This is a genomic window from Woodsholea maritima DSM 17123 (assembly GCF_000382325.1).
GTDB classification, from domain to species: domain Bacteria; phylum Pseudomonadota; class Alphaproteobacteria; order Caulobacterales; family Maricaulaceae; genus Woodsholea; species Woodsholea maritima.
In genome coordinates this window covers 1-92,680 of the sequence record NZ_KB908061.1, presented here as the reverse complement: position 1 = coordinate 92,680, position 92,680 = coordinate 1, and the positions used below count along the sequence as shown (strand labels likewise).

81 protein-coding genes are annotated in these 92,680 nt (G+C 57.0%); 35 read left to right on the top strand and 46 right to left on the bottom strand.

From position 1 onward, the window contains the following. Positions 1-309: 309 nt before the first annotated feature. Both H151_RS0113345 and H151_RS0113340 read right to left on the bottom strand, forming a co-directional pair. Positions 310-609: a GIY-YIG nuclease family protein gene (locus H151_RS0113345; protein WP_019962170.1), complete on the bottom strand. Its 300-nt coding sequence runs from the start codon at positions 607-609 to the stop codon at positions 310-312. A 193-nt stretch (positions 610-802) separates the two neighbouring features. Then, entirely contained in the window at positions 803-1,267 is a 465-nt protein-coding gene (locus H151_RS0113340) for a RidA family protein (protein ID WP_019962169.1), read from the bottom strand. 110 nt (positions 1,268-1,377) lie between these two features. Between H151_RS0113340 and H151_RS0113335 the strand changes: the two genes are divergently transcribed. Both H151_RS0113335 and H151_RS0113330 read left to right on the top strand, forming a co-directional pair. Further along, on the top strand, positions 1,378-2,289 hold the full coding sequence (locus H151_RS0113335; RefSeq protein WP_019962168.1) for an alpha/beta hydrolase family protein: 912 nt from the start codon (positions 1,378-1,380) through the stop codon (positions 2,287-2,289). A 296-nt stretch (positions 2,290-2,585) separates the two neighbouring features. Then, positions 2,586-4,982 carry a TonB-dependent receptor gene (locus H151_RS0113330; RefSeq protein WP_019962167.1) on the top strand — a complete coding sequence of 799 codons (2,397 nt, stop codon included), beginning with the start codon at positions 2,586-2,588 and terminating at the stop codon, positions 4,980-4,982. Positions 4,983-5,021: 39 nt separating this feature from the next. Here H151_RS0113330 and H151_RS0113325 read toward each other — a convergent pair whose 3' ends face one another. Together H151_RS0113325 and H151_RS0113320 are read right to left on the bottom strand one after the other, a co-directional pair. Next, positions 5,022-6,314: a DNA polymerase IV gene (locus H151_RS0113325; RefSeq protein WP_019962166.1), complete on the bottom strand. Its 1,293-nt coding sequence runs from the start codon at positions 6,312-6,314 to the stop codon at positions 5,022-5,024. Next, positions 6,311-7,204, bottom strand: coding sequence for an ROK family protein (locus H151_RS0113320; RefSeq protein WP_019962165.1), 894 nt, complete (start codon positions 7,202-7,204; stop codon positions 6,311-6,313). Before H151_RS0113320 ends, H151_RS0113325 begins: the two co-directional genes overlap by 4 nt. A 204-nt stretch (positions 7,205-7,408) precedes the next feature. On the opposite strand from H151_RS0113320, the gene H151_RS0113315 reads away from it, so the two are divergent. Next, positions 7,409-7,774: a response regulator gene (locus H151_RS0113315; protein WP_026354014.1), complete on the top strand. Its 366-nt coding sequence runs from the start codon at positions 7,409-7,411 to the stop codon at positions 7,772-7,774. Positions 7,775-7,784: 10 nt separating this feature from the next. Beyond that, complete coding sequence (locus tag H151_RS0113310) at positions 7,785-9,149, top strand: PleD family two-component system response regulator (protein WP_019962163.1); 1,365 nt, start codon at positions 7,785-7,787, stop codon at positions 9,147-9,149. A 42-nt stretch (positions 9,150-9,191) separates the two neighbouring features. On the opposite strand, the gene rpmG is transcribed toward H151_RS0113310, so the two are convergent. The 6 genes from rpmG to topA form a co-directional block, all read right to left on the bottom strand. Beyond that, positions 9,192-9,359, bottom strand: a complete 168-nt coding sequence (gene rpmG / locus H151_RS0113305; protein WP_009800672.1) for a 50S ribosomal protein L33 — start codon at positions 9,357-9,359, stop codon at positions 9,192-9,194. A 90-nt stretch (positions 9,360-9,449) separates the two neighbouring features. After that, positions 9,450-10,625 carry an MFS transporter gene (locus H151_RS0113300; RefSeq protein WP_019962162.1) on the bottom strand — a complete coding sequence of 392 codons (1,176 nt, stop codon included), beginning with the start codon at positions 10,623-10,625 and terminating at the stop codon, positions 9,450-9,452. Positions 10,626-10,632: 7 nt separating this feature from the next. Further along, positions 10,633-11,244 carry a hypothetical protein gene (locus H151_RS0113295; protein ID WP_019962161.1) on the bottom strand — a complete coding sequence of 204 codons (612 nt, stop codon included), beginning with the start codon at positions 11,242-11,244 and terminating at the stop codon, positions 10,633-10,635. Further along, on the bottom strand, positions 11,241-11,927 hold the full coding sequence (locus H151_RS0113290) for an NUDIX hydrolase (RefSeq protein WP_019962160.1): 687 nt from the start codon (positions 11,925-11,927) through the stop codon (positions 11,241-11,243). The genes H151_RS0113295 and H151_RS0113290 overlap by 4 nt, the downstream gene beginning before the upstream one ends. Before the next feature lie 28 nt (positions 11,928-11,955). Next, on the bottom strand, positions 11,956-14,211 hold the full coding sequence (gene rnr / locus H151_RS0113285) for a ribonuclease R (protein ID WP_019962159.1): 2,256 nt from the start codon (positions 14,209-14,211) through the stop codon (positions 11,956-11,958). 3 nt (positions 14,212-14,214) lie between these two features. After that, positions 14,215-16,947 carry a type I DNA topoisomerase gene (gene topA / locus H151_RS0113280; RefSeq protein WP_019962158.1) on the bottom strand — a complete coding sequence of 911 codons (2,733 nt, stop codon included), beginning with the start codon at positions 16,945-16,947 and terminating at the stop codon, positions 14,215-14,217. Positions 16,948-17,156: 209 nt separating this feature from the next. Here topA and H151_RS0113275 point away from each other — a divergent pair, with 209 nt between their 5' ends. After that, complete coding sequence (locus H151_RS0113275) at positions 17,157-17,384, top strand: hypothetical protein (RefSeq protein WP_019962157.1); 228 nt, start codon at positions 17,157-17,159, stop codon at positions 17,382-17,384. Between the two features lie 12 nt (positions 17,385-17,396). On the opposite strand, the gene dprA is transcribed toward H151_RS0113275, so the two are convergent. From dprA to ruvX, 6 genes are all read right to left on the bottom strand, one after another. After that, the gene (gene dprA / locus H151_RS0113270; RefSeq protein ID WP_019962156.1) at positions 17,397-18,545 is read right to left on the bottom strand and encodes a DNA-processing protein DprA; all 1,149 of its coding nucleotides are present in this window, start codon (positions 18,543-18,545) and stop codon (positions 17,397-17,399) included. Positions 18,546-18,548: 3 nt separating this feature from the next. Next, the gene (gene plsY / locus H151_RS0113265; protein ID WP_019962155.1) at positions 18,549-19,154 is read right to left on the bottom strand and encodes a glycerol-3-phosphate 1-O-acyltransferase PlsY; all 606 of its coding nucleotides are present in this window, start codon (positions 19,152-19,154) and stop codon (positions 18,549-18,551) included. 2 nt (positions 19,155-19,156) lie between these two features. Continuing rightward, entirely contained in the window at positions 19,157-20,446 is a 1,290-nt protein-coding gene (locus H151_RS0113260) for a dihydroorotase (protein ID WP_019962154.1), read from the bottom strand. After that, complete coding sequence (locus H151_RS0113255) at positions 20,446-21,438, bottom strand: aspartate carbamoyltransferase catalytic subunit (RefSeq protein ID WP_019962153.1); 993 nt, start codon at positions 21,436-21,438, stop codon at positions 20,446-20,448. The genes H151_RS0113260 and H151_RS0113255 overlap by 1 nt, the downstream gene beginning before the upstream one ends. A gap of 890 nt (positions 21,439-22,328) precedes the next feature. Then, positions 22,329-23,255 (bottom strand): AEC family transporter, encoded by a 927-nt coding sequence (locus tag H151_RS0113250; RefSeq protein WP_019962151.1) that lies wholly within the window; start codon positions 23,253-23,255, stop codon positions 22,329-22,331. 25 nt (positions 23,256-23,280) lie between these two features. Next, a complete protein-coding gene (ruvX, locus tag H151_RS0113245) occupies positions 23,281-23,754 on the bottom strand; it encodes a Holliday junction resolvase RuvX (protein ID WP_019962150.1) in 474 nt (157 codons plus the stop codon). 145 nt (positions 23,755-23,899) lie between these two features. Between ruvX and H151_RS17400 the strand changes: the two genes are divergently transcribed. Further along, positions 23,900-25,063 carry a GNAT family N-acetyltransferase gene (locus tag H151_RS17400; protein WP_019962149.1) on the top strand — a complete coding sequence of 388 codons (1,164 nt, stop codon included), beginning with the start codon at positions 23,900-23,902 and terminating at the stop codon, positions 25,061-25,063. Positions 25,064-25,239: 176 nt separating this feature from the next. On the opposite strand, the gene H151_RS0113235 is transcribed toward H151_RS17400, so the two are convergent. Both H151_RS0113235 and H151_RS0113225 read right to left on the bottom strand, forming a co-directional pair. Then, positions 25,240-25,485 (bottom strand): hypothetical protein, encoded by a 246-nt coding sequence (locus tag H151_RS0113235; protein ID WP_019962148.1) that lies wholly within the window; start codon positions 25,483-25,485, stop codon positions 25,240-25,242. A 694-nt stretch (positions 25,486-26,179) separates the two neighbouring features. Next, positions 26,180-28,063, bottom strand: a complete 1,884-nt coding sequence (locus H151_RS0113225; RefSeq protein WP_019962146.1) for an ABC-F family ATP-binding cassette domain-containing protein — start codon at positions 28,061-28,063, stop codon at positions 26,180-26,182. 97 nt (positions 28,064-28,160) lie between these two features. On the opposite strand from H151_RS0113225, the gene ndk reads away from it, so the two are divergent. Beyond that, the gene (gene ndk / locus H151_RS0113220; RefSeq protein ID WP_019962145.1) at positions 28,161-28,583 is read left to right on the top strand and encodes a nucleoside-diphosphate kinase; all 423 of its coding nucleotides are present in this window, start codon (positions 28,161-28,163) and stop codon (positions 28,581-28,583) included. 121 nt (positions 28,584-28,704) lie between these two features. Here the strand turns inward: ndk and H151_RS0113215 are convergent, their stop codons facing one another. From H151_RS0113215 to H151_RS0113185, 7 genes are all read right to left on the bottom strand, one after another. Beyond that, entirely contained in the window at positions 28,705-29,229 is a 525-nt protein-coding gene (locus tag H151_RS0113215; protein WP_019962144.1) for a hypothetical protein, read from the bottom strand. Then, the gene (locus H151_RS0113210) at positions 29,222-29,683 is read right to left on the bottom strand and encodes a hypothetical protein (RefSeq protein ID WP_019962143.1); all 462 of its coding nucleotides are present in this window, start codon (positions 29,681-29,683) and stop codon (positions 29,222-29,224) included. Before H151_RS0113210 ends, H151_RS0113215 begins: the two co-directional genes overlap by 8 nt. Positions 29,684-29,692: 9 nt before the next feature. Further along, positions 29,693-30,229: a hypothetical protein gene (locus H151_RS0113205; protein ID WP_019962142.1), complete on the bottom strand. Its 537-nt coding sequence runs from the start codon at positions 30,227-30,229 to the stop codon at positions 29,693-29,695. A gap of 138 nt (positions 30,230-30,367) precedes the next feature. Further along, positions 30,368-31,135 (bottom strand): hypothetical protein, encoded by a 768-nt coding sequence (locus H151_RS0113200; protein ID WP_019962141.1) that lies wholly within the window; start codon positions 31,133-31,135, stop codon positions 30,368-30,370. Positions 31,136-31,137: 2 nt separating this feature from the next. Beyond that, a complete protein-coding gene (locus H151_RS0113195; protein ID WP_019962140.1) occupies positions 31,138-31,512 on the bottom strand; it encodes a hypothetical protein in 375 nt (124 codons plus the stop codon). A 168-nt stretch (positions 31,513-31,680) separates the two neighbouring features. Beyond that, positions 31,681-33,132, bottom strand: a complete 1,452-nt coding sequence (locus H151_RS0113190; protein WP_019962139.1) for a catalase — start codon at positions 33,130-33,132, stop codon at positions 31,681-31,683. Positions 33,133-33,227: 95 nt separating this feature from the next. Beyond that, on the bottom strand, positions 33,228-34,178 hold the full coding sequence (locus H151_RS0113185; protein WP_019962138.1) for an isopenicillin N synthase family dioxygenase: 951 nt from the start codon (positions 34,176-34,178) through the stop codon (positions 33,228-33,230). A 117-nt stretch (positions 34,179-34,295) separates the two neighbouring features. Here H151_RS0113185 and H151_RS0113180 point away from each other — a divergent pair, with 117 nt between their 5' ends. The 4 genes from H151_RS0113180 to H151_RS0113165 all read left to right on the top strand — a co-directional run bounded on the left by H151_RS0113180 (position 34,296) and on the right by H151_RS0113165 (position 37,844). Continuing rightward, the gene (locus tag H151_RS0113180; RefSeq protein WP_019962137.1) at positions 34,296-34,961 is read left to right on the top strand and encodes a glutathione S-transferase family protein; all 666 of its coding nucleotides are present in this window, start codon (positions 34,296-34,298) and stop codon (positions 34,959-34,961) included. 116 nt (positions 34,962-35,077) lie between these two features. Continuing rightward, a complete protein-coding gene (locus H151_RS0113175) occupies positions 35,078-35,743 on the top strand; it encodes a glutathione S-transferase C-terminal domain-containing protein (RefSeq protein ID WP_019962136.1) in 666 nt (221 codons plus the stop codon). 97 nt (positions 35,744-35,840) lie between these two features. Continuing rightward, on the top strand, positions 35,841-37,406 hold the full coding sequence (locus tag H151_RS0113170; protein ID WP_019962135.1) for a hypothetical protein: 1,566 nt from the start codon (positions 35,841-35,843) through the stop codon (positions 37,404-37,406). Positions 37,407-37,571: 165 nt separating this feature from the next. Further along, positions 37,572-37,844, top strand: coding sequence for an SEL1-like repeat protein (locus tag H151_RS0113165; RefSeq protein WP_026354012.1), 273 nt, complete (start codon positions 37,572-37,574; stop codon positions 37,842-37,844). Between the two features lie 143 nt (positions 37,845-37,987). On the opposite strand, the gene H151_RS0113160 is transcribed toward H151_RS0113165, so the two are convergent. Continuing rightward, on the bottom strand, positions 37,988-38,728 hold the full coding sequence (locus tag H151_RS0113160; RefSeq protein WP_019962133.1) for a polysaccharide biosynthesis/export family protein: 741 nt from the start codon (positions 38,726-38,728) through the stop codon (positions 37,988-37,990). Positions 38,729-38,819: 91 nt separating this feature from the next. Between H151_RS0113160 and H151_RS0113155 the strand changes: the two genes are divergently transcribed. The 3 genes from H151_RS0113155 to H151_RS16495 are packed head-to-tail and all read left to right on the top strand — an operon-like array spanning position 38,820 to position 42,331. After that, complete coding sequence (locus H151_RS0113155; RefSeq protein ID WP_019962132.1) at positions 38,820-40,382, top strand: GumC family protein; 1,563 nt, start codon at positions 38,820-38,822, stop codon at positions 40,380-40,382. Positions 40,383-40,439: 57 nt separating this feature from the next. After that, positions 40,440-41,075 carry a P-loop NTPase family protein gene (locus H151_RS0113150; protein WP_019962131.1) on the top strand — a complete coding sequence of 212 codons (636 nt, stop codon included), beginning with the start codon at positions 40,440-40,442 and terminating at the stop codon, positions 41,073-41,075. A 5-nt stretch (positions 41,076-41,080) separates the two neighbouring features. Further along, a complete protein-coding gene (locus H151_RS16495; RefSeq protein ID WP_019962130.1) occupies positions 41,081-42,331 on the top strand; it encodes an O-antigen ligase family protein in 1,251 nt (416 codons plus the stop codon). Here the strand turns inward: H151_RS16495 and H151_RS0113140 are convergent. Genes H151_RS0113140 through H151_RS0113125 form a run of 4 tightly spaced genes read right to left on the bottom strand, consistent with a single transcriptional unit; the run spans position 42,328 to position 46,395 of the window. Further along, complete coding sequence (locus tag H151_RS0113140) at positions 42,328-43,233, bottom strand: glycosyltransferase family 2 protein (RefSeq protein ID WP_019962129.1); 906 nt, start codon at positions 43,231-43,233, stop codon at positions 42,328-42,330. The genes H151_RS16495 and H151_RS0113140 overlap by 4 nt on opposite strands. Next, positions 43,230-43,997, bottom strand: a complete 768-nt coding sequence (locus H151_RS16490; RefSeq protein ID WP_019962128.1) for a polysaccharide deacetylase family protein — start codon at positions 43,995-43,997, stop codon at positions 43,230-43,232. The genes H151_RS0113140 and H151_RS16490 overlap by 4 nt, the downstream gene beginning before the upstream one ends. Next, entirely contained in the window at positions 43,994-44,947 is a 954-nt protein-coding gene (locus H151_RS0113130) for a glycosyltransferase family 2 protein (RefSeq protein ID WP_019962127.1), read from the bottom strand. Before H151_RS0113130 ends, H151_RS16490 begins: the two co-directional genes overlap by 4 nt. Further along, entirely contained in the window at positions 44,944-46,395 is a 1,452-nt protein-coding gene (locus H151_RS0113125) for a lipopolysaccharide biosynthesis protein (protein WP_019962126.1), read from the bottom strand. The genes H151_RS0113130 and H151_RS0113125 overlap by 4 nt, the downstream gene beginning before the upstream one ends. Before the next feature lie 231 nt (positions 46,396-46,626). On the opposite strand from H151_RS0113125, the gene H151_RS0113120 reads away from it, so the two are divergent. The 7 genes from H151_RS0113120 to H151_RS0113090 all read left to right on the top strand — a co-directional run bounded on the left by H151_RS0113120 (position 46,627) and on the right by H151_RS0113090 (position 53,530). Next, positions 46,627-47,706: a GNAT family N-acetyltransferase gene (locus H151_RS0113120; RefSeq protein ID WP_019962125.1), complete on the top strand. Its 1,080-nt coding sequence runs from the start codon at positions 46,627-46,629 to the stop codon at positions 47,704-47,706. 146 nt (positions 47,707-47,852) lie between these two features. Continuing rightward, positions 47,853-48,617 carry a glycosyltransferase family 2 protein gene (locus H151_RS0113115; RefSeq protein ID WP_019962124.1) on the top strand — a complete coding sequence of 255 codons (765 nt, stop codon included), beginning with the start codon at positions 47,853-47,855 and terminating at the stop codon, positions 48,615-48,617. A gap of 29 nt (positions 48,618-48,646) precedes the next feature. Further along, complete coding sequence (locus H151_RS0113110) at positions 48,647-50,383, top strand: ArnT family glycosyltransferase (RefSeq protein WP_019962123.1); 1,737 nt, start codon at positions 48,647-48,649, stop codon at positions 50,381-50,383. Between the two features lie 117 nt (positions 50,384-50,500). Next, a complete protein-coding gene (locus H151_RS0113105; protein ID WP_019962122.1) occupies positions 50,501-51,160 on the top strand; it encodes a PepSY-associated TM helix domain-containing protein in 660 nt (219 codons plus the stop codon). A 10-nt stretch (positions 51,161-51,170) separates the two neighbouring features. Continuing rightward, entirely contained in the window at positions 51,171-51,704 is a 534-nt protein-coding gene (locus H151_RS0113100; protein ID WP_019962121.1) for a DUF2271 domain-containing protein, read from the top strand. A gap of 26 nt (positions 51,705-51,730) precedes the next feature. Next, positions 51,731-52,540, top strand: a complete 810-nt coding sequence (locus tag H151_RS0113095) for a DUF4198 domain-containing protein (RefSeq protein WP_019962120.1) — start codon at positions 51,731-51,733, stop codon at positions 52,538-52,540. Positions 52,541-52,543: 3 nt separating this feature from the next. Beyond that, a complete protein-coding gene (locus H151_RS0113090) occupies positions 52,544-53,530 on the top strand; it encodes an FAD:protein FMN transferase (protein WP_019962119.1) in 987 nt (328 codons plus the stop codon). A gap of 83 nt (positions 53,531-53,613) precedes the next feature. Here the strand turns inward: H151_RS0113090 and H151_RS0113085 are convergent, their stop codons facing one another. The 3 genes from H151_RS0113085 to H151_RS0113075 form a co-directional block, all read right to left on the bottom strand. After that, on the bottom strand, positions 53,614-54,369 hold the full coding sequence (locus H151_RS0113085) for a DsbA family protein (protein ID WP_019962118.1): 756 nt from the start codon (positions 54,367-54,369) through the stop codon (positions 53,614-53,616). Positions 54,370-54,434: 65 nt separating this feature from the next. Continuing rightward, positions 54,435-55,838, bottom strand: coding sequence for a M48 family metalloprotease (locus H151_RS0113080; protein WP_051088980.1), 1,404 nt, complete (start codon positions 55,836-55,838; stop codon positions 54,435-54,437). Between the two features lie 86 nt (positions 55,839-55,924). Next, positions 55,925-58,960, bottom strand: a complete 3,036-nt coding sequence (locus H151_RS0113075) for an Rne/Rng family ribonuclease (protein WP_019962116.1) — start codon at positions 58,958-58,960, stop codon at positions 55,925-55,927. Positions 58,961-59,536: 576 nt separating this feature from the next. On the opposite strand from H151_RS0113075, the gene H151_RS17210 reads away from it, so the two are divergent. From H151_RS17210 to prfB, 3 genes are all read left to right on the top strand, one after another. Next, positions 59,537-60,802 carry an N-acetylmuramoyl-L-alanine amidase gene (locus H151_RS17210; protein ID WP_156823507.1) on the top strand — a complete coding sequence of 422 codons (1,266 nt, stop codon included), beginning with the start codon at positions 59,537-59,539 and terminating at the stop codon, positions 60,800-60,802. A gap of 144 nt (positions 60,803-60,946) precedes the next feature. Then, positions 60,947-63,451, top strand: coding sequence for a penicillin-binding protein 1A (locus H151_RS0113065; RefSeq protein ID WP_019962114.1), 2,505 nt, complete (start codon positions 60,947-60,949; stop codon positions 63,449-63,451). Between the two features lie 91 nt (positions 63,452-63,542). After that, a protein-coding gene (gene prfB, locus H151_RS0113060) for a peptide chain release factor 2 (protein ID WP_156823506.1) occupies positions 63,543-64,656 on the top strand; the annotation gives its coding sequence in 2 pieces (ribosomal slippage) (positions 63,543-63,611 and positions 63,613-64,656; 1,113 coding nt in all). A 75-nt stretch (positions 64,657-64,731) separates the two neighbouring features. On the opposite strand, the gene H151_RS0113055 is transcribed toward prfB, so the two are convergent. The 4 genes from H151_RS0113055 to H151_RS0113040 form a co-directional block, all read right to left on the bottom strand. Beyond that, on the bottom strand, positions 64,732-65,148 hold the full coding sequence (locus tag H151_RS0113055; RefSeq protein WP_233354587.1) for a bactofilin family protein: 417 nt from the start codon (positions 65,146-65,148) through the stop codon (positions 64,732-64,734). A 73-nt stretch (positions 65,149-65,221) separates the two neighbouring features. After that, the gene (locus tag H151_RS0113050; protein ID WP_019962111.1) at positions 65,222-66,451 is read right to left on the bottom strand and encodes a M23 family metallopeptidase; all 1,230 of its coding nucleotides are present in this window, start codon (positions 66,449-66,451) and stop codon (positions 65,222-65,224) included. A gap of 113 nt (positions 66,452-66,564) precedes the next feature. After that, a complete protein-coding gene (locus H151_RS0113045) occupies positions 66,565-67,395 on the bottom strand; it encodes a ferritin-like domain-containing protein (protein ID WP_019962110.1) in 831 nt (276 codons plus the stop codon). Positions 67,396-67,413: 18 nt separating this feature from the next. Further along, positions 67,414-67,890 carry a peroxiredoxin gene (locus H151_RS0113040; protein WP_019962109.1) on the bottom strand — a complete coding sequence of 159 codons (477 nt, stop codon included), beginning with the start codon at positions 67,888-67,890 and terminating at the stop codon, positions 67,414-67,416. Between the two features lie 98 nt (positions 67,891-67,988). On the opposite strand from H151_RS0113040, the gene H151_RS0113035 reads away from it, so the two are divergent. Beyond that, on the top strand, positions 67,989-71,582 hold the full coding sequence (locus H151_RS0113035; protein ID WP_019962108.1) for a YhdP family protein: 3,594 nt from the start codon (positions 67,989-67,991) through the stop codon (positions 71,580-71,582). Positions 71,583-71,951: 369 nt separating this feature from the next. Here H151_RS0113035 and tyrS read toward each other — a convergent pair whose 3' ends face one another. Beyond that, entirely contained in the window at positions 71,952-73,208 is a 1,257-nt protein-coding gene (gene tyrS, locus H151_RS0113030; protein ID WP_019962107.1) for a tyrosine--tRNA ligase, read from the bottom strand. A gap of 73 nt (positions 73,209-73,281) precedes the next feature. Between tyrS and H151_RS0113025 the strand changes: the two genes are divergently transcribed. Then, positions 73,282-74,388 (top strand): anhydro-N-acetylmuramic acid kinase, encoded by a 1,107-nt coding sequence (locus H151_RS0113025; RefSeq protein WP_019962106.1) that lies wholly within the window; start codon positions 73,282-73,284, stop codon positions 74,386-74,388. A 54-nt stretch (positions 74,389-74,442) separates the two neighbouring features. Here the strand turns inward: H151_RS0113025 and H151_RS0113020 are convergent, their stop codons facing one another. Further along, on the bottom strand, positions 74,443-75,114 hold the full coding sequence (locus H151_RS0113020; protein ID WP_019962105.1) for an alpha/beta hydrolase: 672 nt from the start codon (positions 75,112-75,114) through the stop codon (positions 74,443-74,445). Between the two features lie 252 nt (positions 75,115-75,366). Between H151_RS0113020 and H151_RS0113015 the strand changes: the two genes are divergently transcribed. The 9 genes from H151_RS0113015 (at position 75,367) to H151_RS0112975 (ending at position 83,214) form a co-directional block, all read left to right on the top strand. Then, the gene (locus H151_RS0113015; RefSeq protein ID WP_019962104.1) at positions 75,367-75,849 is read left to right on the top strand and encodes an Rrf2 family transcriptional regulator; all 483 of its coding nucleotides are present in this window, start codon (positions 75,367-75,369) and stop codon (positions 75,847-75,849) included. 13 nt (positions 75,850-75,862) lie between these two features. Then, entirely contained in the window at positions 75,863-77,005 is a 1,143-nt protein-coding gene (locus tag H151_RS0113010) for a cysteine desulfurase family protein (protein ID WP_019962103.1), read from the top strand. Between the two features lie 14 nt (positions 77,006-77,019). Further along, the gene (sufB, locus tag H151_RS0113005; RefSeq protein WP_019962102.1) at positions 77,020-78,537 is read left to right on the top strand and encodes a Fe-S cluster assembly protein SufB; all 1,518 of its coding nucleotides are present in this window, start codon (positions 77,020-77,022) and stop codon (positions 78,535-78,537) included. Positions 78,538-78,540: 3 nt separating this feature from the next. Further along, positions 78,541-79,305, top strand: a complete 765-nt coding sequence (gene sufC / locus H151_RS0113000) for a Fe-S cluster assembly ATPase SufC (RefSeq protein WP_019962101.1) — start codon at positions 78,541-78,543, stop codon at positions 79,303-79,305. A gap of 3 nt (positions 79,306-79,308) precedes the next feature. Beyond that, the gene (gene sufD / locus H151_RS0112995) at positions 79,309-80,412 is read left to right on the top strand and encodes a Fe-S cluster assembly protein SufD (protein ID WP_019962100.1); all 1,104 of its coding nucleotides are present in this window, start codon (positions 79,309-79,311) and stop codon (positions 80,410-80,412) included. Continuing rightward, positions 80,409-81,650 carry an aminotransferase class V-fold PLP-dependent enzyme gene (locus H151_RS0112990; RefSeq protein WP_019962099.1) on the top strand — a complete coding sequence of 414 codons (1,242 nt, stop codon included), beginning with the start codon at positions 80,409-80,411 and terminating at the stop codon, positions 81,648-81,650. Before sufD ends, H151_RS0112990 begins: the two co-directional genes overlap by 4 nt. 78 nt (positions 81,651-81,728) lie before the next feature. Further along, a complete protein-coding gene (locus H151_RS0112985) occupies positions 81,729-82,115 on the top strand; it encodes an SUF system Fe-S cluster assembly protein (RefSeq protein ID WP_040759684.1) in 387 nt (128 codons plus the stop codon). Positions 82,116-82,127: 12 nt separating this feature from the next. Then, positions 82,128-82,490 (top strand): HesB/IscA family protein, encoded by a 363-nt coding sequence (locus tag H151_RS0112980; protein ID WP_019962097.1) that lies wholly within the window; start codon positions 82,128-82,130, stop codon positions 82,488-82,490. Between the two features lie 121 nt (positions 82,491-82,611). Then, positions 82,612-83,214, top strand: coding sequence for a glutathione S-transferase (locus H151_RS0112975; protein ID WP_019962096.1), 603 nt, complete (start codon positions 82,612-82,614; stop codon positions 83,212-83,214). 59 nt (positions 83,215-83,273) lie between these two features. Here H151_RS0112975 and H151_RS0112970 read toward each other — a convergent pair whose 3' ends face one another. The 7 genes from H151_RS0112970 to H151_RS16475 all read right to left on the bottom strand — a co-directional run. Then, positions 83,274-84,329, bottom strand: coding sequence for a GGDEF domain-containing protein (locus H151_RS0112970; RefSeq protein ID WP_019962095.1), 1,056 nt, complete (start codon positions 84,327-84,329; stop codon positions 83,274-83,276). A gap of 127 nt (positions 84,330-84,456) precedes the next feature. Further along, positions 84,457-85,818 (bottom strand): DEAD/DEAH box helicase, encoded by a 1,362-nt coding sequence (locus H151_RS0112965; protein WP_019962094.1) that lies wholly within the window; start codon positions 85,816-85,818, stop codon positions 84,457-84,459. Positions 85,819-86,080: 262 nt separating this feature from the next. Further along, entirely contained in the window at positions 86,081-87,388 is a 1,308-nt protein-coding gene (locus H151_RS16480) for an amidohydrolase family protein (protein ID WP_019962093.1), read from the bottom strand. After that, on the bottom strand, positions 87,388-88,818 hold the full coding sequence (locus H151_RS0112955; protein ID WP_019962092.1) for an amidohydrolase: 1,431 nt from the start codon (positions 88,816-88,818) through the stop codon (positions 87,388-87,390). Before H151_RS0112955 ends, H151_RS16480 begins: the two co-directional genes overlap by 1 nt. A gap of 205 nt (positions 88,819-89,023) precedes the next feature. Then, a complete protein-coding gene (locus H151_RS0112950) occupies positions 89,024-89,824 on the bottom strand; it encodes a hypothetical protein (RefSeq protein ID WP_019962091.1) in 801 nt (266 codons plus the stop codon). Positions 89,825-89,961: 137 nt separating this feature from the next. Then, positions 89,962-92,052: a DNA topoisomerase IV subunit B gene (gene parE / locus H151_RS0112945; protein WP_019962090.1), complete on the bottom strand. Its 2,091-nt coding sequence runs from the start codon at positions 92,050-92,052 to the stop codon at positions 89,962-89,964. A 396-nt stretch (positions 92,053-92,448) separates the two neighbouring features. Next, the coding region (locus H151_RS16475; protein ID WP_019962089.1) for a transposase at positions 92,449-92,680 on the bottom strand (232 nt) is incomplete at its 5' end.

The following is a 92,680-nucleotide window of genomic DNA, read 5'->3' as shown; positions in this document are numbered from 1 at the left end:
AAGCCCATCCTCGCAATCGCTGCCCTCATGCGAAAGATCATCGTCATCCTCAACGCAAGAATCAGGGACGACAGAAAATATCAGAGTTGATGACAAACACGGTGAAGTCCTCCCCTGCGACGCGGGGGAGGTGGCCTGAAAGGCCGGAGGGGGCGATTTTGTTTAGTATCCTCGCTTACGCTGCGGGCGCGCATTCGCGCTCGCAACCCCTTTGGGGTTGATGGACCCCGGATCAAGTCCGGGGCCGCGTTGCTAGCCATACAAAACCTACCGGGTTCCCGGCCCAGCGAAGCGCAGAGCCGGGATCCATTACAAGGGTAGGTATTGGTTTAAATGGGGATAGAGATCGTCCCAATTGGGATTGTCTTTTTCGATCCGATCAATTTTCCAGCTTCGTCGCCAGCGTTTCATGCGCCGTTCTAACGTGATGGCATCATGTGTGGTTTCGCACCCTTCAAGATAAACCAGGGTGTAGACGCTATATTTTTTGACGAACTGAGAGCCATGGCCTTGTCGGTGCTGCTCAATGCGCAATGCAGGATCTGCGCATGATCCGATATAAAGTGTGCCATGCGGTTTTGAGGCTAGAATATACACATAGGCTTGCATGTTCCTACCTCAATTGGACCCCGGATCAAGTCCGGGGTCGCGATTTTATATTCTATCCTCGCTTCGCTGCGGGCGGACGTCCTTGCGGGCTGATCGCCCGGTTAACCGCTACCGGGTTCCCGGCCCAGCGAAGCGCAGAGCCGGGATCCATACCTCGCGTGTCTTCACTCATGAAGTCGATGAACGCTAAAACTTAAGCTTTCAGTTCAATGATGGCGTCGACCTCAACGGCGGCGCCTAAAGGAAGAACCGGGCAGGCGACCGCAGAGCGCGCATGACGGCCCGCATCACCGAAGACCTCGACCATCAAGTCCGATGAGCCATTGATCACTTTGGGAATATCGGTGAAATCACCCACCGCATTGACAAAACCGCCAAGACGCACGACGCGGGCCAGGCGATCCAAATCACCGCCGCAGGCCGCTTTAAACTGGGTGATCAGATTGATCGCGCATTGACGAGCCGCGGCGATGCCGGCCTCTAAGGTCACAGTTTCGCCCAATCGTCCTGCGATAAGACCCTCAGGCCCCATGGAAATTTGTCCGGATACGTGCACTAAATTGCCCGATTGCACGAAGGGAACATAGTTCGCCACGGGGGCTACAGGTTCAGGCAAGGTGATGCCCAGCTCAGATAGACGCGCTTCAATGGCCGACATGGTCGTAATCCTTTTGCTAACTCTATTGAGTTGTCATATCTTGTCTATACAAGGGTGCAAGCTTTGATCGCTGACATGGTACGCGGGATAATCAGGCGAAGGACTATGAAATGAAGGATGTGGCCGGTGGTCACTTGATGTTGAGACGCGATGTCCACGTTCAGACGACGGACGGTCGGGTCTTGGCTGCGCGCCTGTTTGCCCCCCATCGTCCACGCGCTGTGATGTTGATCAATTCAGCCACCGGTTTTCGTAAAGAGTTTTATGAGCCCTTCGCGAGTGCTTCGGCGCGCGCGGGATGGGCCGTTTTGACCTATGATTATCGCGGTATTGGGGCTTCACGTGAAGGGCCTGCCCGCAAAGATAACGCGACCATGCTCGATTGGGGCGTTTATGATATGCCCGCTGCGGCGCGCGCGTTAGTGAGCCTGTTTCCGGGCTTACCCTTTGATGTGGTTGCCCATTCGGTGGGCGGGCATTTTTTGAGCTTTCTTCCCAAAGATCTGGGGCTGCGCTCGATCGCGCTCCTATCTTCAGGGTCCGGTTATTGGGGGCGTCATGCCGCACCGTCAAAATATATGCATTGGGCCTTTTGGCGGGTCATGGGGCCGATTTGGCTGGCCACACGGGGCATGATCCCCAAGGGCGTGATGTGGCGCGGTGATGATTTGCCCCCTGGCGTGTTCAAGCAATGGCGCGATTGGGGTGTGCGGATTGACTATTTCCGTGATGCCATGGCCGAAGCCGGGCATTTGACCAAGTATCAGAGCTTTACCCGGCCCATCCGCGCCTGGGTGCCCGAAGATGATCCCATCGCAACCCGCGATGCGGTGCGTTGGTTGCTCAATCAATATCCTCACGCGCCTTCAGAAATGAAGTTTGTGCGGCCCAAAGACGTAGAGCTGGGCCAGATTGGCCATGCAGGCCTGTTCCATCCCAAGCTGCATGATACGCTATGGCCCCATGTCTGGCGCTGGCTGGATGGGGCATGCGTCAGCAATGCCTTTAGCGCGCAAGGCTAATCGTCTGGTAAAGTGTAGATTTTTCATCACACGATTTGAGTTGTGCGCACGCTATCTTCATGCGCGAATTGTGACAATGGCGCGCAATAATTCTGATATTGTCATAAAATTCGGGCTTTATTGCTAAGTTTGCGATAAAGAGTCGCAATACTCTTCGGTCAATGTCCAGACAATAGTTTTTCTCTCTAAGTCGGAGAGTAAAACTAAGTTGATGTTACCGCAATCTTACCGAAACCCTACGGCAACATGTAAGCTTCGTAATGTGCGAAGTTTTGATCCGTTGGGGAATGACCTTAATGACATCAATCAAAGCATCCTTACTTCAGGCCAGTGGCTTGGCGGTTTTGGCCACGATGATGGCCGCACCGGGCGTTTATGCGCAAAGCGAAGGCGAGGGGGCGAGTGCCTCTGCGCCGCGTTTGGAAGTTATCACGGTAACCTCGCGCAAACGTCCTGAAGTGGTGACCGATGTTCCGATGAATATCTCGGTGACGGATGTGGAACAGCTTGCGCGTCGCAATACGCTGAATAAAGAAGATCTGTTTCGGTCTATCGCGGGGGCAGCCAGCCCGACGGGGACTTTGATCCTGCGTGGCTTGTCGGGCGGTAATTCTGCAGCGCCCAGCACAACCAGCTCTTTCTTTGATGACATTCCGCTAGATTGGTCAGAGCTGTATGATGTGAAAAGTGTTGAGGTTCTGCGCGGTCCGCAAGGTACGCTTTATGGCTCGAACGCCATTGGCGGCACGGTGCGCGTGATTACCAATGCGCCAGATCTTCAAGACTTCTCTGCGTTTGGCTCCGCCCAAACCACGATCACCAAGCATGAAGACGGCCTGGATCAGCGCGTTTATTTCGGCGTTAATCTGCCTTTGATCGAAGATCAGCTGGCGCTGCGTGTGGTTGCGCACACCTCGGATGATGCCGGTGAAGTTTTAAACGCCTATACCGGCCATTTTAACAGTGCTGATCGGCGTTATGTACGCGCAAAGCTGTTGTGGGAGCCGCAAGAAAATTGGCGTGCCTCTGTGGGCTATGTCCATAACCGCACCAATCGCACCGGTACCACGACCCTGGATAGTTCTGAGCCGGGTCGTTATATGATCGCTGATCTGACCCATGATGCCAGCCTGCCGGGCGGGTATAGCGTAGATTTCCGTAGAGTGGCGTGTGAAGGGCAACGCGCGCAATGCCGCGGGGCCAACGCCACCCATGGTCATCCTGCGCAATATACCGTTTGGAATATGCTCGATAACTGGCGCAAGACCGAGCTTAATCTCTATACGTTCAATTTCGAATATGATGACCTTTTCGGTTTTGCCGATGTCTTTTATGCCGGGTCTTACCGCACCACCACGGGCAGCCGCTTAGAAGACTGGTCGCGTCTGGATGGTTCTGACCTCTTCAAGACGTGGATCATCACCGATGATGGCGATAATCACCGCACCACGCATGAGCTGCGCTTCCAGGCCGCCGATTGGTCACGCTTTAACTGGACCTTCGGCTATTTCTATGACCGCGATGTCGCTGACGCCAATCCCAACAATCAATGGCAATATATCGAAACCACGCCAGAGGCGCGTTCCATCATCAATGCCTGGTTGGACCCTGATCTTAATGCCTGGGGCGGGGATGTATTTGCGGCCGGTGAAGCCCTTTATGGTGATCGCTCACGCATATATCAGCTGGAAGAATTAGGCAGCTACACCCAGGAGCAAGCCCTGTTCGCTCAGCTCGGCTATACGTTTGACATCGGTCAATATGGCGAGCTGGAGTTGAACGCAGGCGTTCGCTTCTACGAGCTGGAAGATGAGAGCAAGTCGATCTCATCGGGCGTCTGGTTCGGCGAAGACCTGATCAACTCAACCTCTTCAGGCTCTGAAAGCGGCAATCGCAAGAAATTCACCGTCAGCTGGCGTCCGCGTCAGGAATTTGCCTTCTATGGCGTCTATTCCGAAGGCTATCGTCCGGGCGGCAATAACTTCCCCGTCTTGCCTGATGCGTGTGCGGCCGATGAAAACGCGAAAAGCTTCACCAGCCGCTATAATTCTGATGAGATCACCAATTATGAGCTGGGCTTTAAGGGCTATCTCTTCAAGAACCGCCTTCAGGTCTCGTCTGCGATCTATCGTGTGGAGTGGGATGGGGTTTGGGCCAGCATCTATATGCCGACCTGTGGCTTCAGCTACACCGCCAATGCGGCCTCTGCCCAGTCACAAGGTATTGAGCTGGAAACCGAAACCTTGATCCGTGAAGATCTGCGTTTGATCATTAATGCCGGGTATACCGATTCCAAAATGACCTCAGATGCGCCTAGCATTGGGGCTGAGGACGGCGATGATATGACCATGGTTCCAGACTATAATGTCTATGTGGCCTTAGAAAAAGATCTTCAGGTGTTCGGGCGTGATGCCTATGTGCGCGGTGATGTGACGGCCTATGGCGAATATGTCACCCACTTCAATACCCGTGCGGAAGATTCAACCCCGGCCTATGAAATCGTCAATTTGTCGGCGGGCGTTGAGTTGAATGAAAGCGCGAAATTCAGCGTCTATCTTAACAATGTCCTGGATGAGAATTACGAGACTTATCGTCAGGCGCGTAGCCGCTCTGCGGCCTCTTGGAATTCCGCCAACTATGTCACCTATGGCGAGCGGCGCAGCCTTACCCTGCGTCTGGATGTGACTTTCTAAGACAGGTCGTTATTGACAACAGTGAAGCGGAGCCCTGGATCAGGGCTCCGTTTTCTTTTTTGGGGCTTGGGATTTAAAGCTGAGGCCTTTTTGGATGATGTCCTTGCCAAATTTGGCGCGCGCGACATCGCTGGCGCGCTCAATGGCGGCGCGTTTCAAGGCATTGGGATCAAGTAGATCGCCAACATCACCCTGGGCGGCGACTAAATCGGAATACCCGACCCCGATCAGGCGGTAATAGCGCCCCTTGGGTTCAGCCTCTAACAACGGACAAGCGGTTTTATAAAGCGTATCGGCCAGCTGGGCCGGGGCATTGAGTGTGCGCCGCCGGGTCAGGCTTTTGAAGTCAGCGGTTTTCAGCTTTAAAGTGACGACATGACCGGCGACGCCTTTGGTCTTCATCTCGTCAGCGACCCGCACGCATTGGTCCCATAGCTTGGATTTTAGGGTTTCAAGATCGCAGATATCGCGGTGAAACGTCGTCTCACCCGACACACTTTTGCGCACACGCTCTAGCTTGACCTTGCGGCTATCCTCGCCGCGTGACAGGCGCGCCAGGCGCAGGCCCGCCTCACCATAGCGATGGGCGAGATCTTTATCGGAGAGTTTTCGGACATCTTTTAAGGTGCGTAGGCCCTGATCTTCCAGCTTTTTGGCAAAGGCCGGTCCCACGCCATAAACGGCGCGCACCGACATGGGGGCCAGAATATCCAAGGTGTCGCGCGGGGGAATGATGGAAAAGCCATTGGGCTTATCCAACTCGCTGGCGGTCTTGGCCAGGAATTTATTGTGGCTGAGGCCCACCGATACCGTAACCCCAACTTCGTCATAGATATGTTGTTGCAGCTTTAGAAGGGTTAGCACCGGCGCGCATTTATGAAGCCGCTGCGTTCCCGTTAGATCTAAAAACGCTTCATCAATCGAGAGCGGTTCGACCAAAGGCGTGGTGTCGAACATCATATCGCGGATTTGACGGCCCACCACGCCATAGCGCCCGCCCTTAGGGCTGATCACCACCGCATCGGGGCACAGCTCAAGCGCTTTAAACATGGGCATGGCCGAGCGCACCCCATAAAGGCGCGCGATATAACAGGCCGTAGAAACCACCCCGCGCTGGCCGCCGCCAATAATCACCGGCTTATCGTCCAGCTCGGGATTGTCGCGCTTTTCCACCGAAGCAAAAAACGCATCACAATCGATATGGGCAATCGAGAGCTGATCAATTTGCGGATGAGAGAGCAGGGCATGATCGCCGCACGCCGGGCAATACTCGTGCACCCCGTTAAAGCGGGTGTGACAAGCGCGGCAATAATTGATCAGAGGCTCATTCATTGCGGCGATGGCCCCTCTAAAGTCCAAAGCCAAGCCGCGCCGCGCACACCGGACGAATCGCCATGCTGGGCGCGGCGGATTACCGTCTTGATGGTATCAGAGAAGACATAGCGCGGAAGACGGGCCTCAATCGCTGCTGACAGATTTGGGATATTCGAAAGCCCTCCGCCCAGCACCACACAATCAGGGTCGAGGATGTTCAGCACCACCGCCAGGCCGCGCGCCATTCTGTCAGCATGACGGGTGAGGCTGGCGCGGGCCTGCTCATCACCTGCCAAGGCGTGCGCGACAATGTCTTCACCCTTCAGGCTTTGGCCCGTCATGCGGTGATGATCCGCGCTGAGCCCGGTGCCCGACAGCCAGGTTTCTAAACATCCCTGAAGGCCGCACCAGCAAGGCGGGATGGACAGCTCCTCCACACTGGGCCAGGGCAGCGGAATATGGCCCCATTCCCCGGCAATCGCGCTGGGCCCGGTGTGTAAATGGCCGTCCTTGACGATGCCGCCTCCGGTTCCGGTGCCGATGATGACGCCAAAAACGGTGGAAAACCCCGCGCCCGCGCCGTCTTTTGCCTCCGACACTGCAAAACAATCTGCATCATTTGCAAATTTTATGGTGCGGGCCAGTGCCGCTTCCAGGTCAGATTTTAACGATTTGCCGTTCAGCCAGGTTGAATTGGCATTGCGCATTAAACCTGTCGCGGGACTGAATGATCCAGGATGACACACACCCACAAAAGCGCGTTCGGGAAGTTGGCTTTCCAGGCTTTCAACTAATTGTTTTAGCGTTCGAATTTCGCTTTCATAGTCTTGGGGTGTGGCGACACGCTGGCGCGCCGTGATGGCGCCATCTGGGGCCATCACCACGGCTTCGATTTTGGTGCCGCCCATGTCAATGCCAATACGAAACACTTGTCTTATCCCTGTTTGTGGCCCACATATCTTAACATGTTCGTATCTTGTTCTAAATGTACAGGCTAGAGGTTCGACTCATTCTTGATTAAGGAAGATGGGGTTTAATGGTCCGCGGATGGATAAGGGCTCACGCCGAATACGGCGGAGATGAAGGATAACGTGGACACCATGCTGCAGGTCATGTCCAAAAAAGTTTTGATCGTTGAAGACAACGAGCTGAACATGAAATTGTTTCATGATCTGCTCGAAGCCCACGGGTATGAAACCTTGCAAACGCGCGAAGGGCTCAAAGCCCTTGACTTGGCGCGTGAGCATAAACCCGATTTGATTTTAATGGATATCCAGCTGCCTGAGGTTTCAGGCCTGGAAGTGACCAAATGGATCAAGGATGATGAGGATCTCTCAAAAATTCCTGTGGTCGCGGTCACCGCTTTCGCGATGAAGGGCGATGAGGAACGCATCCGCAAGGGGGGATGCGAGGCTTATCTGTCCAAACCGATCACCGTGACCAGTTTCATCGAAACCGTCCGGAAGTTTCTCGACTAAGGGGGCGCGAATGAGTGCGCGCATTCTGGTTGTCGATGATATGGAAACCAATCGCCGCCTGTTAGAGGCGCGGTTGTCGGCCGAATATTTCGAAGTCTTCCAAGCCGATAATGGTTTGAACTGTATCAAGACGGCTCATCAGGAAAGTCCTGATATCATTTTGCTGGATGTCATGATGCCAGGCATGGACGGGTTTGAAACCTGTCGCCGGTTGAAAGACGATCCCGTTACGCGTCATATCCCAGTGATCATGGTCACCGCGCTCGATCAGCGCGAAGACCGGATTCGCGGGCTGGAAGCGGGCGCAGATGATTTTCTGACCAAGCCCGTGGATGATGTCGCCCTGTTTGCGCGGGTGCGCTCTCTCTTGCGTTTGAAAATGGTGCTTGATGAGCTGCGTCTTCGTGATGGCGGTGAGGGGGTAATCCCTGATTTTGAGCGTGAAGATATCCGTTCAAGTGGCAAAATCCTGGTCGTGGCCGGGGATGATGCTCCGGCGCAGCGTTTGGCCGCGAAAATTTCCAAGAAATTCAGTATCGAGATCAATTGTGATCCACGTGTCTCGGCAGAGCGTGCCGGATTGGGCGATCTTGATTTATTGGTCGTGGATTTGACCACGCCCAAATTTGATGGCCTGCGCCTGTGTGCGCGGGTGCGTTCGGAAACCGCAACGCGTCAATTGCCGATTCTGGCCATTGTCGATGGGGATGATTCGGGCCAGATGGTGCGTGCGCTGGATCTGGGCGTGTCTGATGTTGTGACCCGTCCGGTGGATGGATCGGAGCTGAATGCGCGTGTGCGCACCCAGATGCGGCGCAAAGTCTATGCCGATCAATTGCGCGGGCGTTTGGAAGAAAGCCTGGAAATGGCGGTTACAGACCCGCTGACGGGCCTACATAACCGGCGCTATATCGCGTCGCGCCTGCGCCAATATCTCGAAGGGCGCGACCCGCGTTCAGACAGTGTCAGCGTGGCGATCCTCGATATTGATCACTTTAAGCGTATCAATGACACCTATGGCCACCAGGCCGGCGATGATGTCTTGCGTGAGTTTTCCGAGCGTATGCGCAAGACCTTGCGCGCTTTGGAATTGGCCGGGCGTTTTGGTGGTGAGGAATTCGTGCTGGTCCTGCCTGAAGCCGGTATTCATGGCGCCTATGAAGCTGCAGAGCGCGTGCGTCATGCGATCGAGGCTGAGCCCTTCTTGGTGCGCGCTACTGGCGATGTGATCCAGGTGACGGTCAGTGCCGGTGTCGCTGAAGGGATGGGCGATGACACGATGGAGGCGCTGCTCCATCGCGCCGATGATGCGCTGTATGAGGCCAAGGCCGCCGGGCGCAACCAAGTCATGATCGCAAAGAAAAAGGCCGCGTAAAACGCGGCCTTTTGATCTGGTACAAAGAAAGACTAATCAAGCTTACTTGATTTTGCCTTCTTTAAACTCCACGTGCTTACGCGCCACCGGATCGTACTTTTTCAAGACGAGTTTCTCGGTCATTGTGCGCGCATTTTTCTTGGTCACGTAGAAGTAGCCAGTGCCAGCCGTCGAGTTGAGACGGATTTTGATGGTAGTGGGCTTCGCCATTGTCTTACGCACCTTAGTAGAAAAATGAAACGCGCCAAAACAAATCCGGCGCGGTTTGAGCGCGCGAAAATACGCTTTTACGCCTTCGTGTCAATGGGGCTTTGTACGTTGGCGCTGCAACACGATCAGGAAATACAGTAAGGCCATGGCACTTAACGCCCACATCAGGCCTTGCGGGCCCTGATGGTCCATCATGGCCCCTGCGCTTAATGGCCCGGCGAGCTGTCCCACGCCATAGGCCAGGATAAAGGCTGAGTTCGCGGTGGCGATCGCCCCGCCGCTAAAACGCTCACCAATGCGCGCCAGACCCAGGGTATAAAACCCGCCCGCCAGGCCCAGATAAACAAAGCATAAAGGGTAAAGTAGCCATAAGCGGGTGCCTGAGATCCACATGATGAGGGGCAGGATCACACTGGCCACCGCGATCCATAACAAGCCTTTGGCGCGGCCAAAGCGATCGGCGAGCTTACCTACCGGGATTTGCAGGACAATCGCGCCCAAAGTGCCCACGGCCAGCAATGTGCCGATCACCAGGGTAGGCAGGGCTAAACGCTCGGCATAAATCGGTAGAAGCGCCAGCATCGCGTTTTCAATCGCGCCATAAACAGCCCCGGCGACAATCGCGGCCGGTGAGGCCAGGGCAGCCAACCATAGCGCTTTCAGGCCGGTTTCCTTGGCTGAAGGGGGAATGAGATCGGGGCCTTTAAGAATCATCACCGGGATCACGCCCAGGCCATAGATCAGGGCAGCGCTAACCCAAGGCAGCCATCCCTGCCAGCCGAGGGCCGCGATGAGGAGCGAGCCCAGGCCAATGCCCAGCGACAACACTGTGGCATAGATCGCCAGCAGGCTGGCGCGCTTTTTCGGCTCGGCCAGCTGATTGATCCAACTTTCGCTGGAAATGAAAATCAAGGTGATGGAAATCCCGATAAGCAGGCGTAGGACAAACCAGATCCAGGGATTGGGCATCAGCGGGAACATCAAAATGACCACCGCAATGGAGGCGGAGGAAAAAACCAAAGCGCGGCGCGGATGGACTTTTTGCAAAATCACTGGCACCAGCGGCACCGCGCAGACATTGGAAATCGCCGCGGCCGCAGTGATCAGGCCCGACAGGGTCGCAGATCCGGTCATGGCTTCAAGATTGAGTGAGGCCAGCGGCATTAACAGCCCAAAGCCACACCCGCACAGCGCCGCACACAGCATGGCCGTGGTCAGCGCGCGAACCCGGGCATGATCCGGGGACATCAAGAAGGTGGCAATCATCGCCCGGCTATAGCCGTGACAGGCGCAATCGTCCAGAGCGATAGGAGGCCAGCAAGGGCTTGGGGTGAGCCCCCAGATATTTAAACGCCAGGCCAGGAAAGGGCGCGACGGGACTATGGCTCAACACATCTTGCGCTTCGTCCGGACCCATCCAGACTGGGCGGGCGGTGGGCGCGGTACGGCGCAGCGAATTGGCCACCGCCCCATAGGGCGCGGTAAAAACCCGAATATGCCAGCGTTCTGGTGCATCAGACGGTGACAGCGCGCGGCCCAGATAGGTCAACTGCATACGGTCCGGGATCAGGCCATGGCGGGCAATCCGGCCCCACAGCCCGCGCGCAGGCGGGGGTGGAGGATCGATTTGCGTGGTGATCATCAGGCCTAAATGCTCAACACTGGCGCGCAAGGCTGCATCCATAAAGGCGCAGGCGCGATGTTCAGGCGCGCCCAGACGCTTATTGGAGATTTTGCGGTAGGGGCCCGGGGCTTTGCCATCGCTGCTCTCTACGAAAGCCAGCGGCAGGGTATATTGGCCATCCTTGCGCCCCAATAGAACTTTGTGACCTTGTTGATCCAAAATCAAAAGGGCCGCGGCGTCTTTCGCTCGTGTGATGGTCATAGGGCGACCACCTCTTCTGATTTATGACGTGTACGGACATAGCGAATCGGTTGCGGCGCTTTTAATTGCGCCTTGGTTTCTTCCAGGACGAAATGAGTGATGTGGGGAATGTCCAGATGACGCGCTTCATCGAGATCAACCCATTTCAGATCTTCCAATTCACCATTGCTGACCGGGTTTTGATCCCCATAAAGATGGTCAATCTCCACATGGAAGAACCAGGCATCAAAGCGGCGCTTGCGCCCGGGCGGTGTAATGGCGCGGGTCATCAGGCGCAAAGGCTCTGCCGTGGGCTGAACACCGGCATTGCGAAACGGGGCCCAGGCGGGGTGGGCGCTGCGGATGGCACCGGGCTGTGCGATCAATAGACCGGTTTCTTCGGCCGTTTCGCGCAAGGCCGCGGCAGCGACCGCGCGTGCGCGCGGCGCGCTGAGGGCGCGGCCCATCAGATCAGAGGTTTCACGAGATAATTCACGGGCAAGCGGGGCATAGGTGTCGATCCGATCAACGCGCCCGCCGGGAAATACATATTTTTTTGGCATGAAGACATGATGACCTGAACGTCGGCCCAATAAAACCTCTTTTGTGCCATTTGACTGCGTTCGGGTGAGGATCAGGCTGGCGGCCAGTTTGGGGCGAAGCGCGATAATCTTAGGTTCTTTTATCGTTTCAGGCGCTTGCATGGAATTTGTTCACTTTTAGGTTTAGGTCCTATTTTTTACGTCGGCGCAGGCGTGATCGGCTGGAGCGATCCTCGCGGCGGGCCGAATCACGGCGATGACTGCGATGGGGCGGCTTCTTGCCCGCCTCCGGTGGGGTTAAGATCTCAAAGAGAAGCCCCCCCGTCAGCGGCGTTGCCTCTAACAAGCGCACTTTAACGCTCATGCCTAAACGATAGGTGTTGCCGGAGCCTTCCCCGACTAGGGCATGGGCGCGCTCATCATGGCGGAAATATTCATTGCCCAATTGCGAAACTGGACACAGGCCATCGGCCCCGGTTTCATGCAGGCGCACGAAGGCCCCAAAGCGGGTGACGCCGGTGATGCGGCCCTCAAACTCTCCGCCAACCCGGCCAGAGAGCCAATTGGCGATAAAGCGATCGACCGCATCGCGCTCGGCCGCCATGGCGCGGCGTTCATTGGCGGTGGTGTCTTCGGCGATCCGTTCCAGCTGGACTTGCTCGCTATCGCTTTGGCCATTGGGCCCCAGCTTATAGGCGCGGATCAGACCGCGATGGACGGTGAGGTCGGCATAGCGGCGAATGGGTGAGGTGAAGTGGGCGTATTTCGTCAGATTGAGGCCGAAGTGACCGATATTGCGTACATCATAGACGGCCTGAGATTGGCTACGCAGGACCACTTCATTGACGGTTTCCCAATGGTCACTGCCGCGCGCCATGTCCAGAACCTTGTTAAAGCGCTGGGTGGTGGGGCGTTCGGCTTTGGTCCATTTCAAATTCACGGTGGGCAGGAAATCCGCGAGCGAATCAATCTTTTCCGAGCCCGGCTCATCATGAACGCGGTAGATGAGGGGCGATTTTTTTTCTTCCAGCGCTTCGGCCGCCGCGACATTGGCCTGGATCATCATTTCTTCGATCAGCATATGCGCTTCCAAGCGCTCGCGCCGTTCAATACCGGTGACTTCGCCGGCTTCATTGACGCGGACTTTGCGCTCTGGCGCGTCAATATTCAGCGGGTCACGCCGGTCACGGGCGTCTTTCAACACACGATAGGCCGCCCATAGGGGCTCCAGCACGTCCTTCTTCAAGGTTTCGGCTTTACCTGTGCCTTGGCCATCAATGGCGGCCTGCGCCTCTTCATAGGCCAGTTTCGCCGCAGAGCGCATCCAGCCGCGAATGAAGCGATGGGATTTCTTATTGCCATTGCGATCAAAAACCATGCGCACAGCCAGGCAAGGGCGCTCTTCCATCTCGCGCAGCGAGCATAAATCGTTGGACAAGCGTTCAGGCAGCATCGGCACGACCCGATCAGGTAAATAGACCGAAACGCCGCGCGCGCGCGCGCCTTGGTCCAGTGGGCTATCCCCGATGACATAGGCCGCGACATCGGCAATGGCGACCAGAACCACCCAGCCATCTTTATTGGTGGGATCTTCATCGGGACCCGCCCAGACGGCGTCGTCATGGTCGCGTGCATCGGCCGGGTCGATGGTGATCAGGGGAATGTCGCGCAGATCCTCGCGCCCCTCCATCCCAACCGGAGCGATGTTTTTGACGTATTCCAGCTCGGCTGCGCCAAAGCCCGTGGGCACGCCATGTTCAGCCAGCGCAATGATTGAGCCCGCGCGCGGTGAATTTGCATCGCCGATCACTTCTTCGATGATGGCGGTTTTCAAGCCATAGCGTTTTTCGCTCGACAGCCGGCACATCACCAGATCGCCATCATTGGCCTTGGCGCTTTCGCCCTTGACGGGGATCAGCTCATATTTGGTGCGCCGATCAACCGGGATCAGACGCCCGGAGCCATTCTCATTCTTGCGCATGACACAGAGGATTTTGTGCGCGGAGCCGCCTAGCTTCTTGATAATGCGCGCTTCATATTGGCCGTCATCTTCGGGGCTTAAGCGCACCAGCAGCTTATCGCCAATACCAACCGCGCGCTCATTTTTCCCGCCTGCGCCCTCACCAGGGGCCAGACGAATGGTGGGGTATTCACCCTCACCCTTTAAGGGTTGGCACAGCAATTCCCCATCGACATCGCGGTCGATGACCTGGACGACCGTGACAGAAGGTAGCTCATTAGGAAGAGCATAATCACGCCCCGCCGTGCGCGTCAGGCTGCCTTCGTCTTCCATGTCTTTAAGCAGGCGTTTCAGGGCGATGCGGTCATCGCCGCGAATGCTCAACGCTTTGGCAATTTCGCGCTTACCCAGTCGGCCGCCCTGTGCCTTGATCGCTGAAAGTATAGCGTCGCGGGTTAATCCATCGGGCAGGGGGGAATGGGTCAAATTTTAAGCCTCTTCGCTGGGGTCATCCTTGGCCGCCTTGGTTTTGGCGGGCGTTTTCTTCGCAGGGGTTGTCTTGGTCGTCGTTGATTTAGCGGCGGTTTTCTTGGCTGGAGCCTTTTTCGCCGCCGTTTTTTTCGCCGCCGGTTTTTTTTCTGGGCCCTCATCCTTGGCCGCTTTCGCGGTGGATGTCTTCGCAGGCGCTTTTTTCTTGGCCGGAGCCTTCTTCGCGGGGGCCTTTTTCTTCGGAGCCTTGGCGGCTTTAGCGGTGATCAGCTCTAAAGCCTGCTCAAGCGTGACCTCCATCGGGTCCAGATCCTTGGGCAAGGTCGCATTGATCTTACCATGCTTGATGTAGGGGCCATAGCGCCCTTTAAGCACCTGGATCTCACCGCCCTCTTCGGGGTGTTCGCCCAGTACTTTTATGGGTTCTGCCGCTGCGGCGCGCCCGCGCGGATTGGCCTTTTTATCGGCCAGCACAGACACCGCCCGGTTCAGGCCAATATCGAAAACCTCATCAACATTAGGTAGGTTCGCATAGACTTTACCGTGCTTGATATAGGGGCCAAAGCGCCCAATCGCCGCGGTTATCATCTCCCCATCTTCAGGGTGTGCGCCCACTTCACGCGGCAGATAGATCAGCTTCAACGCTTTTTCCAGATCCAGCGCTTTGGCGTCCCAGCCCTTGGGGATGGATCCGCGCCGGGGCTTATCCTCGCCCTCAACGGCCATTTCGACATAGGGGCCAAAGCGGCCGTCTTTCAAATAAACCGTTGCGCCGGTTTCTGGATCAGCACCCAGCTCGCCATCGCCCTCGATGGCCGCTTCTGCATCGCCATTGAGCGGACGGGTATAACGGCATTCAGGATAGTTGGAACAGCCCACAAAGGCCCCATGACGGCCCAGGCGCAGCGATAACCCGCCTTCATTACATGAGGGGCAGATCTTGGGATCAGAGCCATCTTCGCGGGCCGGATAGATGAGCGGGGCCAGCGCCTCATTCATCGCATCAATCACATGGCTGATGCGCAGATCGGCAATATCCTCAACCGCGCCATGGAAGTCGGTCCAGAACTGGCGTAAAAGCTCTTTCCAATCGAGCGAGCCTTCAGAGACTTTATCAAGCTGATCTTCCAGATCGGCCGTGAAGTCATACTGCACGTACCGCGCGAAGAAGTTTTCCAGGAAGGCAATAACGACGCGGCCTTTGTCCTCAGGCACAAAGCGTTTGTCGTCCATGCGCACATAATCGCGATCGCGTAGCACCGAGAGGACCGAGGCATAGGTCGAAGGCCGACCAATGCCCAGCTCTTCCATTTTTTTCACCAGGCTGGCCTCAGTATAGCGCGGGGGCGGCTGGGTGAAGCTCTGTGTGGTGAAAATGGTCTCTGGGTTGGCACCCGCGCCCTGCTTCACAGCTGGCAAGCGGTTTTCACCCTCATCCTCTTCATCATCGCGGCCTTCTTGATAGATCGCAAAGAAACCATCGAACGTCACGACCGAGCCCGTGGCGCGCAGCGCCAGGGATTTGTCTTCATTCTCGATGTCGATCGTGGTGCGTTCCAGCTGGGCGCTTTCCATTTGGCTCGCCATGGCGCGCTTCCAAATCAGGCTATAAAGCCGGGCCTGATCGCCTTCGAGACGCAAAGAGGACGGTGTGCGCATAAAACTGGTCGGGCGGATCGCTTCGTGAGCTTCCTGAGCGTTTTTCGCCTTGGTCGAATAGAAGCGCGGCTTTTCAGGCACGTAGTTTTCGCCGAACTCAGAGCCGATCTGGCGGCGCGCCTCATTCATGGCACCGGGATCCATCGAGACGCCATCGGTCCGCATATAGGTGATCAGGCCGGTGGTTTCCCCGCCGATATCAATCCCTTCATACAGGCGCTGGGCGGTGCGCATGGTGCGCTGGGCATCAAAGCCCAGCTTGCGTGCGGCTTCTTGCTGTAAGGTCGATGTGGTGAAGGGCGGTGAAGGATTGCGCTTAGTGGGCTTGGCCTCAACCGCGGCAATGGTGAAATTAGCTTCACTGATCGCTTTTTCAGCGCGTTTCGCCATTGCCTCATCCGTGACGGACAGGCGGGTGATTTTCTTGTCTTCAAACTTGGAGAGCTTGGCGCGGAAGGGATTTGACCCCTCACTGGTCATGTCGGCTTCGACGGTCCAGTATTCTTGCGGTTTGAAGATTTCAATCTCGTGCTCGCGCTCGGTAATCAGGCGCAAGGCCACCGATTGCACACGTCCGGCCGAGCGTGCGCCGGGCAATTTACGCCACAGAACGGGCGACAGGGTGAAGCCTACCAGATAATCCAGCGCGCGGCGTGCCAGATAGGCTTCGACCAATTCCATATCAATATCACGCGGCGCGGCCATGGCATCCATGACGGCCTTTTTCGTGATCGCATTGAAGGCGACCCGCTGAATGCGCACATCTTTTAAGACGCGGCGCTTGGTCAAAGCCTCCAGCAAGTGCCAGGAAATCGCCTCGCCTTCGCGATCCGGGTCAGTGGCCAGGATCAGGCGATCTGCGCCTTTGACGGCGTCGGCAATGGCTTTCACCTTGGGGGCAGATTGGGCATCAACCTCCCAAACCATGGCAAAATCTTCATCAGGCTTGACCGAGCCATCTTTGGCGGGCAGATCGCGCACATGGCCAAAGCTGGCTAAAACCGTATAATCGGAGCCCAAATATTTGTTAATTGTCTTGGCTTTAGCTGGGGATTCGACGACGACAACATTCATGCGCAACGACTCGGGGTTTGGCCTTAAAATAAAGGGGCTCGCGGCGGGCGAACGTGGGCGAGGTCGGGTGTCAAGTCAATATGCGCGCGCTGTTGTTTGAAAAAAACCGGTGTTTTCACCGATGGAATAAGTGAGAAGCGGGGTTGAAAGTGGCGCAAGTATAGGTAGAAAATGACGGGTAAGCAATTAAAGGTTGTGCGTGTGTAGCCATGAATGATTTCCTGATGCAATCCGGCCTTCTTGAAACGGCACCTGAAGACGCACAGGCCTATCTGGAAGAAATGATTGAAGGTTTAGCGCAGTATGCGCTGGCGCGCGATTTGCCCGCGACCAGCGCGATGTTAAGCGCGTGTGCGAAACTGGCCGATCAGGAGTTTCGTGCAGATCCCTTGCCCCCTGAGGACAATGATGAAGGTCCGCGGATGATTATCACCTAGGCTGAACCGACCTTAGCTGAAATCATCACTGTAAAGCGCGCGCACCTGCCCGCCGGGGGCAATTTCACATCGTCCGGCCAATTCCAACTCAACCAGAACCGCCATCACGATGGGAAGCGGAATATCACTGACGCGGGCCAGTTCATCACGGCTGATGGGCGAGGGGGAGAGGAGATCGGCAATGGTTTCGCGCGCCCGATCGACGGCCTTGTCCATGGCGTCATAATCGCGGGCACCGTGGGCATAATCATTCTCGCCAGGTTCAAACAGGCTGGCTTGGCCTTCCTGGCCCAGATGGTGATGCGCCAAGACCTCCATCACATCATCGACGCTTTCAATCAAGGTTGCGCCCTGACGGATCAGGCCATTGGTGCCTTTCGAGCGGGGATCGAGGGGAGAGCCCGGTACGGCCATCACCTCGCGATTTTGCTCCAATGCGAAGCGCGCCGTGATCAGAGAGCCGGAGCGCTCACTGGCCTCCACCACCAAAGTTGCTTTGGCAAGGCCGGAAATGATCCGATTGCGCCGCGGGAAATCACGCGCGCTGGGATGATAGCCCAGGGGACGCTCTGCGATCAGGCGGCCTTTTTGCCAAATCGCATTGTAGAGATCTTTGTGCTCGGGCGGATAAATCTGATCGAGCCCGCCCGCCAGTACCGCAATCGTACCGGTGTCCAGGCTGGCGGCATGGGCTGCGCCGTCAATGCCGCGCGCCATACCCGACACGACATGCACATCGCGCTCGCCCAGGGCTCGTGCGATATTTCCGGCAAACCTTAATCCCACGGCGGAGGCATTGCGCGAACCGACGATGGCGCAGGTCAGCGGCGTACTGACATCTAAATGCCCGGCTGAGAAGATCACGGGCGGCGGCGGATCAAGCGCTTTCAAGAGCGCCGGAAAATCTGGATCGCCAGCTAGCCAGATCCGCGCGCCCCAATGATCATGACGCGCGATCAGATCTTCCATCTCGGCTTCGGTTGGGACTTTTAAGGGATTGATCCGGCCCCCGCGCCGGGTGAGGTCGGGAAGGGCCTTGATAACAGCTTCTGGGGTTTTAAACCGGTCGAGCAGTTTGAAAAACGTCACCGGCCCGACATGGGGCGTAAAGCAGAGGCGTAGCCAGTGGACCCTTTGGCGTTCACTTAAGGGGCCGATCATAGCCTAATCCTTTTTCTTGTCCCCGATTTTGGGTTCTTCGCCTTTGAGGAGTCTTTCGATATTGGCCTTATGCCGCCAATAGAGCAAGAGGGCAAGAAATCCCGCTAAAATCGCCACATCCACCCGGTGAAAAGCGAGCGCCAGGAGCGGGGCGGCTGCGGCGGCTATCAAAGCGCTGAGCGAGGAAATCCGCCCTAACAGCGCCATGCCCAACCAGGTGGCGCAGGTTAAAAGCCCCACCGGCCAAGCGGCGGCGAGCAGCGTGCCGAGGAAGGTCGCAACGCCTTTTCCACCCTTAAACTTCAACCAGACCGGGAAGCAATGGCCGAAGAAGGCCGCACCGCCCGCAATCAAACCGGCCTGAATGTCTTGAAATCCATAGGTGAAAATCAGGCAGGCTAGCCCGGCCTTGCCACTATCTAACAACAAAGTCACCAGCGCCAAATCTTTACGCCCTGTGCGCAGCACATTGGTCGCGCCGATATTGCCAGAACCAATGGTGCGAATATCGCCCAGACCCGCCAGACGCACAATGACCAGGCCAAAGGGGATGGAGCCCAACAGATAGCCCCCGAAGAGCGCCAACACGTTCATAAGAGAAAAGGTCATGACTAGGCGTGATCCTCTGTCGGGGCGTGGGCGACCAGTTCGCCCTCAATAAAGGTCGCGATGACTTTACCGGCCAAACGCCGTCCGGCAAAGACGCTGGGTGCGGTGGAGACCGCAGGCTGGCGCAGGCTTAAGGCGGGGGCGTCGGGATTGAACAGCACCAAGTCAGCGGGCGCGCCGACTTTCAACCGGCCCTGATCCAGCCCCAACATGGCCGCAGGACAACAGGTGACCGCGCGCAAGGCTTCGGCCAGGGTTAAATAGCCCTCTGCCACCAGATGACATAGACCGGGCAGTAACGCTTCAAGCGCTTGGGTGCCCGGCTTGGCATCGCCAAAGGGTTGATCCTTGTCGAAATGCGCCATTGGCGTGTGATCGGAGACCACAAAATCTATCAGGCCCGATTTTACCGCATCAATAAGCGCCAAACGATCCTCTTCTTCGCGCAAAGGCGGTTCAAAGCGATAGGCCGATTGGAAGCTGCCGATATCGACCGTGTTGAACAGAAGATGGGTCAGCGGGACTGAACCATAAACGTCGAGGCCTTTTTGTTTGGCGGTTTTTAAAACCTCCAACCCCTCACGCGTGGTGATGCGGTCCATCAACAAGCGCGCACCGGTCAGTTCAGCTAGGGCTGCATCGCGCTGGGCCCCAATGCGCTCCCCCACGCCGGGACGTTGGGATAAACCCATCCGTGCGGCCATATCGCATTCATGGGCGATCGTGCCACTGGCCAGGAAGGGATCATCCGGGCGCAGGGAGACCACGGCATCAAACGTGCTGGCATAGGCCATGATCCGGCGGGCCAAACGCGTATCGGCTATGGCTTTACCTTTATCGCCGATATAGGCCGCGCCCGCGCGCAGCATCAATCCGATTTCAGACAGGCCGTCCTCACCATCCAGGCCATAGCCCGCGCCCAGAACGCGTACAGGGGCACTTAGCGCCTGATAATCCAGCCATTCGAGATCTTCAGGCCGGGTGATGCCCTGACCACTGGCGGGGCTGAGCACCAGGGTGCCAATTCCGCCCGCGGCGGCGGCCTTGAAGGTGATATGCAAAGGTTCAGGCCCATTGATACCGGGCGCGCAGGCATTGACGCGTAAATCAATCAGTGCCGGGGCCAGGGCCTGGCCTTGGGCGTCAATGACGCCTTCACCCTCGCTTTTGGGGATAAGATCGGTGCCGATGTCCGTAATAAAGCCGTCTTCGACGCGCAGATGACCGCGCGTTTGCGTGCCCGCTTCGGGATCAATCAAGAGGGCGTTTTGAAACAACATGGATGCGCTCATCACGCGTCTCCCTCACGATAATTGACCCGGTCTTGCCAGGTCATAGACGGGGCCTTCTGGGCCAACAGCTCTAAAATCGCCATACGCACTGCCACACCCGACTCGACCTGATCCAAGATCAAAGAGATATCCGGGTCATCGGCCAGGGCGCTGGAAATCTCCACATTGCGGTTCATCGGGCCGGGATGCATGATCAGGCAATCGGGCTTGGCATGTTCCAGGCGCTGGTGATTGAGGCCATAAAGCGCCCCATATTCACGTTCTGAGGCCAACAGACCGTTGGACATGCGCTCACGCTGAATACGTAGCGTCATCACCGCATCGCAGCCCTCAAGGGCTTGATCGAGATCATGAAAGACGCTGACCCCCCATTGATCAATATCACCGGGCAGCAAGGTCGCTGGGCCACAGACCCGCACCTCGGCATGCATCAAATTAAGCAGCGCGATATTCGAGCGTGCCACGCGCGAGTGTAAAATATCGCCGACAATCGCAATCCGGCGCCCGGCGACATCGCCCCAGCGCTGGATCAAGGTGAAGCTATCGAGCAGGGCTTGTGTGGGGTGTTCATGGGCACCATCCCCGGCATTGACCGTGGCGATCCCGGTGGTTTGGGCAAAGAAGCGCGCCGCCCCGGCGCTGCCATGGCGCACGACCAGAAGATCAGGCTTCATCGCGGCCAGCGTCAGGGCAGTATCGGCCAGGCTCTCGCCCTTTTTGATCGAGGCATTGCCCGCGGAGAAGTTGACAACGTCCGCGCCCAGGCGCTTCCCGGCTAGCTCAAACGAGGCCAAGGTGCGGGTAGAGGCTTCGAAGAAAAGATTGATCTGGGTTAAACCTTTTAAGGTGCCCAGCTTTTTGTCCTCACCCTGATTACGCGCGAAATGTTCCTCGGCGCGGGTGAAAATCATTTGAAGATCAATGGGATTGAGCCCGCCGACACTCAACAGATCACTGTGAGGGAAGGTGTAGGCATAAGGGTCAGCACTCATGGGGGACCATCCTTATCGCGCTCAGGCAAAACACGGCGCGTATGACTGGCAATTGGCCAAGCGGTATAAGCCCCGTTGCGCGAGCCCACAAGAGGTGAGGTGTGGGTGAGGTGATTTGCGGCGGTGTTTGCGCCATTGAGGTTTTGTCATCGCGGCCTTGAGCCTGGATCCATGCCGTGAGCTTGCAGTATATTCGGATCGAGCAGAATTTGGCTCAAGCTGTCCAGCATGGACCCCAAATCAAGTTTGGGGTGACACAAGTTTGGGGTGACAGATGTGAGATATGTCCTCCCCTGCAAAGCGGGGGAGGTGGTCCGTTAGGACCGGAGGGGGCGTGTTTTTAAAGCTCCTCGCTTCGCTGCGGGCGCGCGTTCACGCTTGCGAACCCTATGGGTTCGATTTTGGACCCCGGATCACGTTCGGGGCCGCGTTATGGTTCGATTTAACATGGGTTCCCGGCCTTGAGCCGGGATCTATCTCCCTATGGGGCAAACTCAATAGATCCCGGGTCGCGCTATCGCTTGCCCGCGATGACACTATGGGGATTCTTTAAGAGTAACCTTCTGTGTCCTCATGCCCCCTCAGTCAGCTTCGCTGACAGCTCCCCCGTAAACAGGGGAGCACACCCTGTTTGTTATGCCAGACGTGATCTGGCATCCATGCCGTGAGTGTGCAGTTTATTCTGATCGAGCAGAACCCAGCTCAACCCTTCCGGCATGGACCCCGGATCAAGTCCGGGGCCGCGTGAGTATAGATATCCGCTGTCATCCCGGCCTTGAGCCGGGATCTATCTCCCTATGGGGCAAACTCAATAGATCCCGGATCTCACTGTCGTTCGTCCAGGATGACGGGTTTCTTTTTCCTTGCGACCCTGAGGTTGCTCTTCCCCCTTATCCCATATAGCCGGTGAGGGAGATCCAAATGGGCAGCATAATAAAGGCCAGGATCGTGGTGACGGTGACATGACCGGCGGTCAATTCCGCATCGCCGCCCATTTCCTTGGCCAAAACGTAAGAGCCTGCCGCGCCCGGCGTGGCCCCAACCGCAGTGATCAGCGCCAGTTCTAACCCCTCCATCCCCATTAATCGCCCCAGGCCATAAAAGACGGCCGGGGAGATGATCAGCTTTAACACCACCGCCAGGCTGAGGAGGAGCGGTTTGGCGCGCACGGCGGAGAAATCCAGTCCCGCCCCGATGCATAGCAAAATCAGGGGCAGGGCGGCGCGCCCGGCCAACTCTGCGGTATCGGCCACAGGCCCCACCTGGAACCAGCCTAGCGCATTGGCGAGTACCCCGGCCGCACAGCCCAAGATCAAGGGATTGGTCAGGATGCGCATAAAGACCCGGCGCGCATTGGGCTTCTTGCCGGACTTACCCCAGACGGTCATCACCGCGACACTCATCATATTTATCAAAGGCACGGTAGGTGCGAAGACGAGGGCGGCGAGCGCTGCGCCCTCTGCGCCAAAGGCCGGGGCGGCGAGCGCAAACAGTACAAAGCCATTCCAGCGTAATCCGCCTTGAAAAACGCTGGTATAGGTCGGGCCATCGGTCTTTAAGACCGGTTTGAGGGCCAGGCATACCGCGCCCATAATGACAAAGCCCAAGGTGACGGTGATCAGAAAGGGGCCCGCTTCCAGGCCGCGAAAATCTGCGCGGCTGATTGTGGAAAACAACAGCGCCGGTAACAGCCCCACATAGGACAGCTTATTGATCCCGCCCCATAAATCGCCATGGACCAGCGCCGACTTGCGCAACCCCCATCCCAAAGTGATCAGGCCAGCGATCGGGATCAGGGCAGCGAAGATGGGGCTCATGGCGGGGCTTTCTCTGCGGGGGGATTCAGGCGGGGTCGGGGGGCTCTAAACCTTGATGTAAAGCATCAAGTGCGCCCTGTAAGATGATGGCGGCGGCTTCACCATCCAGCCTGGCTTTGCGATGGCTGGGCTTGACACCGGCTTCGATCAGACGCTCGGTCGCGGCAAAGGTCGACAGGCGCTCATCTTGGAACACGATCGGCAGATCACGAAGGCGCAGCATATTCGTGGCGAAAGAGCGCGCAGATTGGGCGCTGCGGCTATCCCCGCCATCCATCGAAATGGGCAGGCCAATGACCAGACCCTGACAGGCGCGCTCATCATAAAGCGAAAGCAGTTTTTGCGCATCGGGGGTAAATTTCTCGCGCCAGATCGTCTCCAGCGCGCTCACCAAGGTGCGGTCGCGATTGCACACGGCCAGGCCCAAAGTCTTGGACCCGACATCAACCCCCATCAAGGGGCCGGGCGGTAAATCATGAAGCGAGGTCAGGCGAGGCATAATGCCTCTCTACGCCCGTCTTCGCGCTTTGGCAAAGGCTAGGCTGAGTGTGAGATGAATTTTGTTGTGAAATGCAAAGCTTGGGGCTTTACACATTTATATAAATAAGTAATTATATAATTACTTATTTATGGAGTGAGTTTTGATGCGAGACGCCTTGCGTGACAAAGGATATTTGACCTTAGGCAGCCGGTTTAAGCGTATTGGTGAGGCGCTGCAGGCCGAAGCGCAAAGTCTTCATAGTGCGGGGGGCAGTCCCTTTACCGCCAGCCTGTGTCCGGTCCTCTCGGTGCTGGATGAGGCGGGGGCGATGGCGATCAAGGATCTTGCCCAGACCCTGGGGATCAGCCAGCCGGGCGTGACCCAGATTGTGGGTAAGCTCAAAAAATGCGGCTGGGTGGAAGACCAGATTGACCCTAATGACAAGCGGGTGCGCCGCGCGGTGTTGAGCACAGAGGGCCAGCGCCGGGTGGATGAGGCGCGCGATCACATTTGGCCCGATGTGGAGGCTGCGGTGATGCGCACCTGTTTGCCCCTGGAGGGCAGTTTGCTGGAGCAATTAAACGCCCTGGAGGCGCGCTTGGCTGAGGCGAGTTTTCCCCACCGGTTAGCGCTCACGCGTGATGCGGCCTATGCTGCTCTTGATCGTCCGGTCTGGCATACGCTGAGCCATCGCCATTTTGCCCTGTCACGAGGTACGCCGCGGGCGCGAATTTTCTTGCCCGAGGTCAATGCCTTTGCCAGTGCGGCCAGTGATGATGACGCGGATATGTCCGCTTTGGTAGCGCTGATTGAGCCTCATCGCCCTGTATATCTGATCCAGCGCACGCCCTTGAACCTGCCTGAAAATCTTGAGGTTTTGAAAACTGCCAAGGGGGTGCAGATGGTGTTGGATGGCGCGGTGGCGATGCGTGACAACGCGCCAGAGATAGTCGCGCTGAGCGAAGAGGATATTCCCCAAATGGTGGCGTTGGCCCATCTGACTGAGCCGGGCCCCTTCTTTGATCGCACATTCTATATGGGCCGCTGGTGGGGGATCCGAATGAATGGACGGCTGGCCGCTATGGCGGGGGAGCGCATGGCCTTTCCCGGATTTTGTGAGGTCAGCGGTGTGTGCAGTCATCCTGATTTTCGCGGGCAGGGGCTCGCCTATCATCTTTCGGCCTATGTCACCGCAGAGATCCGCGCGCGCGGCCAGGTCGCCTTCCTGCATTCCTGGGCGGATAATGATACCGCCATCGGGCTTTATACTCGCATCGGTTTCCGCCCCCGCTGTGAGATGAATGTCGCCGTCGTGCAAAAGGGATGAAGGATGTGACGTTATCGCGGTGTTGAGTTGGGGCTCTTTCGACACTTGCTTGGTGATTAGCGATACTGTCTCAAAGCCTGTCATCCTCGACTTGATCGGGGATCTAGTGTGCGGGATGGCAAGCTTAATAGATCCCGGCTCTACGCTGCGCTTGGCCGGGATGACAGGGCGCTTCTTTATGATCTAGACCCCGGATCAAGTCCGGGGCCGTGATTTATTTTAGCATCCTCGCTTCGCTTCGCTGCGGGCGCGCGTTCGCGCTTGCGATCCTTCAGATCGAAGACGCGTTCCCGGCCAAGCGATAGCGCAGAGCCGGGATCCATGGATCCCCAGACGCGTACCGCGTCGGGGATGACGCGAAAGAGGCTTTCAGATCTGCCTTCGTCATTGCCGACGCCGAAGGCGTCTGGCAATCCATACATGTGTCACCCCAAACTTGATTTGGGGGCCATGCCGGACGGGCTGCGCTGGGTTCTGGTCGGTCAAAATTTGACACTCGGTCACGGCATGGATCCCGGCTCTACGCTGCGCTTGGCCGGGATGACAATGTCTTGTGCTCCCTCGTTTACGGGGGAGCTGTCAGCGTCGCTGACTGAGGGCGCGCGCGCGGAGGGTTCTTACTGCGTGGACTTTTGCCCGACAGGCATGGCCCCCTGCGGCCTTTCAGGCCACCTCCCCCGTAAACAGGGGAGGATAAGTCTACCCTGATCTGTCATCCCCGACTTGATCGGGGATCTAGTGTGCGGGATGGCAAACTCAATTGATCCCGGATCTCACTGATGTTCGTCCGGGATGACAGGGCGATTCTTTATGATCTAGACCCCGGATCACGTCCGGGGCCGTGATTTATTTTAGCATCCTCGCTTCGCTTCGCTGCGGGCGCGCGTTCGCGCTTGCGATCCTTCAGATCGAAGACGCGTTCCCGGCCAAGCGTTAGCGTAGAGCCGGGATCCATGGATCCCCAGACGCGTACCGCGTCGGGGATGACGCGAAAGAGGCTTTCAGATCTGCCTTCGTCATTGCCGACGCCGAAGGCGTCTGGCAATCCATACATGTGTCACCCCAAACTTGATTTGGAATCCATGGAGAGCCGGGGGCTATACTGCAGGGTTGGGATTAATCCTCGGCTTCGGCCTCTTCGAGTTGAGTGGCGACGTCGAGCCAGTTTTCCTCGGCCTTTTCCAGTAATTCCTCGGCGCGGGCGCGTTTTTTGTTCAGCTCGGTCGCGGTTGTGGGATCCTTCTCCCACAGGCCCGGCACGGCCAGACCCTTATCCAGGGTGACGAGAATGCCCTTCAGGCGCTCGATTTCCTTTTCCCATTTCGCCGCTTCGGCTTTTAAGGGCTTCAAGGCTTCGCGCTTTTCCGCCGCTGAGCGTCGACGCACCGCCTTTTCATCGGGCTTGGCCTTGGCTTTGGATTTCTCGCCATCCTCTTCCCCTTTGAGGAGGAAGCGGCGATAAGCCTCCATATCCTCATTATACGGCCCAACCGTGCCATTGGCGCACAGCCAGAGCCTATCCACACAGCTTTCAATCAGATAGCGGTCATGCGAGATGACCAGAACGGCCCCCTCATAGGTGTTGATCGCCTCAATCAGGGCCGCGCGGCTATCCATATCCAAATGGTTGGTCGGCTCGTCGAGGATGAGGAGGTGGGCGCCATGAAAGCTGATGAGGTTCATCAACAGGCGCGCTTTTTCACCGCCCGAAAGATTTTCCGCCGGCGTTTCCTGACGATCAGAGGGCAGGCCAAAGCGGGCCAGACGCGCGCGGCGCTGGGCCTCAGTGGCGTCGGGCATCAGCTCGATGACATGTTCATAGGCCGAGGTTTTGGGATGCAGCGCGTCGATCTGGTGCTGGGCAAAATGGGCGATGACCAGCTTTTTATGCTTCTTCATAGTGCCATCAAGCACGTCGATTTGATCGGTCAACAGCTTGGCGAGCGTAGATTTACCCGCACCATTGCGCCCTAACAGGCCGATGCGATCATCGCCATCAATGCGTAAATTCATGCCCTTTAAGATGGGCTTTTCCGGGTCATAGCCCGTGGCCCCATCCTCGATGCGCACAATGGGGGGCGACATGCGCCGCTGGGCCATGGGGAGATCGAAGGGCGCCACCGGATCATCGACCGCCGTGGCGATGGGCTGCATCTTCTCCATCCGCTTGACGCGCGACTGGGCCTGTTTGGCTTTGCTGGCCTTGGCCTTGAAGCGATCTACGAAGGCTTGCAGCTTGCGCCGCTCATCATCTTGGCGCTCTTTCAATTTCATCTGCAGGCGCTGGCGTTCGGCCAATTGACGCTCGAAATTATCAAACGGCCCGTCCCAGATCGTGATCTTGCAATCTTTCAAATGCGCGATCAAATCGGTGCAACTGTTAAGCAGCTCGCGGTCGTGGGAGATCAAGAACACTGCGCCGGGGAATTTCTTGATATAGGCCTCCAGCCAGATCGCGCCTTCCAGATCGAGATAATTGGTCGGCTCATCGAGGAGGAGGAGGTCGGGGCGCGCAAACAAGGTCGCCGCCAAGGCCGCGCGCATGCGCCAGCCGCCGGAAAAATCGCTACAGGGCCGGCGCTGATCCTCGGCGCTAAAGCCCAGACCATGCAGGATGGAGCCTGCGCGCGCTTCGGCGGAATGGGCCTCAATATCGGCCAGGCGGGTCTGGATCTCGGCGATGTCATGGGCATCGGTGGCCGTTTCGGCGCGCGCCAACAGATCGGCGCGCTCATGATCGGCGCTCAAGACGAAATCGAGGATGGAGATCGGCCCGCCGGGGGCCTCCTGCTCGACACTGCCCACGCGGGTGCTGGGGTGAATGCTGATCGAGCCATCATCGGGGCTGATCTCGCCGCGGATCAGGCGGAACAGGGTCGATTTACCCGTACCATTACGCCCGACAAAACCCATCTTGGTTTTGGCCGGCAACATAAAGGTCGTCTGCTCAAAAAGCAGTCGTCCTTCTATACGATAAGTGAGGTCATTGATGTGCAACATGGGAAGGGGGAGCTAGCACGCCTTCACAGATCGCGAAAGCCCGGTTATAAGCCGCGCGACTTCGTTTTCTCACCATGTCTTAGAAGGATAAAAGACTATGGCGCTGCAACGCACCTTTTCTATCATCAAGCCAGACGCAACTGCACGCAATCTGACGGGCAAAATCAACGCCAAAATCGAAGAGGCTGGCCTGCGCATCATCGCGCAAAAGCGCATTCACCTGACCAAGGCTCAGGCTGAAACCTTCTACGGCGTGCACAAAGAGCGCGGCTTCTTCAACGACCTGGTCTCTTTCATGATCTCTGGCCCCGTTGTGGTTCAGGTTCTCGAAGGTGAAAACGCCATCGCGAAATATCGCGAGCTGATGGGCGCCACCAACCCCGCTGACGCTGCAGAAGGCACCATCCGTAAAGAATTCGCAGAAAGCATTGATGCCAATTCTGTACACGGTTCAGACGCCGAAGAGACCGCAGCGGTTGAGATCGCTTACTTCTTCGCCGGTACTGAGATTGTTGGCTAAGCATTTTCAGCAGAAGTGGGAACCAGTTCTGCGCTTGGAAAATGCGTCCAGAATGGGTCTAAGCCCGATCTTTCACACTGAAGCGTTTCAAACCCCGCCGGAGCCATCCGGCGGGGTTTTGTTATGCGTGGAGACGCTCAACGCCATAGCACTTAAGTAGGCGCAGATGAAGGCTTGCAGCAATGATCATGCTGGGAAGGCTCAGCGCAATACTTCCAAGGGTCCATGGGGCAATTACGCCCAAGCTTTGGCCGGTCACCATGGCACTGATCAGGCTGACAAGCCCTATCACGACCAAGATTGAAAGCGCGGCGCTGAGCTGGCAATAGGTCTTCAGCTTCTTCGGTGTGATCAGATTGTTGTGGGCCAATTGGCTCCAAGTGAGATTGCACACCAAGGTGATAGGCCAGGTGCCGAGAAAAACCATCGCAAAAAAGGTCGCAAAAGCTCCCCCGATCAAAGCCAGCGGCAGGCTCGCCAGCAGCGTGCCGGCATCGGCGGCATTGAGGCTGGCGCGATAGAGGAAATAGGGAATAGTCAGGTTAACGGCCAAACAGGCACTGAGGATCAATGTCAGCGCGTGGATGCGATAAAAGAAGCGGGTACGCATGCGCTCATGACGCATGCGGTAGAGGGGCTCATCCACGTCGATAGCCCCAGGCCGAAATCACTGTGCCGACGCCAAGCCCGCCAAGCGCTGCGGGTAGGGCCATGATCAGCGCTGCGGATGGCGTTTGGGTGAGCAGCGTCCACGCCGTGACCAGGGTGAGGCCCGCGATAATCATGGCAACCTGCAAATGATGTCGCTCGCGCCAGCCCTTTGTGTGGGCGATCCACCAGGCGAGCACGATGGGAAAACTGCCCAAGATATAGGTGATCGCAATCGCGGCGATCAGGGCAAAGCCAAGATCCGGCAGAAAGGCGATCAGCTGGTTGATGGCTTCGCAAAAGTCATGCGGTAATTGGCTGCGCACCACCGGATTGACCAGATTGTCATAGCCAAAGGCCAGTAACAGCGAAAGCGGCGTGGCGATCACCGCGGCGATCAAAGGGCTCAAGGCCAGGGATAGGATTAAATAAGGATAGCGAAGTGTTTTCATAGTGATGTTTTAGGACGAGACGTGCTGGCTCTCGCGATACCCCCAGGCACTGATAATCATGCCGACAGCATAGCCTGCGATAAGAGCGGGTAAAATGAAAATCACGCTCATGCTGGGCTCGCCATTGAGACAGGCATATGCGATGGCAAAGATCAGACCGGCGGCCATGCTGGCCCAGCGGATCTGTTTAGGCGCGCGCCAGCCCTTATAATGAAATAGCGCCCAGAGCCCCACAATCGGCAGCACCCCAAAGATATAGGTCATCGGGATGGCGATAATCAGACTGAGAAGACTTAAAGCGATGAACCCACCCAGGGTCGAAAACAGGCTGTCCAGGGTGAGATTTCCAGGACCGAACGTGTCCGGCATGGTGACCCAGTCGATGACGAAAACCGTCAACACCACCAAGGGCCCACCGATAAGACCCGCGAGAGCGGGGCTGAGCGCGAGGGCTGCGATCAAGTTTGGCCAGCGGGGCTGACGCAAGGCGGGCTTGGGCGCGAGATCGCAAGAGGGCGGTGTCGGGGCATTGGGGCGCTCGGTCATCCTGGATCTCCTTTGAGTTCTAAATTCGTAATTTCTGTTATAACAGAAATAGAGAGGCGTGCAATTCCAAGGTGCGGATTCTCGTATAGCGTACCCAACATTCCTATGAAAGCAGGGACTTTTTACACGCGAGGGGTTTTAAGCTGGTTTCTTGGCGATGGCTTCGATGCGCGCGATGAGGGGTTCTTGGGTGATGCCCACCACCAGACCGAATAAGAGGCCGGAGAGGGCCTTGGCATCAAATTCGGAGATGGCAAGCTCGCCCACCTCAATTTGAAATACGCCCGCTTTGAGGAAAATCGCGGTGACGCACAAGAGCACGAGGGCAAAGGCCGCGCGCATCCAGGGCGAAAACCGATCGGCATCAATGGCGTGTAGATCATAGAAGTTGACGGTTTTACAGCGCATAAAGGCGGTGAGGGTCAGGCCCAGACATAATCCGGGCAGGGTGCTCAACACTACCGGGTTAAAGGCCCAAGGTGTTAACACCAAAAGCCCATAAAGCAGGAGCGCCAGCGCCGCGCAGGTCCCAAAAACGATGGCGTAGAGTTTGAGGGTTTTCGTCATATGCTGGGATATGACTTTGCCCTTTTCACTGTTGTGAAAGCGTTGTTGCAGATTGGCCAGCGTCAACTCGGCCTGTTGGGGCTGAGCGGTGGGGCCTTTCAGACCATATTGAGCCAGCGCGAGCAGCTCGCCATAATAATCTTTGAACACCTTATCTTGGGGCTGATACAGCGCGCGCAGGACCGAGAGCGTGCGCTCGATATTGGATTTCAGCTGGCTGTAAGCGGGTGGAATATCACGCGCCTCTAGCGTCAATTCAAAGGCGATATCATCGGGGTGATCGCTGTTTTCTGGATAGGCATAAACCAGATAGAGGCCATTGGGCAGGGGATCGCTCATGATTATTGTCCACAATGGGTACAGCCAGCGGGATTGTGTGTGGTCTTGCCGAGCGGCATGCGCCGCTGACAGACCGGACAGATCCGCGGGCTAAAAGAAATGCCCAACTCGCCCAAGGGATTGAGATCTTCGAAATCAGCCCCCGCGATACCCTCTTGAGGAAGGGTGACGGCTTGCTCGCCGCTTTCGATCAGATCGTCCAAGGGTGCGGTGGTGGACAGGCTTAAAGCGTCGTATAGACGCTTGATGATCGTGACCAGTTGGTTTTGCTCATCATGAGAATAGTTCTGCCAACCCTCAACACTTTGATTTTTATCAGCAAGATCTAACAGGAAGCTTGCCAAATGTTGGCGCAGATCATCGGTGGATTGGGTCATGGTGCTACCAGATACCGCGAAGGCTAATTCTTCAAACTGAGGTTGTTACATCAAGTTTTGCGTGCCATGGCAATAGAAAAAGGGCCTAGCTTTAGCCAGGCCCTTGGAAGTTTGGAGACCTCCGCCCGCGTGGTCGGCGCGCGAAGGCGGGACTTAGAGGTACGCCTTTCAGCGCGCTTGAAGCGCGCGGCGAACCCCCTGGCCATAATCGGGATGGATCTGATCAAACAGCGCGAGCTGGCGTTCAATGATATTCACCGGCACACCGGCCATGGCATCAGCGATATTGGAGAACAGGCGCGCCTTTTCGCCCTCATCAAAGAGGTTGAACAGCGCGCGAGGCTGGCTGAAATCATCATTGCCTTCGCGGTGATCATAGCGCTCAGCGTCGCCCGAAATCCGCAAAGGCGGCTCGGCTACGCTTGGGTCTTCCTTGGCACCGTCAAAGGAGTTCGGCTCATAATACGCATCCAGCGAGCCGGATTGATGGCCCATAAAATTCATCTGACCGTCTTTATGGTAGTGATGAACGGGGCATTTGGGCTGATTGACCGGCAGGGCTTCATAATGCGTGCCCAGACGATAGCGGTGGGCATCGGCATAAGAGAAGATCCGCGCTTGCAGCATTTTATCCGGCGAGACACCAATGCCTGGCACGGTGTTGGACGGGCTGAAGGCGGCTTGTTCAATCTGGGCGAAGTAATTATCCGCATTGCGGTTTAATTCCATCACGCCAACTTCGATCAGGGGGAAGTCCCCATGGGGCCAGACTTTGGTGAGGTCGAAGGGATTGAAGCTTTGGTTCTCGGCCTCGCGTTCGGGCATGACCTGAATGAAGACTTTCCATTGCGGGCGGGCCCCGCCTTCAATCGCGCCAAACAGAGCCTCTTGATAGGTTTCGCGGCTTTCGCCCACGATCTGTTTTGCCTCTTCATTGGTGAAGTGGGCATGGCCTTGTTGGGTTTTGAAGTGGAATTTGACCCAGAAGCGCTCGCCCTGATCATTCCACAGGCTATAGGTATGACTGCCATAGCCATTCATATGCATGGGGGTTTGCGGCAGGCCGCGGTCCGACATCAAGATCGTCACTTGGTGCAGGCTTTCCGGGCTGAGGCTCCAGAAATCCCACATCGCGGTGGCGCTGCGCAGATGGGTTTTGGGGTGACGCTTTTGGGTGTGAATGAAGTCCGGGAATTTATAGGGATCACGTACAAAGAACACCGGCGTGTTATTACCGACCAAATCCCAATTGCCTTCTTCGGTATAGAATTTCAGGGCGAAGCCGCGCACATCGCGCTCGGCATCGGCGGCACCCAACTCACCGGCTACGGTGGAGAAGCGCGCCAGCATATCGGTTGTCTTGCCGACTTCGTTGAAAACGGCGGCGCGGGAATAGGCGGTGATGTCGTTGGTAACGGTAAAAGTACCAAAAGCGCCCCAACCCTTGGCGTGGACAACACGCTCGGGGATGCGCTCGCGGTTCTGATGGGCCAGCTTTTCAATCAGCTGATAGTCTTGCAATAAAACAGGCCCGCGCTCACCGGCGGTCAGGCTGTTTTGATTATCGGCGATCGGGGCACCGGCGGTCGTCGTCAGGCGTGGGGGTGTACGCGTGGTCATCGGGGCGTCTCCTTTGGCGCTTTAGCTGTTAGGATCATGCCCCTGATGAATGCATAAGGGAAATTGATAGTTCCACTTTCAGGTATTGAAAGCCTCTATTTGAGACCGATTTCCTTTAAGCGCTCATCCAGATAGTCATTGGCGGTTATGGCTTGGCCTGCATATTGATCGGGGTGATCGTCATCGACACATTGCGCCAAGGTTTCAATCAGGAAATCCGGATTGAAGTGTAGAAAGAAGGGCGTGGAATAGCGCGAGAAGCCTGCGCGCTCTTTAGGGGGATTGACCACGCGATGGGTGGTGGAGGGCAATTGGTGATTGGTGAGCCGCGCCAACATATCGCCGATATTGACCACCAAGGCCCCTTGGGGCGGGCTGATCTCCAGCCAGTCACCCTGTCGCGTTTTCACCTGTAGGCCCGCTTCTTCCGCGCCCAAGAGGAGCGTGATGACATTGATGTCTTCATGGGCACCCGCGCGCACCCCGGCCGGATCGCCTTGGATCGGAGGGTAATGGAGCAGGCGCAACACGGAGTTGCCCTGATCCACCGCCTTATCGAACCAGTTTTCTTCCAGGCCTAGATGACGCGCAATCGCGCGCAATAAGATCGCGCCCATCTCATCGAGGGCCGTGAACAGCGCACGGGTGGCTTCATCAAAACCGGGGCGCTCGGCCACGCTGATATTGGCGGGCATATAGGCTTCAAACTTATGACCCGCAGGCAGATCGCGTCCGCGGTGCCAGAATTCTTTCAGATCGCGCTGGCTGGCTCCTTTGGCGATTTCAATCCCGAAGGGGGTGTAGCCGCGTGCTCCGCCGCCGCCTTCGACATGATAGTGACGCTTCACCGCGTCAGGCAGGGCGAAGAAGGCCTTGGTTTCGCGCACGGCCGTGTCGATAATGGCTTGATCCACGCTGTGATCACACACAACGCCAAAGCCAAATTCACGGAATGATCCGCATAGGGCATCGCAAAAGCCTTGCGGGTCATGGTCAGCTTGGCGCAAGGATACAGGGGTGAGGCGGGGGGCTGTGATCTCGGTCATATTTGCGATGTAGCCGCAAATCGCGAAGTCGTGAAGTGGGCAGATGCTTGAATCCTAAGTTCGCAGTCTTATCTCAGCCTCTAACAATTTGATGCGCCTTTACCTTTGGAGAAAAGAATGTCGCAGTCTGCCGCTTTGGACCTCTATTTCTGGGCCACACCTAACGGATTAAAAATCACCATTGCCTTGGCTGAGCTGGGCCTCGATTACACTTTAATCCCGGTCAATATCTCAAAAGGTGAGCAGTTTGCGCCGGATTTCCTGAAGATCAGCCCCAATAACCGCATGCCCGCTCTTGTCGATCGCGAGGGGCCTGACGGGCAAACCGTCTCCATCTTTGAATCCGGCGCAATCTTGCAATATCTGGCACGCAAAACCGGGCAGCTCTACGGGACGAATGAAGTTGAGCGTATCCAGGTTGAACAATGGCTGATGTGGCAGATGGGCGGTTTAGGCCCGATGGCCGGTCAAAGCTATCACTTCAATATTTCTGCGCCCGAAGCCGGTTTCAGCGCCGATGAGCTGTCCTATGGTCAAGCACGCTATCGCAATGAAGTCGCGCGCCTTTATGGCGTGATGGAGCGCAATCTCGCCGATGGACGCCTTTTTATGGCCGGCGATTTCTTCTCCATCGCCGATATCGCGATCTGGCCATGGGTCCGCGATACGACAAAGCCAGCAGATATGAGCCCTTATCCCCACTTCAAGGCCTGGTATGCCCGTGTTGGCGAACGTCCAGGTGTGCAAAGGGGCATGGGGGTGAAAGTCCCTGAAGCGGCCTAAGCCTTTGGGGCTGAAAACGCGGGAGGCGTGAAATTCTTGCGATCATGCGCTTGAATTTCATAGTTCGAATTTCCAACTTAGAGGAATTGATCCTCTAGGCTCGGGAGTTCCTTGACATGACACAGCCGCGTTTTCAGCTTTATTTCTGGCAGACCGCCAATTGTCAGAAAATCACCATCATGTTGGAAGAGTTGGGCTATGCCTATGAGATTACACCCATCAATATCACGGTGGGTGAGCAATTAGACCCGGCGTTTATTCAAAACGTTACGGTGAATAATCGGGTGCCGGTTTTGGTTGATCGCGAAGGGCCAGATGGTGCGCCGCTGACCCTTTTCGAATCTGGGGCGATTTTGAAATATCTCGCCCGCCTGTCTGGAAAACTCGCGGGCGAGACACAGCGCGAACGCGCCTTGGTCGATCAATGGCTGATGTGGCAGATGGCAGGCCTAGGCCCGATGAGTGGGCAGAGCTTCCACTTTGTTCATAGCGCGCCGGCAATGGGTCATAGTGCCCAGTCTCTTGCTTATGGCCAGACCCGCTATCGCGATGAAGTCGAGCGGCTTTATCGCGTGATGGAGCGTCATCTTGGCGATGGACGCGCTTATATGGCGGGGGAGGCTTTTTCCATCGCGGACATTGCGATCTGGCCGTGGATGATTGATGTGGTCAAACCTACGGACATGTCGCCTTTCCCTCATGTTGAAGCGTGGCATCGCCGCGTCGGCGCGCGTGATAGCGTGAAGGCGGGCATGGCTGTGCGCGTGCCGGAAGCGGTGTAACGGTCTTTCTGGGCGCGGTGTTGTAAATTTTTCCTAGGCGCTGGGCCCGCTTCATGGTTCAAAGATTATGAAGCGGGGTTAGGTCAGGGGAAGATGGGTGAGAGACCCAAGCGATTATGAGCGCATAGAGGGCGATATCGCACCTGAACCGGCCTATATGGCCGAAACCCGGCGCGTGCGCGCACGCCAAGCCGCGACGTGTAAATCCTTTGAGGCTGGCCCGATCCGTAAATTCATCTGGTGGATCTGGCTGGGTTTTGCGCGGGTGATGCGCCCCTTATCCTTTTTGGTTTGTCTGTGCCTTGCCGCGGTACTGGGCGTTTATGCGCTGATAGAGATCAGTGATGCGACGGGCTGGAACCCGGCGCTGGGCCGGGCGCAGGCCCAGATCGCGCGGATCTTTGATGAAGCCATCGAAGAGGGGGAAGACCCTTATCTATCGTGGCGCGCGGATATTCATGAGGCGCTGAAGCCGGATCGCATGGGCCGTCCCGATTTGATCCGCGCGCGCAGTGCGCTGGCCGCCATGGAAGATCGGGTCGGCATAGATCGTCTAGGCTTAGCCGCGATTGCGCGCGGTGAGGATGTCAGCGTGTTGGAGGCGCAATTGCGCAGCCTGCCCACCTGGCAACGCCATCGCCGTCTGAAATCCGCTTATGAGCAACGCCTGGCCCAGGCGCGCGTCCAGGGATTGGACCCGGCGGCTTTAATTTTCGTCTCTGAGGCCGATCAGCGCGCCTATATGCGGGGGCAAAATCTTTATGGCCGCCTGTTTCGTGAAGCAGACCTCTTTTTGAGTGCAGGCGGGGAAGGCCAGATTGATCTGGCGCAAATTCCTGGTCTTGCCCCGCGCCTGTCACCGGGCATGGTGCTGTATGGCGATGTGCGTGACACCTATCGCCAGGCCTGCGCTCTGCTGCGCGCTGAGGGCGTAGGTGAGCCCCGTTGCCAGGGCTTAGATAGTGTCGGGGCTTTGGCGGGTGATGAAGGCCTGTTGCGGCTGTCTGCTTTGAGCCTGGCTTTGCAAAGCCCGAACTTTATGTCGCCCAGCCGCGATCGTGATGAGGCTTTGGCCGGTATCGCTATGGTTAAGGCCGCCTGGGCGGCGGGTCGGTTAAGCCCCCAGATGCGCGCAGACCTTGAGGCGGCGTTGAGCGTCCTGGTATCGCATTCCGACTTGTTGCGGGCCGCCTTGGCTGACTTTCCTTTAACTACAGTGATGAATGAGCCCGAGCGCGCGGGGGCGCAGCTTCGCGCTCAACTGGGTCTGATCCATGATGCGCCGCGCGCGCTGGCGCTGGGCGAGCATTTAAGCGCCCTGGGGCGTTTGCGTGATGAGACGGGCCCGGTGATGGCCATCCGCCTGATGGAGAGCTTAGAGCGTGTGGAGGAGGGCGAGGCACTCCACCGCCTCAGCCAAAAGGCGGGGCTTCGTACCTTGGCGCTGTATGAGGTGACTGGGCGCGATATGTATACCCTGATCAGCGTGGCGCGTGATGTGCCCGCGCGTGCCTGGCAGATCCTTTTGGGTGCGATCGCGGCTTTCATCTGTGCACTTACGATTGTCTTAATCGCGCTCTGGCCCAGAAACCCCTTGAAAACGAGTTTTGGTGAAAGGGTTAACACGCTGGCTGCTTGGTTAATACTTGGCAAGAAAGTCTAATTAAAATAAACCTTTATTTTGTATTTTTCCTGTTTGGCGTTAACCGAATAAAAAGCTTAACCCCGCAAATATCACCTCATGCAGACAAGATCTGCTGGGTGTGGTTTTGCCTCTGACATGATCAAAAAGATCAGCAGCGGCGACAAAAATGGATGGGGTTATCCTATGGCGTTTACTGACGTAGAAACGGAAGAAGTACGCAGCGCAATCAATACAGATCCCAAAGGTGATGATCTGTGCAAGCTGGGTCTGATGTATTCCACCGGCCAATGCGGCGAAGTTGATTTTATCGAAGCCCACAAATGGTTCAATCTGGCGGCCATGATGGGCTCTGAGCCCGCCAAGCATTATCGCCGCGAAGTCTCCATGGAAATGGCGAGCGCGCAAATCGCTGAAGCACAACGCGCCGCGCGCGATTGGTTGGCGACCCGCCATTAAAGGCCGGTCCTTGATCATCAACGGCTTTGGGCAATCTGGAGCGGATATTTAAGCGCTAGAGGCGCAACACACATCATCGCGCATCCAGATTGCCAGAGCTTTATCGAAAGCTCTGGCTTTTTCATGCCTTGAGGGCAGGATTTTTAGTTGTTGTTGAAAAGCTCATTGGTAATGGCGTAGGCAAAGGCCGAATCCAGCGGCAAGATGCCCCGCACATATTGATCCACAAAGACATTGACCTCGCCAATCGTGCTGCGCGGGACGTAAACAATGTCAAAGCGTTGCAGTGGCACATTATCCAGCGTGCCTTCACGGGCCTGGGTCAGATTGACGGTGCGCATCATCACCCCACCATCGCGCGCGCGGCGCAGCAAGACCACTTCGCGCGCGCGGGCTGAAGGCTTGAAGCCCCCCGCCAGCATTACCGCTTCTAACGTGCCGATACGTGAACCGGGCATGGTGACCGGGCCGGGGGCATTAACCTCGCCGCCGACCAGAATGCGCTGCTCACCAAAGGTCAGCGGGCGCACTTCGATAATGGGATCGCGCAAAAAGCTTTGATAGCGTGCGCCAATGGCTTCGGCGGCTTCGCGCGGTGTGGCATTGCCCACCATGACGCCGCCCGCCAGGGGCAAATTCACCCGGCCATCCGGGCCAACGATGACGCTGGTCGACAGCTCCGGCGCGGTGTGAACGATCACCTCTACCGTATCTCCGGCATAAAGATGATAGAGCGGATCACTATCACTCCAGGTTTGAAACTGGGCGGGGCTGAACTGCGCCGGAGCATAGGCCGCCGGCGTGGTATTGGCACAGCCCATCAGGGCGAGGCTCGCAGCCGTTGAGGCTAAAAGCAGGGGCAGGCGTAAAAAGGGCGCGCGCATAACACTTCCGACATCGGCTAAGTGAATTTTTTCATATCTTTGCGCGTCCAAGCTAAGAAAAAATTAAGCGTAACCCGCAAAGTGTAGGTCTATGAAGGATCAATCGGCTCACGCATCTGCGCAACAGGGCCCGGAGGCGAGTGCGCGTCCGGAATGGGATTTGTTTGACCTGTTGGCCGTTCTGTGGTCGCAAAAAGGCATAATTACCCTCCTTTTCATCGTGTTATCCCTGGTGTTTGCGGGCCTGGCTTATACCCAGCTCAAGCCCAGCTATACCGCAACCTCGCGGCTTTTAGTGCTGCTGGACCAGGAAAACCCCACCCCCGGCGCGGCCGGTTCGGGCGGGGCCTTTGAATTGGAACAGGTGATGCAGTCCGAGACGGAGATTTTAAATTCCGGGACCGTTTTGCGTTTGGCGCTGGAGCGTCAAGGTGCGGGCGCAAATGCCAGTGCCTTTCGCACTATGGCGCAAAGTTTCTCGGTGGAGCGCGCGCCCAATGCTTCGGTGCTGATTGGCCGGTATAAGTCGGGCAACCCCATCGTGGCAGCCAATGCGCTGAATGCCATCGTTGATGCCTATCTGGCTTATCGCATTGAGGTTCTGGTTGATGATGGGGCTGGCGGTGTGAATGAACGCCTGTTGGCAGCCGAGCGCGCATCGCGTATCGCCCAGGCGGATTTGCGGAGCTTTTTGAATGCCCATGGTCTGATTGATTTCGAATCAGAGCTGACCAGCCAAATCGCCCAGGTCGCCGATTTGCGCACGCGTTTGTTGGCCGCTGAAGCCGCGCGCGATCAGGCCCGCGCCGGGGCCTCCGCCCTGTCGCAGCGCTTGCAAAACATCCCAGAACAGATTGAACTTTATGTTGAAAATAATGTTACGGGTCAGCTCTTAGATTTGCGGGTGCGTCGTAGTGAGTTGATTTCGCGCTATCAAGATGATGCCCCGGCGGTTCTGGCCATAGATCGTGAGATTGAAGCGCTTCAAGCCTTCATCCAGGAGGGCGGGGCCAATGGCGCGGGCCAACGTCGGCTGGGCACCAATCCGATCTATCAAGAACTTGATACCCAGCGCCTGCAGCTTGAAACCGAAGGCAGTGCGCAGGCCCGTCTGGCGCAGACCTTGAGCGCGCAGCTCGCCGCCGTGCGTGAAGATGTGGATCGTTTGCGCGGTTTACAGCCGACCTATGAGCAGCTGCGCCGCGAAGCTCAAGCCCAATCTACCGCAGCAGAACGCTTAAGCACGCAATATGCCAGCGCCGAGGCCCGCCAATCGGAAGAGCCAGGACACGCGGATAGTGTGCGTATCATCGAGCGTGCGACGGCCCCAACCCAGGCTAAATCCATGCGCAAGCTGGGGATGATGGCCGGTGTGGTCTTTGCAGGTTTGATTGCGGTCTTTGTCGGCTTCATGAAGGGCTATATCACCGTGATGATGGAGCGCCGCCGCCCGGTCATGGCGCGACCACTCGCGTCTGCGCCTTATGATGATCAAGCTGGGGTGATTCCCATGGCTCAAACCGCGCAAGCAGCCTATGCTCCCACGACGACAGGCTCCATGGATGCGCCATTATCACCGCCGCCTGCAGAGCCCGTACGACGTACGCCAAAAACCCCGGTGAGGGTGTTGGCGCGGATCCCCGAACGGGGCTAATCCACACCTCATTAACGCTCTTGGTCTAGACTAAGTTCTTAAGTGGAGGGCGTGGGTATGAATCTCACTTCGGATGTGGCGCATTTGGCGAGCAAACTGATCACACGCGGGGCCGAAGCCCGTGCGGTGATGGTTGCGCCCGTATGCCCCGGATCCGGCGCGAGCAGCGTTGCCGCCTCGCTCGCGCTCAGCGCGGCACAAACCTCCGGTCGTCCGGTATGGCTGTATGATCTTGATTTTTCAAAGAACACCCAGGCGCAACGCTTTGGTGTGACCGGGCCTGCCTATGCGGGTGATTTTGGCGATCAACGTATTTGGCGCGCTCATCCCGGCGGGGATCAGGCCCGTTTGGTACTGCGCCGTGCGGCCAGCGTGCCGGTATTCGTCAGCCAGTTTGACTATGTCCCACGCTCCATCCAGCAGCTCGATTTTGTACCCAACAAGGCTTACTGGGATCAGGCCCGCAAAAGCTGTGGCCTGGTTTTGGTCGATGTCCCGGCGCGCTTATCAGGCGCGGTGGCGTTTTCACGCAATATGGATGGGGTCATCCTGGTGGCCGATGCGAGCCGGGTCAATCAAGCCATGATTGATGACATGGCTGTCAATTTTGAAGACCAAGGCGCGCGCATTTATGGCGTCATCTTAAATCGCGATGAGCGCGGCGCGGCCATGCAGGGCCCGCGCGCGGCCTGATCGCCATGGCGATCCTGGATCAAGCCGCGCGGTGGCGCCAGCTCACCCCCCATCTAAAAATCTTAGAGCCCTTAGAGACGGTGATCGCGGGGATCACCATGTTTCTCTTCTCCCAGGGCTTAATCGGTCCGCTGTTAATGGCGGACCAGGACAGCGAAAGCCCCATTTTGCGCCTGATGTGGCCGCCGGTATACTTGGTGGTTTTAATCATGATGGCGTGTCGGCCCAGCCAGATGATGCGGGCGCTGGCGGCGGGCTGGCCTTGGTTGGGATTAGCGGGCTTGTGCATCCTCTCCATGACGTGGTCGCTGGATCCGGGGATTAGCCTACGCCGTGGGATTGCGATCCTCTTCACCTCGATGTTTGGCATTTGGCTGGCCGGGCGGTTCAGTTGGGCACACTTGCTGGAAATCATCGCGGTCAGCTTCCTGGTGCAAGCGGTTTTAAGCCTTCTCATCAGTGCATTGGTGCCAAGTCTGGGTGTGATGCATGAAATTCATGTCGGGGCCTGGAAAGGCATCTGGTGGGAGAAAAACACCCTTGGCTCGATGATGGCCTGGGGCACGCTCTCCATGCTGGCGGCAGCGGCAGCGAACCCCAAGCGGCGCTTGATGTGGTGGGGGCTGGCCCCACTGCCGATTTTCCTCGTTGTGATGTCGACGTCTAAAACCGGGCTGTTGGCCTGTATGATGGCCATCTGTGGCCCCATTGCCATTGCCTTGGTGCGCCGGGGCATGGGCTTTGCCGGGGTGGCGATCTTTGGCGCGATGATGGCCGGTTTCGTTGTGCTGTTTGCCCTAATCGCGGGGCCAGTGGCGGTGCTGGAGGCTTTGGGCCGCGATGCGACTTTGACGGGGCGGACCGATATTTGGGCGGTCTTGATGGATATGATCACAGCACGGCCCTGGACCGGGTATGGTTATGGTGCGTTTTGGGTGGTTGAAGATGGCCCTGTGCACTGGGTGCGCGTCATTACCGCCTGGCCGGTGCCCACCGCGCACAATGCCTGGCTGGAAACCGCGCTGGCGATCGGCGTGCCGGGGGTGATTTTAGCTGCCTTTGGGATATTCAGAGCCTTTGGCCAAGCCCTCTTGCGCATGGGGGCAGGGGTAGAAGCCTTTTGGGCCTTACCCTTCTTTGTGGTCTGGCTGATGGTCAGTCTGACCGAAAGCACGATGTTGCAGCAAAATTCACTCAGCTGGTCGCTTTTGATCGCGACAGCCACCAAGCTCAGTCTGGGCCGGAAATTATCTTAGCGCACAGCCGCGCCGTAAAAGCGTGGTTCTAGTCCTTCAAACCAGCACAGCTTACCTGCGCCCTGGATCGCGCGATCCAGACAGGCCGCGCAGGCTTTCGCGCCCATCAGGCGGGCTGGTAGGATCAAAGCCCCGAAGATCAGGGCCTGCGCTGCGCCGATGACCATCCAGGCGGCGACGCCCAGCCAGTTTTTGTTATGTGCGCTAACCTGAGAGGCCCCTTGGCCAAAGGCAAAACTGCGCGCCATCATATAGCGCCAATCGGCGCGATTATGCTCGACATGTTCAATGACATCGGCCTTGGCGCTCCAACCCAGAGTGATGCCTTGGGCAAGCACGTCTTGGAAGAAGAGATCGTCCTCGCCGCCAATTTCATTGGTCGCCGGATCAAAGGGCGTATCTGAGAGGCTCAGCGCACGCCGATCAATCAAGGAATTGCCACAGCCATGGGGCTTGGCAATGATCGTGTCGCTCTCGCTGCCCAGGCGGGCATAAAGCCGCGCCAACAGGGCGGCGCGCACCGGGCCTTTAGCCTCGCTTTGCGGCCTTACGGGGCCAAAAACCACCGGCGTATCCAACGCCATTCGGGTCTGGATCAAGGTTTCTAGCCAAGTGGGGGATGCGGTTTCGTCATCATCCAGCATGGCGATCATATCGCCCTGGGCCTCACGAAAGCCGACATTGCGCACATTGGCGACGCCGGGATTGGGTTCGGCCACATAGCGCACGGGCGCAGTGCGGCGCGATTCCAAGGCGGCAATCACCGCGCGCACGCCTGATCCGGGCGCATTATCGACCACCAAAATCTCGTCCGGGGGACGCGATTGGGCGAACACGCTTTTCAGCGCGCGCGCCAGGCTGTCCGGGCGTTTATAGGTGGGGATCAGGACGGTGATTCTCATCGTGCGCTTAAATCCTGACACGCTGCAGTGACGGTCTGAACCGGTATTTTTGAAGCTTGCACCGCGTTTGCCACCGTTTCCAAAAACTCTGGGCTGCACCCCCAGGGACTGTGGGTGTCGCGCACATCATGACCGTAAAAAATCAACCAGCCTGGCGAATGACGCAGTGCATCAATTTGGGCAAGGGCTTTTTTCAGTCCCTCATCACCGCCATCCAGGGGCGTGGCGCGCAATAATCCACGGTCGGCCGGGGTTTTATTGATACCTGGATAAATCCCGCGCAGATTTGTAAAGCGTTGGGTCAGTGCGGCTTTTGCCTCCAGGCTCGCCTCGCCATAGGGAAAGGCAAAGCTCTCCAACGGTCCGTCATACCCCTGGTCTTTCAGGGCGCGGGCATTGCGCTCAATATCGGTTTCCAACGCAGCTAAGCGCATTTGCGAGGCATCGCCATGGGAATAGGTGTGACAGGCGATTTCATGCCCCTTTGCATAAAGCCGTGTCAGGTCTTCGGTTTCATACATCGCGCCCAGATGAGTGTCCTCACCGGCAAAGCAGGCCGAGACATAATAGGTCGCGCGCATGCCGCGTTGTTCAAGAATGTCTGCCGCAGTAGTTCCGGCGCTGCGCGGGAAATCATCGAAGGAGAAGCTGATCCGGCGTTCACCGGGGTGTAAGGGCAGGGCGATCTTACCCCCCAAGCGGACCTGGGCACGCTGCAGCTTACCCATCAGGGCGCCGCGCGGACGATAAGGGGCAGGGCTCATCGTTTGACCTTTCCAAGGGCTTGGGCCGCACACAAGGCGCGATAGACTTTCAACGCCATCACACGAAGGCGAAGCGGGAGAATCTCCGTCTTAGCCAATTCAGCATAAAGCGTTTTTTGTAAGGGCTTGAAGGGAAGCGGCTTGAGCAGTTTCGCCAACTTCGCCGCCGGGCGTTTATGGGCCTCAGGGTGGCGCGCGAGGAAGCGGGCGAAATTTTTCCCTCCCTGTTCAAACTTGGCCAGTAAAGTCTCGACCGTTTGCAGGCCCTTATGGTGCGCGCTCAGATCCACATGCATCAAACGCGCATATTCACCGGCGCGCAGCGTCCAGTCGATATCTTCCCAGCCCCAGCCGCTAAAGCCCTCATCAAAGGGGGTGTTCATCAAGACCGAGCGGCGCACCAACAGGTTGGAACTGGCCATGGTGTGCGCTCCGCCGTCATCGCGGCTAGCGGCATCATGGACATCGCCCGCCCGCGCCAGCGCAGCATGCAGGCGGTGTTCCGGCGCGATGGTCGTGGGCATGTCAAAGCCGCCATAATAGATGTCGGCCTGTTCGCTGCCCGCCCATTCCAGCCAGCTGGCCAGGAAATGGGTCGGAATGTCCATATCGCTATCGAGATACAAAACCCAAGAGGCGCGCGCATGATGGGCCAAATGGTTGCGCCCGGCCGCGCGGCCCAGATTATGGCGGGCCGTGATCAGGCGCGCCGGGAAAGTCAGCGCCTGAAGGGTGCGATTGACGGCTTTATTAAGGGCCTGATCAGGCATGCCATCATCAAACAGGATCAGCTCGATGCCTTTGGGCGCATCGGCGCTCAACGCACTGATCAGGGCGCGCGGATCGTCCTTATAATAGGGCACAAGGATGCTCAAAGTTGAGGTCTTATGGCTCATTTCTCGATTGAGCCAGGCGCTATTATCCTGGGTCGTGATGAGGGTTCCGGTCATAGGGCCTCCTTGAGCGAAAGGCGGCGCATGAGGGGAGCCATCCAGTCGCGACACTGTGCGATGTTCAAAATCAGGGCCAAAGCGCCATAGACCAGCCCGCCCAGCGCGACGGGGAGGATCAGGGCGATCAGCCCCTCTAAAGGCGGTAGGGCATAAAGACTGGCCGCCATAGCCAGGCTCGCCATCCCGGCCTTGGCGATATCAGCCCAAGGTAGCGGCAGCGGGAATATGCGATGGCCCACCAGGGCGCAGATCACCAGCCCCAAGCCATAGGCGAGCACGGTGGCCAGCGCGGCCCCGACCAGGCCCATGACCGGGACTAACACCATATTGGCGATCAGGTTGAAGATGGCCGCGCCAATCATCAGATAGGCCATGATTTTAGGCTTTTTACCCAGAATGAACGCCTCGTGAAAGAAATAGGTCATTAAGCCATTCAATAGCCCGCCCAAGGCAATCCAGGGCATGATTTCAGCGGCGCGTAGCGCCAATTCCGGCGCAATCAAGAGACTAGCCAAGGGTTTGGCGACGAGCCCCAAGCCCAAGGCGGCTGGAAAGCCCAACAGGACCATCAAGCTGGCGCTATCTTTGGCGACGGCCTGGGCGGCGGCGCGCCCTTCGCGCTCCAAGGTTTTGATCATCAAGGGCCCGGCGGCGGCCCCCAGCCAGATGAAGACCAGATTGATCGTGCGATCGGTCAGGCCATAGCCCGCGGCATAGGCCCCGGTCGCGGCTTCCCCCAAAACACTGGCGATGACGAAGCGGTCCCCGGTGGAGAGCAATTGCTCAAACATCAAAGACAGCGAGATCGGTAAGCCATAAGCCATATAGGTTTTGAGCCGCAATCCATCAGCGCGATCGGATTTTGCCGCGCGTATGCGCGTGGGGCCATCGAGAAGGCACATCAGCAAACCGGCGATTGCGGTCCCGGCAAAGGGACCGGCAGGGCCCAAGGGTGTGGTCACCATCAAGAGAAGGCCCAGCATGAACCCACCCAGCAAGAAGGCCGTTTCGCGGATGGCATAGGCCCCGGCCTCACCGCTGGCACGTCTGGCTTGCTGGCTGATCTGAACAAAAGCGCTCAGGCAAAGGCTGGTGAGGGCAATGTGCAAGAGTAGGGTCAGGTCATGCGACAGGGGTAAGAGCCATAAAAGTGCTGAGCCCGCGGCCCAGATGATACCGGCCAAACCAAAGAAGACTTTAAGGAGGCTCGCCCAATGCCCGCCCACGCGGCCATGGCGCTGCGCGCGGACATGATAGCGTGCGACACTGGCATCCAACCAGGTAAACAGCGCCATCTGGATCAGATTGACACCGGCCAAGACCAGTGAATAACGCCCATAATCACTCGCGCCCAACAGGCGGGTGAAGATCACCACACTGCCAAAGCCGACAATCGCAGAGGACAATTGCACCGGCAGATAATAGAGCAAATGGCGTTTCAGCATGGCTTAGGTTTATGTCCCCGGCGTTCAAAATTGGGTCAGCCCTGTGCCCAAAGGGTATTTCATGACTGTTTGAAGCAAGAAAAGGGCCGCTTTTTTCCTCACACTTGAACGCTTTATCCACGAAAGGGGTGTAAACGCCCTTAACTGGAACAAGGCATTCGCACATGGCCAGATGCTCATGGGGCGACAGGTTCTTGTGCGTGTGGGACACATTAGGGTCGGGGACGGGTTATGGATCAGATTGTCGTTAAAACGCCAAAGGATTTAAGCGAAGCGGAGCGTCAGTGCTGGCGCGATTTTTTGAAGACGGATGCTTTGTATGAAAGCCCTTATTTTGCTTTGGGTTTTCTTGATGCTATGGCCAAGGTGCGCAGTGATACCCGCGTGGCCCTGATCTATCGCGCAGGCGCGTTGATCGCCTTTTTACCCTATCACCAGGTCAGCTTTGGCTATGCCCGGCCCTTGGGTGGCCCTTTGGGCGATCACCATGGCCTGATCCAAGCGCCAGACGTCATCATCGACCTGGAGCATGTTTTTTCTGAAGCCGGGATTGGTGTGTTTGATTTCTTTGGCGGGTTTAGCGCCCAACGCTCGTTTGCGCCTTATACGACCCGCCATGATGGCTCATGGGTGATTGATGTCAGCGAAGGCTATGAGGCCTTTGTCGAGACCCGGCGCCAGATTGAACCTAAGGCCATGCGTAATATCCGTAATCGCCGACGGAAGTTGGAAACGGAAGGGGCGTTGACCTTCACCATTGAAGACCAACGCGAGGCGATTTTCGACACCGCCCTAGAGTGGAAGGGCGCGCAATATGATCGCTCTGGCCATGTTAATGTCTTCACCTTCGACTGGACGCGTAATCTGTTAAAAGAGCTGATCTGGGGGGAGTATGAGGGCGTGAAGGGCGTGATGTCCTCTCTCGAGATTGATGGCCAGATGGTTGCTGCGCATATCGGTATGAAGTCCGATACGGTCTTACACTATTGGTTCCCGGTCTATGACGGTAATTTCCATAAGCTCTCGCCGGGGCTCAATCTGTTGATGGCGATCGCAGAAGATCAGTCTGCAAAAGGTGTGAAGGCGCTCCATCTGGGGCCAGGCGAATATGACTTCAAACAGCACCTTTCCAGCTATCAATTTCCGCTGATCAGTGGCTTTGTCGCGACGCCGTCCTGGATTGGTTTGGCACGCCGCAGTTGTCATGCGGTTGAAAATGTAGCCGAAAGCCTGGATGCGGGACTGGTGTCACGCTTGCCGGGCAAAGTGTTTCGTCGCATCGACCGTATGTTCAGCTTTAAAGGGTCATAAGGGCGCGCTGTGGGTTTGACTATACGGCAATATTAATGTCCGGATGTTTGGAGGAACTGCATTCGTTTTTTGAAAATACGGCGAAGGCAATGGCTCTTTGATCAAAATCCGGCTAAGCCTATTCGAAAGAATAGGGGCTGTTTTTCATGTCTGCGAAGCCAGTTTTATCGGTTGTGATTCCGGTCTTTAATGAAGCGGCCAATATCGGGCAGGTTTTGGCAGAAGTCGCTGAGGTGTTGAGCCCCGTCGCCAGCTTGGACGTTATCCTGGTTGATGATGGCAGCGAAGATCAAATCGCCAGCTTGATCCCCGACCTGATGGCGCAATATCCCTTTGCGCGTTACATCTTACACCCCAAACGTTCAGGCAAAAGTGCAGCCCTTAGAACGGGTTTTTTGGCCGCCAAAGGCGTGTGGGTCGCCACAATGGATGGCGATGGGCAGGACGATCCGCGCGCGATTGCCGACATGGTCCAAAAAGTTGATCTCACAAAAGTGGGCGCGCTGGGTCTTGTTGCCGGTGTGCGCCTGAACCGGACCGATGGGGCCAATCGCAAATGGGCCTCGCGTTTTGCCAATGCTCTGCGCCAGAGCCTTCTTAATGATGACTGCCCGGATACGGCGTGCGGATTGAAGCTGGTTGCGCGTGATCTGTTTCTGGCGATGCCGTTCTTTGATGCCTTGCATCGCTATTTACCGGCCTGGGCCAAGCATTTGGGCTTTGACACCGATCAGGTGGAGGTCAAAAATCGCCCGCGCGCTTCAGGGACGTCGAAATACTCTAATCTCGGGCGCGCCGTTGCAGGCTTCTTCGATCTTTTGGGCGTTGTCTGGTTGATGCAGCGTACCCATGTGCCCAGCCGTGAGCTTATATTGCGTTCGCGCAGCTTGCCATCACCTGATCAGACTTAGATCCATCCTATACTATCCTGGGGGCGTGCATGAACCGCTTTGCCAATGACGTTTTTGGAGCCAGCCATGAGCGTAAGCTTCCCACACGCGGATGGTGGGTGCTGATCATCATCGCTTTGTTGGCCATGGTACCGGGGCAGTTTTCCATTCCGACGATGGACCGCGATGAAGCGCGCTATTCCCAGGCCGCCAATCAGATGATGGAAAGCGGGGATTATATCGATATCCGCTTCCAAGAGGGTCCGCGCTATGTCAAACCCGTTGGCTTTTACTGGATGCAGGTCGTTACATCTTTGCCCTTTGGCGGGGATGAGGCCCCGATTGGGGCGCATCGTTTGCCGTCTTTAATCGGCGCGGTATTGGCGGTACTGGCCACGGCCTGGATTGGCGCGCGCCTGTTTGGTGCGCCCGTCGGGATGAGTGCCGGTCTGATCCTGGCCGTCGGGCTTGCCTTGCAAGTCGAAGCGCGCACGGCCAAAACCGATGCGGTTTTGTTGGCCTGCGCCACCTTTGCCCAGATCGCCTTAATGATGATCGCTTTGAAATCCAAGGGCGATAAAGGCAAGTTCTGGGGCTGGCCAGCGGCGTTCTGGATTGCCTCTGGCATGGCCATTTTAGTCAAAGGCCCGATTGTTACCACGGTAACCCTTTTGACGCTGATCACCTTCCTGTTGATGCGCGCGCAGTGGAAGGGCTTTAAGCCCACCCAAATTGATTGGGACATTTTCAAACGCCTGCATGTGCTGCCGGGCCTGTTGGTCTTAGTCGCCATTGATGCGCCGTGGTTGATTGCCATCAATATCATGACCGAGGGCGGTTTCTTCATGGAATCGGTCGGTCATGCGATGTTGGGCAAGGTGGCCGAAAGTGATGACAGCCATGGTGGGCCTTTTGGGTTTCATACCTTGCTCCTACCCATCACCTGGTGGCCGTTTGCAGTGTTGATCCCGCTGGCGGTCTTCTATGGCTGGCGTGAACGCCGCGACCCGACCGTCGCCTTCTTGATCGCCTGGATCCTTCCGTCCTGGATTATGTTCGAATTCGTTCAGACCAAGCTGCCCCATTATGTGATGCCGGTTTTCCCGGCTTTGGCGCTGCTGGCGGCGTTGGGATTGAGTGATGCTAAATCTCTGCTATCCAGCTGGAAACAGGGTCTGGTCTTTGGGCTCTATGCGCTGATGACCCTGGTGGTCGGCGCTTTGCTCGCGATCTTCATCGCCTATGGGGAGCATAGCCTGGGCGAAACAGTGGGCATGCCCGCCAAGCTGGCCGTTCTCGCTGGTGTGATTGCGATCATCACCCTGATCGCCTTCATCTGGAAGCGCGATACCAAAACCTTGCTGGCCTTGGCGCTAGGTACGTGCGGCTTTTACACCATTGCCTTTGGGGCCGCTTTACCGAGTGTAGAGCGGATGTGGCCGTCCTATCATGCCGCGCAAATGGCCAAAACCTTCATCGGGTGTGAGGCGTTCGACGTCACCACGGCGGGCTATCGCGAGCCGTCTTTGGTCTTCCACTTTGGCACCGACACGCATTTGTCGACCGGTGAGGGCGCAGCGGCCTATCTGGCACAGCATCCGGCCTGTGGCTTGGCACTGGTTGAGGATAAGGATGAGGTTAGCTTCTTTATCTCTATGGCTGCGCAGGGACTTTTACCGCAAGCAATCGGTCAGCTTCATGGCTTCAATGCGCCAAAGGGCCGCGAAATGGTCTTAACCTTCTATACCCACCCGCAAAGCCAAATTCGGGTCGATACGGACAATTAGCGCTGCAAAAATCGCTGCGTTGAAGTTGATAATGAGTTGCAACTAGCGCTCACCTATGGCATCTCCTGACCCAACACAGATCGTGACGATCGAACCGGTCAGGGGGAAAAGACCATCGTGCGCCATAAGGAAGCCGTATCCGCGAAACGCAAGCCAGGCTGGCTGGACCGGGGGTTCTGGTTCAAGCAGATGCGCCTGTGGCATTGGGTCAGTGCGGCGGTGACATTAAGTGGTCTGATCTTGTTTACGGTCACCGGGATTACGCTCAATCATGCAGGCGATATTCGTGTAGAGCCCAAAGTGGTTGAGCGCACGGCGCGCTTACCTGAAGATCTTCTGAGCACTTTGGAAACGCTGGGCACCAGCCCAGAGGCGCAAGGTCAAAGCTTGCCTCAACCCGTACGTCAATGGCTGGCGCGTGAGTTGAATGCGCGGATCAGTGCAGGTCCGGCGGAATGGAGCGATATGGATGTCTATCTGCCCATGGCGCGGCCAGGATCAGACGCCTGGCTCAGTATTGATTTTGCCGATGGGGCGGTGCTCTACGAAAAAACTGATCGCGGCATGATCGCCTATCTCAATGATCTCCACAAGGGCCGCGATACCGGTGCGGTTTGGCGTTGGTTCATTGATATCTTTGCGGTCGCCAGCTTGATCTTTGCGATTACCGGCGTGGTTCTATTGCAGCTTTATGCCAAAACCCGGCCCTCTACCTGGCCGCTCGTCGGGCTGGGCGTGGTCATTCCGCTCATCCTTGCCATCGTCTTTATTCATTAGGGAAACCGTCATGACACACCGCGTCTTGCAAACTTCGTCCGCTGTTCTGGCGGGGCTTTTGGTGCCAGCCTTGGCCCAGGCCGATGATGTTGTGCTGTCCCTTGAAATTCCGCGCCTGACTGTGGCCGAATACCATGCGCCCTATGTGGCGATCTGGATTGAAACGCCTGATCATCAGGCGGTTTCAACGCTTCAAGCCTGGTATGATTACGATCTGCAAGGCGAAGATGGCGCGACTTGGCTGAAAGATCTGCGCCAGTGGTGGCGCCGGGCGGGGCGCAGCTTAGCGCTTCCCAGTGATGAGATTACCCAGCCGACCCGGACGCCCGGCACTTATGAGGTCAGTTTCTCCGCCGAGCAAGGCGCTTTCGCCGATCTGAGCGCGGGTGAGTATAATGTGGTCATCGAGGCCGCGCGCGAAGTGGGCGGGCGCGAGCTGATCCGCTTGCCCATCACCTGGCCGTTGGGTGCCGGTCACACGCCCATCACGGCCCAGGGCGAGAGCGAGCTGGGGGCCTTATCCTTGACTGTTATCGAAGACTAATCCTGCAGCGAATAAGGGGAAATGCCATGAATAAAGCTTGGTCCATGACCGCCGCCGCCCTCGGGCTCGCGTTCACCGTCACCGCCGCATCTCAGGCGCACCGCCTGTGGTTGTTGCCCTCAAACACCGTTTTGTCGGGCGAAGAGAGCTGGATCACGGTCGATGCGGCCGTGTCCAACGATTTGTTCTACTTCAACCATGTCCCCTTGGGGCTGGAGAGCATTGTCGTCACCGCGCCGGATGGATCGAATGTCGCCATTGAAAATGGCGCGACGGGAAAATATCGCTCAGTCTTTGATCTTCATCTGGACCAGCAGGGCACCTATCGGATTGCCTCTGTGCGCAATGGCTTTTTCGCCTCCTATATGCTCGATGGGGAGCGTCACCGCTGGCGCGGACAAGAAGCTGAGTTCGCCGCGCATCTGCCCGAAGGCGCAAGCGAGGTTGAAACCTCGCGCTATGTCGGCCGGGTTGAGACCTTCGCCACCTTGGGGGCCCCCAGCTCTGAGGCTTTGGCTCCGACCGGCTCAGGGATTGAGCTGGTGGCTGTAACCCACCCGACTGATCTTTATGCCGGAGAACGCGCGGAGTTTCAGATCCTGTTGAACGGTGAGCCTTATGCTGGGGCTTCTGTGGAGCTGGTTGAAGGCGGCACACGCTATCGCGATGCCATGGCCGAAACCACTTTGACCACCGATGATGAGGGCCATTTCAGCTATACCTGGCCGGAGGCGGGCATGTATTGGTTTGAAGTCGGTCACCGTGTTGAAGGCCAAAATGGTGAGCCGGGCCAGAATTATGGCTATGCGGTCACCTTGGAAGTTCTCCCGCTGTAAGTCATGGGTGAGGTTCTCATTCCGCCTCTGGTTTCGCGCGCGATGGCCACGCCACCGCCCGAAGACTGGCGCAGATTTGAGCTCACCGGACCGACGATGGGAACCCAATGGCGGGTGCAGATTTATGCGCCCGCCGACTGGGATGCGGCGCGCTTAACCGCGCTGATTGCCGCGCCCTTGGCGCAATTGGTCGCCGAGATGAGCCATTGGGATCCCCATAGCCCCTTATCCCGCTTCGCCCATGCCCCAGCGCAAAGCTGGGTGCCCTTAAGCTTGGATACGCGCCTGGTTTTGAAGGCTGGTTTGAGCCTGGCGGAAAAAACCGGCGGCGCATTTTCTCCCTGTCTCGCCAAAGTGATTGATGATTGGGGCTTCGGCCCCTCAGGCCCGCGTACGACGCCGTGCGTGCGCGGCGAAGAAACGCCTAGCCCGGATTGGCGCGATCTTTATGTTGATGCGGTTACAGGCAGTGTCTTTCAGCCGGGCGGCGTGGCCTTGGATCTTTCGGCGATCGCCAAGGGCTATGGATTGGATCTTGTCGCTAAGCAGCTTTTACGCGCCGAATTGACCAGCTGGTGTCTGCAAATCGGCGGCGAGGTGAGGGCGAGCGGTGTCAAGGCCGATGGCTTGCCCTGGTGGGTGGATCTGGGGGTTCCGGCGCAGGCGCAACGCGCTGCCGATCGTGTGGCCCTAATCGGGATGGGGCTGGCCACCTCGGCCACGGGGCATAAGGCTTTCCTCCATCGTGGTCAAAGCTATGGCCATTTGATAGATCCCAAAATTCAAAGCCCGGTGAAGGGCGATGTCGTTCAGGTCAGTGTGCTTCATGGCAGTGTGATGTGGGCCGATGGCTGGGCGACGGCGCTGTGTTTGCTGGCCTCAAATGAGGCTTTAGCGCTGGCTGAGCAAGAGGGCTTGAGTGCACGGATCTGGGTTCAGCGCGATGGCGTATGCGAGCCGATTGACACTAAAGCTTTGAAAAAATGGTGATTATGTAAGAGGGCAAAAGCCCAAGAAAAAGCCCGGTGCAATGAGGGGCGCACCGGGCTGATAGTGAACACAGACACTCATGCTTATTCAGCAAGAGCAGCTTCTACCAATTCTTGAACGCGGTCAACGTTTGCGCCGGGCACAACTTCATTATTGATGATAAAAAACGGAGTACCGTTAATACCGATTTGACGCGCCAGGCTGCGCACATCGTTAATATGGCGTTCAACGTCAGGATGTTGCATGTCTTGACGCATCTTTTCCACGTCGATGCCGTTTTCCACAGCAACTTGCTCGATCCGCGCCTGATTGAGGGGCCGACCGGCCGCATAAAGACCATTGTGGAAGGCGATATATTTATCCGCACCCTGTTCCCACACGGCTAAAGCGGCTTTAGCGGCGGTTTCAGACTCAGGGCCGAGGACGGGGAATTCTTTCATGACGAAGCGTACGCGCCCCTCATATTGCTCCAACGCCTGGACCAGCCATTGATTAGACACCCGGCAATAGCCACAGCTATAATCAAAGAATTCTACTAACGTAACGTCTGCGTTTTCAGCGCCCAGCACGGGATCACGCGCATCGGAGAAGATCTTATCTTCATTCGTCGCGACCAGGCTGGTGAAATCTTCCATTTCACGCGCGCGGGCACGGCGTTGTAGCTCGATCAATGCCTCTTCGATGACCTCTGGATGTTCGACGATATAGGCATGAACAATAGCTTCGATGTCATCGCGCTCGCTTTGAGACATAGACGATGTGCCTTGTGATTGAGCCCCTTCTGAGCAAGCGACCAGGGCCAGGCAGGCGCTGGCCAAAAGGCTGATGTTTCGCAGCATTAAAATCTCCCTCGTTAACCCCACGGGGTAACCCTTTAAATCAATGTCTTCTGTCTGGCGAGACTTTAGCGCCGGTTTGAGCGCTCGCGGCGGCGGATTTCACGCATCTCTTCAGGGGTTGGCGTACTGACCGCGATCAGTTCGCTGGCCCGGATCCACGATGGGGTGCCGCGTTCTAAATCTTCGCGGGCGCGGGTGGCAAAAGTATAGGCTTGGCGTTTATCGCCAACAGAATAGGCGCGTTCTGCGGTTGCCAGTTCCGCCATCGCATTATCGCCAAGGCCTTGATACACCATAGACATTTGATACCAGCCGAAACTATTGTCCGGTTCGGCGACCAGGGCATAATTCAAATGTTCGCGCGCGAGCTGCAAATTCGCCTCACCGCCCAATGCGACTAAGGATCCCGCCAGATTGATGCGAATAAGCGGGGCATTGGGCAGAAGCTCGACCGAGCGCTCATAAGGCGCGATGGATTCTTCTATATGCCCGCTTTCAAACAGCATCTGGCCTTCCAGCTCATAGAAGAAAGGATTGTCCGGCTCATCAGCGATGAGGGCTTCGATATGCTCGCGGGCCCGGGCAAGCTGACCGTCTTTATAATAGGCCACCGCGCGGGCATAGCGCGCGGGCAGGCTGGTGTCGCTTTCCGGATAGCGCAGGAAAGTCTGCGCCGGTGAGGCCATAAAGCCAATGATCTTGCCCTGAATACGGCGCAGCTGCGCGACCTCTTCCGGGCTGTCGGCGTGTTGCGCATAAGGGCTGTTATCAACCCGATTTCTCAGCGCCTGAATACGTTGTGAGGAGAGGGGGTGTGAGCGGAAATATTGCATCCGGCGCGCATTCGACATCACCTCTTGATAGCGGAAACGCTCAAACGTGTTGACAAGGCCAATGCTGGTTTGCCCGGTTTTATCAAGATAGCCTACAGCGGCCTGATCAGCGGCAGATTCTTGTGCGCGGCTATAGGTCATATAATCGAGCGCGGCAAATTGCTGGCTTGACGCGATCAGGGCTGCCCCGGCCCCCCCTTCACCGGCGAGCGCCGCGGCAAGGCCCAACCCCATGGTGGCCAGCATCGTGGCCATGGCCGATTTACTGGCTTCGCCTGAGCGTAGCAGATGCGCGCCCGCAATATGGCCGATTTCGTGGGCGAGAACACCCTTGATTTCATTGGGTTGGTCAGCGGTGATGATGGCGCCGGTGTGAAAGAAGATATTTTGCCCGCCCATCACGAAGGCGTTAAAATTCATATCGCCGATCAGGTAAAGATCGACAGAATTTGGATCCAGCTCAGCCGCTTCGATAATGGGATTAGCGTATTCACGCATCATCATTTCGATTTCGGTATCGCGGATAAGGCTTTGCGATAGGGCCGAACCGGTAAAGGTCACCGCCCCAAAGGCGGCAATCGAGAGGCGTAGGAGAGATTTCAGGCGCAAATGGGCCTCCGTAAATGTAGCCCCCATAATTATACGCCCAGCTTAGTCAAATCCCGTCGCGTGACAAGGCGGCTGACCGCCTGATCACGCGACTTGTGATGGGATATGAGGGCTTAGTTACCTAGCCCGAAGAGCTTTTGGGAGCGTTGCCACCAGCCCTTGCGCTTTGGCCCCTTGTCCTCGTCACTCTCATCGCTATCGCTTTGAGCCTCAGACGGGGCTTCAGCCTCAGAGGTGGCCTCCGGCGCAGCGACCGGGATGGATACCGCAGGGGTTTCAATCTCCACCGCCTGCGATGCGTCTGCGTCCACCGTCACAGGGCTTGCGGTCTCGCTGCTCGCCAGGACTTCAGGCTGCGCATCGGCGGCCGGGCTGTCAACGCGTGCGGGCTGAACCTCAACCTCGGGCGCTTCAGGAGCAGAGGCTTCAACGGGCGCTTCGGCTTCAGCCTTCTTCGTTGTCCGACGACGACGCTTGGGCTTCGGCGCCTCCTCTTCGCTCGCGTCAGGGGCATTTGCCGCTTCAGCTGCTGCTTCAGCGGTCTCTGCCTCAACCTTTTTGGTCGTACGCCGACGACGCTTAGGCTTCGGCGCTTCTTCTTCAGCGCCAGCATCAGGGGTCTCAACCGTCTCGGCTGAGCCTTCAGTAGCTTCGGCCTCAGCCTTTTTGGTCGTGCGGCGACGGCGCTTAGGCTTGGGCGCGTCTTCCTCAGTCGCGGCGTCAGGGGCGGGAGCCTCTTCAGCGTTGACCTTAGCGGTTTCGGCCTCGCTCGCCTCGGCTTCAGGCGTAGCGCTCGTCTTGCGACGGCGACGCTTAGGCTTAGGCGCGTCCTCTTCAGCCACGACAGCGGGGGCCTCTTCAGGGGTGTCTACACTTTCAGCTGGGGCCTCAGTTATGGCCTCTACAGATGTTTCAGTAACGGTCTCAACAGCACCATGTTCAGCGACGGCTTCACGCGGCTTGCGCTGGGGACGACGACGACGGCGCGCTTCGCGGGCCTCTTCATCTTCACCTTCGGTGCCAGAGGAGGACAAGTCCTCATAGGTGCTGGGGCGAACCACGGCGAGGGGGTCATGAATATCGTCTTGATGATCATCGCCGCTTTCGACATCGCCTTCCTCAGACATCTCGTCCGAGGCTATGGCTTCGCCGTCTTGGGCTTCGATTTGATCATCATTCTGACGGCGACGCCCCCGGCCGCCGCGCCGACCACGCCGGCGGCGCTTGCGGGGACGATCTTCACCACCATCCTCGCCTTCAGCACGCTCTTCACGCTCTTCGCGGTCTTCCCCATCATCGAGGGAGGCCTCTTCGTCTTCACCAGAGGCTACAAAGGCTTGATCCTCATCCTGACCCCGACCCTCTTGATCGCCAGGACGGCCGCCACGGCGCCGACGCCGGCGCCGACGGCGATTAGCGTCACCCTCGCCATCCTCTTTGGCTTGGGCGGCGGCTGGCGCAGCGACCTCTTCGTCTTCTTCCTCGTCATCAATAACGGGATCAGGCATGATCAGCTCAGGAATATCCAGTTTCGGTGCATCTTCCAGATTGCGGCTTTCCAGGCGCTCCAGCGCGCAATGTGGGCGGATCACATCGCGATCGGCCTGAATGACGATGCGGATCTGGAAGCGATTCTCGATATCGAGAATATGCTCACGCTTTTCATTAAGCAGGTAAAGTGCAACATCGCTGGGGCATTTCAGCGCCACTTTCGCGGTGCGCCCATGCATGGCGTCTTCTTCCAACGTGCGAAGGGCCAGCAATGCCGATGATTCGATACTGCGGATATGGCCCAGGCCTTCGCAGTGCGGGCAGCTCTCGGTCGAGCCTTCCACCAGGCTGGTGCGTCGGCGCTGGCGGGAAATTTCCATCAGGCCGAATTGCGAGATCTTGCCCATTTGCACACGGGCGCGATCTTTTTTCAGCGCATCCTTCATCTTCTTCTCGACGAGGCGAACATTTTTGTTCTCCTCCATATCGATGAAGTCGATGACGACAAGGCCCGCCAGGTCGCGAAGGCGCATCTGACGCGCGGCTTCCTCAGCCGCCTCTAAATTGGTGCGCAGTGCGGTTTGTTCGATATTACGCTCTTTGGTCGAGCGACCGGAGTTGACGTCCACAGACACCAGGGCTTCGGTGGGATTGATCACCAAATAACCGCCCGAGCGTAAGGGCGCGACCGGCGAATAGATCGCTTCAAGCTGGTTCTCAACGCCGCTGGAGAGATAGAGTGGGACGGACGCTTTATAGGGCTGGACCTTTTTGGCGTGGCTTGGCATCAGCATACGGATAAAGGCTTTGGCCTCTTTATAGGCCTCGTCACCTTCAACCTGAATGACTTCAACGTCTTTGTCGTAGAGATCGCGGATTGCGCGCTTGACCAGATTGCCTTCCTCATAAATGAGGGTCGGGGCCATGGATTTGAGCGTATCCTCGCGGATAGTCTCCCACAGGCGCAGCAGATAATCATAATCGCGCTTGATCTCGGTCTTGGTACGCGCCGCACCGGCGGTGCGCACGATCAGACCCATACCCTTGGGTACTTCCAGATTTCCAGCGATTTCTTTAAGGCGTTTACGATCGGGCGCATTGGTGATTTTGCGCGAAATACCGCCGCCGCGCGGGGTGTTGGGCATCAAGACGCAATAACGCCCAGCCAATGACAGATAGGTCGTCAGGGCCGCACCTTTATTGCCACGCTCTTCTTTAACCACCTGTACCAGCAGAACTTGGCGACGTTTGATGACTTCTTGGATTTTGTATTTGCGGAGGAGCTGGCGACGCTTGCGCGCGGCTTCTTCGATCAGTTCTTCCTCGTCAATACTATCATCATCGCTCTCATCGGCTTGCGATGAGGCGCTCAGCTCGGCTTCGGCTTCGCGTAGGGCGACACGATCCTCAACAGGGATCTGATAATAGTCAGGGTGGATTTCATTAAAGGCCAAAAAGCCGTGCTTATTGCCACCATATTCGACGAATGCCGCTTGTAGAGAGGGCTCTACGCGGGTGACTTTGGCCAGATAAATATTGCCACGGATCTGCCGTTTCGTGGCTGATTCGAAATCAAATTCCTCTACGCGGTGTCCATCCACCACGACGACTCGGGTTTCTTCCGAGTGCGCCGCATCGATTAGCATCTTGCGAGACATGCACTAAAACTCCAAACCGCGCCAAAGGTCTTCGATCCGCCTGCCGGGGCAGAGGATGAAGCGGGGAGCGGTCATGATTGTGAAACGGCGATGCGCACAGGGCTTGGATCGTCAATGGATCAACTGTGTCACGCGCAATGCGCATCGTGCTTATCCTTAAAAAATGGGATTAAAGCGCATAATCGCTCTCAATATCCCACCTTCGGGTTACGGGCGGCCTTTAAACCCCAGGGATGTTGGGGGGCCGGTGAACTTGTTTTTTTAAACTACTCCTGGAGTGTGTCAGGCATATATCATGACTGCCTGAGACAAATCAGAAGGCTATCTCAAGGTTTTAAGGTGTGCCACAGAGACCCGAAAGGTCAATCCACGCACCGCCTTTATCTTGGACATTTCCACAATGCACTATTCTTTGGGCAATGAAAAGCGGCTCAAGCCGTGCTAAAGCTGTTGTCATCGCCGTCAACCAAACGTCAAGCTTACTGCGATATAAGTCCAAAAAAAGGCTTGCGGCGAATCACGCAAGGCCCAGAAACGGGTAAAAACCCAAAACGGGTAGATGTGCAGGTGGTGGAAATGGCAGTGACACGCAAAATGCGACGCGGCTGGTGTCAGATTTGCGCCGGGGTTTCAGTCCTGGCGATGATGATCGCTGCGCACGGGGTGGCTTTGGCCAATCCTGAAGTGACGGCCATTCGCTTCGGCGAAGGTGAAAACTCTACCCGCATTGTCGTTGAAACCTCTGAACCGGTTGAGTTTCAGGCCTTTACCATGGCTGAACCGGGTCCGCGCCTGGTGATGGAACTCCCAGAGGCGCTATGGGCCGTTGCCAGTCTTGCCACCGGTGAGGGGGCAGGGCGCGGCCATGTTTCCAATTTCCGCTTTATCAGTGGGGCTGGCGGGCGTTCTCGTCTGGTCTTTAACCTCACCGGGCCATCTCAAGTCAGTCAGACCTTGAATTTGGAACCGGGTGAAAGCGGCAATTATCGCCAGGTGATTGATATCGCTACGGCTGAGGCGTCGGTTTTTCAGGCCAGTTCGAGTGAATTTCCCGCCTCGACCAGTATTGATCAATTGGTCGCAGAGCGCGCCCATGCGCGCTATGACGCTGGTCAATGTGGTCAGATCCGCGTCGTGATTGATGCCGGTCACGGCGGGCGTGATCCCGGCGCAGCGGCGAGCCATGGCGGCCATCATGAATCGCAGGTCAATTTGGCCGCCGCTTTGGCGCTGCGCGATATTCTGTTGGCCACGGGCCGATATGAAGTTGTGATGACCCGCGATAGCGATGTCTTTATTGAATTGGAAGACCGTATTCGGATCGCCCAAGATGCCGATGCGGATCTCTTCATCTCTTTACATGCGGATGCGGTGGCGTCGGGCTCCAGCGCACGCGGGGCGACCGTTTATACCCTGGCCGATCGTGCGGTAAACCGTGCGCGCAACCGGGCTTTGGATCATTCCGATGGCTTCTTATCGAATGGCTATGCCCAGCCGGTACAGGATTTGCTGCTGGATATGTCGTTGCGCGAAAAGCGTAATCAGTCTTTGGTCTTTGCCCAGGATTTGATCGGGCGCGTTGGCGGTATGGCCCCGGTGCTGGATCAGCGCCCGCGTCAGGCTAATTTCTATGTCTTACTTGATTCACAAGTGCCTGCAGTGCTGTTTGAGATGGGCTTCCTGACCAATCGTGATGATGCCCATAACCTTAATAATGCCCGTTTCCGCCAGCGTTTGATGGCCACGGTGGCCGAGTCCATCGACCATCATTTTGAGCGCTGTCATAGCCCGAATAATCCGACTTATACCGCGACTTTGAACCGCGCGAGTGCGGCGCAATAAGATATTTGCGCATATCAGGCTTGATTGACATAAGAAAGACTGGTTAAGCCGTCCCAAAGCGGCCATAATGGGGCCTGAATAGAGCTTCTTTTTTATGAATCTCTATCGGGGGATAGATGCGACGCCATCAGGCGCGAGGGTAGAATGAAACTTCTCAGCTGGACATGGATCGGCCGGATTATGCTCTGGGGCGTAATCACGGCTTTTGTTTTAGGCGTCATCGCCTTGATCGCGGCGGCCATTTATGTGGTGCGCGTGACCGATGATCTGCCTGATTATCAACAGCTGGCTGAATATGAGCCGCCGATTATGAGCCGCGTTCACGCTGGTGATGGCCTGTTGATCGCAGAATATGCCCGCGAGCACCGCGTCTTTGTGCCGATCGAGAACATTCCCCCGCATGTGATCCAGGCCTTTATCGCGGCAGAGGACAAGAATTTCTACGAACATAGCGGTGTGGATCTGGTCGGTATGATCCGCGGCGGTATCCGTTCGGTGTTACAGATCGCATCTGGGCGCGGCGGGCCTTTACAATCGGGCTCAACGATTACCCAGCAGGTCGCGAAAAACTTTCTTTTGACCTCGGACCAGAAAATCGACCGTAAAGTGCGAGAGATCGTCATTGCCCGGCGTATGGAACGCGCCTTCACCAAGGACGAGATTATCGAGCTTTATGTCAACGAGATTTATCTTGGCAATCGCTCTTACGGGATTGCGGCGGCGGCGCTGAATTATTTCGGCAAGTCCCTGGATGAGCTGGATCTGGAAGAGGCGGCCTATCTGGCGGCCCTCCCCAAAGCGCCCAGCAATTATAATCCAGAGCGCTATTATGATCGCGCGGTGACCCGGCGCAATTATGTGATCGGGCGGATGCTGGAAGACGGCTATGTCACCCAGGCCGAAGCCGATGGCGCGATGGCGCGTCCTTTGGAAACGCGTGACCGTCTGGAAGGTGAGACCTATCTGGCAGCGGAATATTTTGTTGAGCAGGTTCGCCGTCAAGTCTTTGATCGTTATGGCGAAGATCAGCTTTACGATGGCGGGCTGTCGATCCGCACGACGCTGGACACCCGCATGCAGATGGCCGCGCGCAATGCGCTGCGCAAAGGTCTGGAAGACTATGATCGCCGCCATGGCTATCGCGGGGCTTTGGGCCAAATCGCGCTGAATGGCGATTGGCAGACGGCCTTGGCCGAATTTGATGCCCCCGCCGATATTGATGAGAGCTGGGCCGTCGCCGTCGTGCGCACTTTGCGCGATGACCGCGCGATCTTGGGCCTTGTCGATGGGCGCGACGTTTATGTGACGCGTGAGGCGCTAAGCTGGGCGCGGGCACCAGGGCGCACCCAATCGGGCTTCCCCACGGTAGGGGCCGCGCCATCGCGACCAAGCGATGTGTTGAATGTCGGCGATGTGGTTCTGGTTGAGCCGTTAAGCGGCGAAGCTGATGGCGATGAGGCTACACCCGCCGATGCCTATGGTCTGCGCCAGATCCCGGCCGTCAATGGTGCGATCATTGCGCTGGACCCGCATACGGGCCGGGTTTTGGCCATGGTGGGCGGCTATTCTTTCCAGCAGAGCCAGTTTAACCGCGCCATGCAGGCGCGCCGCCAACCTGGGTCATCGTTCAAGCCTTTCGTTTATGCGGCCGCGCTGGATCATGGCTATACCCCAGCCTCGATCATACTGGATGCACCCTTTGCGGCTTCGGGCGGCGGGGATATGCGGTTCTATCGTCCGCAAAACTATTCTGAGGAGTTTTATGGTCCATCGACCTTGCGTCTGGGCCTGGAAAAATCGCGTAACGTCATGACTGTGCGCCTGGCGCAAGATATTGGCATGGGGCCAATTGCGGAATATGGCGAGCGCTTTGGTCTTTATGATCATCTTGATCCGGTTCTGGCCATGTCACTTGGGGCCGGGGAGACCACACTCCTACGTTTGGTGTCGGGTTATACCGCGCTGGTCAATGGCGGGCGCTTGATCGAGCCGACCTTGATTGACCGCGTCCAGGATCGCAGCGGGCATAACATCTATATCCATGATCCGCGCGCGTGTGAAAATTGTGAAATGCTCGATTGGTCACCGGCGGTGGAAGAACCCTTCCTGCCAGAATTGGGCGAGGAAGTAATCTCGCCTGTGACGGCCTATCAGGTTGTTCACATGCTGGAAGGCGTCGTCGAACGCGGCACCGGTACGGCGCTGCGCTCCCTCGGTCGGCCTTTGGGCGGTAAAACCGGGACCACGAATGATTTCCGCGATGCGTGGTTTGTGGGCTTCAGCCCGGACCTGATTGTGGGGGCCTATGTCGGCTTTGATAGCCCGCTGCCTTTGGGCCAGGGGGAAGCCGGGGGCCGGGTCGCGACGCCGATCGTGCGCGATTTTATGGAGCCGACCTTAGCCAATTACCCGATTGCGCCCTTCCGCGTGCCTGAAGGCGTGCGGTTTGCGCCTATCAATGCGCGCACGGGCGAGCCCTCTGCCATTGGGGTTCCCGGCACGATTTTGGAAGCCTTTAAACCGGGAACTGAGCCGCAGCGCGGCCAAACGGCGGTGGAAGAAACTTTAAGTTTTGGCCGTGGCAGTCTGGATTCCTCCACTCCGGTGGAGGATGAGACTGAACAAGAAAGCCTGGGCGGCTTGTATTAAGCCGCCACTGGCGTTATTCCATGCGCCCCTTACTGCCTTCATCAAAGGCAGGCTTTAGCGTTATTGATGAGTATAGGAGCGATGCACCGCCATGCGCGCTGACATCCAGAATTTAAAAACCGCCATCGAGCAGTCAGCGGAACTGCTAAGGAGGCGTCTTTGACTGGGATACGGCCCAGAAACGTCTAGACGAATTAAATGCGCGCGCGGAAGACCCCAGCCTGTGGGATAGTCCGCAGGCCGCCCAAGCGCTGATGCAAGAGCGTAATAAGCTCGATGCCGCGATGAAAGCCGTCACCGAGATTGAATCGGATTTGGCCGATAATCTGGAGATGGCTGAGCTGGCCGAGATGGAAGAGGATGAAGACCTGTTCCAAGAGGCGCTCGCGGCCCTGAAAAGCGTGCAGGAAAAGGCCGGCAAGGCAGAATTACAAGCACTGCTGTCTGGTGAAGCCGATAGTAATGATAGCTATCTGGAGATCCATCCCGGCGCGGGCGGGACAGAGGCGCAAGATTGGGCCTCAATCCTGACGCGGATGTATTCGCGTTGGGCCCAGGCCTCGGGCTATAAAGTCGAAGTGATCGAAGAACAGGCCGGGGAAGAGGCGGGGTTGAAATCAGCTACGCTTCTCATCAAGGGCGAAAATGCCTATGGCTGGCTGAAGACTGAGGCTGGGGTGCACCGTCTGGTGCGGATTTCCCCCTTTGATAGCTCAGGCCGGCGCCATACCAGCTTTGCTAGTGTTTGGGCCTATCCTTTGGTCGATGACACGATTGAGATTGAGATCGAAGAAAAAGATGTGCGCGTTGATACCTATCGCGCGTCCGGGGCTGGGGGCCAGCACATCAACAAAACGGACTCCGCCATTCGTCTGACCCACATCCCCACCGGGATTGTGGTGCAATGTCAAAACGATCGCTCACAACATAAAAACCGCGCCACGGCCTGGAACATGTTGCGCGCGCGTTTATATGAGCTGGAATTGCAAAAGCGCGAAGAGGCCGCCCAGGCCCAAGCTGAGTCCAAGACCGATATCGGTTGGGGCCATCAGATCCGCTCTTATGTGTTGCAGCCCTATCAGATGGTCAAGGATTTGCGTACCCAGGTCGAAACCTCTGACACCCAAGGGGTGCTGGATGGGGATCTTGATGCCTTTATGGCCGCAGCGCTCTCGCAGCGCGTCGGCGCGAACAATGAGGACTAAGCGCGGCTTTGCGTGAGGCAGATATAAAAAAGGCGGCTCAATGAGCCGCCTTTTTTGTACGAAAACGCTTAGGAATTACCCCACAGCAGGTTTTGGCGCATTGCTGCTTGCCGGTGCAGGCGGTGCGCTAACGCTGGGTTTGTCATTGGCAGGCTTGGCGCTGTCAGAGAGCGGATCAGAATTGCGACGGCAGTGACCATCAAAATACGCGCCGCTTTCCACGGCCAGGGTCGCGTGAATGATGTCGCCTTCAACGCGCGCGGTTGCGGCAAGCTGAACCTGACGCGCGCGGATTGAACCCACGATACGGCCGCGAACCACAACGGTTTCTGCGATCACTTCGCCATTGACGGAGGCTTCTTCGCCGATGGTCAGCGTTACAGCACGCACATCACCATCAACAGAACCATCAAGTTGGACTTCACCCTCAGAGGCAATCGAGCCTTTGACGGAGAGGTCAGCGCTTAAAATGGATGGAGCTTTGGATTTCATAGCAGACCTTTTCGCTGGTGAAGGCGATGCGAAATTTTGCGCATCAAATTCGGGGCTTGGCGTATCTTTAGGTTTATTGAACATAGTGTCCAGCTCTTAAAAATCGTTCCGGGTCCTGGGTTTCCCCGTTGAACCACACCTCATAGTGTAAGTGCGTTGCGGTGGATCGACCTGAAGAGCCCATGCCCCCAATGCGTTGGCCTTCAACCACCTCATCGCCGCGACGTACATCTATCGAACGAAGATGACCATAGCGTGTCATAAAGCCATAGCCATGATCAATATCGACACATCGACCATAACCCGAACGCCAGCCCGCGTAAACGACGCGCCCCGGTGCGGTGGCTAAAATAGGTGCATTTGAATAGGCGGCAAAATCTTTACCCGCGTGGAACGCCGCGCGGCGGGTGAACGGATCAAGGCGCGGACCATAGGGCGAGGTCTCGCGATAATTATCCCCAACCGGACGTGCCAAAGGCGTGGAACGCAAAGCCGCTTCGAGCGTTTCAGTTTCCAGGATGCGCGCGGCAATGCGCGCAACCCGCGCATCGAAGGGATCTTCAGGATCAAAGTGTTCGCCCAGTACGCCTGATTGTTCCAGCGTAATCAATGGCCCACCCGCAGGCTCTTCGCCATTGCCTTCCTCGATGACATCATCGAGGCGCAGACCCGTGAGGCGTAAGATATTGCGGAGGTTGTCTGCGCGCGATTCCGCTGAATCTTCAGCGCGGGCCAAAACGGCGTCCTGTTCGCTGATCAGCGCGGTCACTTGGGATTCAGCGCTATTATCAAGCGGTGAGTCGACACGGATCGGCGTCAAGCTGGCGCGCGGGGCCGGATCCGCCGGGGCGGCGGCCATCAAAACCCGTCCGCCATCCAGGCTAGGGCTTTCGGAGCCATCGCCAATTTGTAAATCTTCAGCGAAATCTAACAAACGGCGTAAGGTTTCATGACGCAGGCGGAATTCACCGGCTGTACGAGAAAACTCATCCGTCTGCGATTCCAGAAGCGCGAGTGCGGAGGCTTCCGCCGCATAGGCTTCTTCGGTAAGTTGTTGATATTGGGCTTCCATCTGCGCCAAGCGCGATGCGCTTTGATGGGCATTATGGACATTCAGCCCGATATTGATCACGCCGACAGCCACGACCACCGATAGGACAATCGCCACAGACAAGGCGGCAACCTGCATAGCGGTCGTGATCGCGAAATAGCGCACTTCGCCATCGCTGCGATGATAAATCTGACGCTCAGGAAAGCGTTTTTTTAACGCGTCCCAAGGTCCATCAATCACACGTTTAATCATGAGACTTCGCCCACACTTCTGCCCATGACCCCCTCAGTCGTGACGACAATGACACGATTGGAAAGAAAATATCAATCACTTCTCTGCAAGCGGTGGGCCGATTTTCCATTTTTTTACGATTTCACAGCCAGAGGTTGGTATAAAGATGGCTTCATTCCCGCTTTGAGCCGGGCTTGGATGTTGAAAGGTAATTTTAATCCACCTTTGAAGCGTTCACGCACGATGGTCTGAAAATAAGGTTCGGGGTCTTGGCCTTCATAAGCGCTTAAAACCTTGAACCAGCGCGCCCCAGCACCGACATGGGCGACTTCCTCCTCATAGATCACCTCTAAAACCGCTACGCTTTCAAAGTCTTCGACGGATTTTAGCTTTTCAATCATCCCTGGGGTCACATCCAGTCCACGCGCTTCTAACACCATGGGCGCAATGGCGAGTCGCGCGGCGAGGTCGTCTGAGGTGTCCATCGCTGCATCCCACAGGCCATTATGCGCCGGTAAGTCCCCATAATCGCCGCCTAATTCGGTTAACCTTTTCCTGATCATCTGAAAATGACGCGCTTCGTCCTCGCCCACTGTGATCCAATCGCTGATAAAATCACGGCGCTCGTCCTCGCTCAGGCGTGGATCTGCGCCAAAACGGGCCACCATATCAAAGGCCAGATCAATGGCATTGAACTCGATATGGGCGACGGCGTGCATCAAAGCGAAACGCCCCTTGGCAGAGGTCAGGCGCCGGCGCGGCACTAAACCGGGCACCACCAGTTCGGGCTGAGCAGGGCGCGCGGGCGTTGCAGGCGGATGGCTGGCTTCACCGCGATCAGGCAGGCGATAGTCACCCGCACGCCAAGCCTTGGCGACGGCAAAGGCGCGCTCGGCCTTGTCCTGGGGCTCACCGGCGGTAAGGACCAGGCAAGCGGCGTCTAAAATGGAAAGCGAGCGGGTCATTGTGGTCTTGAACGCGAACTAGGCGGCGTTGAGCGCTTTGACGCTGGCCAGCACTTTATCCACATGGCCGGGCACGCGGACATTGCGCCAGAGCGCTGCGATATTGCCCGCCCGGTCAATGACAAAGGTCGAGCGCTTCATGCCCATAAAGGTCCGTCCATAAAGTTTTTTTTCGCCCCAGGCCCCATAAAGCTCTGCAATGTTCGTCTCAGCGTCAGAGGCCAGCGTAATAGTCAGATCGTGTTTGGCGATGAATTTTTCATGCTTGGCCACATCATCTTTGGATACGCCGATGATAATCGCGTCCTCAGCGGCGAACGCGTCTTTTTGCGCACTGAATTCAATTGCTTCTTTGGTGCAGCCCGGCGTATCGTCTTTGGGATAGAAATAGAGAACGACAATTTTGCCTTTGAGGTCCGTTAAACTGACATTGCCTGCGGTATCTGTGGGCATTTCGAAGTTTGGGGCCTTGTGCCCAAGGGCAAGTTCGCTCATCAACACATCTCCCGATATCAAGGGGTCAAATTTGGTGGGGCAAGATCAGGCACGCCGCGCGCGCCGTCTAGCCCTGGGCCTGTAATGAATGAGAGACGATGCGTCGCACCGCCCAGTATGCTCTGCTTTATGTCTTGGAAGGCTTAGCCATTTTTATGGCTCTGGTCATTTTTGGGCTGGCTGCGATTTTATGGCGTCTGGCCTCTGGACCGGTTGAGGTTGATCTTCTTCGCCCGCTGATTACCGAGCAATTGATTAAAGCTTTTGACGGCGATGTCGCCTCGGTGGGGGGATTGCGGCTGGGCTTCAATCCCGATAATGCCGCCTTGATTGTGACGGCAGAAGATTTATCGGTCGCACGGCGCGGCGGGGAAGTTATCGCCGCCACACGCCATATTGAGGTCGGGGTCGCGTTGGATTTGCTGCTGATCGGTGAGATCAGCCCTGTCAGCTTAAAGGCAGAAGGCGGGGTCTTTACCGTCGGGCGCAATAGCGAAGGCCAGATAGTGGCTCAGCTGGGTGCGGGCGATGTGGATCTCGGCGCGATGATGAGCGCGCAAAGCGTGCCTCAATCCCAGGGTCCGTCGCAAATCCGTCCTTTACTGAAAAGTCTGATGGAGGAGGGGACCGATCACCTTCTGCCGCGATTGCGCGAGATTGATATTCGCCAGGCGGATATCCGTGTTTTTGATGCCGTAAATGATTTCGTCGCTGTCATTGAGGACGGTGAAGCCAGGCTTATCCGGAGCAATCGTCAAATCGCTTTAGAGGCTGAGGGCCAATGGTTGACTTCAGCGGGGCCTGCGCCTTTGTCGGTGCGGTTTGAAACCGGCTCACATCTGGAAAGCCTTCTTGTGGATGTGCGGGTCACGAACCTCAATCCAGCCGTGGTGGCCCCGCGCAGTGGGATTCTGGCGCAATTGGGTCAAGTCGATGTGCCCTTGGACCTGGAACTGGTGTTGGATGCGGCGCGTGATACGGGGTTAGGCGCAGTCATGGTGCGCGCCCGGGCTGGTCAGGGTGTTATCCATCACGCCAGTAAAGACTATGCGCTCAACGCGGCTCGCTTACATTTGGCCTATGATACCTTGGCCAATGAGATCCAAATTCATGATTTGGTGGTCGATGGAGAATTACTCAATCTAGATGTCACGGGCCGACTCTATGAGTTTTCAGGCTTCGAGACCTCAATCCCCTCTACCTTGCGCTATGATTTAAGCTTGGTGCCGGGGCGCTTTGAATGGCCGGGCTTTTTCCGTGACCCGATCATTTGGCAATCCATCGATTTATCCGGTGAGATGCGCCCGCTACGACCCGAAATCACCTTTGAACGTCTGGACATTGTTTTGCCGAAGGCGAGCGCGCAGTTCACCGGGGCTGTTAGCTTGGATACGATTGATACCGGTGGGGTTTACCCCAGTGTGAACCTAGTCGGGCCCATTGAAGGCGATCTCAGCACGGATGATGTCTTAGGCTTGTGGCCGATTGATTTTGCAGTGGGTGCGCGCGATTGGCTGGCCGAGAGTATCTTAGGTGGGCGTCTGTTTGATGCGCATATGGATATGTCCTTGAAAGGGCAAGATATTGCTGATCGTACGATCCCGGATGAAGACCTGGCGCTAAGCTTTCATTTCTCGAACGGGGATGTGCGCTATATCTCGACCATGACGCCCCTTTTGGGGGTTGAGGGATCTGCAACCCTGTTCGGTAATGGCTTTGAGCTGTCCAGCACGGGCGGGATGATTGGTGATCTCGTCATGGAACGTTCTTATGTGCGCATTGATCAATTAGAGCCCAAGGGTGGGCTGGCGGTCTTTGGCGGCGTCGGTCATGGCAAGGCGAGCGATTTTATTGCGCTGATTGATGAAGAGCCCTTGGGTTATGCTAGCCAATATGGCCTTCGCGCCAGTGATTTCGGCGGGCGCGGCAGGTTGCAGTTCTCGATCACGCGCCCCATGCTTTCTGAAGTGCCGATTGAAGATATTGGCTTCGATATTGAAGGCGATTTTGAAGACATCACCGGGCCCTTGGTCTTTGGTCCTGATGCGGGCATGAAAGATGGTCCGCAGGTGGAAGATGGGGTCATGCATTTGACCGCAACCCCAGACGGCATGGTGGGCGAAGGCCAAGCGATTGCTGCGGGCATTCCGGCGCGCATTCGCTGGGAAGAAAATTTCAAAGCCCCCGATGATGAGCCTTCGACCACGATGCATATTGAGGCCAGGGCACAGGCCCGGGATTTGGCGCGCCTGGGGATGCCAGTGCGCCGGTTTTTAGATGGCCCCATGGGACTGGTGGTGAATGCGCGAGGTAAAGGCGTTGATTTCAGTACCTTGCAGATGGACTTAGACCTGAGCGATACGGCGATCTCCGCGCCGATGGATCTTTGGCAAAAAGCCCCTGGAGATGCCGCCAACTCACGCCTGGAAGTTCGTTTCAGCCCTCAAGGGATCAGTCTTGAAACCTTCTCTTTAAACGCGGGGGATGCCGAGATTGAAGCCAGCGCCATGATCGATCATGGCGGGCGCCTTCTCCAAGTGAATGCCGAGCGGTTGAGCCTGACTGGCCTGATGGATTTAGCCGTGCGCGGATCGCGTCCTGACGGTGTCGAGGGGCCATTGCATCTGGCGGTCACAGGGGCATATCTGGATGCCATGACGCTGGTTGATGCGATATCCAGCAACTCAGCCCCCGCGAACAATGGCGAAGAGGAGGGGGCAAGCGCCGTTTCCAGTGATGGCGAACGAGAACCGTTTGAGAGTGATGCACCGCCTTTGATTGTCGAGGCTTCCATTGAGGCCATGGACTTGCGCGATGTGCGTTTTACCAATGTGGATGTTTTGGTGCACTCTCAACTGGAAGGCGTGGAGCGTTTTGCGCTGTCTGCTTTAGGCCCTGGCGGCCCCGTTGAAGTTTATTTCCAACCCAATGATGCCGGTACGGCGCGCGCGCTGTCGCTCACTGGGGGGAGCGCGGGGACTTTGCTGACAGCGGCCACCGGGTTTAGCCAGATTGAGGGCGGAAACCTGACCCTGGTCGGTGAAGCGCCTTTGCTGGGTCAAGAGGGCCCCATTACGGGCCGACTGGATATGGGCGCTTTTCGCCTGGTGCGCATGCCCTTGCTGGCGCGGATTTTGGCGGCAGGATCCTTTGAGGGCCTGGGTAGCTTGTTAAGTGGGGAGGGCTTGGTGTTTGAGCGCTTCTCCAGCGACTTTACCTGGCAAAACTCGACCCTGGAGATGCGTAATGCGCGTGCGGTCGGCCCCGCACTAGGGATTACCTGGGATGGGGTTGTGGACACGTCTGAGCAACGCTTGGCGGTCGATGGCACGATCTTGCCCTCTTATGGGGCGAACTCAATCCTGGGCGGATTACCGGTTCTGGGCGAGCTGATCACCGGGCGGCGCGGCGAAGGCATTATCGGCGTAGTCTTCGCTGTAGAGGGCCCTTTCACGGGCACGCGCGTTTTCGTCAATCCGCTGTCCGCGCTGGCACCAGGGATTTTGCGCCGGATCTTTGAAGGCACTTCGGCAGAGCGTGAGCTGGAGGCGTTGGAAGCACAACGTGAGGCGATGGATGCGGCGCGTGAATTAGAGGCCGAAGCGCAAGAGGTGCGTGAAGAGGTCGATGCCGCAGTTGAAGACCTTCCGCGCGAGTTAAAGGATGAGCCTGCGTCTGAGGGGGACGAATAGGGCGGGTTTGGAACTGAGATTTTGCGGTCGCATTGCGTCTTGAAATCTCATGTCTGTCATCCCCGACTTGATCGGGGATCTATCTCCCTAAAAGGGCAAACTCAATAGATCCCGGGTCGCGCTTACGCTTGCCCGGGATGACACTCTTAGTTTGAGAATCTCGCTTCGCGTGCACTTGCGCTCCCTTATGGAGCGATGGACCCCGGAACAAGTCCGGGGCCGCGCATGTAGAAAATCATCCTTGAAGACTATCCGGGTTCCCGGCCCAGCGAAGCGCAGAGCCGGGATCCATACTTCACGAAACGTCTGGCAATTATCAAATGGACCCCGGATCAAGTCCGGGGCCGCGATGCTTAGTCTTTGTGCGACCTAGCCCGTGACTTTGACCAGGGCATGATGCTTCTTACCCACGGAAAGGCGGATAAGGCCGTCTTCCAACAGGTCTGGGTTCAAGATGAGATTGGGGTCACTGACCGCTTCGCCATTGACCTTGACGGCGTTTTCCTTGGCTTTGCGTTTGACCTCGCCCTTAGAGCCCGCAAGGCCGGTGCTCACCAGCGCATCACCCAACATGATCTCACCGGCGCTGAGTTGGGCCTGTGTCACCTCCAAAGTGGGAAGCTCAGAGCCCGCCCCACCGCCGGCAAATGTCTCCTTGGCGGTCTGTTCAGCGCGTTCTGCCGCCTCACGACCATGCAAGAGGGCCGTGGCTTCATTGGCCAGCACGGTTTTAGCCGCATTGATCTCTGCGCCCTCCAGCGCTTCAAGACGTGCGATTTCGTCCAACGGTAGATCTGTGAAGAGGCGCAGGAAGCGCCCGACATCGCCATCTTCGCTATTGCGCCAGAACTGCCAATAATCATAGGCGCTCAGGCGATCTTCATTGAGCCAGATCGCGCCATCGGCGGTCTTACCCATTTTCGCGCCTGATGCGGTAGTAATCAAAGGTGTGGTAAAGCCATGAACCTGAGTACCATCCACGCGCCGGCACAGCTCCACCCCGTTGATGATATTGCCCCATTGGTCCGCGCCGCCCATCTGCAAGGTCAGTTTATGACGCCGGTTCAGCTCCAGGAAATCGACCGCTTGCAACAGCATATAGTTGAATTCCAAGAAGGTGAGGGGCTGTTCACGCTCCAGGCGTAGCTTCACACTGTCAAAGGTCATCATGCGGTTGATGGTGAAGTGACGGCCATATTCGCGCAGGAAATCGAGATAGCCATAGCTGCCCAGCCAGTCATCATTATCAACGACCAATGCATCTGTGGGACCATCCCCGATGGTCAACAGCTTTTCAAAGGGCTTTAAGATCCCGGCTTTGTTTTCGGCAATGACCTCGGGGGTCAAGAGCGGGCGCGAAGTGTCTTTACCCGAGGGATCGCCGACCTTCGTGGTGGCCCCGCCCAAGAGGATGACCGGCTTATGCCCGGCCTGTTGTAAGCGGCGCAGCATCATGATCTGCACCAGCGAACCGACATGCAGGCTGGTTGCCGTACAGTCAAATCCGATATAGCCGGTGATCGGGCCTTGATGGGCGGCGGCGTCGAGGCCTTCTAGATCGGTCGCCTGATAGAGATAGCCACGATCCACAAGAGCGGAGATAAACTCAGATTTGTGTTCGGTCATGGCGATAGCTCCATTTATGGCTTAAGAAGACTGCGCTTCTAGCAAGAGAAGCTAAGATTAGGGAAGAGCGAAGATGCGTATTGTCGGTTTGATGAGTGGAACCTCGCTTGATGGGGTGGATGGCGCGCTGTTAGAGACCAATGGCAACCGCATTTTAGGCTTTGGCCCGACCTGTGACCGGCCCTATGCCGCCCATGAGCGAACAATCCTGGAAGACGCCGTCGAGGCCGCCTTGATCTGGCGTTTCCAGGGTGAGCGTCCTCGTATTTTTGCAGACGCCGAAGCGGTTCTAGAGGCCGTCCATGCGGAAGTGGTTCAAGAGGTGTGTCGGGCGGGCGGTTTATTACCCTCAGAGCTGGATGGCGTGGGGTTTCACGGCCAGACCGTGGTGCATGAGGCCCCGATCCCTGAAGGCCCCGGGCGAACCTGTCAGATTGGGTCGGGGCAAAGATTGGCCGAGCGTTTGGGGTGCCGCGTGGCTTATGATTTTCGCTCGCACGATATGCGCGAAGGTGGCCAGGGGGCCCCTTTGGCTCCGATTTATCACCGCGCTTTGGTGGAGGCTGCGGGCCTGGAAAGGCCCATCGCCGTGCTTAATCTGGGCGGCGTGGGTAATATCACCCTTATCGAAGCGGACGGCACATTGACGGCCTTTGATACCGGGCCCGCCAATGGCTTGATTGATGCCTTCGTTCAGGCCCGTCAGGGCTTGGCCCATGATGCAGATGGAGCCTTGGCCGCACAGGGGCGTTTGCATGAGGCCGCGCTGGCAGAGCTGTTGGATCACCCCCATTTCACCACGCCTGGTCCCAAATCCTTAGACCGTTGGGATTTTTCCTTGGAACCTGTCGCGAATTTAAGCGATGAAGATGGCGCGGCGACCTTGACCGCCTTTACTGCAAAGACTGTCGCGCTGGGCCTGGAGCACATCACGGCCCGGCCCAGCCGGATCATTGCCTGTGGCGGGGGGCGTAAGAATAAAACCATGATGGCATTGATCGAGGCGGCCTGCGGCATTCCGGTGATGAGTGCGGAAAGTGTCGGCTGGCGCGGGGATATGATCGAGGCGGAGGCCTTTGCCTTTCTGGCGGCGCGCACCTTTATGGCCCTTCCCATCAGCTTTCCCGGCACGACGGGCGTGATGGAGCCCCTAACCGGCGGTGAAGTGGCCTTTCCTTAGGGCACAAAAAACCCGGCACTAGGGCCGGGCTTTATTGAAATGTAACGCTGGGACTTAAGAGCGCGCAGAAATTTTTGGCGCGTTCATAATCGACAAGCGGTGATCGAGATAATTGCTCGACAACAGCTCCAGCTCTTCCAAATGATGGGTGAAGAGGTGCGAGGCATTGGGCACGATGGTGCGGGTAATCTCAATACCTTTTTGGCTGCGCACCTTGCTCATCACGCGTTCCATCTCATCAGGAGGCACGATGGCATCTGATTCGCCATGAACAATGATGCCAGAGGCCGGGCACGGAGCCAGGAAGGTGAAATCATACATATTGGTGGGCGGTGAGACCGAGATGAAGCCTTGGATCTCGGGCCGGCGCATCAAAAGCTGCATGCCGATCCAAGCGCCGAAGGAATGCCCGGCCACCCAGCAATAGGGCGCATTCGGGTTATAAGCCTGTACCCAATCGAGAACCGTGGCGGCGTCAGACAGCTCGCCCAGGCCTTGATCATACTGGCCTTCACTGCGTCCAATACCGCGGAAGTTGAAGCGGATGGTCGAAAAGCCGCGTTCCTTGAACATGTCATACATCATCAAGGTCACAGGGTTTTCCATATGACCGCCCCCCTTGGGGTGCGCATGCAGAACAATGGCGACAGGTGCATTTTCACGATCGCCGGGGGCGTATCGACCTTCGAGGCGGCCAGCTGGGCCAGGGATAATCACGTCAGGCATGGGCGTCTTATCGCGTCCTTTCGTTATACCTGAGCTGCATACTTGGTCTTTTATTTCCCACCAACAAACGCTACAACGCGTCGCATGGCGCAATAGTTGACTTCGCAGCTAAGGTTCTTACATCTGAACCTACTCAGGCGCAGCTTCCTTAAGTCGGGCCTCTTACCATGAGGTGGACCCAAAATGCGAGGGGTTAAGCGCATTCATGTGTCATAGACGCATGGGATTGAGCAAAAGAAAGGGCATATACCCATGAAATTGGGCACAAAGGGTCGTTATGCAGTCATGGCGATGGTTGATCTGACATTGAATGGGCAAGATAACCCTATGCCCTTGTCAGACATTGCCTCGCGCCAGGAAATTTCGCTGTCCTATCTTGAGCAGCTGTTCGCCAAGCTTCGTAAAGCAGGCCTTGTCGAATCGGTGCGCGGACCGGGCGGCGGTTATCGCCTGATGCATCCGGCCAGCCAAACCCGCATCTCCGATATCATTCTGGCGGTGGATGAGCCTGTGGACGTGACCCGCTGTAAAGGGCGCACCAAGGGCTGTATGGAAGGGGGCGGGCGCTGTGTCACCCATGATCTGTGGGACGAGCTGAGCCGACATATCCATCTTTTCCTCAATACGGTGAGTTTGGAAGATGTCATCAAGCGCCGGGTCATGGGCTTGGCGCAGATGCCGAATGGACGCACCAGCGCGATGGTAGACCTTCGCGAGTTTACACTGGCAGAATAAGGCTACGGGTTTAGTGACGATATATCTCGATCATAACGCAACCTCACCGTTGCGCGCTGAAGCGCTTGACGCCATGCAAGCCGCCTTTGCGCTGGGGGCCAATGCGTCCAGCGTCCATGGGCCGGGCCGCAAAGCGCGCGCCCTTATCGAAGCGGCGCGTGAGGTTGTGGGCAAGGCGATTTGCGCGCGTGCAGAAGATATCGTCTTTACCGGGGGCGGGACAGAGGCGGATAATTTGGCCCTTCATGCGGCTCAACATGCCGGTGTGCGCCGTATGATCATCAGTGCGATCGAGCATGAAGCGGTGATGGAAACCGCGCGCCATCTGGGCGTGATTGTCGACATTTTGCCCGTGCGCCCCAATGGGGAAGCCGATTTAAACTGGCTTAAAGCGCATTTGGCCGATTGGGATAATGAACAAGATGGCCAGCCCTTTTTGGCCTTGATGGCGGTCAATAATGAAACCGGTGTGATCCAGCCCTATGAAGAGGCGGGCCGGTTAATGCGCGAGGCGGGCGGGCTTTACCTGATTGATGCGGTTCAAACGCTGGGCAAGATAGATTTTGACTTTGCCGCCTCGGGCGCACACTTCGCGGCCTTTTCCGCCCACAAAGTGGGTGGCCCTCAAGGTGTGGGGGCCTTGGCCTTGTCGTGTGATGTCAGCTATGCGCCTTTGATCCGCGGCGGCGGGCAAGAAAAGAACCGGCGCGCGGGTACGGAAAATGTCGCAGGGATTGCCGGTTTTGGTGCCGCGATCACTGCGGTGAAAGCCGATACAACTGATCTTAGGGCCTTGCGGGATCGGCTGCGCGCCTTGATTGAAGGGGCCATGCCAGAGGTTCGCTTCTATGGAAAGAACGCGCCGTGCGTGGACAATACCCTATGCCTGAGCGCGCCGGGCTGGCTGAGTGAAATTCAGGTTATAGCCATGGATTTGGCAGGCTTTGCGGTGAGCGCCGGATCGGCATGCTCCTCGGGCAAGGTTCGTAAAAGCCGTGTGCTGGAGGCTATGGGGGCCAGTGATGTCGAGGCGCAATGTGCGCTGCGCGTATCCCTGGGCCCTGAGACGACACAAGACGATATAGATGCCTTCGCTGAAGCCTGGTGCAGTGCTTATGCGAAGGTTCGCCCGCACTCTTCTTCGGTTGCGGTGTAGAAAGGAGGCTCTTCATGCCGGCGGTAAAAGAAACCATTGACGATGTACGCCAGTTGGAAGCCGATAAGTATAAGTATGGCTTCACGACCGAGATTGAACAGGACATGGCCCCCAAGGGCCTGAATGAAGACATTGTGCGCTTCATTTCGGCCAAGAAGAATGAGCCAGACTGGATGCTGGAGTGGCGCTTGGAAGCGTTCAAGCGCTGGAAGGAAATGGAAGAGCCCACCTGGGCGAAGGTCAAATTTCCCAAATTTGACTATCAAGATGCCTATTATTATGCGGCCCCGAAAATGGGCGCGACGTATAAAAGCATCGACGATGTGCCGGCCGAAATCTTGGAAACTTATGAAAAGCTGGGCATTCCCTTGCGTGAAGCTGAGGTTCTTCTGGGCGTAGAAGGCGCGGGCAATACCACCGCCGCTGAGGCGCGCGAAAGCGATACGCCGACGCGTAAAGTGGCTGTGGATGCGGTCTTCGATTCGGTCTCTGTGGCGACGACGTTCAAGAAAGAACTGGCCAAGGCGGGTGTGATTTTCATGCCAATTTCTGAGGCCTTACAGGAACATCCTGACCTGGTGCGTCAATATTTGGGCTCGGTCGTGCCCGTGACGGATAATTTTTATGCGACGTTGAATTCGGCCGTTTTTTCCGATGGCTCCTTCGTCTATGTGCCGCCGGGCGTGCGCTGTCCGATGGAATTATCGACCTATTTCCGCATGAATGCCCAGGGCACCGGACAGTTTGAACGCACGCTGATCATCGTCGATAAGGGCGGCTATGCCTCTTATCTGGAAGGGTGCACCGCGCCGATGCGCGATGAAAACCAACTTCACGCCGCGGTGGTGGAGCTGGTCGCGCTGGATGATGCGGAGATCAAATATTCCACCGTGCAAAATTGGTGGCCAGGCGATGAAAACGGCAAGGGCGGGGTGTATAACTTCGTCACCAAGCGCGCCGATTGCCGGGGTAAGAATTCAAAAGTCAGCTGGACCCAGGTTGAGACCGGTTCGGCGATCACCTGGAAATATCCCTCTTGCATTTTGAAGGGCGATAACAGCCAGGGTGAGTTTTATTCGATTGCCGTCACCAATGGACATCAACAGGCCGATACCGGCACCAAGATGATCCATCTGGGTAAAAATACCAAATCGCGCATCATCGCGAAGGGTATTTCGGCCGGTAAATCAGATCAAACCTATCGTGGTCTGGTCTCTATCCATGCCAAAGCCACGGGGTCACGCAATTTCACCCAATGTGACAGCCTGCTGATCGGTGATCAGTGCGGGGCCCACACCGTTCCTTATATCGAGGCCAAAACCCCTAAAGCGGTTCTGGAGCATGAGGCGACGACCTCTAAGCTTTCAGAAGATCAGCTCTTCTATGCCCGTCAACGCGGGCTGAGCGAAGAGGCGGCCGTGGCGCTCCTGGTCAATGGGTTTTGCCGTGAAGTCTTACAAGAATTACCGATGGAGTTTGCCGTCGAAGCGCAAAAACTCCTCAGTGTCAGCCTAGAAGGGAGTGTGGGTTAAGCCATGCTAAAAATTACCAATCTCCACGCCCAGATCGAAAATGAAGACGGTGAAGCCAAGGCAATCCTCAAAGGGATTGATCTTGAGGTGCCTGCCGGGGAAGTTCACGCCATTATGGGCCCCAATGGTGCGGGTAAATCAACGCTGTCTTATGTGCTGACGGGCCGTGAAGGCTATGAGGTGACGAAAGGGCAAATCGTCTTCAATGGCGAGGATGTGAGCGAGGCTGAACCCGAAGTGCGCGCCGCGAAGGGCTTTTTCCTGTCCTTCCAATATCCGGTGGAAATTCCGGGCGTGCCGGTTTTGACCTTCTTGAAGGAATCGCTGAATGCGCAATTGCGCGCACGCGGTGAGGATGAAATCTCGGCCCCGAATTTCATGAAGCTGGCGCGTGAAAACGCTGCAAAACTCGGCATTTCCAATGATATGTTGAAGCGCCCAGTGAATGTGGGCTTCTCTGGCGGTGAGAAAAAACGCCTGGAGATTTTCCAGGCCCTGATGCTCAGCCCGAAATTCCTGATCCTGGATGAAACCGATTCCGGTCTTGATATTGATGCCATGAAAGTGGTGGCTGAGGGCGTCAATGCCCTTCGTGCCCCGGATCGTGGCATGTTGGTGATCACCCATTATCAACGCCTGCTCGATCATTTGACCCCGGATGTGGTGCATATCCTGGCCGATGGTCGGATCGTCAAATCCGGCGGGCCGGAGCTGGCGCGCGAATTGGAAGCCGACGGCTATGACAAATATGTCGGGAGGGCGGCTTAACCCATGACTAAATTGATGACCGCCACGCCCTTGGAAATGGCCTTGTTAAAGGACCTACCGCGCCAGGATCCCGTGCGCCAGCGCCTGTTGGACCACGGCATGCCACACCGCCGGGTGGAAGAGTGGAAATATTCTGATCTTCGCCGTTTGAGCGGTCCGGTCGAGTCTCAGGGCAAAATCAGCGTCAAATCTGCGCGCACTTTGATGAGTGTGCCGGTGGCGCAAAAGCACAGCCCCAGCTTTATGGCGGCGCTGGCGTTGTCCTTAGGCGATGAGGGCTTGGCCTTTGCGGTCGCGGCTGAGGCGCAGGAAACGTTAAGTCTTGAGCTATCGGCCACAGCGGGGCGTGCCCATAAAGTGCTGCGATTTGAGCTGGGTAAGGGGGCAAAGCTCACCTTGCATGAGATCTATCGCGCGCATGCCGGGGCCTTTGCCAATATTCTCATTCAAATCGTGTTGGGTGAGGGCGCGGAGCTGATCCGGGTCATTGAACAAGACGACGCGCCCGACGCTTTGCTGGTGGTGACCAGCGATATTGAGCTTTCACCCAAGGCGCGCCTGCATCAGACGACTTTGGGCGCAGGGGCCAAGCTGGCCCGGTTGGAAACTCATGTTACGCACCAGGGTGAAGGCGCTGAGGCCGATATCAATGGGGCCTATCTCATTGCGGCTGAACGTCATCTCGATCAAACGACCTTTGTGCGTCATTGCGGTCCCCATGGCGTGACGCGAGAGATTTTTAAAGGCGCGGCGCGTGCCCACGGTAAGGGCGTGTTTCAGGGTAAAATCCTGGTTGAACAGGGTGCCCAGAAAACCGATGCCCAGATGCAGCATCGCGCGATGTTATTGGACGAACGCGCTGAAATTGATGTGAAACCCGAGTTGGAAATCTATGCCGATGATGTGGCTTGTGCCCACGGCAATGCGATGGGCCATCTTGATGAAGACGTGCTCTTTTATATGCGCCAACGCGGTTTGAGCGAGGCTGAGGCCCGTACGCTGCTGACCGAGAGCTTCCTGCTTGATCCCTTAGAGCGTATCCCCGATGAGGCGCTTAGAACCCGTTTGCTGGGCCAACTGCAAACGCGATTGCGAGGACAGTCATGACGCCGCTTCTTCAACCCGAAACCGTGTTCGATCCAGAAGTCTTGCGCGCACAATTTCCGATCCTGTCGCGTCAGGTCAATGGCCAGCCCTTGATCTATCTCGACAATGCGGCCAGCGCCCAGAAGCCGGAATGTGTCATTGAGGCGGTGGCGAACACTTATCGTCATTCCTATGCCAATGTGCACCGGGGTCTACACACCCTGGCCAATGAAGCCACTGAGGCCTTTGAGGCCGCGCGGACCAAAATCGCTGCGTTTTTAGGTTCGCCAAGCCGCGATCATATCGTGCTGACCAAAGGGGCCAGTGAAGCGATCAATCTGGTGGCCTCTTCCTTTGGTGCGGGCTTGAAGGCGGGCGATGAGATTATCCTTAGCCAGATGGAGCATCACTCCAACATCGTGCCCTGGCATTTCCTGCGCGAGCGTCAGGGTGTGGTGATCCGATGGGCACCGGTGGATGACACTGGCGCGCTGGACCTTGAAGGTTTCAAGGCGCTGTTGAATGAGAAGACCAAGCTGGTCGCGATCACGCATATGTCCAATGTTCTGGGCACGGTGACCCCGGCTAAAACGCTGGTTGAACTGGCCCATCAAGCGGGCGCGGCGATCCTTCTGGATGGCTCGCAAGCCGCCGTTCATATGCCGGTCAATGTCAGTGATCTGGGCTGTGATTTCTACGTTTTCACTGGCCATAAGCTCTATGGCCCCAATGGCACCGGCGCGCTTTATGCCGCGGGGGATTGGTTGGCACGCTTACAGCCCTATCAGGGCGGGGGTGAAATGATTGCCGAGGTCTATGAGGACCGCGTGATCTATGCCGAAGGCCCGCATAAGTTTGAAGCCGGAACCCCGATGATTGCCGACATTATCGGTCTGGGCGCGGCGATTGACTGGCTCAACACCCAAGATCGCATGGCGATGTTTGAGTATGAGCGCGCGCTGATGGATCGCACCCTGGCGATGATGAGCGAGATCAAGGGCCTACGCCTGATCGGTACCGCGCAGGATAAAGGCGCGATCATCAGTTTCGCCATCGACGGCGCGCATCCCCATGATTTGGCGCAATTGATGGATAAATATGGCGTGGCCGTGCGCGCCGGGCACCATTGCGCCCATCCCCTGATGCAGCGTTTTGGCATTACCGGGACCGTTCGGGCAAGCTTTGCCCCGTATAATACGCTCAGCGATGGCGAAGGCTTCGTTGCGGCCTTGAATAAAGCCCTGAGCTTTCTCATTTAGAAGGGTGAGATGATGGATAATTCTACCCCCGATCGTGCGCGTGAGCGCGATGTGTTAAGCCTGGATGTACGCCCTTCGATGACCGAGGATGCGCCCCACACGGATGCCACATCCTCTGAAGGCTCTGAGAGCGCGCAAAAAGCCATTCCCGATGAAGAAATCGCACGCATCACCGATGATGTCATCGTGGCGCTGAAAACCGTTTATGACCCGGAAATCCCGGTCGATATTTATGAATTGGGCCTCATTTACCAGGTCGATCTGGAAGATGATCGCACTTTGAAGGTTGAGATGACCCTCACGGCACCGGGATGCCCTGTGGCTGGGGAAATGCCGGGCTGGGTCCAAGAGGCAGTTAGTCAGGTCGAGGGCGTTGAAAAGGCTGAGGTTGAGCTGACCTTTGATCCGCCCTGGACCCCCGACCGCATGTCGGATGAGGCCCGCCTGCAACTCAACATGCTGTAAGGATATGTGAAGATGAGCCGACCACGCCCGAAAGCTGTGACGTTAAGTGAGCGCGCCGCAACCCGGATCAAGACGCTGTTAGAGCGTCAAGGGAAGGGATTTCTGCGCGTTGGCGTCAAAAATGGCGGCTGCGCGGGGATGGAATATACGCTGGATTATGTCGATGCGCCGGACCCCTTGGATGAGCGGGTCGAGGATAAGGGCGTTGAGATTGTGATCGCGGGAAAATCCTTATTATTTCTTCTGGGGTCTGAGATTGATTATGAGACCACGGCGCTGCATTCCAAATTCGTCTTCCGTAATCCCAACCAAACCGATGCCTGTGGGTGTGGGGAGAGCGTGACCATCGTGCCCGTACATATGGATAACGCCTGATCCATAACCGGGGCGCATGATCGTCCCGGCATGCCTTTTTCTGAAAACTGACGCGAATTGAGCTTGTCAGGCGAGGGCTTGGCGTGGTTTGAACGCGTATGAAGTTGCCTGGGAGACCTGCATGAAGCTCTATTATTCGCCGACCTCGCCCTATGCGCGCAAGTGTCGGGCTTTAGTCATTGAAAAGGGTCTGGAAAATAAGATCGAGATGGTTGAGGCCATCCCGTTTGACAATCCAGAAGAGCTGCATGGCGCGAACCCTTTGGGTAAGGTGCCGGCCTTAACGCGCGATGGTGCGCCGGCTCTGATCGATTCGCCCTTGATCTGCGAATTTATCGACACTTTGAATGATGAGCGTTGGGTGCCTGAAAGCGGCGGTCCACGATGGGCGGTTCTGCGTCAGCAAGCGATCGCAGATGGTCTGATCGACATCACGATCGGGCGGCGCATTGAATTGTGGCGCGATGAAAAGCTGCACTATGATTTCTGGATTGAGCGGTGGGGCGAAGCGGTTAAGCGCACGGTCGCCGTGTTAGAGCATGAGCGCGGCCAGTTTGAGCGCTCCTTCGATTTGGGTGCGCTGTCGGTTGCCATCGCTCTTGGTTATTTGGATCTGCGCTTTGCAGATTATGACTGGCGCGCGGATGCGCCAGGCTTGGCGGAATTTTACGCCCGTTGGTCTCAGCGTGAGAGCTTCCAGCGTACCGAGCCGCCCGCGCAGTAAGATCAGATCAATAAAAAAGCGGGCCCGTGGCCCGCTTTTTTGTCTCAATTGGCGAGAGATTATGCCGCCGCCGCTTTGCTGGCCGCTTTGGGATCGTCCGCCGTGGTGCGGTTACGCCCTTCTTGTTTAGACTTATAGAGATTGACGTCACAGCGCTCTATCAATTGCTCAATAGACTCGCCGGTGGTGTATTCCGAACAGCCCAACGATACTGTGATATGGCCCAAATCTTCATTGGTGGATTTGCGCAGCAGACGCTTCGATTCAACGGTGACCCGCACCCGTTCGGCAATCTGCTTGGCTTCTTCTAATTTCGCATTCGGCAGCACAATGCCAAATTCTTCACCGCCATAACGCGCCACCACATGGTGCTCTTTGGAAAAGCGTGACAGGCAGGCCGCGACAAAACGAATAATCTGGTCACCGGTCTGGTGGCCCCACGTATCATTGAAGCGCTTGAAGTGGTCAATATCGCATAAGATGAGCGAGAAGGGCACAGAGCGCATTTCCGCACCGCGACGCGCGCGGCGCAGCGCTTCATCAAAGCGCTTGCGGTTGGCAACGCCGGTTAGGGCGTCGGTCATCGCCTCTTCACGCACTTTCTCAAGATTGGTGCGTAACTGATCAACTTCGCTGGAGGTTTCCTGTAGACGCTTTTCCAACTCACGCGAACGGCGTTGCATGCGCGCGGTGGCGGCCACCAGGCCTTCAACCATTTTCTTGAAGGTCTGCGCGTCGGTCGCTTTGTCCAGCTGTCCCGAAGCGCCCGCCAAAGCTTCACCATAGGCGGCGGTATCACGCTCAGCGGCTTCTAAGGTTTTAACAACTGCGCCCAGCTCGCGGCTCATCGCGCCGCCGGTCGACAGAACAACATCTTGGATCCGCTTGAAGGTGAAAAACCGATCGTAAAGCTCTTCTAAGAAGGCCGCATCGACCGATCCGACATCATCAAGCTGGGTCTGTAGAACTTCACACAATTCCGGCAGGGAATCGGATGAATAGGCCGTAAAGATTGAGTAATTCTGAGGCGTAGGGGGGACACTCAGGTCCGCCATCAGGTCCAGGGCTTTCTTCGCGAGCTCATGGCCTTCTGCCGTGTTCAGTCGTCCGTTCACGCTACTACCCCATGGTCTGTCTTTGATTCGATCATCAAAGACCCTTGATTGACGATTTATCTGACAGCCTACGCCCTGAATGGAAAGAACGAGTAAACGTGAACCTTAAAAAATGCGGTTAAAGGGCTTATCCAAACGCTGAACGCAGTAAAAAGTCTGGAACGTGGTCACCGAATCCGATTACTTGAACATCGGGTAAGTCATTGTCGTTGTTGTTTTTTGTGGCTTTGCGTGGGTTTTCACTTAGGCCTTGGTCGGATGATCTGCGTCGCGGACGACGTGATTTGTCCGAACTTTTTTCGGTGCGTGTGTTTTTAGACTGCGTGCGTTCAGTTTCAGCCGTTTGTGATAGGGCTTCATTGAGGCCTTCGATCTCCAGCGTTTCAGGCGTTTTGCCGATACGTTCAATAACGGCGGCCATGCCTTTTTCATCATCAGGCCCGATTAGGCTGATCGCTTCGCCTGAACGTCCTGCGCGCCCGGTACGACCAATGCGGTGGACGTAATCATCGGGCGAACGTGGAATATCGAAATTGAACACATGGCTGACCAAGGGAATATCAAGCCCGCGGGCGGCCACGTCAGAGGCCACGAGGAGTTTGATCTCACCGGCTTTGAACTTGGCTAAAGTGTCCATGCGCTGGCTTTGGGCCAAGTCGCCATGGATGGGCGCGGCGGCGAAACCGTGCTTAGCCAAGGATCTGGCAACAATATCGACATCACGCTTGCGATTACAGAACACGATGCCATTTTGCACACCGTCACGCGTGACGGCAGCGCGCAAGGCTTCACGCTTCACCTTGGCGGTCTTGTCAGAAATTTTGATGACATATTGGGTGATCGTGGTCGCGGTGGTGGCCGGGGCAGATACCTCAATACGTTCGGGGTTTTTCAAGAATTGGTCGACCAGGCGCACAATTTCTTTGGGCATGGTGGCCGAGAAGAACAAGGTCTGTCGGCGCGGCGGCACCATTTTGAAAATGCGCTCAATATCCGGAATGAAGCCCATATCCAGCATACGGTCGGCTTCATCAATGACCATCATCTGCACATCGGTCAGCAACAGCTTGCCGCGTTCGGCGTGATCCAAGAAGCGCCCAGGGGTGGAGATCAGAACATCTGCGCCTTGATCGAGGATTTTTTCCTGGGGACCAAAGGCAACGCCACCGATCAATAACGCCATGGTCAGCTTGGTGTTTTTGGCGTAGGTCTGAAAATTTTCAGCAACTTGGGCGGCAAGCTCACGCGTGGGCGCAAAAACCAGAGAGCGCGGCATGCGTGCCTTGGCGCGACCGCGTGACAGGCGCTCAATGAGGGGCAGGGTGAATGAGGCGGTTTTCCCGGTCCCCGTCTGGGCAATGCCCAAAACATCCTGGCCTCTAAGCGCAACGGGAATTGCCCCGGCCTGGATTGGGGTTGGGGTTTCATAGCCGGCGTCTTTTATGGCGCCAAGGAGGGTCGGGCTCAGGCCCAGCTCTTCAAATGTCATACGTCTCTATTCGATTTGCCTGTGACGGCCCGCTTGCTAGGGGCGCAATCAACGCGGTGATGGTTTGAAAACGCGCGCTCACAAAGCAGACGTCAACAAGTGCGCGAACATACGCGCCCTAAGCGCGCTGTCAATGCGCAGCCCAATTTATCACTGAAGAGATGAATTGAGTGTAACCTATTGGCGATAGTTTTGAAGAAAAAGGACCGCCATCACTTGAATTCACCCGTGATGGCGGCCTTTCACTCGCCTAAAGCGCGATTTAATTCGCGTTTGATTCGGCTCTGGCGGCATGGGCCGCCTCATGCTGATAGGCATAATCGCTATTGGGCCGGATCTGGCTATAGCGGGCGGCCAAACGCGTTTGGCGGCTATCCATGACCTGCAAGGCCCCGTCGATCATGACGTGGGTTGGCGCGCTCATGACCTCTAAGGGATCGCCGTCCCAGATCACGACATCGCCGACATAGCCGGGCACCAATGCGCCATATTGATCGCCCACGCCATAGATCTCAGCCGGGGTCAGGGTGATGGCGCGGAAGGCATCATTCCAGCTGGCTCCATGGGCGACGGCATTGCCCGCATTTTGGGGCAAGAGGCGCGGATTGAAGTATGCATCGCTATTGGTGTAGGCGAGCTGCACCCCGGCAGTGTGCAAGATCGCAGCGCCATCAAGGCGCGTCGCCAAAGCGTCGAAGGAGGAAGGCAGATTATCCAGCGGATCCATGATGACCGGAATATGAGCCGCGGCCAACTCATCGGCCACCATCCAGGCCTCTGCCGCCCCGATCAGGATCAAGCGGATGGCGGGGTAATCACGCTTAAAGGTGAGGGCGCGGCGGATATCACTGGCGCGGTTGACGCGCAGTAAGAGCGCGATTTCACCGCGTGCGGCCAGGACCAGGGCTGCGGCGTCATAGCGATCAATGGCATCGCCTTCATGATGGGCCATGAAGCGACCGGGATAGAAGCGCGAATCTTCTATCGCCGCGCGCAGGAAGGTCCAGGCCGCAACCCGAGAGCCACCCGCCGTACCGGCACCGGAGCTTGAAACATCCACATACATGAAGCGGCGGCTGGCAAAGAGACTGTCGGGTGTGCCCGACGTATTGGCCAATGCCCCGCGCCCGCCAATAATGGCTGGCCCCGTAGAGGGCGCAACGGCGATGCGGGTAATGCCCTCCAGCCGAGTGGAGGCGATATGATTGCTGGCGGGGTTAAAGCCATCGGCCACATCAATGGCGGCGGTGAAATCGGCTTCATCGGCAACATCGTCATGGGTGGAGTTTTCCAAGCCGACTTCGATCAGGCCCAGCTGGGTATAGGGATGAAAGAGGCCCGGCGTGATCCAGCCGCCCTGGGCGTCGATCACGGTGGCGTCGGCGGGAATGGTGACATTCGTGCCAACTTCGACAATGACGCCATCGCGCACCACGACGCTGGCATTGTCCAATACGCCTTGATCGGTATTGGTGACGACCCGGCCTTGGGTGAAGACGGTGGTTTGCGCGCTGGCCAATCCGCTAACGCTTAACGCCAGCGCCAGGGAGGATGCGAGAAGATGTTTCATCAGTTTGCCCCTTCACCAGGTTGGCCAATCATGAAGTCACGTACGGTTTGCCGGCTGGGATCTTCGGCATCATAAACCAAGGCCCCGTCAATAAAGACGTCTTGCGCGGTGGAATAGGTGGAGAAGGGATGGCCCGACCAGATCACCAGATCGGCGCGTTTGCCCACTTCCAAAGACCCGGTTTCATCAAAAATACCCAAGGCTTTAGCGGGGTTCGAGGTGAACCAGCGCACCGCTTCGCCATCGGAGATCTCCAGACCTAAGCGGCGCCCATCGGAAAGCGCTTTCGCCACTTCCTGATTGAGGCGTTGAATACCGTTGGCATCATCGGAATGGATCATGGCGCAGGCCCCACCCGCATGAAGGAGGGGGAGGTTCTCGCGAATGGAATCAAAGGCTTCCATCTTAAATCCACCCCAATCGGCCCAAACCGCGGCGCAGGTGCCCGCCTCGGCGAGTAAATCTGGGATTTTATAGGCCTCAACGGCATGGTGGAAAGTGGTGACCTTATAGCCAAACTCTTGCGACATATCGAGAATTTGTGCCATCTCATCGGCGCGATAGCAATGCATCTGCACCAAGATCTCGCCATCGAGCACCCCCATCAGGGTATCAAGCTCAAAATCGCGGGTTGGGGGATTGGCATCCTCACCGGCCTCGGCCTTGTCCCAATATTCGTTCCAGCTGCGGCGATATTCCACCGCGCGCTGCCAGGCCTGGCGATAGCCCGCGACATTGCCCATGCGCGAACCGGGGGCTTGACCGCGCCCGCCATAGACGCGCTTGGGGTTCTCCCCGCAGGCCATTTTCAGGGTGTAAGGGGCGTCGGGAAACTTCATGCCCTGCACAGTGCGCGAGGGCACATTGCGCAAGGTCACGCCGCGCCCGCCAAAGAGATTTGCCGAGCCAGGAAGCACATGCAAGGTGGTCACCCCGCCCGCCAGCGCAGAATCAAAGCCGGGATCTTGGGGCCAGACGCCATGTTCGGCCCAGACCTCGGCCGTGACCGGGCTGGTGACTTCATTGCCATCGGAATGCGCCGAGACCCCAGGCGAGGCATAAACGCCCAGATGGGAGTGAATATCGACAACGCCCGGCGTAATAAATTGCCCGTTGGCGTCGATGATCTCTACACCCTCCGGCGCGCTCAGATCGGTGCCGATCGCGGCAATGCGGCCATTTTCCAGGAGAATAGATCCGCCCGCCATTTCCCCGCCTATGCCATCAAAAATCGTGGCATTGGTAATGAAAACGGTCTGCGAGGGTAGGGGGTGATAGGTGGAGGGATAGGGATTGGCATCATAGCGCACGACATCTGTATCGCCGCTAGAGGTCTCAGAATGGCTCGACGTGTCCGGTGTGACATCGCAAGCGGTGAGCATCAGGACCGCGCCGAGTGCGCTGGTCCATGGCCAAGCGTGTTTTATCATGTATTTCCGCCCCTTACTGGCTGCGCTTTATCGTTATAGCTGCGCATTCAGTATTCAAAGCCAAGCCAGAGGGCGCGTCAATAGAAGACGTATAAGAGATTAAATTTCATGGCTTGATATATCCTGGCCCGACAGGTTAGGTGCTGAAACCACGTCCGGCGGGTCCTTGTAATCGCCCGCCGGGTGATAGGGTGTCGTGACCGGATTATTCTTCCCCGTCAGCGCTGTCCTCAGAGGTCTCATGATATGCCGCTGACCAGATATGGCCATCAATGGCGCAGGTCAGGCCATCATAGGTTTGACCCACCTGATAAGGGCCTTCAAAGGTCGGGCATTGGCAGCTGGTCAGACCATTTTCGTCTTCAATGCACGGCGCGGTCATGCATCCCGCATAAGACGGATTGTCAGCATTTGAACACTCAGTTGAGCCGAATTCATGGACATCGCTGTAAGCAAAGGAGAAGGTCGAGATCAGGCTGACATTCTCTAAATTCGGATACAGCGTCTGAGGGATGCCTTCGGCCGGATTACCCAGATAGCTACAGACCGGGGCCTGCAGGCAGTCTTCGGATTCTGCGATGACGCCATCGACTTCACGGCAATGACCATGAAGAGATTTCATATTAAGGCAGTTAGAGCCGTCCTCATGACAGCGCAGCATGGCTTCTTCGCGCACTTCGCGATTGAGGATTGAGCCGATGAGAACATAATTCCAGCTCAACTCACCATTATACATACCATCATCGAAGGCATAACAGGTGCAGGCCGCCGTATCATCGACATTGGGATTACACGGCAGCGGCGGGGAGCTGGTGCCCGGCTTGGTCGGTTGGTCATCCGCCGGACCAGAATAGTAGCACAGTGCATAGCCATTGCCGCGGCAGGCCAGGAAATTCTCAGCGTTTTCAAACGCGTCTGCGCGCGGCGGCTCATCTTGTGCCAGGCTGCACGCGCTTAAGGTCCATAGGCACAAACCTGCGAGGATCGCATAAATTCGGTTGGTCATGGGGTTCCCTCCACCTGATCAAACCTCTTTAAGGTCAGATCCTACACATTGTGCACGCCCACTCTTAAGGGTTGAGTAAAGGCTATGGAGGTTACCGCGTCAATGGAAAACAGGGTAAGGTTAAGGAAAATTCGCGTTTAGAGGTCTAATTCCGCGATATCCGGGGCATGTTGCTGGATGAATTGATAGCGCAGCTCTGGCTTGCGCCCCATCAAGGTTTCCACCAAGGCCTCGGTACTTTCTTTTTCCAGAGCATCAATGGTGACGCGCGCCAAAGATCGGCTTTGCGGGTTCATCGTGGTGGATTTAAGCTGAACAGGGGTCATCTCGCCCAAGCCTTTGAAGCGGCCAATATCGACTTTGCCGCGTTTAAAGCCGGTGGCCAAAAGATGATCTTTCTCCGCATCGTCTTGCGCATAGAGGGTTTTACCGCCTTGGGTCAGGCGATAGAGCGGGGGCTGAGCCATATAGAGCCGCCCCGCCGTGATCAGCTCTGGGGTGAATTTATAGAAGAAGGTCGCCAGCAAAGAGGCAATATGCGCCCCGTCGACATCGGCGTCACACATGATGATGACCCGTTCATAGCGCAGATCTTCAAGATTGAAGCGCGAACCGGGGTGGGTGCCCAGCGCCAGCATCAGATCACTGATTTCCTGGTTGGCCGCAATCTTGTCGGGGGTCGCGGAAGCGACGTTCAAGATTTTACCGCGCAAGGGGAGAATGGCCTGGGTTTTACGGTCACGCGCCTGCTTGGCTGAACCGCCAGCCGAATCCCCCTCGACCAGGAAAATCTCAGTGCCCTGCGCATCGGTTTTTGAACAATCGGCGAGCTTACCGGGAAGGCGCAGACGGCGCGAGGCGGTCTGGCGTTTGACTTCCTTATCGCGCTTACGCTTCAGGCGTTCTTCGGCGCGATCAACGGCCCAATCGATCAGCTTCTGTGATTCTTTGGGATTACCGGCCAGCCAGTGATCCAAGGGATCGCGCATGGCGGTTTCAACCAGGCGCGCCATTTCCGCCGTGGCGAGGCGCTCTTTGGTTTGGCCTTGAAACTCTGGGTCTTTCATGAAGACCGACAGCATAATGCCCGCCCCGCCCATCACATCATCAGGCGTGATGAGGCCCGCTTTTTTATGATTTAACAGCTCGCCATAGGCGCGCAGCGCTTTGGACAAGGCGGCGCGTAGACCGGCTTCGTGGGTGCCGCCTAAAGGCGTGGGCACCGTGTTACAGAAGGATTGGCAGAAGCCATCGGCATCGCCAAAGCCATCGGCAGAAAAGGCCAGCGCCCATTCCAACGCGCCCAGGCGGCCATCACGCTCGATCCGGTCAGCGAAAATATCGGTGACGAGGGTGCGCCCGTGGGTGATTTCTTTGAGGCGATCGGCAATACCACCGGGAAAGCACAGCGTGGTTTTTTCTGGGATATCGGTGCCGACCACCAACTCGGGACTACACGACCAGCGGATTTCGACGCCGCGGCGCAGGAAGGCTTTCGCACGGGCCATGCCGAAAATACGCGCCGCTTTGAAATGCGCCTTTGCGCCAAAGATTTGCGGGTCGGGCTTAAAACGCACGGTCGTTCCGCGCCGATTGGGGGCGGGGCCGACTTTTTCAACTGGCCCCATGGGAAGGCCGCGTTCATAGGCCTGGGTCCAGAGGGTTTTTTCGCGCGCGACCTCAATCTCAACGCGTTCGGAAAGCGCATTGACCACCGAAATCCCCACGCCGTGCAGACCGCCTGCGGTTTGATAGGCCTTGTCGGAGAATTTACCCCCGGCATGAAGCGTGGTCAGAACCACTTCCAGGGCCGATTTGTCAGGAAATTTCGGATGCGGATCAACGGGAATGCCGCGCCCATTATCTACGACGGTCAAAAAGCCATTGGCATCGAGATGAACTTCAATGCGGTCGGCCCAGCCGGCGACGGCCTCATCCATCGAGTTGTCTAAGATCTCAGCAAATAAATGGTGCAGGGCACGATCATCGGTACCGCCGATATACATGCCCGGGCGTTTGCGAACCGGCTCCAGCCCTTCAAGGACTTCAATGCTGGAGGCATTATAGCCTGGCTTCGCGCCGCCAGTGTCCGGAGCCACAGGGCCAGAGGCTGGAGCCTGAGCTTGAGGCACAGAAGAGGGCTCCGGCGTTTTGGCCGGTTTAGCCGGTTCGGCTTGGCGCGGCGTTTGGCCAGCACCAAAGAGATCAGATTGCGAATCAACAGACATATTACCGATCAAAATGACAGGTCTGCCTGCCCTTGGGGAGGTCGCAATGCAGAAAAAGACGGGGGAAAACAGATCGGGGGGGCGATCTTATTGTAGCGGCGTCGATTTAGGCTTGGATGCCAGCCTCTAGGCGGGAGGCACCTTTGTGTGCCTGAGCCGAGACGCAGGGCTTCGCCCACAGCCCCCTTTGACTTTGATCCGCTCAAGGCGCGCGCATATAAGGGGTAGGCAAGGATGAGGGAACTAAAGCGCTTGGGGGAGCATAAAAAAAGCCGGGCCTCTAGACCCGCCCCAGACTGCTGACAAACCCGTCGATTTCGGCGGGTTTATTTTTTTGCAGTTTTGGTTCCGAGATTTTGAGCGGTTTCAGTTCAGGGTGGGGCTGGTGCGCCCATCTCAGGCTAGGGCTTGTTTGGGTGGCTTTGTGAGGGCCATTGCGATTGTCTTGATGTTTTGGGCGGCGGCGGCGAGCAGGCACTGGGTTTGCACGCGTATAAGACTTCGAAACCTGGCATAGCGGTGACCATGGAGTTGTTTGGCATCGGCAAACGAGCGTTCCACGGTTTCCTTTCGGCGTTTGTAGATAGCCTTGCCCCAGGGCGTCAGGCGATGGGCATCGGTCCGCTCG

What these genes read in the sequence shown, in the direction of transcription:
- H151_RS0113345 (WP_019962170.1), bottom strand. Translation starts at nt 609, where the DNA reads ATGCAAGCCTATGTGTATATTCTAGCCTCAAAACCGCATGGCACACTT.
- H151_RS0113340 (WP_019962169.1), bottom strand. Translation starts at nt 1,267, where the DNA reads ATGTCGGCCATTGAAGCGCGTCTATCTGAGCTGGGCATCACCTTGCCT.
- H151_RS0113335 (WP_019962168.1), top strand. Translation starts at nt 1,378, where the DNA reads ATGAAGGATGTGGCCGGTGGTCACTTGATGTTGAGACGCGATGTCCAC.
- H151_RS0113330 (WP_019962167.1), top strand. Translation starts at nt 2,586, where the DNA reads ATGACATCAATCAAAGCATCCTTACTTCAGGCCAGTGGCTTGGCGGTT.
- H151_RS0113325 (WP_019962166.1), bottom strand. Translation starts at nt 6,314, where the DNA reads ATGAATGAGCCTCTGATCAATTATTGCCGCGCTTGTCACACCCGCTTT.
- H151_RS0113320 (WP_019962165.1), bottom strand. Translation starts at nt 7,204, where the DNA reads ATGGGCGGCACCAAAATCGAAGCCGTGGTGATGGCCCCAGATGGCGCC.
- H151_RS0113315 (WP_026354014.1), top strand. Translation starts at nt 7,409, where the DNA reads ATGTCCAAAAAAGTTTTGATCGTTGAAGACAACGAGCTGAACATGAAA.
- H151_RS0113310 (WP_019962163.1), top strand. Translation starts at nt 7,785, where the DNA reads ATGAGTGCGCGCATTCTGGTTGTCGATGATATGGAAACCAATCGCCGC.
- rpmG (WP_009800672.1), bottom strand. Translation starts at nt 9,359, where the DNA reads ATGGCGAAGCCCACTACCATCAAAATCCGTCTCAACTCGACGGCTGGC.
- H151_RS0113300 (WP_019962162.1), bottom strand. Translation starts at nt 10,625, where the DNA reads ATGATTGCCACCTTCTTGATGTCCCCGGATCATGCCCGGGTTCGCGCG.
- H151_RS0113295 (WP_019962161.1), bottom strand. Translation starts at nt 11,244, where the DNA reads ATGACCATCACACGAGCGAAAGACGCCGCGGCCCTTTTGATTTTGGAT.
- H151_RS0113290 (WP_019962160.1), bottom strand. Translation starts at nt 11,927, where the DNA reads ATGCAAGCGCCTGAAACGATAAAAGAACCTAAGATTATCGCGCTTCGC.
- topA (WP_019962158.1), bottom strand. Translation starts at nt 16,947, where the DNA reads ATGAATGTTGTCGTCGTCGAATCCCCAGCTAAAGCCAAGACAATTAAC.
- H151_RS0113275 (WP_019962157.1), top strand. Translation starts at nt 17,157, where the DNA reads ATGAATGATTTCCTGATGCAATCCGGCCTTCTTGAAACGGCACCTGAA.
- dprA (WP_019962156.1), bottom strand. Translation starts at nt 18,545, where the DNA reads ATGATCGGCCCCTTAAGTGAACGCCAAAGGGTCCACTGGCTACGCCTC.
- plsY (WP_019962155.1), bottom strand. Translation starts at nt 19,154, where the DNA reads ATGACCTTTTCTCTTATGAACGTGTTGGCGCTCTTCGGGGGCTATCTG.
- H151_RS0113260 (WP_019962154.1), bottom strand. Translation starts at nt 20,446, where the DNA reads ATGAGCGCATCCATGTTGTTTCAAAACGCCCTCTTGATTGATCCCGAA.
- H151_RS0113255 (WP_019962153.1), bottom strand. Translation starts at nt 21,438, where the DNA reads ATGAGTGCTGACCCTTATGCCTACACCTTCCCTCACAGTGATCTGTTG.
- H151_RS0113250 (WP_019962151.1), bottom strand. Translation starts at nt 23,255, where the DNA reads ATGAGCCCCATCTTCGCTGCCCTGATCCCGATCGCTGGCCTGATCACT.
- ruvX (WP_019962150.1), bottom strand. Translation starts at nt 23,754, where the DNA reads ATGCCTCGCCTGACCTCGCTTCATGATTTACCGCCCGGCCCCTTGATG.
- H151_RS17400 (WP_019962149.1), top strand. Translation starts at nt 23,900, where the DNA reads ATGCGAGACGCCTTGCGTGACAAAGGATATTTGACCTTAGGCAGCCGG.
- H151_RS0113235 (WP_019962148.1), bottom strand. Translation starts at nt 25,485, where the DNA reads ATGTATGGATTGCCAGACGCCTTCGGCGTCGGCAATGACGAAGGCAGA.
- H151_RS0113225 (WP_019962146.1), bottom strand. Translation starts at nt 28,063, where the DNA reads ATGTTGCACATCAATGACCTCACTTATCGTATAGAAGGACGACTGCTT.
- ndk (WP_019962145.1), top strand. Translation starts at nt 28,161, where the DNA reads ATGGCGCTGCAACGCACCTTTTCTATCATCAAGCCAGACGCAACTGCA.
- H151_RS0113210 (WP_019962143.1), bottom strand. Translation starts at nt 29,683, where the DNA reads ATGAAAACACTTCGCTATCCTTATTTAATCCTATCCCTGGCCTTGAGC.
- H151_RS0113205 (WP_019962142.1), bottom strand. Translation starts at nt 30,229, where the DNA reads ATGACCGAGCGCCCCAATGCCCCGACACCGCCCTCTTGCGATCTCGCG.
- H151_RS0113200 (WP_019962141.1), bottom strand. Translation starts at nt 31,135, where the DNA reads ATGAGCGATCCCCTGCCCAATGGCCTCTATCTGGTTTATGCCTATCCA.
- H151_RS0113195 (WP_019962140.1), bottom strand. Translation starts at nt 31,512, where the DNA reads ATGACCCAATCCACCGATGATCTGCGCCAACATTTGGCAAGCTTCCTG.
- H151_RS0113190 (WP_019962139.1), bottom strand. Translation starts at nt 33,132, where the DNA reads ATGACCACGCGTACACCCCCACGCCTGACGACGACCGCCGGTGCCCCG.
- H151_RS0113185 (WP_019962138.1), bottom strand. Translation starts at nt 34,178, where the DNA reads ATGACCGAGATCACAGCCCCCCGCCTCACCCCTGTATCCTTGCGCCAA.
- H151_RS0113180 (WP_019962137.1), top strand. Translation starts at nt 34,296, where the DNA reads ATGTCGCAGTCTGCCGCTTTGGACCTCTATTTCTGGGCCACACCTAAC.
- H151_RS0113175 (WP_019962136.1), top strand. Translation starts at nt 35,078, where the DNA reads ATGACACAGCCGCGTTTTCAGCTTTATTTCTGGCAGACCGCCAATTGT.
- H151_RS0113165 (WP_026354012.1), top strand. Translation starts at nt 37,572, where the DNA reads ATGGCGTTTACTGACGTAGAAACGGAAGAAGTACGCAGCGCAATCAAT.
- H151_RS0113160 (WP_019962133.1), bottom strand. Translation starts at nt 38,728, where the DNA reads ATGCGCGCGCCCTTTTTACGCCTGCCCCTGCTTTTAGCCTCAACGGCT.
- H151_RS0113155 (WP_019962132.1), top strand. Translation starts at nt 38,820, where the DNA reads ATGAAGGATCAATCGGCTCACGCATCTGCGCAACAGGGCCCGGAGGCG.
- H151_RS0113150 (WP_019962131.1), top strand. Translation starts at nt 40,440, where the DNA reads ATGAATCTCACTTCGGATGTGGCGCATTTGGCGAGCAAACTGATCACA.
- H151_RS16495 (WP_019962130.1), top strand. Translation starts at nt 41,081, where the DNA reads ATGGCGATCCTGGATCAAGCCGCGCGGTGGCGCCAGCTCACCCCCCAT.
- H151_RS0113140 (WP_019962129.1), bottom strand. Translation starts at nt 43,233, where the DNA reads ATGAGAATCACCGTCCTGATCCCCACCTATAAACGCCCGGACAGCCTG.
- H151_RS16490 (WP_019962128.1), bottom strand. Translation starts at nt 43,997, where the DNA reads ATGAGCCCTGCCCCTTATCGTCCGCGCGGCGCCCTGATGGGTAAGCTG.
- H151_RS0113130 (WP_019962127.1), bottom strand. Translation starts at nt 44,947, where the DNA reads ATGACCGGAACCCTCATCACGACCCAGGATAATAGCGCCTGGCTCAAT.
- H151_RS0113125 (WP_019962126.1), bottom strand. Translation starts at nt 46,395, where the DNA reads ATGCTGAAACGCCATTTGCTCTATTATCTGCCGGTGCAATTGTCCTCT.
- H151_RS0113120 (WP_019962125.1), top strand. Translation starts at nt 46,627, where the DNA reads ATGGATCAGATTGTCGTTAAAACGCCAAAGGATTTAAGCGAAGCGGAG.
- H151_RS0113115 (WP_019962124.1), top strand. Translation starts at nt 47,853, where the DNA reads ATGTCTGCGAAGCCAGTTTTATCGGTTGTGATTCCGGTCTTTAATGAA.
- H151_RS0113110 (WP_019962123.1), top strand. Translation starts at nt 48,647, where the DNA reads ATGAACCGCTTTGCCAATGACGTTTTTGGAGCCAGCCATGAGCGTAAG.
- H151_RS0113100 (WP_019962121.1), top strand. Translation starts at nt 51,171, where the DNA reads ATGACACACCGCGTCTTGCAAACTTCGTCCGCTGTTCTGGCGGGGCTT.
- H151_RS0113095 (WP_019962120.1), top strand. Translation starts at nt 51,731, where the DNA reads ATGAATAAAGCTTGGTCCATGACCGCCGCCGCCCTCGGGCTCGCGTTC.
- H151_RS0113090 (WP_019962119.1), top strand. Translation starts at nt 52,544, where the DNA reads ATGGGTGAGGTTCTCATTCCGCCTCTGGTTTCGCGCGCGATGGCCACG.
- H151_RS0113085 (WP_019962118.1), bottom strand. Translation starts at nt 54,369, where the DNA reads ATGCTGCGAAACATCAGCCTTTTGGCCAGCGCCTGCCTGGCCCTGGTC.
- H151_RS0113080 (WP_051088980.1), bottom strand. Translation starts at nt 55,838, where the DNA reads ATGGGGGCTACATTTACGGAGGCCCATTTGCGCCTGAAATCTCTCCTA.
- H151_RS0113075 (WP_019962116.1), bottom strand. Translation starts at nt 58,960, where the DNA reads ATGTCTCGCAAGATGCTAATCGATGCGGCGCACTCGGAAGAAACCCGA.
- H151_RS17210 (WP_156823507.1), top strand. Translation starts at nt 59,537, where the DNA reads ATGGCAGTGACACGCAAAATGCGACGCGGCTGGTGTCAGATTTGCGCC.
- H151_RS0113065 (WP_019962114.1), top strand. Translation starts at nt 60,947, where the DNA reads ATGAAACTTCTCAGCTGGACATGGATCGGCCGGATTATGCTCTGGGGC.
- H151_RS0113055 (WP_233354587.1), bottom strand. Translation starts at nt 65,148, where the DNA reads ATGAAATCCAAAGCTCCATCCATTTTAAGCGCTGACCTCTCCGTCAAA.
- H151_RS0113050 (WP_019962111.1), bottom strand. Translation starts at nt 66,451, where the DNA reads ATGATTAAACGTGTGATTGATGGACCTTGGGACGCGTTAAAAAAACGC.
- H151_RS0113045 (WP_019962110.1), bottom strand. Translation starts at nt 67,395, where the DNA reads ATGACCCGCTCGCTTTCCATTTTAGACGCCGCTTGCCTGGTCCTTACC.
- H151_RS0113040 (WP_019962109.1), bottom strand. Translation starts at nt 67,890, where the DNA reads ATGAGCGAACTTGCCCTTGGGCACAAGGCCCCAAACTTCGAAATGCCC.
- H151_RS0113035 (WP_019962108.1), top strand. Translation starts at nt 67,989, where the DNA reads ATGCGTCGCACCGCCCAGTATGCTCTGCTTTATGTCTTGGAAGGCTTA.
- tyrS (WP_019962107.1), bottom strand. Translation starts at nt 73,208, where the DNA reads ATGACCGAACACAAATCTGAGTTTATCTCCGCTCTTGTGGATCGTGGC.
- H151_RS0113025 (WP_019962106.1), top strand. Translation starts at nt 73,282, where the DNA reads ATGCGTATTGTCGGTTTGATGAGTGGAACCTCGCTTGATGGGGTGGAT.
- H151_RS0113020 (WP_019962105.1), bottom strand. Translation starts at nt 75,114, where the DNA reads ATGCCTGACGTGATTATCCCTGGCCCAGCTGGCCGCCTCGAAGGTCGA.
- H151_RS0113015 (WP_019962104.1), top strand. Translation starts at nt 75,367, where the DNA reads ATGAAATTGGGCACAAAGGGTCGTTATGCAGTCATGGCGATGGTTGAT.
- sufB (WP_019962102.1), top strand. Translation starts at nt 77,020, where the DNA reads ATGCCGGCGGTAAAAGAAACCATTGACGATGTACGCCAGTTGGAAGCC.
- sufC (WP_019962101.1), top strand. Translation starts at nt 78,541, where the DNA reads ATGCTAAAAATTACCAATCTCCACGCCCAGATCGAAAATGAAGACGGT.
- sufD (WP_019962100.1), top strand. Translation starts at nt 79,309, where the DNA reads ATGACTAAATTGATGACCGCCACGCCCTTGGAAATGGCCTTGTTAAAG.
- H151_RS0112990 (WP_019962099.1), top strand. Translation starts at nt 80,409, where the DNA reads ATGACGCCGCTTCTTCAACCCGAAACCGTGTTCGATCCAGAAGTCTTG.
- H151_RS0112985 (WP_040759684.1), top strand. Translation starts at nt 81,729, where the DNA reads ATGACCGAGGATGCGCCCCACACGGATGCCACATCCTCTGAAGGCTCT.
- H151_RS0112980 (WP_019962097.1), top strand. Translation starts at nt 82,128, where the DNA reads ATGAGCCGACCACGCCCGAAAGCTGTGACGTTAAGTGAGCGCGCCGCA.
- H151_RS0112975 (WP_019962096.1), top strand. Translation starts at nt 82,612, where the DNA reads ATGAAGCTCTATTATTCGCCGACCTCGCCCTATGCGCGCAAGTGTCGG.
- H151_RS0112965 (WP_019962094.1), bottom strand. Translation starts at nt 85,818, where the DNA reads ATGACATTTGAAGAGCTGGGCCTGAGCCCGACCCTCCTTGGCGCCATA.
- H151_RS16480 (WP_019962093.1), bottom strand. Translation starts at nt 87,388, where the DNA reads ATGAAACATCTTCTCGCATCCTCCCTGGCGCTGGCGTTAAGCGTTAGC.
- H151_RS0112955 (WP_019962092.1), bottom strand. Translation starts at nt 88,818, where the DNA reads ATGATAAAACACGCTTGGCCATGGACCAGCGCACTCGGCGCGGTCCTG.
- H151_RS0112950 (WP_019962091.1), bottom strand. Translation starts at nt 89,824, where the DNA reads ATGACCAACCGAATTTATGCGATCCTCGCAGGTTTGTGCCTATGGACC.
- parE (WP_019962090.1), bottom strand. Translation starts at nt 92,052, where the DNA reads ATGTCTGTTGATTCGCAATCTGATCTCTTTGGTGCTGGCCAAACGCCG.